Consider the following 113,408-nt stretch of genomic DNA (forward strand, 5'->3'; position numbering starts at 1 on the left):
GGCGCCTCGATGTTGCGGTTCAACTCCTCGGGAACGGTGACGGGCGCGTCGCGGATCCTGTCGGGCACCAACCGCAACTGCGCCGGCGGCAAGACACCCTGGAACACCTGGCTGTCCTGCGAGGAAGTCGACACCGGCCGCGTCTGGGAGACGTACCCGTTCGGCGGTACGGCGGCGGCAAGGCCCGCCATGGGGCGCTTCAACCACGAGGCGGCGGCGGCCGATCCTGTACGGCAGGTCGTCTACCTCACCGAGGACAAGAGCGACGGCTGCTTCTACCGGTTCGTGCCCAGCACATGGGGCGACCTGTCGACGGGGACACTGCAGGTACTCCGGGCGGGCACCGCCACGTCCGGCTCGTTCACGTGGGCAACGGTCCCGGACCCGGACGGCTCCCCTACCGCCACGCGCAACCAGGTGTCGGGCGCCAAGAGATTCAACGGCGGCGAGAGCTGCTACTACGCGAACGACACGGTGTGGATCACGACCAAGGGCGACAACCGCGTCTGGCAGTTCAACCTCGCCAGCAGCACGTACGAGCTCGCCTACGACGACAACCTCGTCAACCCGGGGCCGGCGCCGCTGACCGGCGTGGACAACGTCACCGGCTCGAGCTTCGGTGATCTCTATGTGGCCGAGGACGGCGGCAACATGGAGATCTGCATGATCACCCCCGACGACAAGATCAGTGTCTTCCTGCGGATCAACGGGCAGTCGTCGTCGGAGATCTGCGGGCCCGCGTTCAACCCGGCCGGTGACCGCCTGTACTTCTCCTCCCAGCGCGGCACATCCGGTTCGTCCTCGGGAGGGATCACCTATTGCGTCAGCGGCCCCTTCCGCACCTGAGTCAAGAACGACGGAAAACCGGCGGCCGGAAAGGCCGCTGAATGTCCGACCCTGCCGATAGTTTCGACAATGTGAGCGATCGATGGGGGCGGGAGCAGGTGCTCGGCCTGGCGCCGGACCCGGCGGCGGCCCAGGCCGCCGGTGGCGTGGCCAGACCGGCCAAATGGAGCGAAACGGGCACCGATGGAGAGGCGGTCTGGGGCGAGTGTCAGGGCAGTGGTAAAAGCGTCTATCGCACGTGCGCCGATCTGACCGAGCCCGCATTCCGGTGTTCGTGCCCGAGCCGCAAATTCCCGTGTAAGCACGCCCTCGGTCTCCTGCTGTTGTGGAGCGACGGAACGGTCGGCGCCGGGCCTCGTCCAGGCTGGGCCGCCGAATGGCTCCACGAACGGCGCGAGCGGGCCGAGAAGTCCGCCGAACGCAAGGCGGCCGCGGGCACAGAGGCCAAGACCAAAGATCCCAAGACCGCCGAGCGGCGCGAGCGCCGCGTCGACGACGGCCTCGCCGAGCTCGACCAGTGGCTGCGCGACCAGGTGACACACGGGCTCGCGCAGGCCGAGAAGGCCCCTTACCGGATGTGGGACGACGTCGCCCGGCGGCTGGTCGACGCGCAGGCGAGCGCGCTGGCGGGCCAGGTCCGCGGCCTGGCCGCCGTGCCACGGCAGCCGGGCTGGCCCGATCGCCTGCTGGAGGAGTACGCCCTGATGCGGCTGCTCGTCCGGGCGCACCAGCGGCGTGACCGGCTGCCCCAGGAGTTGCGCGACACCGTGCGGTCGCGGGTCGGGTTCACGCTCGCGCAGGACGAGGTGCTGGCCCAGGGCGAGCGGGTCCGTGACCGGTGGTACGTGGCGGGCGTGCACGACTCCGAGCAGGACCGGCTGACCACGCGGCGGGTGTGGCTGCGCGGCCGTGAGAGCGGGCGGCCCGCGCTGGTGCTGTCGTTCGGGGTGCCCGGGCGGCCACTGGACGTGTCGCTGGTGGTCGGCACCGAGGTCGAGGCGGAGCTGGCGTTCTATCCGGGTGCCCAGCCGCTGCGGGCCCTGGTGGCCGAACGGCTCGGCACCACCGCGGCGGCGACCCCGGACGGGACGTCCATCCGCGAGTTCCTGGCCGAGCACGCGGCGGCCCTGGCCCGCGACCCGTGGCTCGCCCGTTGGCCTGCGGTGCTCGGTTCCGTACGCCTGGCGCGGTCGGCCCCGGCGGCCCTGCACGTCGTCGATGCCGATGGCGACTCGCTCCCCCTCCGGCCGACCGACCCGTGGCGGCTGCTGGCCGTCTCGGGCGGCGCCCCGTTCACGCTCGTCGGAGAATGGGGCCCGCGGGGGCTCCGCCCGCTGTCGGCCTGGCACGAAGACGAGGGGGTCGTGATCCTGTGAGCACCTGGAACGAGCACGTCACCGCCGCCCTCCTGGGCACCCAACGCCGCCCCGCCCCGGTCCTCGCCGATCATCCGGCGACCGGCCAGACCGCCCAGGAGCCCGCGGAGCAGGCGGGTCGGCTGCTCGATCAGGCCGCCCTGCTGACCGTTCAACGGCGTGCGGGTCACCGACCGAGCGGGGCCGCCATGGGCGGGCTCGACACTGCCGGGCTCGGCACAGGCGAGGCCGGGACGGGCCAGTCTGCGGCGGCGGGCGCGCCCGCGTTGATCGCGCCCGCCCCGGCGGAGGACGTTCCGGCGGCGTCCGACGCCGCAGCGGGACGGCTGGCCCGCATCCTGCGGGGCGAGCAGATCAGAGTGCTGCCCGAGTGGCTCGAGGCGGCGGCGGCCAACGGGCTCCGCGTACCCGCGCGGCTGCTGCCCGAGCTGCTCGAAAAGGGGCGCAGCGACCGGATGTTGCGGCCCGCGATCGTCCGGGCGGCCGGGCGGCGCGGCGTGTGGCTCGCGCTCCAGAACACCGACTGGGCCTATCTCGTCGGGGCTGGGGACGATCCCGGCGGCGGTCCGGACGTGTGGCAGACCGGCACGCGCAACCAGCGGGTCGCCCACCTGATCCGCCTACGCGGCACCGACCCGGCGGGAGCGCGGGAGGCGCTGCGGGAGACCTGGGCCAAGGAGCCCGCGCCGGACCGCGCCGCGTTCCTCGCGACCTTCGAGCACGGCCTGTCGGCGGACGACGAGGAGTTCCTGGAAGAGGCCCTGGAAGATCGCGGCAAGGACGTCCGGCAGCTCGCCTCGGACCTGCTCGCACGGCTCCCGGGCTCGGCCTACGGGCGGCGAATGGCGGTCCGGGCGCGTGAATGCGTCCGGCCGGAGGTCCGGACCGTACGGGGTCGCCGGCAGACCTGGGTCGTGGTCGAGGCGCCGCACGAGCACGACGAGGACATGGCGCGCGACGGCGTGCCGTTCCACCCCACCGGCTCGTTCGCGCCGGGAGGCCGGGCGGGCGGGCCGGTCGGCGCCCGCGCCGGATGGCTGCGGGAGATCCTCGCCCGGACGCCGCTGACCACCTGGACCGAGCTGTTCGGCCAGCCGCCCATGGAGATCGTCTGCCTGCCCGTCGCGGACGCCGTCGACCGGGACGCACGCGGCGCCCGTGACGTGCACATCGGCTGGGCGCGCGCCGCCCTGCGCCAGCGCGACGCCGAATGGGCCCGCGCGCTGCTCAAGGGCGGCGTGGTCGTGGACGAGCCGGAGGCGCTCGCCGATCTCCTCGCGATCCTGCCCGCGGCCGAGCGCGACGCCGCCGCGGCCGGGCTGATCCGGTGGGTGGAGGGCAATCCCGATCTGCTGCGCGTTCTCGAGCGCATCCCGGGGCCCTGGTCGGGCGAGCTGGCCGACGCGGTCGTCGCGACGCTCGCCGGCGCCGCCGAACGTTCCTCCCAGCGCTACGAGCACACCCTCACCCAGCTGTGCAGGCTCGCCGACCAGCGCCTCGTTCCCGAGGCAGGCCCCCGCCTGGAAGCGCTCGCGCACCGCCTCGCCACCGAATCGGGCACCGGCGGCGGCACGTCCGGGCGCGTCGTCGGCTCGGGAACGGTCGCGACGCGCGCCTTGCACGAACTGACCGAGACCCTGCGTTTCCGCCACGAGATGCTGAAGGAGCTTTCCGCGTGACATCGGATCGCGTGACACCCGATATCCAAGCCGGCGTCATCGACGCCACCGTGCTCAGGCCGCATGCCGAGCAGGAGTACGCCGGTGAGCTGGCCCGCCTGGCCGAGCACGACGACCGGCCGCGCCCGCCCGGCTGGCGGTTGTCACCGTGGGCGGTCACCACGTACCTCCTCGGCGGGACGTTGCCGGACGGCTCGCAGATCAGCCCCAAGTACATCGGCCCGCGGCGGCTGATGGAGGTCGCCGTGGCGACGCTGGCCACCGACCGGGCCCTGCTGCTGCTCGGCGTTCCCGGCACCGCCAAGACCTGGGTGTCCGAGCACCTGGCCGCCGCCGTCAGCGGCGACTCGACCTTGCTGGTGCAGGGCACGGCGGGCACGGCCGAAGAGGCGGTCCGCTACGGGTGGAACTACGCGCGCCTCCTCGCCGAAGGCCCGTCCGAGCGGGCCCTGGTGGAGAGCCCGCTGATGCGTGCCATGCGCACCGGCGCCGTCGCCCGGATCGAAGAGCTCACCCGAATGCCCAGCGACGTCCAGGACACGCTGATCACGATCCTGTCCGAGAAGACCCTCCCCGTGCCCGAGCTCAACACCGAGGTCCAGGCGCGCAAGGGCTTCACGGTCATCGCCACCGCCAACGACCGTGACCGCGGCGTCAACGAACTGTCCAGCGCGCTGCGCCGCCGGTTCAACACGGTGGTGCTGCCGCTGCCCGACACGGTGGACGACGAGGTGGACATCGTCGCGCGCCGCGTCGACCAGCTCGGCACCGCCCTCGAACTGCCCGACGCCCCGGCCGGGCTGGAGGAGATCCGCCGGGTCGTGACCGTCTTCCGCGAGCTGCGCGGCGGGCTCACCAGCGACGGCCGCACCAAGCTCAAGTCCCCGTCCGGCACGCTCAGCACCGCCGAGGCCATCTCCGTGATCACCAGCGGGCTCGCGCTGGCGGCGCACTTCGGCGACGGCGTGCTGCGCGCCGCCGACGTCGCGGGCGGCATCGTGGGCGCCGTCGTCCAGGACCCGGTGTCCGACCGCGTGGTCTGGCAGGAATACCTGGAGACCGTCGTCCGCGAACGCCCCGAGTGGCTCGACTTCTACCGCGCCTGCCGGGAGGTCTCCTGACCATGGGCGCACAGGTCGAGGTGTACGGGATCCGGCATCACGGTCCCGGCTCGGCACGGGCGGTCCGGCGGGCGCTGGAGGACTTCAAGCCCGACGCGGTCCTCATCGAGGGCCCGCCGGAGGCCGACCCGCTCATCGAGCTGGCCGGCGACCCCGGCATGGTCCCGCCGGTGGCCCTGCTGGCCTACGCACCCGGCAAGGCCCCGGTGGACGACGCCGAGGGCTCCGACCGCCAGGCCGCCTTCTGGCCGTTCGCCGAGTTCAGCCCCGAGTGGCAAGCGATCCGCCACGCCCTGGGCACCGGTGTCCCCGTCCGCTTCTGCGACCTGCCCGCCGCCCACCAGCTCGTTCCGTCCACTCCCGAGACGGCAGCCGACACGCCCGACGACAACGGACCGGCCGGCACCAGCGAACCATTGGACACCGGCCAACCGCCCCACACCGGCCAACCGCCCGACACCGGCCAACCGCCCGACACCAGCGAACCTCCGGACGGTGGGGAGCCGAAGTTGACAGCCGAGCAGCGGATCCGGCTTGACCCGCTGGGATGGCTGGCCAAGGCGGCCGGGTACGACGACGCCGAGCGGTGGTGGGACGACGTCGTTGAGCATCGGGACGACGGGCCGTCGCCGTTCCCGGCGATCGCGGAGGCGATGGCCGAGCTGCGCGAGCAGCTGGCCGCGTTGCCCGGGGCCGAGGTGACCGGTGCGCTGCCGTCCGGCTACCTGCGGCGTGAGGAGCAGCGCGAGGCCTACATGCGCCGGACGCTGCGGCGCACGCTCAAGGAGGGGTACGAGCGGGTCGCGGTGGTGTGCGGCGCGTGGCATGTCCCGGCGCTGCAGGCGAAGGTCGCCGCGTCCAAGGACGAGCAGGTGCTCCGGGGGCTGTCCAAGACCAAGGTCGCGATGACCTGGGTGCCGTGGACGCACGGCCGCCTGGCCAACCGTTCGGGTTACGGGGCGGGTGTGCGATCACCGGGCTGGTGCCACCACCTGTTCGCGGCGCCGGACCGGCCGATCGAGCGGTGGCTGACCGACGCGGCACGGGTGTTGCGCGAGGAAGATCTGCACGTCTCATCCGCACATGTCATCGAGGCGGTACGGCTCGCGGAGGCGCTCGCGGCGCTGCGCGGCCGTCCGCTGGCGGGGCTCGATGAGGTCACCGAGGCGACGCGGGCCGTGCTGTGCGAGGGCGCGGACCTGCCGGTCGAGCTGATCCAGCGCAAGATGGTCGTGGGTGAACGGCTCGGAGCCGTCCCCGAGCGCACCCCCATGGTGCCGTTGCAGCGTGACCTTCAGGCCGAGCAGCGGCGCCTGCGTCTCAAGCCGTCCGCGCTCGACAAGGAGCAGGATCTCGACCTGCGCAAGCCCATCGACCTCGAACGGAGCCACCTGCTCCACCGGCTGCGCCTGCTCAACGTCGACTGGGGCGTGCCTGCCGAAGGCAACGGCAGGACGTCCAAGGGCACGTTCCGCGAGACGTGGACGCTGATGTGGCGCCCGGAGTTCGACGTGGAGCTCATCGAGGCGAGCGCGTGGGGCACCACCGTGCACGGCGCGGCGTCCGCGCGCGCCGAGGCGATGGCCGCACAGGCGGAGACCCTTGCCGAGCTCACGTCGGTCGCCGAACGCTGCCTGCTGGCCGATCTCGGCGACGCGCTGCCGAAGGTGATGCGATCACTGGCCGACCGGGCCGCGGTCGACACCGATGTCGCGCACCTGATGTCCGCGCTGCCGTCCCTGGTCCGCGCGCTGCGGTACGGCGACGTGCGAGGCACCGGCACGGGTCCGCTGCAGTCGGTCGTGGACACGCTCGTGGTCCGCATCTGCGTGGGGCTGCCACCGGCCGTCGCGGGGCTGGACGACGGCGCCGCCCGGGAGCTGCTCGGCCATGTCGACGCGGTCCACGGCGGGCTGGCCCTGCTCGGCGCCCACGAGCACAGTGAACGGTGGCGCCGCACCCTGCGGGGTCTCGTCGACCGCCAGGACCTGCACGGCCTGCTCGAAGGCCGCCTCACCCGGCTGCTCCAAGACGCCGGGCTGCTGCAGGACGTGCCCGACCGCATGGCGCGCGCCGTGTCGGTCGGCACCGCGCCGGACCGGGCGGCCTCGTGGATCGAGGGATTCCTGTCGGGCGGCGGCCTGATCCTGGTGCACGACGAGGAGCTGCTGCGCCTGGTCGACGGCTGGATCACCGGCCTCGGCGGCGACTCGTTCACCGACGTCCTGCCGCTGCTGCGCCGCACGTTCGGGGCGTACGCCACCGCGGAGCGCCGCGCGATCGGCGAGCGGGCGCGCCGCCTCGGCACCGCGCCCGCGCAGGGCCACCGCCCGGACGGCGATGACGACGACCTCGACCTCGAACGCGCCGCGCCCGCAGTGGCGACGGCCCGGCGGATCCTCGGCTGGGAGGCCTGAACGTGAACACCGGCTCACACGTGAACCCCGGCTCGCACGTGAACCCCGAGACCGGCGAGGAACGGCTGAAGCGCTGGCGGCTCATGCTCGGTGGCGAGGGCGGGGCCGACGGCACCGGGGTTGCTCTGGAGGGCGACGAGGCACGCATGGACGCGGCGCTGGAGAAGCTCTACGGCACCGGTGGCCGCGACGAGGCGCGCGCCAAGTCGGGCCGGCGCAGCGCGGGCCTGGGCGACTCCGCGCCCTCGGTGGCGCGCTGGCTCGGCGACATCCGCACCTACTTCCCGTCGACCGTGGTCCAGGTGATGCAGAAGGACGCGATCGAACGGCTCAACCTCACCCGTCTCCTCCTCGAACCCGAGATGCTCGACGCCGTGGAGCCCGACGTCCACCTCGTCGGCACGCTCCTGTCGCTCAACCAGGTGATGCCCGACCGGGCCCGCGAGTCGGCCCGCACGGTCGTCCGCAAGGTCGTCCAGGAGCTGGAAAAGCGCCTCGCCCAGCGCACCCGCTCCGCGATCGGCGGCGCCCTCGACCGTTCCGCCCGCGTGCTGCGCCCCCGCCGCCTGGCCGACGTCGACTGGGAACGGACAATCCGCGTCAACCTGCGCCACTACCTGCCGGATCATCGCACCCTCGTACCCGAACGCCTGGTCGGATATGGCCGCCGCCAGCAGGCCGTCAAGCGCGACGTCGTCCTGTGCATCGACCAGAGCGGCTCGATGGCCGCGTCCGTGGTCTACGCGAGCGTGTTCGGGGCGGTCCTCGGCTCGATGCGCTCCCTGCGTACCTCCCTGGTCGTCTTCGACACCGCCGTCGTGGATCTCACCGACCAGCTGCACGACCCGGTCGAGCTGCTGTTCGGCACCCAGCTCGGCGGCGGCACCGACATCAACCGCGCCATCGCGTACTGCCAGGGCTTGATCACCCGGCCGAACGACAGCATCTTCGTGCTGATCAGCGACCTGTACGAGGGCGGCGTCCGGGCCGAGATGCTCCAGCGCGTCGCCGCCCTCACCGCCGCCGGAGTCCAGGTCATCGTGCTCCTCGCCCTCTCCGACGACGGCGCCCCCTCCTACGACCACGAGAACGCGGCCGCCCTGGCCGCCCTCGGCGTCCCCGCGTTCGCCTGCACGCCCGACGCGTTCCCCGACCTGATGGCCGCCGCCGTCGAACGCCGCGACCTGAAGGAGTGGTCCGAGCGCAACCTGTGAGCCGAGCTGCGGATCATCACCTGGCGCGAGAGAAGAGACCGACCGCGAGCAGCAGCGCCGCAACCACCGACACCAAGGCGTACACGATGAATGCAGGATGCACAGCCACCACGTAGCTCCACGCCATCCAAGCCGCGACCCGCAACAGCCGCAGCACCAGCACCGTCCAAGCCGCCGCCCTGCTCCCCCGCCAGGCCACGGCCACCGCCACCAGCGTGCCCATGGCCAGCACCGCATAGGAGGCCGCCGAAGGCAACAGGTCCCCCCTGGGCCCCGCGCTCAGACCCGGCTGGGCGACCAAATTCGCCAGCACCACGATGTCGAACGCCGCCAGCAAGGCGGCCAGCAACAACCCCAGCACCACCGCAGGCGACCGCCGCAGCACCGGGTACACCGACGCCTCACGAGTCCCATGGGCAGCAAGATGGTCACCTGCCCCCGCGCCGGGCCAGTCATACACATCAGGAGAACCGTGTGGACCCGCCTGACCATATGCACCGGCGTGACCCGCTGCCCCATGAGGATCGTAAGCACCGGGCTGGGTGTAGGAGCCCGACCAGCCGGCCTCACCGTGCTGGTTGTGCGCACCCGGTTGCTCGTAGGTGCCAGGCTGCTCGAACGTGCCCGGCTGCTCGTAGGTGCCTGGCTGGCCCACCACCCCACCAGGCTGGCCATACGCGCCAGGCCAATCTGACACGCCGGACGTGCCCGACCCGCCGGGCTGGCCGTGTACGCCTGGAGGCCCAGGCCCGCGAGGCCCCTCGTACGCGGCGGGCTGGTCGGTCTCGCCGGGGGCGCCGTACACCCCTGGCTGTCCGTGCGTGCCCGATCGATCGACCCGGCCGGGCTCGTACGCGCCAGGCCAATCGGGCGCACCGGGCGGGCCCGCTCCGCCGGGACGGTCGTGCCCACCTGGCCGGTCGTAGCCATCGGGCTGGTCGAACAAGCCTGTCTGCTCCCGCACCCCCGCACCAGGCGGGCTCTCCCCACCGGGACGGTCGTATCCACCGGGTTGGCCGAACAGGCCGGTCTGCTCCCGCACCCCCGCGCCAGTTGGCCCGGAGGTGCCGGGCCCGCCGAGCCCGCCAGGTGCGCCGGGTCCGTTGTACGCAGCAGGCTGATCAGACTCGCCAGGGGCGCCGTGCACACCGGGCTGGCGAATCCCGCCAGGCTCGTCCTCCGCGCCAGGCTGGTCGTACGCGGCCAGTCGACCTGAGGCGCCAAGTGGGCCGGCCCCGGCGGGCTGACCATATGCACCTGGCGCCCTGGGCTGGTCGTAGGTGGTGGGCGGTTCGTGGGCGGCGGGCTGGGTGGGGGTACCGGGGCGACCTTGGGTGACGGGCGTTTCGTGGTCGCCTAGGAGCCACAGGAGGATCTCCTGGGAGCTTGGGCGGGCTTGGGGGTCCTTGGTCAGGCAGGCGGCCGCGACTTCGGCGATCTGGGATGGGAGGACGCTGAGATCGGGGGTCTCGTACAGGATCCGGTACATCACCGTGGGGAGCGGGCCGCCCGCGAAGGGGTCGGTGCCGGTGGCGGCGAAGAGCAGGGTGGCGGCCCAGGCATGGAGGTCGGCGGCCGGGCCGATCTGGGCGCCCAGGAACTGCTCGGGAGCCATGTAGACCGGGGTGCCGACGACCTGGCTCGTCACGGTGCTGCCGGCGTCCAGGGCGCGCGCGATGCCGAAGTCGATCACGCGGGGCCCGTCCGGCCCCATCAGGACGTTCTGCGGCTTGAAGTCGCGATGCACGATCCCGGCACGGTGGATGGCCGCCAGGGCGGTGACCGAGCTGATGGCGAGGCGGTCGAGGTCGGCGCCGGCGCGGGGGCCCTCGGTGAGGACGAGCTCGCGGAGCGAGGGGCCGGGCACGAACTCGCTGACGATGTACGGCTGGTCCCCGGCCACGTCGGCATCGATCATCTTCGCCGTGCAGAAGCCCGCGACGCGCTGGAGTAGGGAGAGCTCGCGGACGAACCGGGCGCGGGCCTGGCGGTCACCGAGCAGGTCGGCGTGCAGGAGCTTGATGGCGACCCTGTGCCCGTTCTCGTCACGGCCGAGGAATACGACGCCCTGCCCGCCGGTGCCGAGCCGTCCGGTGACCTCATAGGGCCCCAGGCGTACGGGATCGGCCGGGTTGAGGGGCAGCGGAACCGCCATCCGCACCTCGCCAGAAATTACGTGCATTTGGCCACGCACAAAACGCGACGTCTTGGCATCAAATAGTATAGGAACAGCGGGGCTTGAACGGGGGATGTACCAATGCCTAAGATCAATTCCCGAATTTACCTGGCGGGGGTTCTGGGCTGGGTGATGATCGGCGCTTTGGTGACCGGTTGTGGCGAGGCGGGGGCGACGATCACGCGCCTGGCGGTGGGTACGCCGGGGCCCGATCCGTACTCCCCGATGTCCGGCACCGATCAGGTGCGGCTGACGGCGAGCAGCACCCAGGCGGGCGGGACGAAGACCGGCGACTCTCCGGGCCTCTACGGAGGCACGCGCAACGCCGCCAGCTGCGATCCGGCCAAGCTGGTGGAGTTCCTCGGCGTCAACCCGGAGAAGGCGAAGGCCTGGGCCGCCGTGCACGGGATCAAGCCGGACGGGATCGCCGGCTTCGTCAAACGGCTGACGCCCGTGTTGCTGCGCACGGACACGCTCGTGACCAATCACGGCTTCCGGGACGGGAAGCCGACCAAGGGACCGGCCGTCCTCCAGGCCGGAATGGGCGTGCTGGTCAACGAGTTCGGCTCTCCGGTCGTCAAGTGCAATTGTGGCAATCCTTTGACCGAACCGGAAGAAAAGATCTCCACTGGGGACGCGAAATACACCGGCAACTCCTGGACAGAGTTCTCCAAGGGCAAGGTTACGAAGATCAAGCCTCGGGATTTCACCAAGGGCGCGGTGACCGTGTTCATTCTGGTCGACCCGGAGGGCAAGATCGGATTCCACCGGCCGCGCGGCACGCAGGGAGGCCTGGACGGCCCGCCCGCGCCGCTTCCGCCCACCGAGACCACCGGGGCGCCGAAGCCCGGCGACCCGAGCGGCCGTGTCGGTACGGACATGCCCACGCCGACCGATTCCGGCACGCCCACCGACGGCTCCAAGGACGTCACCGACACCCCGACCGACGGGACTGGAACCCCGACCGACGGCACCGGAACCCCGACCGACGGGACCGGGACTCCCACCGATGGCACCGGGACTCCCACGGACGGCACGGGGACTCCCACGGACGGCACCGGCACTCCGACCGACGGCACAGGGACCCCGACGAACGGCACGGGAGGGACTGACGGCAACGGAACTCCGACGGACGGCACCGGAGGGTCCGACGACACTGGGGGGACCGACGGCAACGGAGGCACCGGCGGCAACGGAGGCACCGGCGGCAACGGAAGCCCGACGAACGGCAACGGGACGGACGGTGGCAACACTCCGACCAACGGCACGGGAGACCAAGGGGACAGTGGCAGGACGCCGTCGAACAGTGACCGCGTCCCGCCGGCGGAGCCGACGTCCGAGCCGGAGACTCCGGTCGCCCCGAGCTCCCAGCAGTCCCAGTCCCAGTCCGAGTCCGAGCCGACCGGCGAGACCGCCACGGCTCCGGAGCAGCCCGAGGACCCGGTTCCCTCATGATCCACGGGAGATGTAATCTGCTCATATGAGCAGTGCTTCAGATGTTGTCCCGGACGCGTGCGCGGTCCGGGTGGTAGATCCCGAAAAGGTCGCGATGGTCACCGCCGCCATGCCGGACGGCGAGGCGGTCGGCGAGATGGCGCGCATTTTCGGGCTACTCTCCGACCCGGGACGGCTCCGTATCATCATGGCGCTGCTCGAAGGGGGCGAGATGTGCGTATGCGACATCGCCGCCGCCTGCGGGCACACCGAGTCCGCGGTCTCGCACGCGCTGCGCCTGCTGCGCGCTGACCGTGTCGTGCGGGTTCGCAGATCCGGCCGGATGGCGTACTACCGGCTGGACGACTCGCACGTCAGGATGCTCCTGGAGCTCGCCGTCGCCCACGTCGGACACCTGGAGGAAGGCAGATGAGCGCGGACCTGGACGGCCCCCCGGGGAAGCAGCCCGACGCCCACGATCAATCCCGGCCCCACGGCCACGGCCATGGGGCGGGACAAGGCCAGGGACAGGGACAGGGACAGGGCCACGGGCACGGACACGGGCACGGACACGGCGTCTCCGCGAACGCCGACCGGCGCTATCTGACCACCGCGCTCGCGCTGATCCTCGGCTACATGAGCGTCGAGGCGACCATCGGCGTGATCGCCTCCTCGCTGGCGCTGATCTCGGACGCGGCGCACATGATGACCGACGCGTTCGCGATCATCTTCGCGCTGATCGCGATGCGGATCGCGGCGCGGCCGCCCAAGGGCGGCTACACCTATGGCCTGCGCCGTGCGGAGATCCTTTCCGCGCAGCTGAACGGGCTGACGCTGCTCCTGCTCGCCGCGTACTTCGTGTACGAGAGCGTCGAGCGGCTCCTCTCGCCGCCGGAGGTCAACGGCCAGCTGGTGTTCTGGACCTCGCTCTCCGGCGTCGCGGTGAACGTGGCGGCGACCTGGCTGATCAGCAAGGCCAACCGGAGCAGCCTGAACGTCGAGGGCGCGTTCCAGCACATCCTCAACGACCTCTACGCGTTCATCGCCACCGCCATCGCCGGTCTCGTGATCTGGCTGACCGGCTTCAACCGGGCGGACGTGCTCGCCTCGCTGTTCGTGGCCGTGCTCATGCTCAAGGCCGGGTACGGGCTGCTGCGCGACGCCGGCCGGGTCCTGATGGAGGCGGCCCCCGCCGGGATCGACCCCACCGAGCTCGGCGCGCGGCTCGCCGAACGCCCCTGCGTGGAGGAGGTGCACGACCTGCACGTCTGGGAGGTCAGCTCCGGCTACCCGGCGCTCTCGGCACACGTCCTGGTGGAGCCGAAGGGCGACTGCCATGCCGTACGGCGTGACCTGCAAGAGCTGCTCCGCTCCTCGTACGGCATCACGCACACCACCCTCGAAGTCGATCACCTCGACGACGAGTTCCACTGCGAGGACCCGCACGGGCCGCGGCACGTCCCGGTGGCCGCCGAACCGCACGACCACGCCGCCGACCCGCAGTGCGACCACTGACGGCCTTGCCGCCGCACACCCCGTCTCCCGCCCTCAGGTGATCTCGGCGAGGAGGATGGGCAGGGCTGCGTGGAGTTCGCGCTGCCAGTACGGCCAGCGGTGGGTGCCGTTGTAGAAGTGCGTGGACACCGGGACGCCCAGCTTCTTGAGCTTGCCGGTGAACTCCAGCGCCAACGTGTGCGCGAGGGATTCCAGCACGTCAGGATCGGTGCCCGGCTGCGGATCGTACGGTCCGGGGTCGCCGTCGCCGGAACTGATGTAGAGCCGGACTCCGGACAGCCGTTCGGCCAGGTCGTACGGGTTGTGCTGCCGCCACACCACGCGCTGGACGTCAGGGTCGCCCCAGACATCGGTCCAATCGGCGGAGGGAGAGCCTATCGCGACGCCGAGCTCCACCAGGTCGGCCACATCGAGCCCGCCCGGGTCGCGGTGGAGGGTGTTGAGGGGTCCGCTGAACGAGGCGGCGGCGCGGAACAGGCCGCGGTGCCGGGCCGCGTAGGCCAGCGCGCCCATGCCGCCCATTCCATTGCCGGCGATGGCACGGGCCGTTCCGGCGCGGTATCCGCGTTCGAGAATCTGCCGGAGCTCGGCCAGATGGAAGGTTTCCCACTTCGGCGGTCCGCCTTTGCCGTGATTCCACCAGTCGGTGTAATTTCCGCACCGGCCGCCGTCGGGCATGACGACGATGATGTCCAAACCGGCGGTCAGCTCATCGACATCGGTATTGTCGGTCCACGTGGTGTGCAGCGCCGGTCCGCTGCCCGCCCCGGGCAGCAGCCAGAGCACGGGCCACGTCCGCGCCGCGTCCCGTGACCAGCCCGAAGGCAGCAGCAGCCGCACGCGGGCCGGCACCGCGAGCACCGGCGAACGGATCGCCAGGTCGAGAATGCGGGACCCTCGGGAACGTTCGCCGATGACGGCCGCGCCGTCGTCTGCGGCAGGGGACGAGGCCTGTGCCGGCCCGCCGGGCGCAATGGACGCCGAGAGCCCCGAAATAAAGCTCGCTCCGAGCCACCCGTACCGCCACATTCCTTCGCCCCGGCCATTCCTTGTGCGCTTTCCCATAAACATTCCCGCATCAAGGACGTTTCAATGCTTGGCAAAGGGTTTATAAAATGCACGGCCGACCGGCCCGCCGCCGGGTGCCCGGTAGGGTGACCGGGGGTGAAGGGAGCGTAACCGCCATATGCGCAGCAAACAGGAGCTCGAAGCCGCGATCCGCACGGAGGGGCGGGCCGTTCTGGTGGTCAACGCCAGGTCGCGCCGCGGCCGCCGGCTGTTCGGCTCCGCGCGCCGGTTGCTGGCCGAGGCGGGCATGGAGTTCGAGCAGGTCTACCCGGTGACCGACCCGGCCCGGCTGACCGAGATCTTCACCGGCGTGCTCGCGCTGGAGCCCGACCTCGTCGTGGTCGGCGGCGGTGACGGCACGGTCGCGGCGGCGGTCAGCCATCTCGCCCACCGAGACATCGCCCTGGGCGTGCTGCCGCTGGGCACCACCAACAACTTCTCCCGCAGCCTGGAGCTGCCGCAGGATCTGCGCCGCGCGGTGACCGTCCTGCGCGAGGGCAAGGTCGCCGACGTCGACGTGGGCTGGTTCACCGGCACCCATCCGGAGACGACCGGCACCGGGACGGACGAGCGGCACATCTTCGCCAACATGGTCAGCCTCGGGTTGTCCGTCGAGGTCGCTAGGAACGTTCCGCACGGGCTCAAGCGCCTGGCCGGCCGCGCCGCGTACGGGCTCACGGCGGTGCGGCTCCTGCCGCGGCACGAGGCGTTCAAGGCCACCGTCCGCATCGGCGACGAGACCCAGGAGTTCCTGACCCACCAGCTGAACGTGGCGAACGGCGCCCACCACAGCGGCAAGCGCATCGCCCGCGACGCCAGCCCCGACGACCGGCTGCTGGCCGTCTACCGGCTGGGGGACGAGCGGCGGATCCGGCTGGCCTCGGCCACCGCCCGGCACATGCTCACCGGCCAGTGGCGGTCGCTCGACGAGGACGCGTTCCTGACCACCGACGAGGTGCACATCGCGACCGAGCCGCCGATGGCGGTGGACGTGGACGGCGAGATCCGGGGGCAGACCCCGGTGACCGTCAAGCTCCTGGGCAACGCCCTCCGCGTGATCGTTCCGCAGTCCTTCATCGACATCTGAGCCGCCCACGCGGACAAGGCGCTTCAATGGGCGTTTACCCACCGTCTCCTGTACATACGCCGTGATATGCGCGCGGCGCTTCGGGGTACTGAACCGCCATGGCTTCCGAGACCCTTCGTGATCTTAATCCGTTCGACATTCTCGACACCGAGTACGCCCGGCTCGACGTGTACTTCACCGTGCTCGACGAGAGCGACTGGGCCAAGCCGTCCCGCTGCGATGGCTGGACGGTGCGGGACGTCCTCGCCCATCTCGCCGGTGAGGAGCTCTACAACCACGCCTGCCTGGACGACGACCTGGAAGGGCTGTTCGCCCTCCTGGACGAGAAGGGCGTCAAGGATCTCAGCTCCTTCAACGACTGGACCGTGGACGAACGCCGCGACCTGCCGGTCGCCGAGGTGCTCGCCGAGTGGCGGACCAAGAGCGGCGAGACCCGGCGGCGGATGCGCGAGCTCGGCGCGGACGCGACCATGGCCACGATGGTCGGGCAGTATCCGGTCGGGCTGCAGGCCTTCCACCTCGCCTCGGAGTTCGCGACGCACGCGGACGACGTGGGGGTGCCGGTCACTCCGGAGGAGGAGCCCGCGCGCACGGCCTGGCGCGGACGCCTCGGGGTCTTCGTGCTCGGCGAGCAGGAGGCCGAGGTCCAGGTCAAGCAGATCCCGGGCGGCTACCGGGTCACCCTGGACGACAAGTTCGCGGACCTGTCGGCGGTGGACTTCGTCGATGCCACCACGCGCCGGCTCCCGCCGGACTACCCGCTCGACCCGGACCTCTGCCGCGCCCTGGTCTGCCTCGCCTGAATCCCTACCCGCCCGGCGCCTGCGGAGAGCTCGGGGCCTGCGGAGGCTCGCCGGCCATCACGTACGCGCCGTCCTTGAGCCGTTCGATCAGCCCGCGCGTCCATTCGGCGGCCGAGTCGGCGGAGTGGACCCACCAGCCGAGCAGCTCGTTCAGATGGTCGGGATCCCGCGAGATGTGCGGTGCGACCTCGCCTCGCCACGCCGCCAACCCCTCCAGCCGCCGTTCGAGCAGCTCGATCGCCTCCGCCCGCGGCAGCTCGGTGAGGAAGCCGAGCGCGGCCGACAGCAGCTCCGGCCGCCGCTGGTCCACGGTGACGACGGCCTCCCTCAGGAGCCGCAGGAACTCCTCGTCCCCGTGTTCGGTGATCTCGTAGTCGGTACGCGGCGGGCCGGCCTCGTTCGTAGGGACGTCGTACGCGCGCAGCAGCTCCTCCTTGGTGAGCTGCTTGAGCGCATGGTAGATCGACCCCGGGTTGACGTTGGCCCACTCGTTCGACCCCCAGGACAGCAGCGCACGGCGGATCTCGTACCCGTGCGCCCGGCCGAAGCCGCGCACGGCACCGAGCACCAGCAACCGCGTCGCCGACATCATCTCCCCTGACCGGCCGATCACCCCGGACACCCTTCGTGACCGCAGCGTACGGCCAGGCTAAGGGCTCTGGAGCTCGGCGAGGTCCTCGGAGGTCAGCTTGAGGCCCGCGGCCGCCATGTTCTCCTCCAGGTGAGCCGGGGACGACGTGCCCGGGATCACCAGCATCAGGGGCGAGAGGGCGAGGAGGCCCGCCAGCAGCACCTGGGGGACGGTTGCGCCATGCCGCGCGGCGATGCGGGCGATCCGTTCGTCCTCGGGGATCCCGAAGCCGCCGAGCGGGAAGAACGGCGCGTACGCGATCTCCTCGCGCTCGCAGACGCCCAGCAGCTCGGTGTCCTGCGGCATCGTCACGTCGAAGCGGTTCTGCACCGCCGCGACCGGGGCGAGGGCCCGCGCCTCCTCCAGCTGCGCGGCGGTCACGTTGCTCACACCGAGATGCCTGATCAGGCCCTCCTCCCTGAGCCGCGCCAGCACCTCGAACCGCTCGCCCACCGACTCGTCCGGCGCAGGCCCGAGCCCGCCGACGCGCAGGTAGACCAGGTCGAGCCGGTCCAGTCCGAGCTCCCGGAGGTTGCGCTCGACCTCGGGGCGCAGTTCGGCGGGCTCCATGTGCCCCGTGGGCATGGGGTCGTGGCGCCCGCGTCGCGGCCCGACCTTGGTGGCGATCACCAGGTCGTCCCGGTACGGCCGGAGCGCCTCGCTGATGAGCCCGTTCGCCGTCAGGTCACCGGAGAAGTAGAAGGCGGCGGTGTCGATGTGGTTCACGCCGAGCTCCACCGCGCGGCGCAGCACCGCCCGGCCGGTGTCGGGGTCGTTGGCGGGCCCGCCGCGTTCGCTGGAGGGAAGCCGCATCGCGCCGAAGCCCATGCGAGAGATCTTCAGGTCGCCGCCCAACATCCAGAATTCATTCGTGTTCATGACCGAAAGCCTCCGGTCTCTCGGTGCGCGGCACGAGCCCGTGGCAGCAAACTGCCACGTTGACCGCGTCCCGCCGCGCCCGCAGACTGGCCCTGATGAGCCTTGACCTGGACACCAACGTCACCTTGCGCGGCGAGGACGAACTCGCCCGGCGCGCGGGGCACCTCTTCGCGGGCACCCGGGAACGGTTCGTGTGCGCCGCGGCCGACCTGCGGACCTGGGCGATGCCCGGCGTACGCGAGAAGATCGTCGCCGAACGCCACCGGTCCGCTCCCGGCCTGCCCGTCTTCAAGCTCTACAACCCGCAGGCCCTCGGCGACGAGGAGTCCGAACGGCGGCTGATCGAGATCGCGCGCCGCGGCGCCCGCATCCGGATCTGCGCCACCCCGCTGCCGCACGAGACGATCATCATCGATGATCGGATCGCCGTGCTGGCGGGGTCTGCGGCGCAGGGCGTCCGCGAGTACACCGTGGTCCGCTCCCCCGCCGTGATCCAGGGCGTGGCCTCGCTCTTCTGGGCCACCTGGGAGTCGGCGGCCGACCTCGCGGAGTTCCGGCGGACGCGCCCGCCGGTGCTGAACGCCGAGAGCAAGGAGATCCTCCGGCTCCTCGGCGACGGCCTCAAGGACGAGACCGCCTCCCGGCGGCTCGGCCTGTCCCTGCGCACCTACCGGCGCCGTGTCGCGGAGATCCTCACCCTCCTGGACGCCGACTCCCGCTTCCAGGCGGGCCGCCGCGCCCACGAACTGGGCCTCATCTGACCGGCCGGTCAGGGCATCTGGCCACATGACCCACTGGTCACTACGCTCGGGGGGACAGCGGAGCAGCTCGACCTCTCGGGATCGGCCATGAGTCACAGCGTCTTGATCATCGGCAGCGGGTTCGGTGGCATCGGGATGGCGATCCGGCTCAAGCAGGCGGGCCTCCACGACTTCGTCATCCTGGAGAAGGCGGACGAGCTGGGCGGCACCTGGCGGGACAACACCTACCCGGGCGCGGCCTGTGACGTTCCGTCGCACCTCTACTCGTTCTCGTTCGAACGCAAGACGGACTGGACGCGGCGTTTCCCGCCGCAAGGCGAGATCCTCGACTACCTCCGGCACTGCGCGCGCAAGTACGGCGTGCTTCCGCACATCCGGTTCGGCACAGAGGTGACCGAGGCCCGCTTCGACGCCGGCGACGGGCAGTCGAACGCGGTCTGGCGGGTGTCCACGAGCGAGGGCGACGAGCTCACCGCCCGTGTGCTCATCTCCGCGTGCGGGCAGCTCAACCGTCCGGCGCTGCCGGCCATCGAGGGGCGCGAGTCGTTCACCGGACCGAGCTTCCACTCGGCGCGGTGGGACCACGGCGTGGACCTGCAAGGCAGGAAGGTGGCCGTCATCGGCACCGGGGCGAGCGCGATCCAGATCGTGCCCGAGATCGCCGCGGAGGCCGGGCGGCTGGTGGTGTTCCAGCGGTCCGCGCCGTACGTCATCCAGAAGCCGGACCGCCCGTACCGCCGCTGGGAGCGGATGCTCCTCGCCGCCGTGCCCGGGGTGTACGAGCTGAGCCGCGCCAAGATCTACGCCTTGTACGAGTCGCGCGCGGTCGGCTTCGTCAAGTACCCGCGGCTCATGAAGATCATGGAGAAGGCGTTCCGCAAGGGTCTGGAGGCGCAGGTCCCCGATCCCGCGCTGCGCGATTCGCTCGTGCCGGACTACCCGATGGGCTGCAAGCGCATCCTCGTCTCCAGCGACTACTATCCGGCGCTGAACAGGCCGAACGTCCATCTCGTCACCGATCCCATCGCGCGGATCACGCCCACGGGAGTGACGACGGCGGACGGCACGGACCACGAGGCCGACGTCATCGTCCATGCCACCGGATTCCTCTCCACCGACTTCCTGGCCCCGATGAAGATCACCGGAGTGGGCGGGAGGGAGCTGAACGACGTGTGGCGCCACGGCGCGGCGGCGCATCTCGGCATCACGGTGAGCGGCTTCCCCAACCTCTTCCTGCTCTACGGCCCGTACACCAATCTGGGGCACAACAGCATCATCTACATGCTCGAATCGCAGTACAGGTATGTGATGGGGTGCCTCGGCGCGCTGCGCAAGGCGGACCTGGACTGGATCGACGTGCGGCCCGGCGTCCTCGACGCGTTCGGGCGCGAGATGCAGGAGCGGCTGCGGTCGACGGTCTGGGAGACGGGCTGCGCCAGCTGGTACATGAACGCGGAGGGCAAGGTCGTCAACAACTGGCCGGGCTTCACGTTCGCCTACCGGCGCGCAACCCGGCGCCCCGACCCTCGCGACTTCCGCGCCCGGCGCGCGGCGCCCCTCGCCACACCGGGCACCAGAGCGTAGGCGACGCGGCACGGCGCGTCCTAAGCTCGGATCATGCCGACTGCTCTCATCACCGGTGCGACCGCGGGGATCGGTGCCGCCTTCGCCCGCCGCCTTGCCGCCGACGGATTCGATCTCGTGCTGCTCGCCCGCGACAGCGACCGGCTCGCGGAGGCCGCGCGCGAACTCCACGACAAGTACGCGGTCCGGACGGAGGTGGTCGTCGCCGACCTCGCCACGGACGAAGGACTCAAAACCGCTGAGGAGCGCGTCCGAAACGGCGTCGATCTGCTGGTGAACAACGCGGGCTTCGGCAACAAGGGAACGTTCCTCAACGTGCCGCTCTCCGACGAGCTGACGATGCTCAGGGTGCACTGCGAGGCGGTGCTGCGGCTCACCCACGCCGCACTGCCGGGCATGCTCGAACGCGGTCGTGGCGGGATCATCAACGTGTCCTCGGTGGCGGCGTTCGCCACGCGCGGCACGTACGGCGCGTCCAAGGCCTGGGTGGTCAGTTTCAGCCAGGGCGTGGCGGCGGACATCGCCGGCCAGGCGGACGGCAAGGTCCGTGTGATGGCGCTCTGCCCCGGTTTCGTGCACACCGAGTTCCACGAACGCGCCCAGATGGACGTCACCGGCATCCCGGACTTCATGTGGCTCGACCAGGACAAGCTCGTCGACGCCGCCCTGCGCGATCTGCGCCGCGGCGTCCAGGTCAGCGTGCCCGGCGCCCAGTACAAGGCGATCGTCGGGCTCAGCAGGCTCGTCCCGCGCGAGCTGGTCGGCAGGCTGTCGTCGCGCACGGGCCGCAAGTACGACTGACGGGCCCGCATTCCGGGCGTGTTAGTGGGGCGTTACGGTCTTGTCACGCGGCGTTCAGCACGGCAGGCTGCTGATCGTCGTCCGCTGAGAGGTCTCCCCGATGGGTCGTCACGATCTGGGTTACGCCGCCCTCGCCCTCCTCGCGACCACCGCCTACTACGTCGCCTTCCTGGCCTTCCGGATCTCCGCGCGACGAATGCCGCCGCTGCGTGGGAGCCGCCCGTTCCACGTCGCCTGGCACATGCTGACGAGCCCGATCTGGTTCGCCGGAGGGCTCATCCTCTTCCTCGGCCTCGCCACCGAGGTGGTGGCGCTGGCCGCGATCCCGCTGGCCGTCGCGCAGCCCATCTTCGCCGTCAGCCTGGTCTTCCTGGTGGTCTACGCGGTCTGTTTCCTGGGTGAGCGGCTGACCCCGCGCGAGTGGACCAGCGTCGCGATGTTCGTGCTGGCGACCGTTCTCATCGGGCTGTCCGCCGGGTCCGAAGGCGAGCTCACCGCCGATGCCACGCTGACGGGCACCCTCGCCTCGCCGTGGGAGATGCTGGCGGTGATGGCGCCCGCCGTCATCGTCTCGGCGCTCGTGTGGCTGCTCGGCGACCGCCGCAGGAGCGGCCGGCACGCCCGCAAGCTCGCCGGCGTCGCGTACGGCATCGGGGCGGGTGCGTGCGCGGGGCTGGCCGAGGCGGGCATCCGCGGCATTTCGATCGTGTACGAGGACACCGGCAGGGTCGAGGCCGTGCTCGAATCGCCGTACCCCCTCCTGACCATCGGCATGGCCGCGATCGCCCTGGGCGGGCTCCAGGTCGCGTTGCAGCGCTGCCGCCTGGCGATCGTCGCCACCGTGCTCACCGTCATCGGCCGGACCTACCTGATCGTGAGCAGCATGGTGTTGTTCGGCGAGGAATGGCCGGAGGAGAGCCTGCCGTCCATGCTGCGCGGCGGCGGCTTCGCGCTCGCACTGGTCGCGCTCGTCACCTTCCCGCGGTACGAGCGGCCTGACAGGACCGACGCCCATGACGCCGCCGAGGAGGCCCGGCGGCCCGCGCACGGCGGCGATCAGGAGGACATGCCGGCGATCACCTGACCGCTCGCCGCCCGTTCCCCTAAAGTCCCGATATGCCCTTCCTTGCCCTCCGTCGCGTGACCGCCTGCCTCGCCGCCGCCGCTGCGGCCGTGGCCGTGACCACATCGGCCTCTCCCGCGTCGGCGATCGTGGGCGGGAGCCCGGTGCAGGCGTCCCAGCACCCGTGGCTGGCCGCGGTCGGCACCCCGCTCTTCTTCGTCCGCCCGGCCGGGCAGTTCTGCGGCGGATCGCTGATACGACCGGACAAGCTGCTGACGGCGGCGCACTGCGTCTCGATGTTCCGCTCCACCCCGGGCCTGCTGAAGGCCACGTTCGGCCGCTCGGACCTCGTCGGCCGCGGGGGAGAGACCGTGGGGGTACGGGCCGTCCGGGTGCATCCGAAGTTCCGCGAGTCCACGTTCAAGGACGAGACCGTTCTCCATCACGATCTCGCCGTGCTCACCCTCGCCCGCCCGGTGGCCCGTCCCACGGTGCCCCTCGGCACGCCGGGCGCCGAACGCGACGGGCTGGCGCTCGGGTGGGGCATGAGGTCGGAGAACGACCTGCTCAACACCAAGCTCCGCGGGGTGCGGCTCCCGCTGCCGGGCGACGCCGCCTGCCGGCGTGCGTACGGCGGCTCGTACGACGCGGCCGACATGCTGTGCGCGGGGTCTGAGAAGGCCGACACCTGCCAGTTCGACAGCGGCGGCCCCCTCCTGGCCCGCGGCCGCCTGGTCGGCGTCGTCTCCTGGGGGTACGGCTGCGGCAAGGCCGGCTACCCGGGTGTCTTCGCGCGCGTTGCCGACCTCCCCTGACCCGGGTGATGCTGGTGGCGACGGGGAGGGGAACACGATGCGGGTCTTGGTCACGGGGGCGGCCGGTTACGTCGGGTACGCGGTCGGACGGCGGCTGATCGCCGCCGGGCACGAGGTGACCGGGCTGGTGCGGCGCGCCGACCGGCCCCTCCCGCCGGGCGTCCGGCCCGTCATCGGCGACCTCCTGGATCCGAACGGCCTCGATTCCACGCTCCACGAGACCTACGACGGCGTCTGCCATCTCGCCGCCCGCACCCGCGTCCGCGAGTCGTTCGACGAACCGCTCGCCTTCTTCACCACCAACGTCCAGGGCACGATCAACCTCCTCGAAGCCCTCACCAAGGTCCAGCCCGACGGCTCCCCGGCGCCCGCTCCCGCCGTGGTCTACGGCTCGACCGCCGCCGTGTACGGCAACCCCGACCGCCAGCCCATCCCCGAAGCCGAGGTGCCCTCCCCCACCAGCCCGTACGGCGCCGCCAAGCTCGCCGCCGAGCAACTGATCCGCTTCCATGCCCGCACCGGCGCGATCGGCGCGATCGTCCTCCGCACGTTCAACGTGGCCGGCTCCGTCGACGGCCGCCGCGACCCCGACGAGACCCGCCTCATCCCCAAGGCCCTCGCCGTGGCCGCCGGGCACGCCCCGCACCTGACGATCAACGGCGACGGCGCCGCGGTCCGCGAGTACCTGCACGTGGACGACCTGGCCGCCGCCTATGTCCTCGCCCTGGAGGCGGCCCGTCCCGGCACCGAACGCGTCTACAACGTGGGCAGCGGCACCGGCGCCTCCGTCAAGGAGGTCATCGAGGCGGTCGAAGAGGTCACCGGCCGCCGCGTCCCCACTCGGCACAACCCGCCGCAGCCCGAGCCGCCCCTCCTGGTCGCCGACGCCACCGCGATCCGGCGCGACCTGGGCTGGCAGCCGGAACGCTCGGCCCTCCCGGTGATCATCGCGGACTCATGGGCCGCCCTGTCCTCCGAAGCCGGATAAACTCCCAGCGTGTCCGCGCCGAAGTTCGAAGTACAGATGCTCCACGACCGCGTCATGATCAAGGTCGACAAGGAGTCGGGCGAACGCCGCAGCTCCGGCGGCATCGTCATCCCCGCCACCGTGGAGCAGGCCAACCGCCTCGTCTGGGGCGAGGTCTGCGGCGTCGGCACCCACGCCCGCACCGTGAAAGTGGGAGACCGCGTCCTGTTCCACCCCGGCGACCAGTACGAGGTCGAGATCCAGGGCGAGAACTACCTGGTCATGCGCGAACGCGACCTGCACGCCATCGCCAACGAACGCCCCGAACACGGCACCGGCCTCTACCTCTGACGAGCACTTTCAAGATCACCCGCTGGTGAACTCGTTAGTAACCAACTCAGCCCGCATCCCGCGGAGTCTGCTGCCGGAGAGTGTGAGATCCAGGACGAACACAGTCCACACCGGCTTCCGACCGCGCCTGTCGACTCGCGAGACCCCGCCCAGGGCCAAGCCCTTCCGGCGCGGTCGCTGGTCAGCTCGTGATCGGGTAGACGCCGAAATCGCGCCAGGCGGTACCGAAGTCCTGGTAGATGAGAACGGAACGGCCGCCCCTGCCGCTGAGACGCTGCGGACCGGGCCGCCGGGGTGCTTCTTCATGTACTCGTAGATGGGCGTGATGGCGGCGCGCAGATCGGCCTGGGAATAACGGGCCGGTACGACCCTCACGGGGGCGTGTTTCACGGCGCTGCCGATGGCACTCTTCATGGCGGCCGGAACGTCGCCCTTCCAATGCAGCGCGACGCCGTTCTCCTCTAGGGCGACGTCGGCGTACCCGGCGTACCCGGTCTTCTCGACCTCCCAGCGCAGTACGCTGGCGGCCTTGGTCAGCGGCTCTTGCGCGCATCTTCTTGAGCACATCCGGGGCGATGTGACCGAACGGCTTGTCCTCTTCGATGACCGGTTTGCCGTCCTGCGCGTGGGCGCTCGTGACAATGGTCGTGGATATCAACGCGGCGATGGCCACTGCCAATATCGGGAAACCGCGAGACTTCATCAATCCCCTCCATCGGCCCGCACGAGTCGTTACCCGGTGCCAAGGCCCGGGTCAGCAAACAGAGGAAAAATTAACCGCGGGTGAACGGTGATCGACCACCGTGAACCGACGGCCAGATTGGCGGTCTCCCGGCGAAGATCGGCAGTTTCCAGGTGCACGCGCGCATGGCCGCCTCGGCGTAGCCGAGCACCTTCGCCACCTGTCCATCCCGGTCCCAACCTCGCTCCAACCGCGTTCCCCGAATCTTTTGGTGCTCGGTCTCGGCGCCAGAGAGGAACCCCTCGGATGCAGATCAAAGCCTCGCGCAGACCCCGGTGGACGGCCAGAATCGTCGCGGTGGCGGCAGTCGCGCCCACGGTGGCCGCCACGCTTCAGGCCGCACCGGCGCTCAGCGCCCCCACGCCGGCATCCGCCCGGCTCGCCGCTGCCGTTCCGGCGGCCGCAGCGGCCGCCCCCGGCCGCACGAACACGAAGACCCGGCCGATCTACCTCATCCATGGCTACCAGTGGACCGGTGGGACCGACTGCAAGCAGTGGAACAAGACCAAGAGCTACTTCAAGGACATCGGCTGGACCGGGAAGCTGATCACCTGGGGCTACTACAAGAAGAACGAGAACTGCTCGGTCGAGTACGGCGGTGACACCGGAACCGACATGAAGTGGGTCTCCCGTTCGCTCGCCTGGCACATCTACAACAACTACACATCGAAGGGGAAGACCGTCGACGTGGTGGCCCACTCGATGGGCGGCCTCGTCATCAGGAACGCCATCGCGCGGGTCAAGAGAAAGCACGACGGCTTCCCGTCCAAGCTGTACGTCGAGGACGTCGTCACCGTGGGCACACCGCACAGCGGGACGGCCAAGGCCAACGCCTGCCCCACCGCGCAATGCAAGCAGATGAGGCCGGGGGGCGGCCATCTCAAATGGCTCAACGGCCTTCCCTCCAGCAATTTCCAGGCGACCGGCGGCACCAACTGGACGGCGATCGGCTCGCACGCCGACGGAATCATCAGCGTGGACTCGGCGACGTCCTTCAGCAGGGCCCAGCACAAGGTCCGATACCCCAAGGCCGAAGAAGTCGGGCACAGCGACTACTACAAGACGGGCAGCGGTAGTAGCTGGACCTACTGGATCAGCTCGAACTACGGCAAGAATTACAAGAAGTACACCAACAGCGGTGCGGGTCCGCTTCGCGCCACCTACCTCGGCCTCTACTACCACTCCGTCCGCTGATACGGCCTGACACACAGAGTGGAAGCACCGCCCGGGCGCCCTGCGTCCGGGCGGTGCTCTCTGTCGTGCCAGTGGATGTCCGGCTCACCGGTGTCATCAGGCACGGCGGTGACCTGGACGGGAGCAGACGCAGGGACGACCTGAACAGCAGGGGACGACCTGAACAGCCGCTGGACCCATGACCCCGGACCGGCGGATCAAGCCCCGGGACGTGCCGGCCTTCGTCGCCACCGAGCGGAGCCGTCGCGGCGCCTGCCCGAGCCGTCAGGCCGCAGAACGGACGGACCATCAACGAGACCGGCGACGTCGTCGCCATGACGCTGTGGCCCGCGGCCGACCGGACCAAGGTTGAGCTGATCAATCCCGATCCGGCCCGCCATGGGCGTGCGACGGCGGCTTCGGCCCGGTGCTTGTCAGTCATTTGTTTCGCGTGCCCTGCCGGGCGTCAGGAGCGTTCGATCGTCCAGATGACGGGCCGGGTGCCGGATTGGGTGGTGACCGTGCCGACGATTTGGCCGCGGTCGTTGATGTCGGTGGCGGTGGTGGAGATCGAGCCGGGGACGTGCAGGTCGTGGATCCGGCCCCGGTCCCAGACGAAGGGGTGGGATTCCCCGTCGGGAGTCTTGCTGGTGCCGAGTACCTGCCCGAGGTCATTGACGGCGGTGGCGAACACGTCCCCCCAGTTGGCCGCGGGCCCGCCGAGCGTGCCGAGGTCGGTCATCTTGCCCTTGTCCCACAGGAACGGGTGCACCTCGCCCGAGGCTGTCGCGCTCACGCCGACGATCTGGCCCTTGCCGTTGATGGCCGCATGGGCGGCGATGGGGTGGCTCCAGGCCCAGCCTCCGCCGAGATCGCCGAGGTCGACGGACCTGCCGCGATGGTGAACGAACATCCGCCCCTGCGCCTCCATGACCCCGACGCTCTGGCCACGGTCGTTGAACCCCACCAGGGAGCTGACCTCGCTCCCACCCGGGCCGAGAACCGCGGTCACTGTCCGCCCGTCCCACACGAAGCCGGTACTTTGCGCGCCCCACAGGCTGCCGGCGGCGATGCCTCTGTTGTTGAGGCGCTCGGGGATGACGGTGCCGGTGTGCTCCGGGGGGTGTGAGGTGTCGATGCGTCCGCCGGGGCTCCACCGCACCGCCCTGGTCGGAAGGCCGCTCAGCTGCGCGATCCCATCGGCCCACATCACCTGGCGGCGGTCGTTGAAGCTGAGCAGCCACTCGGCCTTGACGTCGGGTACCGGGGCCACCGTCGCGGCGACCTGTCCATTCCGGTCCCAGATGACCAGGTCCGCGCCGTTGCGCCCGAGGACGTCCCCGCGCTCGTTGATGCTCGTCCGGTAGCCCTCCTGGTAGGGCGAGAGGGCCCTGACCCGATGTCCCCCTGGCGCGGGGTCCCAGCGCACGACCCTGAACTGCCCGCGTTGGGCCGCTGACTCGGTCATGCCGGTGATCTGCCCGCGGTCGTTGATGTCCAGCCCGGACCGCGAGGACGGGGCCACGTCGCCGTTGAGAGGGAGCTCGGCCATCCGGATCGTCGCCGACCCGGCGGCCTCCGCGGTGGCCGAGGCAACGAGTGCCATGGCTGCCAGCCCCAGTCCGGTCAGTACGGCGGCACTTCGGGAACGTCCTCTCACGGTGAGCCTCCTCGGTTTGGACACGGGCGTCGAATGGTGGGGCCACACACACCCCAGGCCGCTCCAACACTGCCACCAAATACTGGCACAGTCGAGAGCGAGCTTGTCCACCCTTAAGCGGACAGTTCGCCTCGTTCAAGGTGATGCCTGTCGGGTCAGTCGAAGGGCTGGTGGCCGCCCTCCGGCCGAGCCCTTGGCCGTGCGGTGCACCAGTTGGTCGGCCTGTGACGCGGTGCGCCATGAAGGTAGGACCGCTTGCCGCAAGACGGGCGACGCCGGTCGCGTGGTCGGGCTGGGGGCCCGGGCGGCTGTCGTTCACCGCGCTGTCCCTGGGAACAGGCGCTGGGCGATGGCGGTCGTAGGGGAACGCCACGTCGATCGCCTCGAGTGCTGCTCCTTGATTCCATAGGCGGCAGGGAGTGAAATCCCTGCCGGAAGGGCAACGGTCAGCATGGTCGACGGACGCGGCTGTCCTGGGAAGGTCCACGATGGTGTAGCCGGCCTCCACGCTCGGCGGGCTCTTCCCTCCTCAGTCGTCCGGCTGCTCCGAGGTGAGGTCGCGCCCGGGGTAGTCGGCCAGCTCGCCGTACCGGACCCTGCGCACGTCCACGTCCAGTGCAATGCGCCGGCGCGGGTCACGGTCCCATTCGGGGACCAAGCCGTGGTCGCGGAGCACACCGACGACCTCGTCGCCCAGCGTGACGCGGGAATCCTCCGAGCCATCGGGTGTGTCGAAGGTCAGGTGCAGGGGGCGGCGCCCGGTGTCCTGCTCGTGGTAGAAGACATAGCCCCGGGCCTGCTCGTCCTCGCCGTCGTGGTCCTCGTCGCGGATCTCCAACAGGCCGCACCTCTGGCAGCAGGCGAAGTTCTCGCGCGCGACAATCGACCGGGCGTTGAGCTCATCGAAGGCCTCGCCCAGCCGGTCACCGTCGGCCGGACGCTCCTCCAGGTTCCCCTGCCAGGCCAGGTGTTCGGTGAACTCGTGCCGGAGCAGGTCCACGAGCCAGGCGCGCAGGTCGTCCTCGCCCACTCCTGCCAGCTCTTCGAACTCGCCCGCCTCGATCTCCAGGGGCAAGTCGATCATCAGGCGGCCGTCGATGACCTCCTCGACGATTTCGTCGAAGGTACCCTCAGCCAACGCCACCGGCGTGGAAAGCTCGTCGTACAGGACATCGAGGACTTCGCGGGCGTTCAGGTCGGAAAGGTGCGTACGCATCGGGTTCTCTCACGGATCCGAGGGGCGGGGCGGGCGGCACCGCCCGTGATCCCGGACGGCCCACCCCGATACTGACGCCAGTCGTGTCTGACGCGTTCCATGCCCCGGGGCGTACATCCGCGCAAGCCCCCGCCGTCTGTACCCCTCCGCGACCTATCGGCCAGATCCATCCGCTTCAACCGCTCCCATCAACATCAACCACAGCGGTTGCAACCCCAGCGATCCGCATCATCAGATCCCCAGACAGGCTCTAGGTCCTTCAGGTCGGTATGGTCCGACGTCCTGTTCCACCCCAGCGAGCAGTACGAGGTCGAGATCCAGGGCGAGAACTACCTGGTCATGCGCAAACGCGACCTGCACGCCGTCGCCAACGAACGCCCCGAACACGGCACCGGCCTCTACCTCTGACGAGCACTTTCAAGATCACCCGCTGGTGAACGAGCCACAGCGCGGTCCGGTGCAGGCCGTCGGGTGTGGGACGGGGGGCGACTCCGGCTTGAATAGGTCCAGGCCGTCGAAGCAACCGGTGATCCGTTCGGGCTGTGCGGCGTGCACGGCACGGCACCGCGCCCCGGGGTGATGGCCAGAAGCAGGTTCTTGGAAATCAGCACGCTTGCCGTGTCGAGAATGTCGCGCTGGCTCCGTCCTAGCCACATCAGCGGCCACGACGGCCGCGCGACGAGGAAGGGATCACCATGACGATTCGGCGGATGGACAACGTTCTCATCAATGTCGATGATCTTGAGGCCGCCATCGCGTTCTTTGCCGAGCTGGGCATGGAGGTGGAAGGCAAGGCGCTGGTCGAGGGAGATTGGGCCGGCCGTGTCGTCGGGCTCGAGGGCGTCCGTGCCGACATCGTCATGATGCGGACCCCGGACGGCCACGGGCGGGTCGAGCTGTCGAAGTTCCACACGCCGTCGGCGATCAGCAGTGAGCCGCGCAACGCACCGGCCAACACGCTGGGCATGCGCCGCATCATGTTCACCGTCGACGACCTCGATGACGTCATCGCCCGCCTGCGCACGCACGGCGCCGAACTCGTCGGCGAGGTGGCGCAGTACCAGGACAGCTACCGGCTCTGCTTCATCCGCGGCCCCGAAGGGATCATCCTCGGACTGTCCGAGGAGCTCGGCTAACGGGCCCTCGCCGCCCTGAAGAGGTGCTGTGGTGGGGCAACGGCACCCACCACAGACACACGCCCTTAGGGCCACACCACCCCTTTGTCGGTCCACGTGACCCCTTTGTTGCGGCACAGGCAGAAGGGATGCCCGACCGGGTCGGTGTAGACCTGCCAGCCGTAGCCCTCGGGTCCGATGAAGTCCTTCTGCAGTGTCGCCCCGAGGTTGACGACGCGGCGCTGCTCGGGCTCGATCTCGTCCACTTCGAAGTCAAGGTGGTACTGCTTGGGGTGTTCCTCGTCGGGCCAGCGCGGGGGGCGGTAGTCGTCCACCCGCTGGAAGGCCAGCTCGACCTCCCCGAAGGAGATGCCGGCCCAGTTGTCGTCGCTGTCCTCCTTGATCGGGCGCCCTGTCACCTCGGAGTAGAAGGCCGCCAGCTTCATCGGGTCCGGGCAGTCGATGATGAAATCCGTGAGTTGAAGCATCAGTCGATCTTCCCATAGGGGCAGGGCGCAGCCGATATCGCCCTCGCAGCGTCCGGTGCGAGGCCAGGGCCGCCAGCACAGAGCCCGATGCGCGCGGCCTCCGGCCAGCCGCCCAGGCGCGGGTCCTGCCGAATGGCCTCGTCCCCCGGCGCCGCTCGCGCCCTGGCCGCCTCGTTTGCAGGAGTTCGGTGGCGTTGCGCGTCCGACTCCCGATCGCCTTACATGTACTTGCGTGTATATACGTGCTCGTGTATGTTCGAGTCGTGGTCAACAGCGTGCAACAGAAACTGACGGCGATCTCGGAGTCGAACCGGTTCCGGATCGTCGAGTTGCTCAGGGACGGTCCGCAACCGGTGGGTGGAATCGTCGACGCGCTGGGCCTGGGCCAGCCGCAGGTGTCCAGGCATCTGCGGTTGCTCGCCGAGGCGGGCGTGGTCGAGGTGACCAGACGCGCCCAGCAGCGGATCTACCGGCTGCATCCCGAATCGATGCGCGAGCTGAGCGACTGGATGCAGGGATTCGCCGTCCTGTGGTCGGAGCGGATGGATCGCCTCGGCTCCTTCCTCGAAGACGACGACCGTGCATCCGACGAGACGAACCCGTAAGGAGCCTGAGCATGCCCGAAGACACTGCCGACGGCATCGTGATCGACAGGTCGAGCAACACCATCCACATCCGCCGCACCTACGCGGCCGGCGTTGACCGTGTCTGGTGGGCCTGGACGGACGCCGAGGCGATCAGCCGCTGGTGGGGCCCGCAGGGCTGGGCCGCGACCGTGTACGAGATGGACGTGCGGCCGGGCGGACGCTGGCGGTTCCAGATCGCGCCGGTGGACGGATCAGCCGCGCCGGTCCGCAGCATCGTCACCTACAAGGCGATCGTCGCCCGCGCCCAGTTGGACTACGACGACACGTTCGCCGACGAGGCGTGGCGATCCGACGGCACCGGAACCTTCCCCACCGCGGTCACGTTCACCTCGGCCGGCACCGGCTGCACCGTCGACGTCGCAGCGAGCTTCCCCGACGGCCAGGCACTGCAGCGGGCAGTCGAACTCCAGATGGCCGAAGGGTACGCCGAGGCTCTCGACCGGCTTGGCGGCCTGCTGGATAACGCTCCCAGCGATCACACCGATGCATCATCAACCGAAGGAGAAACGACCATGTCCGGCCTTTCCACCGTCACCTCCGCCGACGGCACGACGATCGCCTACGAGAAGACCGGTTCGGGCCCTGCGATCATCGTGATCAGCACCGTCGCCGAAGACCACACGGGGGTCGCGGGCGTGGCCAAGGCGTTGTCCGAACACTTCACCGTGATCAACTTCGACCGCCGCGGCCGCGGTGCCAGCGGTGACCCGCAGCCCTACGATCCGGCACGCGAGATCGACGACATCGCCGCACTGATCGATGTCGCAGGCGGCTCTGCGGCCCTGACCGGCGGATCTGGTGGCTGCGGGCTCGCCCTCGATGCGGCCAGCGCACTGGGCGGCAAGGTGACAGGGCTGTATCTCTATGAGCCGCCGTTCATCGTCGATGACTCCCGGCCTCCGGCACCCGCCGACTACCTCGAACACCTGGAGGCCCTGGTCGCGGCAGGCAAGCGCAGCGAGGCCGTCGAGTACTTCATGACCCAGATGATCGGTGTCCCGGCCGAGTACATCCCCGCGATGAAGCAGGACCCTTCCTGGGACGAAATGGCCAAATACGCCCACACCTATGCCTACGACGGCCAGATCTTCCGCGGGCTCCAGGACGGTAAGCCGCTGCCCACCGACCGCTGGTCGATCGACGTGCCGATCGCGGTGGCCGTCGGCGGCAACAGTGAGGCCTTCATGCGCCAGGGCGCCAACGCGCTGGCCGCGATCCTGCCGAACGTCACCGTGCTGACCCTGCCTGACCACGATCACTCCGCGTTCTGGATGGCGCCGGATGCGGTCGCCCGACAAGCACGCAGCTTCCTGCTCGGTTCGCTCCAGTGACATCCGCTCGGCCTCGGTCATGGCGGTGGACACCGCCATGACCGCCTTACGAGGGATCGGCCGAGCGTCCGATGCGGTCAGGTGGATAACCGGTCAGGGCATCACCGTCGATGGCGGCCTCTCCTGACGCGGGTCGGGGCGGTCGCTGATGTGGCCGACTGGGCTATTGGCTCGTTCTCGGCAGGGCCTTGCTGAGAACTGCCTTGATGTGGTCGGGGTCGGCTTCCTGATCATCGAGAAGGATCGCCGTGCAGAGGCCGTCGGACAGGGCGACGAAGGCTTCTATGGCGTCGGGGTCGTCGGTCTGCGTTCGGGCGAGTTCCGCGACGTTGTCGCGCCAGCGTCGCGCTGCAGGGCGCAGGGCAGGCCGGCGGGCCGCGAGGGTCGACAGTTCGCGTTCGGCGAGGGCGCGCTCACGGCCAGGTCCGGCGGATTCGGCGATGAGCTGGGCGAGCCCGTCGAACGGGTCGTCCTCGCTGTCGATGAGTTGGCGGATGCGCTGGGTATAGGCGTCGGTGACGCTGGTCAACGCTGCTACCAGCAGGTCGTCCAAGGTGGCGAAGTAGTAGAGGGTCAGGCTGGTGGTGATGCCGGCCTCCTTGGCGACGGTCCGGTGGGTGACACCGGTGGCGCCGTCGCGGCGGACAATCGTGAGCGTCGCCTCGATGATCTGGGCGCGGCGGCGTTGCCCGCGCAGTTTGCGCCCATCAACAGTGCCTTGTGCAGCCGCCATCGTCTCACCAGCCATCGCCGCTCCCGCGAGTCGAGGCTATCGGCTCCGCCTCAGCGCTCCCAAGGGGCCGCACGTGTCGCAGTGTCGCGAAGCAGGCCACCGAAGCAGCCGCTATGGCGATTCCTGCTGCGATGGCGGCGGTGTTGAGCCCACCGGTGAACGCGGCTTGTGCGTTTTCGAGAGCCTCGGCTCGCAATGGGGTGACGACGGACGATGCTCCGGAGAGACTGTCGCGGTACGCCTCGGCTGCGGACGGGTCCAGCCCGGACGGAACCTCGACCGTGCTCCGGTAGATCGCCGTGGTGAGGCTGCCAAGGAGCGCCACCCCCGCCGCGATGCCGAGTTCTTGAACGGTCTCCGACAGCGCGGCGGCAGATCCGGACTTCTCTGCTGGTGCCGCACCCACGACGATGTCGGTACCAAGTGCGGCGATGACTCCGAGCCCGAGGTAGATGAACGCGAATCCAGCGACCACGGTCAGCTTGTTGTCTGTGCCGGCCAGGGCGAGAAGTGCGTACCCGAGTAGCGACAGCGCCAGGGTGGCGGCCATGACGACGCCGGGTGATACGCGACCGGCCACCAGTGGCGCACCGATGGCCCCGACGAGCATGGCCAGTGCGGGCGGCCCCATCCACAGCCCAGCCATCGTCGGTGAGAGGCCCTCGACGAGCTGCAGGTACTGGGTGACCAGGAACATCGCTCCACCGAAACCCACCAGGCCGATCAACAGAACGGTCAAGGCCGCGGAGAAGGCCCGGCTGGTGGTGAACAGCTTGATATCCAGCAGCGGCTCATTCAGGCGCAGCTGGCGACGGACGAAGGTGACCGCCGAGCCACCACCGGCAAGGACGGCGACCAGCGCCTGGACGTCGAGGCCGTGGGCCGCGGCGTGCTTGATCGCGTACATGATCGACAGCATCGCCCCCAGGGACAACCCCACGCTCGGCAGGTCGAGCCGACCGGCCCGGGCCTGAAATTCCGGCAGCAGCGCCGGCGCGCAGGCCAGCACCAGCACAGCGACCGGCACCGCGATGAGGAAGGCCGCACCCCACCAGAAGCCGGCAGCCAGCACACCTCCCACGACCGGGCCTGCAGCCATTCCCAGCGCGAACATCGTGGCCCACACGCCGATCGCCAAGGCTCGCTGCCGCACGTCGGTGAACATGTTGCTGATCAGCGACAGCGTCGAGGGCATCAGCGTCGCCCCGGCCACTCCGAGCAGGGCCCGAGCCGCTATCAGCCAGAGGGCGCTGGGGGCGAAGGCCGCGCAGACCGAGGCCGCGGCGAACGCAGCCATTCCGATCATCAGCTGGCGGCGCCGTCCGTGGCGGTCACCCAGCGTCCCCATTGTGATCAAAAAGCCGGCGATGAAGAAGCCGTAGGCGTCCATGATCCACAACGTCTCCGTCGCGGTGGGGTCCAGGTCCGCGGCAAGACTCGGAACGACGAGGCAGAGCGCCGTCACGTCGAGGCCCAGCAGCATGGTCGGCAACGCCAACAGCGCGAGGCCACCCCACTCTCGCCACCCGGCACGTGCGGACCGCCCCACGTTCATCGCATCTCCCGTGATAGTTGAACCATCGTACTAGTTGTACCATAGTACAAATATCTGTCCATGACGGAGCCGGGAGCGCCGGAGCTCGGCCTTCTCTGGTGGGGCCTGCCCTTTGCCGACTGCGGACCACTTGCCATCACCGACAGTGCCCATGGCAGACCAGACGGCTATCCGCCTGTCCGGAAATACGCTAAATGAACGGCACAATGTCGAGTCAAGAAGATCGTTGTGGGCTGTCAACTCACATAGATTCATCTCATTTTTGTCACGTTCTGCCGGTGACATGCGGATGTATGTCACCGGCCGATAGTGAAAAGTCTCCAGGTCACCGTCATGGCCGGGGAGCTCCGGCGTCTTCGCGGCCGGGTGCCCGATCACTTGTACGGCTCCGGACTCGCCCTTGACTCAGGTGATGACGACCTGGTTATGGTGTGCCCGCCGACCCCGAGGATGCAGTCGGGAAAACGGCACGCCCCGCACTTCACCGGACCCCTTGTTGAGGGTCCGGAGAGCATGCCCGAAAGAGGAGTGGGGACGTGTCGGAACTTCGGATCTCTGATCTTGAGATGAGAGCGCTCAAGGAATTCGCTCCCGGCGACTCCCCGGCTTCCGCAAAGCTCGCGACGCTGGGTCCCGAAGGGAGTAGCAGCGAGTACGTCGCCCGCCTGGTGTCACGTCTCGGCGGTGACCGGGAGGGCTTTTCGATCGTGCTGGAGGACACGTACGAGCAGTGCCTGGACTCCCTCGCGAACGGGAGCGTCGATCTCGTGCTGGTGGCCCACGCCTACTCCGGGATCAACGCCTTCTATATGAATCCGGCCCTGGAGCCGGCGTTCATATTCCGGGGTAACACACCGGAGTACGGCCTGGCGACCCGGCCCGACTTCATTTTCCACGAAGAGCTGCTCTACAGCGACACCGTCGTCACGCATCCCGCGCCGATTCCGTTGCTGGAGCATCATTTCGACCGCCCCGTGAAGTTGGTCACCGTCGATTCCACCAGCCGGGCGGCCTGCGATGTGGCCGACGGCCTCTACAACATCGCCATCACGAACGAGGAAGCCGTCAAGAAGCACAATCTGAACTTCGTATACAGGTTCTCGCGGATTCCCATGACGTGGACCGTTTTCTCCCGGCGAAAGGACCGCAATGACCATCCAGACGCATGAGATCCCCTATTTTCCGGCACCCGAGGTGACGGTCCGCGACGACGGAAGCCGATTCGAGGTCTATCGGCGCGACAAGACCGAGGTCCGGCTCGTCCGGCTCCCGCCGGATGGCGTGCTGACGAGCCTCTGCCCGCAGCAGGCACGGGTCGGAATGATCGTGAGCGGCGAACTCTCCGCGACGGCCGGGGGCGTGACCAAGGCGATGAAGGCCGAGGCCGACGTCTACGTGGTTCCTCCCGGTGCCGAACTGTCGATCGTGAACCGGTCCCCGGCGGAGGCCGTTCTCCTGGAGATCAGGCGCGACCGGTCGCAGGACGACGGCCCCGCGCCGGACACGTACTTCCTCGAACCGATCGAGTCGCGCAAGTTCGTCGGGATGGACGTCACGTTCTTCCTGGCCGACTGGATCGAGCTCATGATCGCTAACATTCCCGGCGGCGGTGAGATGCCTTACCACAGTCACCACCACGAGCAGATCGGGACGTGTCTGGCCGGACGGTACGACATGACGGTCGTGGAGACCAGCCACGAACTGCGGTTCGGGGCCACGTACTTCTGCGCCAGCCATGAGGGGCACGGCGCGGCCAACCCCCACGCGGAAGAGGCGCGCTCCCTCAACATCTTCATTCCGCCTCGCTACCACCGGGTTCCCAAGCAGGAGGCCGAGCGGGAGAGCCGGTGACGCGGGTGGCAGTGGTCCTGGGCGCGAGCCGGGGCATCGGGCGGGCGACGGCCCTGCATCTGAGTGCGCGAGGGTATGTGACCGTCCTGTGCGCCCGCGGTGAGGATGCGTTGGAGAAGGTCGCCGGTGAGTGCGCCGGCGCACCAGCAGCCCATGTGTTCCCGGGCGACATCACGTCCCGGTCCTTCCGAGGGGAGTTCGCCGGCGAGGTCCAGCGCCGGTTCGGCCGGGTCGACGTGCTGGTCAACAACGCGCCCGGCCCCGCTCCCGGCGCCTTCGACACTGTGGACATCGGCGACATCGGCCCGGCCATGGAACAGAAGCTGGTGCCCTACCTCGACCTGACCAGGTCGTTCGCGCCGGTGATGGCGCGCAACGGGTTCGGCCGGATCATCAACATCGTCGGGAACCTGGGCCGGGAGCCGTCCCCGGACATGTTCCTGTCGGGGCTGGTGAACGCGGCCATCGCGAACGCCAGCAAATACCTGGCGAGCCACTACGCCAGGCACAACGTGACGGTGAACTGCGTGCACCCCGGCACCATCCGGACCCAGCGTTACGACCGTGCCGTGGCCCACCTGCGCCAGACCGGCGGGTTGTCGGACCGCGAGGCCGAAGAGCGCCTGGCCCGAGGGATCCCCATGGACCGGCCAGGCCAGGCGGACGAGGTGGCCGCCGTCATCGGGTTTCTGGCATCCGACGAATCGTCCTACCTCACCGGACAGCAGATCTCGGTCGACGGTGGGCAGTTGAGCTGCGTGTGAGGGGAGAACGACCCATGTTCGAGGACACCGTCGTCGTGGTGACCGGCGCCGCGTCGGGAATCGGCAGGCGGACCGCGATCGAGTTCGCCGGGCAGGGCGCCAAGGTCGTCGTCGCCGACATCGACGGCAGCGGCGGCACGGATCTCGTCGCCGAGCTGAAGGCCGCGGGCCATGAGGCGTTGTTCGTCCGGACCGACCTGACCGTCGAGGCGGACTGCCGCGAGCTGATCGCCGCCACCGTCGAGACGTTCGGCCGCGTCGACGTCCTGGTGAACAACGCGGGCATCGAGATCTCCACACCTCTGCACGAGATGCCGGAGCAGGAGTGGGACAGGCTGCTCGACACCAACCTCAAGAGCATGTTCCTGTGCTCCAAGCACGCGCTGCGCGAGATGATCAAGGCGCGGAGCGGAGCGATCGTGAACGTCTGCTCGGTGGGCGGCCTGGTGGCCTGGCCCGGCATCGCCGCCTACAACGCCACCAAGGGCGGGGTCCTGATGCTGACCAGATCGATCGCCGCCGACTACGCCCCCTACAACATCCGCGCGAACTGCGTCTGTCCCAGCATCATCGACACCCCGATGACGGACGCCGCCGTCGACAACGACCCGGCCGTCAAGGCGGAGAAGGCGAAGCTGAACCCGATCGGCCGCATGGGGACGCCCGAGGACGTCGCGAACGCGATCCTGTTCCTCGCCTCGGCCAAGTCGTCGTTCACCACCGGTGCCGCGCTCGCCGTCGACGGCGGCTACACCGCCGTCTGACCACGTTCGTCACGAGGAACGGGAGGAAAGGTTGGCCGAGGCGCCGGACAAGGCGGGCGACCCCGAGCACACGCCAGGCGGCAAGGACACCGCGCCGGACAGCAGGGAGACCGCGCCCGACGGCAAGGAGGCCGCGACCGGCTTCCCTTTGCTGACGGTCCTGGGGCTGATGGCGGGGATCTTCGCGGTCGGATCGGAAGAGCTCGTGGTGTCCCCCCTGCTGGTGGACATGGCCGAGGCATTCGACACGACCGTGGCGGTGATGGCGCTGTCGGTCAGCACCTACGGCATCGGCACGGCCGTCGGTGCGCTGCTGTTCGCCCCGCTGGGCGACCGGGTGTCGCGCAGGCTCACCCTGCTGGCCGGGATGGCGGTGTTCATCGTGGGGACCGTCCTGTGCGCGCTGGCCACCGGACCGGGGGTGTTCTTCACCGGCCGGGCCCTGGCCGGTCTGGCCACGGGTGCGTTCGTGCCCGCCGCCTACGCCTTCGTCGGCGACCAGATCCCGTTCCGGCACCGCGGCCGGGCCATGGGCATCGTCGTGTCGAGCTGGTCGCTGTCGCTGGTGCTGGGCGTGCCGGTGGGTGCCTACATCGGGCAGTGGACAGGATGGCGGTGGACGTTCGGCGTTCTCTCGATCCTGGGTGCCTTCGTGATGCTCGTCCTGCTGCGGACCAGAGACCAGAGACGGCCTGCGGATGGTCCGCCCGAGGCCGCAGGGCCGGCGGCGCGAGGATGGACACGCTCGGCGGCCCGTGTGCTCCTGCTTCCGAGGGTGGCGGTGTACGTGTTGGCGACCTTCCTGAACATGCTCGGCTTCTACGGCATGTACACCTTCCTCGGCAGCGCTCTGGACTACCGGTTCGGCATCGACAGCCCGCTGACCAGCCTCATGATCCTTCTGTACGGTCTGGGGTTCGCGACCAGCTTCGCCACCGGCAAATGGGCTGACGACCAGGGCAAGGAACGCGTGCTCGTCGGCCTGCTGGCGGGGCTGGTTCCGGCGCTGGTGGTCATTCCGCTGGTCGCGCGCTGGACGCCGGTGCTGGTGCTCTGCCTGTTCCTGTGGGGCGCGATGCAGAGCCTGGTCGTCACGCTGCTCAGCACTCTGCTCAGTGAATGCTCACACCGCCATCGCGGGACCGTCCTCGCCTTCTACAGTCTCGCCACCAACATCGCCGTGGCGCTGGGGGCGGCCCTCCTCGGCCCCCTGTTCACCGCGCACGGGCTGTCCGCCGTGGGCTGGACCTGCGCCGGGATCACCCTGGTCGCGTTCGGCCTGAGCGGATGGGCCTACCTGCACGGCGACGAACGCAACCCGCCCGATGCACGTCGAGAGAAGGTCATGGCCCATGAGGACTGAGCCCGCACAGCGCATCCTCGACCTGCCCAGGAGTTCGTTCGCCACGACCGTGGCCAGGATCGACCGGCTCGTCAGAGCGGGCGAGGACGTCGTCAACCTCTGCCAGGGAAACCCTGATCTCCCGACCCCACCGCACATCGTCGAGGCGCTGCGCACCTCGGTGCTCGATCCGTCCACCCACCGCTACCCGCCCTTCTCCGGACTGCCAGAGCTCAAAGCCGCCATCGCCGGGTGGTACGACAGGCTTCACGGGGTCCACGTGGACCCCGAGCACGAAGTCGCCATCCTGTTCGGCGCGAAGACCGGACTGGTGGAGATCAGCCAGTGCTTCCTGAACCCGGGCGACATCTGCTTGATGCCCGACCCGGCGTTCCCGGACTGCTGGGCGGGCGTGGTCCTCGCGAAAGGGCACATGCATCCGCTCCCTCTCCTGCGCGACAACGCCTTCCTTCCCGACTACAGCACCCTCGGGCCGGCCGTCCTCGACCGGGCCAGGCTGATGTTCCTGAACTACCCCAACAACCCCACGTCCGCGACCGCGCCGCTGGAGTTCTACGAGGACACCGTGAAGTTCGCGGCCCGCAACAACGTGGTCGTGGCGTCGGACTTCGCCTACGGGGCACTGGACTTCGACGGCCGGCTCCCCGTCTCCTTCCTGGAGGCCGACGGAGCCAAGGACGTCGGCGTCGAGTTCATCTCGCTGTCGAAGACGTTCAACATGGCCGGGTGGCGCATCGGCGCGGTCGTCGGCAACCGCGACGTCATCGCCGCGATCGACCTCATCCAGGAGCACTACTACGTCTCGCTGCCGCCGTTCATCCAGCACGCGGCGATCGCGGCCCTGGCCGGCCCACTGGACTGCGTCCGGGAACTCGCCAGGACCTACCAGCGACGCCGTGACGTGTTCGTCACCGGCATGCGGGACGCCGGCTGGGACCTGGACACCCCGAAAACCATCTACGCGTGGCTGCCGGTTCCCGGCGGGGACTCGAACGCCTTCGCCAACGACCTGCTGATCCAGGCGAAGGTGGCGGTGGCACCCGGCCGTTGGTTCGGCGAACATGGCGACGACTACGTACGGGTAAGCCTGCTGGCTCCAGAAGACCGGCTCAAGGAAGCCGTCGTCAGACTCGCCGATTTCCGCAGCGGCGCGGGAAGGAAGCCTGGCCATGGCTGAGCCCACTGACGTCCGGACCGAGATCGAAGAACTCCGCGAAGCGATAGACGACCTCGACGCCCGCATCATCGAGCTGGCTCGCCCAGCGCACCAGGCTGTCGGGCCGGATCCAGCAGATCCGTGTCGGCTCCGGCGGCCCGCGCATGGTCCTCCGGCGGGAGATGGACATCCTGGCCCGCTACCAGGAGGGGCTCGGCGCGGACGGCACCCAGATCGCGTTGAACGTCCTCCACCTCTGCAGAGGAGAGCCCCGGTGATCCGACACGTCGTGCTCTTCAAGTTCAAGCCGGGAATCGACTGGAACGACCCGCGAGCCCTGGCGGCGGAACGCACCGCCGCCAAGGTCGGCACCGAGGTCCCCCAGCTGCGCGACTGGCGCTACGGGCGCAACCTGTCCACCCGGGACATCGCCTACGACTTCCTTGTCGACGGTCTCCTGAACGACATGGAGGACGTCGAAAAATACCTCGTCCACCCCTTCCACCAGGACGCGATCCGCCAGTGGCGCGAGATCAGCGATTGGGTCATCGTGGACGTTGAAGTGTGACGGCGGACGCCTCACCCGTTGTCGCTGCTGCGCTTGCGAGCCTTGCGGTCCTTGTCGAAGTACTCCTCCGCCGTATAGCTCGAAGCAGGTCGAGACGAGCCGAGCATCTTCGCGATCAAGGTTCCGATGCCTCCCACGCCACCGCTGATGATCACCATCATGGTCTGGATGAGCAAGACGACGACGGCGCAGCCGACGAAGAACACGATGACGATTCCGACGAGTTGGAGAAATTCCACGGCAGACACCTCTCACAGATCTCCACAACAGACCGTACGACCTCCTCATCAGTTCAAGCCAGCGGCAACATTCGGCTGGCTTCCCGCGTTAGCGCGTAACCGACCCGAGCGGCCGGGCTCGAGCTTTGGGGCCGCGAGGCTGTGGAGCTTCAGGCCGTTGTCTCGGTCTTACGCCGCCGCCAGTAGTGGGCGGTGACAGCGGCCAGCAGCGGCGGCCAGGCGAGCATCGGGGCGTAGCAGGCGTTCATCAGCCACAGTGCTGCCCCCTTGGGCTGCACGGCGTCAGCGAAGAATGCGGTGTAGATGTAGCCGATGTTGTAGAGCGTCACGCCCAACACTCCGAAAACAGCGGGGATGACTACCGCCAGCGGCCTGATGCGCCGGCCGCCGACGAACGGCACCCAACGCGGCCACCTCTCACCCCATGGCTGAATCAGGGCCAGCGTGAGGAACGCGAACATCTCGGTCAGTACACCCAGGGCGACGACATAGACCGAGCCCCACCCCGGGGCATGCAACGCATCTATGAACTCCTGGCCAAAGCCCATCGAGTTCCCCCACGCCATCGGCAACCGCCACAACCCTGAGGGGATGGCTGCCAACGCCGCCGCATGCGCCGCCCACACCGCCCACCGCGGCACGCCCGGCAACGTACGGAACGGCGACCTGCGCTTCGGCCCCATCGAGCGGACCGGGGAGTCTTGCCCGGGCACCTGTCCGAGGGCGGTCTGCGGGGCAGGAAGGTTCACGGTCGCGCTCATCTCAACTCTCCTAAGGGGTGCTTGACCTGGCCCTCCAATACTTGTGATCACTCCAGCCCCACACCTCCCCCGCCCAGGTGGATCTCGCCTCCGCTCGTTCCCCCGCAGGTACTAACCTCGCCGCGGCGCGCAGGTTGGCCCGGCCCAGCGTGCGCGCAATCATCCTGTCGGGCGACGGGTCGCGCGTCTTGGTGCAGCGACCGGCCGCCGCCCAAGTCCACCCGCCGCTGGAGGTGGGTCATTCCGAATGCAGGACGGCCGCCGTCCTGATCCGGGCCGCCCGGCCGGCTGGGATCAGCGCGCCGAGGAGGGCGATCGCGATGCCCGCCAGGACGGACAAGACCATCAGCGGCCAGGGGAAGATCTCCATCAGGCCGTAAGGGAGGACGATGCCGCCGGTGTCGGCCATGGCCGGCATCACCAGGTGGTGGGCGACCACGCCCAGCGGCAGCCCGATGAGGCCGCCGGCCAGGCCGAGCGCGGCCATGGAGGCGAGCACGACCGTCAGGACCTGCCTCGGCGTCGCGCCCAGCGACTTCAGGACGCCGAAGTCGCGGGCCCGGTCCCGGGTGTTGAGGATCACCGTGTTGAACACCCCCAGCGCGGCGACCGCCGCCAGCCCCAGGGTCAGCAGGGCGATGAGCCCGAGGACGATCACCTGGCCGGGTTCGATGCCCTCAGCGGCCGTGTCGGCCTCCACTCCATCCGCCTTGAGCGCGGCGACGTAGTCCTTTGGAGAGGTGCCTGGGGTGAGGGTGACCTCCAGGAAAGAGGTGACCATGCCGGTGCGCGGGCCGGCGGACGCCGGGGCGGCGGGTGTCGTCTTGCGGTCACCGAGCGAGTTGAGGGAGGCCCAGTCCGTGAGGACGCTGTCGCCGCCGTCCACGAGCGCCGTCCCGACGATCCGCAGTGTGGCCTTCCTGCCGTCCTTGGTCACGACGACGGTGTCGCCGATCTTCTTGCCGCTGGTCTTCAGGAACGGGTCGCCCACGACGGCCTCGCCCGGCGCGGCCAGCCAGCGGCCGTGGACCATCCGGTGGCCGTGCCGGTCGCCGATGTCCCCCTGGTAGGCCTTCATGTGCACCGCCCGGTCGAACCCCGGCACGTGGACCTGGTCGAACCGCGTGAGCGCGACCTTCGCAGTGCCGGGCCGGCCCTCCAGCGAGATGGGCCGGCGGTCGTCGATGGGGACCACGACGTGGACGGTCTCGGTGAGTTCCGCGTCGGCGAGGTAGGAGTTGAGGGACCGGTCGAGGCCGGCGGCGAACGTCACCGCCGCCACCCCGAACGCGACGGCGCTGATGGTCATCGCGGTACGGCCCGGCCGGGCGAACGGCAGGCCCAGACCCAGGCTGACCGGGCGCGGCAGCCGCGTCCTGGCCAGCGCCCGCTGCACACGCAGGGCCCGGCCCCGCCCCGGCGCTGCGCCCGCGCTGACCGCGACCGCCGCCGGGATCCGGCCCGCCCGGACGGCCGGCACCAGCGCGGTGAAGACGACGACCGCGAGCACGCCCGCGAAGGCCAGGACGTCCACCCAGACCGAGACTCCGCTGGCGGTCGGCAGGTCGTACGAATCGCCCAGCGTGGTGGTGACCACACCGGCGAGGACGTTGCCGATCACGAGGCCGGCCAGGCTGCCCAGCACCCCCGGCGCAGTGACCATCACCAGGTAGACGCCGGTGACCTGGGTGGGACTGAATCCGAGGGCCTTCAGGACGCCGATGTGCCGGAACCCCGACACCACCGCGCCGCTGACCACGTTGCCGATGATGAGCACCGCGACGACCAGTCCGGCGATCCCGAACGCGACCAGGAACGGGATCGCGACCTTTCCGGCCTCGGTGGCCTGCTGGCGGGACGCGAGATAGGACTGGCTGGAGGCCGCCGGCAGGCCCGCGGTGATCGTGCCGGCCGGGGCGGCCGGGTCGGCGAGGCGGTAGAGCATCTGCAGGCCGTCCGGGGCGGACAGCTGTCCCGGCGCCACCCATGCCTCGGCGGACCGGGTGATCGACCGGCCGATTCCGACGATGGTGAAGGTGTGCCCGCCGCTGAAGGTCACCTTTCTCCCGGTCGGGTCGAAGGGGAAACGCGCGTAGCCGCTGCCCAGCACGATCTCGCCGGGAGCCGTGGCCCAGCGACCGCTCTTGAGCGTCAGCCGGTCCACCGGGTCGTCGCCGCGGCCGGTCCGTTCGGTGACCGTGAGAGGGCCGGGCGGGAGCATCCCCGGCTCGGTCCCCCCCGTTTCGGGGACGTTCACGATCTGCGAGCGGTAGGGGCCGCCCGCCGCCGTCACGCCCGGCCGGGACGCCGACGCCGCCACCTGTGCGGCCGTCGCCTTCGCCGGGTCGTAGGAGACCATCAGATGTGCGCCGTGCTGCTGCGCGAACGCCTTGTCGTACGGGCCGTCCACGGTGACGAGCAGGCCCAGCGCCAGCACGACCGTCGCCGTCGACAGCAGCAGCACCAGCGCGATGATGGACGTCTGCAGCTTGCGCCGCCGCACCGCGAACTGCGCGGCCTGCCAGACCGCCTTCACCGGGTCACCTCGGCGGCCACATGGCCGTCCTCGAACGCGACGACCCGGTCGGCGACCCGGGTGGCCAGCCGCTCGTCGTGGGTGACGATGAGCAGCGTCTGGCCGATCTGGTTGAGGTCCAGGAGCAGGTCCATGACCTGTTCGCCGGCCCGGGAGTCGAGCGCGCCGGTAGGCTCGTCGGCCAGCAGCAGAGCGGGCCGGTTCATCAGCGCGCGGGCGACGCCGACGCGCTGCCGCTCCCCGCCGGACAGCACCACCGGGTAGGCGTTGCGGCGATCAGCGATGCTCAGTTCGTCGAGCAGTTCCATCGCCCGGGCCTGCGCCTGCTTGCGCGGGGTCCCGAGCAGCTGGGCGGCCAGCATCACGTTCTCCAGCACCGGCAGGTCGTCGAGCAGGTTGAAGAACTGGAAGACCATGCCGATGCGGCGGCGCCGGTATCTGGCCAGCTCTGACTCGCCCATCTCCGTGATGTCCTCGCCGCGCACCACCACCGTGCCCGAGGTGGGCCGGTCCAGTCCGGCGATCATGTTCAGGAGGGTCGATTTGCCCGAGCCCGACGGGCCCATCACCGCGACGGCCTCACCGGCCTGGACATCGAGGCTCACCCCGGCGAGCGCGGCGGTTTCGCCGTACTCCTTGCGTACGTCCTTCAGCTGGACCATCAGTTCCATGGCCGTGACGGTATGAGCCGGGGCATCGTCCCCGCGTCGTGCCCTGGATGTAAGTACAGAACCGGGTCATCCGAGGGATGTACGGCGCTGACCCGCCAGGATGATGCGTTTCGTTCCGGTCCGCGCCAGGATGGGCAGATGCTGCCCGAGTGGATCGTGCCGCTGCTCGTCGCGGCTCCGTGCGTCTGGGCACTGTGGGAGCGGCGCAGGCGGCGCGCCGAGATCGGCGCACGGAACTGGCTGGTGGAACGTGAACGCGAGGGCGCGGCGCGCCTCGCCGTCGAGGAGGAACGGGCCCGGGTGGCCCGGGAACTCCACGACATCGTCAGTCACAGCGTCAGCGTCATGGTCGTACAGGCGGGTGCGGCACGGCACGGCGTCGACGGCGAGGTCGAAGAGGCACTGCTGGCCGTCGAGCAGACGGGGCGGGAGGCGATGACCGAATTGCGGCACCTGCTCGGGGTGCTCGCGCCCGCCCCGGACGGCGACGGCGACGCGTTCGCCCCGCAACCGTCGCTGGCGCACCTGGGGACCCTGGTCGACCGGATCGCGTTCGCGGGCCTGCCGGTCGACGTGACGGTGACCGGCGAACCACGGCCGCTGCCCACCGGGATCGACGCGACCGGATACCGCATCATCCAGGAGGGGCTCACCAACGCGCTGAAGCACGGCACCGCCGGGGCGACCGCGGAGGTGAGGGTGAGTTACGGAACGCGGAACCTGCGGCTGGAGGTGCTCAACACCGGCCCGAGCGTGCTCACCGGGAATGGCGACGCCATACCTCCGAACGCCCCACCTCAGAACAAGGACGGCCGCGGCCTGGCCGGGCTGCGCGAACGCGTCGCGGTGTACGGCGGCGACCTCGACGCGCGGCGGCGGTTGGGCGGCGGCTACCGGGTCCGGGCGCGCATACCTCTGGAGCGGCCATGACCCGCACGCTCATCGCCGACGACCAGACGCTGGTGCGCGGCGGGTTCCGGATGATCCTCACCAGGGCCGGGATCGAGGTGGTCGGCGAGGCCGCCGACGGGCTGGAGGCGGTGACGGCCGCCCGGCGGCTGCGGCCCGACGTGGTCCTGATGGACATCCGGATGCCCGGCATCGACGGTCTTGAGGCCACCCGCCGGGTACTCGCCGACGACCCGGCATGCCGGGTGCTGATCCTCACCACGTTCGACCTCGACCAGTACGTGTATTCCGCGCTCGCCGCGGGCGCCAGCGGCTTCCTCCTCAAGGACGTCACCCCCGAACACCTCGTGGCGTCCGTACGGCTCGTCGCGACCGGTGACGCCCTGCTGGCCCCCTCCATCACCCGCCGTCTCGTCGAACGATTCGCCCGCCCCAAGCCGGCACCCCAGGGCCTGGACGATCTGACCCCGAGGGAGAAGGAGGTGCTCCGCCTGGTCGGCAGCGGCCTGTCCAACTCCGAACTGGCCGCCCACCTCCAGCTCAGCGAGGCGACGGTCAAGACCCACGTGGCCCGCATCTTCGCCAAGCTCGGCCTGCGCGACCGCGCCCAGGCCGTCGTGGTCGCCTACGAGTCGGGGCTCGTCGTCCCCGGAACCCCAGAGTGACCGGACGCCGGAAACCATGAGGTGACCTCGACCACATCCCCATTACTTTCCTCTAGGTACCTACTAGCTCCTCGGTAGTAGCCTCGCCGAGTCAGCTCAACAGCAGAGGAAACACCATGCCTTTCACGAGCGTTCTGGACTCGACGATCTTCTACCGGGAGGCCGGCGCCGGGGTGCCGGTGGTCTTCCTGCACGGCAACCCCACCTCGTCCCACCTGTGGCGGCACATCCTGCCGGCCGTCGGTGACCCCGGCCGCCGGCTGGCGCCCGACCTGATCGGGATGGGCGAGTCAGGCAAGCCGGACATCGGCTACACCTTCGATGATCACGCCCGGTATCTGGACGCGTGGTTCGACGCGCTCGACCTCGACGACGTCGTTCTGGTCGGACATGACTGGGGCGGCGCGCTCGCCTTCGACTGGGCCGCCCGCCATCCCGGCCGTGTACGCGGCATCGCGTTCACCGAGACGATCGTGAAGCCCATGTCATGGCAGGAGTTCCCCGAAGCGGGACGCGAGCTCTTCCAGACGATCAAGACGCCGGGGGCCGGCGAGGCGATGATGCTCGATCAGAACGCGTTCATCGAAATGCTGCCGGGCACTGTCGCCAGTCCGCTCGCCGGAGAGGACCTCGACGCCTACCGCAAGCCCTACCCGACGCGCGACAGCCGACTGCCGCTCCTGCAATGGGCGCGATCGATGCCACTCGGCGGGGAACCAGCCGACGTCGTGGCCAGGATCGCACGCTACGACGACTGGCTCGCGGGCAGTGCCGACGTGCCCAAGTTGTTGCTCACCTTCCGGCCCGGCCCCGGAGCGATGATGGGACCCGAACTGATCGAATGGTGCGTCACCAATATCGCGTGCCTGGACATCGCCGAGTCCGAACTCGTCGCGGGCCATCACACCCCAGAAGACCAGCCTGAGGCCATTGCCACGGCCATTGCCGCCTGGATGGACAAGCACGATCTGCGCAACCCGCGAATCCATGGTTAACGCAGGCACTCGGTTCAGGGTGCCGCCGGGAGCGGAGCAGGTCGGTCAAGGGGTTGATGTCGCCACCTGCGGGGGTGACGAGATCGAGAACGGCGTCGATGCCCTCGGGGTGGAGGGCGGCTACCTGCTCATGGGTGGGGGCGTGAGCGAAATCGATGTTCGAGGCATTGGCGCCCAGGCGTTGCCGCGCCGTGCGGGCGGCATTGGCTGCGGTGGAGACCAAACAGCTGTCGGCTCCATGGTCGAAGAACGCCATGGTCGGGTCGAGGTTTGCCGTGGCACTGATGACCACATGCAGTGGGGTGGCCGATCGACGCTCACGAAGCCGTCCGGCACGACGCTCGACAGAGCGCACCTGCAGCCGGGGATTGTCGGTGCGTAGCGTGCCGGCGCCGCTCGACCCTGGCCACTGACCGCCCCCAGGCTCCGAGAGCCTCGATCGCCGGTCCGGCACCGCAAACCGCGATCAGATTTGGATTGGCCTTGCCGGCTGGAGCAGCACCAGGACTTCCACACGCTCTTCTGGCCCCGGGCGTGATACCGGGCCGGAGGCAGCCACGTTCCCGCCGGTTCCACCACGCTGGTCACACAAGCCGGGCCTTACGGCGTGGGGCGACCGGACCACTTCGCCAGATCGAACAGCAATAGACCGTGGCCCTGGCCGTGTTCGGAGTCGGCCCGTTCGAGCTGGAACGCGATTGAGCCGCCGTCGGGAGACACGACCGGGTTGGTGGCCCCGTAGCCCGCGTAGTGGTTGAAGGTCGTGACCCTTTCGAATTTCCCACCGCCGTCGAGCACAAGCCGCCAGATGTCGAGTTCGCCCGGGAAGAAGACGAACGCCAGGTCTCGCTCGACCAGCACGTACCGGCCGGCCGGATCAATGCCCTCGGCCTCTTCGTAGAACCACGAGCCAGGCGCGTAATCGGTGACCTTCCCCGTGTCGAGGTCGACGCCCATCGCCTGGCCGCCGTTGTGGAAGTAGGCGCTGAAGATCAGTTCATCGTCGGAATCACGATCGCGATCGTGGAGCCGGCGGAAGTCCTGAGCCTCGACCGCGGGTGTGATCACACTGACATCGGTCTTGTCCAGGACGACCTTCCGATCGACCAGCTTCGGTGTCCCGGCACGGTTGTAGACGATCCGGCCGGTGAGGATCCTGGACCTGCCGAAGAGCGCCTCGCGAACGATGTCTGCCGGGTCGGCGGTGAAGTCCACCGACGACTCGTTCCATGCAATGCGCGTCGAACCCGGCTGCTTGGACACCGCCACGCCCTCCCAGCACGGTGCGCCGAGCTGGACCGGCGCGCGGGAACCCAGCGGCCGTGGCAGGACCCACAGTCTGCCGGCGAACCGATCGGACACAGGATCATGGGCATTGCGCTTCGGCGGCGCGCACAGCACCAGGTCACCGTTGGACAGATGGTGAGCCCGGAGCACACCTCCCGGCAGGAACTTCGCCGTCAGATTACGGGCGGCACCGCCGTCCAGGTCGTACTCCCACACGCCGCCGATCGGCGCGTCAAGGAAGACCAGCCGATCCCCGTCAGGTGACCAATCCGCGCGCATGGGCTTGGCGCCGCCCGGCAAGTCGACGTCGAGCAGGCGAATGTGCCCAGGCAGATGGTCCAGTGGAGAGCCGCTCTTGGACCCCTTGTCCGGATCGAAGGACAGATCGAAGGCGAGGGCATGCCGCTGCTGAGCGGACACCGCCGGTGACATCACCGTCGCGAGCACCATGGCGATGCCGGCGGCACCCACCCGCTTCCAGATCCTCGTCATCTCTCCACCGCTCGCGTACAAGCGCCCGACGCCGAATACGCAGGGATCGTCTATGAGCAAGCGCTTGGTGTCAATCCACCGGTGAAGTAGTTGCCTTCAAGCGTGCGCCGGCCGTACGGGCTGTCGTCCAGGCACCAGCCCGTATGCCGGTTCGACAGCTGAGCGGTGCTGCGGCGGCGAGGCTCCTCAGCGGGCTCGCTCGGCGGCTGACGTGCGTGGTGGGGCCCGCGAAGGCCGGTGATCCCGTGCGGGAACGGAGATCACCGGCCGTCCTCCGTCAGGAGGGCGAGATGTTCCGTGCCAGCTCGACCGCGTTCCGCGCGTTGAGCCGTCCCTCCCCGTAGACGTTGTTGTCCGCGGCCGTGCCGCCGCACGTCACGTCGTTGACGTCGGTGGCGGTGAGGTCCATGACCTGCTTCGTGCGGGCGACGTCACCCACCAGATGGGGAGCCGCCGACCAGATCAGCGCCACCGTGCCGGTGACGTGCGGCGCCGCCATGGACGTGCCGCTCAGGAGGACGTAGCCGCCGTCGGGCGAGGCCGACCGCACGTCGACTCCCGGCGCGGCGATGTTCGGCTTGGTCCCGGCGCCGAGCGGAGACGGACCCCGCGATGACATCGACGCGATCTGTCCCGTGCTGTCGTACGCTCCCGCGCTGTACGCCCCGGGTCCCTGCCCGGGCGGGATCACCGTGCCGCATCCGGGCCCGCTGTTGCCCGAGCCGAACACCGGGAAGATGCCCACCGAGATCCAGCTGTCGATCATCTGGGTGTAGAAGTCGTCCGGCCACTGCTCCCATCCCCAGGAGTTGTTGACCACGTGGGCGGCCAGGTCGGGCCGGGGATTGGCGCCGGTCCGGTCTGTCGGGGCCATCACCCACTGACCGGCCCGCAGCAGATCCTCCTGGAGCAGGAACAGACCTCCGGCCGCGACCGCGATCCATTTCGCTCCGGGCGCCACGCCGATCTGGTTGCCCGCGCCGTCGTCGCCGATAGCCGTCCCGGTCGTGTGCGACCCGTGTCCGTGCAGATCGCAGGGGATCTGGGACGGCTTGCCGATGCGCTGGCAGTAGTCATTGGGGTCGTACCAGTTGTAGTCGTGGTCGAACGTGCCGTTCGCGGTGCGTCCCCGGTACTGGCGGACCAGCGCCGGATGGTCGTACTGAGCGCCCGTGTCGATGCTCGCCACGACGACGCCCTCGCCGCGGACTCCCCGCTCCGACCACACCCGCGGCGCGCCGATCTGCTGGATGTTCCATTCCGCCGCCGCGGCGGCCTTGGCGGGTGTCTCCGGCCGTCGCTCGGCCTTCCGCCGCTCCACCAGCCGCTCCACCTCCGGCAGCGAGGCGATCCGCTCGGTGAGCGCCCGATCAGCGCCGTGGACCAGCACCGTGTTGACGACCCAGAACGCCTCGAACCGCACGCCCTCGCCGGTCAACAGCTTGCGCAGACCCTTCTGGTCGCGCTCGGCCGTCCGCGTCAGTGCCTGGTAGCCCGCCGCCGCGCGTTCGGAATGCCGCGTCAGTGAACGGGCCGAACCCAGATCGGCACGTCCCTTCAACATGACGAAGTAGGTGGCCTGTCCTTGCTCGTTCAATTCGTTCGCCACGGCCGGCGCAACGGGCGCGGGCTTCCGTACCCCGGCGCTCGCCGTCTGCGCCGTTCCCGTGACGGCGGCCATCACGCTCGCCGCTAACATTCCCGCCAATAAGCGGCGGGTACCTCCTGAGAACACCAATCACTCCTCGGTGCAGAGACATCAACCTCCCCAGCCTCTCTCCATGGCGATCTTCGGGATAAGCCTCTGACCTGTCCGGTACCGGCCGCGCCAGAGCCCACAGCGGCAAAGTCCGAGCCCACATCTGAGCGACAGGAGTCGCCTCAGGCCGTGAAATCCGCTGCCGGCTCAGGCGCACCGGCCGGCGCGTCAGTCTTCGTTCAGTGGGACGGACTCTTGGATGGCCTGGATGAGTGCGGTGGTAGCGGGTGGATCGGGTGGGTCGCCGTAGGTGGCGGCGTAGATCTGCCGGGTGGAGCTCTTGAGTTCGGTGGCGTGGATGTCGGGTCGGCGGTGGGCTTTGAGCGCGAATCCGGGCAGGGTGGTGACGCCTTTGCCTGCGGCGACGAGGGCTTGCACGACGACCATGTCGTCGCTGTGTGACGCGATGCGCGGGGTGAAGCCGTGCTGCCGGCACGCGCTGATCAGTTCGTTCTGGCAGCGTTGGCAGCCGCCGATCCAGGGTGAGTGGCGGTGGTTGGCGATGCTGTCGTCGGGCTGCCGGCTGATGAGGTAGATCGGGTCGTCGGTGATGTGAACGAGGCGGAATCCGTCGTCTTCGACCGGGGCGTCGGCGTGCTGGAAGATGAGTGCGACGTCGATCTCGCCGGCGCGCAGCATCTGCAGCGCTTCGACCGGGTGACGGTCGAACAGGCTCAGCTCCAGCCCCGGGTGCGCTTGGGCCAGCGCGGTGGCCGCCTTGGGCACGATCGTGCTCAGCACCGAGGCGTTGGCGGCCAGGCGGACTCGCCCTGACTGCAAGCCGACCTGCGCGGCCAGCTCCGTGGTCGCCGCCTCGACCCGGCCCACGATCTCGGCGGCCCGGACGGCCAGCAACTCGCCCTCAGGGGTCAGCCGGATCCCGCGGCCCACCCGCTGGATCAGCTTGACGCCGGTGGCCGCTTCCAGCCGGGACAGGTGATGGCTCACCGACGGCTGGGAGTAGTGCAGCTCCCTCGCCGCTTCGGTCACCGACCCGTGCCGCGCCACCGCGGCCAGCACCTTCAGATGAACGAGGTTCAGCATGTATCAAGGATATCAATGTGAAGGCGGAAGGATTGACATTAGACGTCATCTATAGATCCGGCCATGCTCATTGGAAGGGCGCCGGATGGCGGCGCCGAGCCGACTGAGGAGGCACGATGAGCAAGCTCAGGTGTCACGTCTCGATCTCGCTGGACGGTGTCGTCGCCAGCACGGACCTCGAGTACCGGATCTCGCCGGGGGCCCGATCATGATCAACGTGGCGATCATCATTGGCAGTACCCGGCCCGGACGCAAGGGTGAGGCGGTCGCCGGCTGGGTCCATGACCGGGCGGTCAAGCGCGGCGACGCCAGGTTCGAGGTGGTGGACCTGGCCGAGTTCGCGCTTCCGCCCCTGGACGAGCCGATGCCTGCGATCACAGGCCGGTACACCCGGCCGCACACCCGCACGTGGGCAGCGAAGATCGCCTCGTTCGACGCCTTCGTGTTCGTGACACCCGAATACAACCACTCGGCACCCGGCCCGCTGAAGAACGCGATCGACTTTCTCTACGCGGAATGGACCAACAAGGCGGTCGGGTTCGTCGGCTACGGAAGCGCCGGCGGCTCCCGCGCCATCGAGCACCTGCGGCTGGTGGTGAGCTGTCTCCAGGTCGCCCACGTCAGCGCGCAGGTGGAGCTGTCGCTGTTCACCGATTTCGAGGACTTCACGGCCTTCCGACCGGCGGAACGCCACGAGAACACCCTCACCACGCTGCTGGACCAGGTCATCGCCTGGAGTTCCGCACTGAAGGTACTGCGCACAGGAGAGCACCATGCGGCCTGATCACTTGCAGAGCTTCATCGACGACGTGGGACTCGTGCTGAGCAGCACCGACGACGAGCACGAGATCACCGCGCGGATCGCCGAGCGGCTGTCCGATCTGCTGGCCGGCGGTTACCGGCTGCCGCCGGAGGTCACGCGGCCATCGTCGGGGCGTCACATGACGTATCCGCTCTACATCGCTCCCGACGACGGCTGGTCGCTTGCGTCGGTGGTCTGGGACGTGGGCCAGCGGACCGACGTGCATTCGCACGAGACGTGGGGCGTCGCCGGCATCTACGCAGGAGTCGAACACGAGTTCCGGTACCTCAAGCCGGCGGCGTCCACCGCGTGCGCGCCACTGACGCCGGCCGGCGAGACGCGGTGGACGCCGGGGCAGGTCACCGTCTGCTGCACCACCGACGACGATGTCCATGCCGTCGCAGCCGTCGGCGACGGACCCACCGTCGGGATCCACGTCTACGGCGGCAACATCGCCACGATCAGACGGCGGTCGTACGATCCGGCCACTGGAGCAAGCCGATGGTTCGTCTCTGGCTGGGACAGCCCGGTAGTCGACGGCGACCGGCCTCGCGCATCCGGCCATCGATAGCCTCGGCGTGCGGCCTGCCGCGGTGGTGGGCGATCTGGTTGTCACACGCCCCGGCATGACGTCGTCTCCCTGGTGACGACGGGCAGCGATCTTGCTGCCCACCCTCTTCACCAGGAGAATTCATGTCTGACAGGGCAACCCTGCCCACACCGGCGGTGCGGGCCCACGCCTCGCCCGGGCACGCCGTCGCACTCGTGCTGGTCGCCGCCTTCATGGTGCTGGCCGATGTGTCCATCGTGAACACCGCGGCCCCCGCCATCCAGAACGACCTGGGAGCGGGCCTGGCCGATGTCCAGCTCATCGTCGCCGGCTACCAGGTCGGTTATGCGACACTTCTCGTCACCGGCGGGCGGCTCGGTGACATCGCCGGGCGCAGGGCGATCTTCAGCGCCGGCCTGCTGCTGTTCACGCTGACCTCGCTGGCCTGCGGCCTGGCCCCCTCCCCCGGCGTGCTGATCGCCGCGCGTGTCGCGCAAGGGCTCAGCGCCGGGCTGCTGTACCCCCAGGTGCTGGCCACGATCCAGACCGTGCTGACCCCGGAGCGCCGCCCCGCCGGGTTCGCCGCGCTGGGCGCCGTGATCAGCTTGGCCACCATCGCCGGTCCCATCCTCGCGGGCGCGCTGGTCACCCTCGACATCGCCGGTACGAGCTGGCGCGCGGTGTTCCTGATCAACGTGCCCATCGGGCTGGTCGCCCTGATCCTCGCTCAGAAGCTGGTGCCTGCCACCCGGGCGGCCGACGCCGGCCAGGTCAGCGTGGCCAGCGTCGTCATGCTGAGTGCGCTGCTCGTCGCGTTGATGGCACCACTGACGGTAGGGCGAGACCACGGCTGGCCGGTCTGGGCATGGGTGTCGCTGGCCGCCACCGTCCCGCTGGCCTGGGTCTTCCGTGCCCATCAAGGACGGCTCGCCGCGCGCGGGCGCACGCCCCTATTGCCGCCGGGTTTGTGGCGGGACCGCGCCTTCCGCCTTGGCGTGCTGCTGTACTTCGTGTTCTTCAGCGCCCTGTACTCGTTCTTCCTCTACTTCTCCTACCTGCTGCAGTACGGCCTGGGCGAGTCCGCGCTCCAGGCCGGACTGAGCATGGTGGCCTACTCCATCGGCTCGTTCCTCACCTCGACGCGTTCCAAGGTGCTCACCGCCCGGTACGGCGGCCGGACGGTCGCCCTGGCCGGCGCGGTGACCTCTGCCGCCGGCAGCGCACTGATGATCATCCCGGTGGCTCTGGTGCACGATCCGACGCTGTCGCTGTGGATCATCCCTCCGCTCTTCGTCACCGGCTGTGGCCTGGGACTCGTGCTGGCACCGCTGCTGGGACTCGTGCTGGCCGGCATCCGTTCGTCTCAGGCCGGAGCCGCCGCCGGGCTGCTGTCCACCAGCCAGCAGATCGGCGGTGCCACGGGTATCGCGGTGATCGGCCTGGCTGTGCTGGCCGCCGTTCCCGAGGGCCGGTTGGAGAACGCGAGCGCCGAGCATCTCGCCAATGGATTCTCCATCGGGTTGGGCGTCATGGTCGCCGTGTTCCTGGCGTCCGCCGTGCTCGTGGCCAAACTGCCCAAGCCTGCGGATACCTGACGCACCGCGTAGCGCGCCGTTGCCATGCGTGCGGTTGAGCTCATCCGCCGCCTGCCAATCTTCACCGGAAACCTGCCAATACGATCGCTGATTCTCGGCAATTAACCTCACGGCATGTTGACTGACTCCTGCGTCGAGTACGACGCGCGCGAGCAGAAAGAGCGGGGAATCGATGAGATCTCGGGGTTTCCGGGTATTGGGAGCAGTGATCACCGCGCTGGTATCCGTGAGCATGGCCACGGCCGCTAACGCACAGACTCGTTTCCAAGATGGCAAGCCCGTCATCGAGGAGGACAAGCCGTTCAGCTATATCGATCCGGGCGTGCTTAAGAAGATGCGCGCGCAGGAGCCGTTGACCAAGGCTGCCAGTGTGCTCCGCTGGGAGGTGGAAAAGAGCGGGCACGCCGGATACGCCGATATCGCCTTGGAGGAGAACGGCGTCGCACTGCACTGGAAGGGTGACGTTCCGGCTGCGATGAAGACAGCCATGAGCACCGCCAGCCGGCTCGCCCCGGTACGTGTCGTACCCGCGAAGCACTCCAAAGCCGACCTGCGGGCCGCCATCACACCGCTCTACGAGTACATGAAGAAGCATCCCGGCGGCCCGGTCCACAGCGTCGGGATCAGGCAGGACGGCAGCAGCATCGAAGTGGGAAGCGCCGCCTCCGACCTCCGAACGGTCGCCACGGATCTGCCCAAGACGAGCATCCCCGTCAAGGTCGTACGGAAAGCGGCTCCCAAGTCGGCCAGCCGCTTGGAGGACACTGCTCCCTATTGGGGCGGGGCCCGCATTTGGAACCCGGCCAAAAAACTCAACTGCACATCGGGTTTCGGCGTCAAGAACAGCAACGGGACCGGATTCCTGCTGACCGCCGCCCACTGCTTCACCCCTCCTGAGCGAGTGAGCCGGTACACATCCGTCACGACCATCGGTTATGCCAGTCACGAGAACTGGGCGCATGACATCCTGCTCGTGACCACCCACGCCGGAGGCAGGATCTACGACGGCGGCGTGGGCTCCGGGGAATTCTCCAAGAGCGTGTACGGCTGGGACTGGGTCTACAGCGGCGAATACCTGTGCGCATCAGGATCCGTCAGCGGTGTCATCTGCAACTACACCCAGGGCAACGGATTCACCTATTCCTACTGCGACTACGACTCCGATGGCGACTGGACGTGCAGAAACGACCTGTTGCTCGCAATCCAGATGGACGGACTGCGAGCAAGCCAGGGCGGTGACAGCGGCGGGCCGGTCTTCAGCCTCAGGAACGACGGCGTGGTGGCCAAGGGGATCATCTCCGGGCACGACGGATGGAGCGGCCTGATCCACCAGGACTTCGGTACCGCTTGGCGCGATTTCGGCGTCGTCCCGATTCAGGGCTGACATGCAGGCGCCCGCGGCGGCGGTGGTGGGAGAAGTCCGCTGAACGGAGGCCCGGCCCTGGGCGATCCCGAGGCCGGGCCATCCCATGTGGACGCCGCGATCGAGCACGACGGAACGGTCTGCATGGTTCCAGCCCGGCTGCCGAGCAGAGCCGCACGCCGCAGGGCGATTGGTCCTGGCCGAGACGAATCAGATTCCGCCGGTGCCGAACCAAAGGGCGATCGCCTGGATTCTGCGGCAATCGCTCGGGGCGACCGGCGGACACCTAGGGTGATCTTGAACTGTGTTTTCCCAAAGGAAGAAGGTGCGCATGCGTGTGACTCTTGGGCCGGCCTTGGGGCTGGTGGCGGCCACGATCCTGGTGCCCGCGCCCGCGTACGCCGACGAGCCGTCGGCGCAGGCCATAGAGGCCACGACAGGAGTCAAGGGGCTCGTACGCCCCTCCGGCGGTGACGCAGACGACGTCGGATCGGCGACGACCCGCGACAAGGTGTGGGCCTCGACGACGACGGTGCGGATCGCGCGGGACGCCCGCCGCGGCGTGTCCGTCGCCGACAGCGGCTCGGGGTCGGTGGTGCTGGGGCTGCCGGGCGGAGGCCGCCCCGTCGTCAGCTCGAAGGGGACGGTCGTCTATCCGGGGAACGGGTTCCGGTCCGCGGTGCAGACCACGGCCGACGGGACCGTCCGGGGTCTGGTCGAGGCCGGGAAGGCGGGTCCGCGGACGTTCCGGTTCCCGCTGACGGTTCCGCAGGGCGCCCGGATCGCGCGGAACGCGGACGGCAGCCTCGACGTCATGCGGGGCGCGACGCCGGTCGGGCACATCGACGCCGCCTGGGCCAAGAGCACCAACGGCACAACGGTCCCCGCCTCGTTCGGCGTTGAAGGCACCACGGTCGTGCTGCACCTCGGACAGGCGAACGCCTCCCGGGTGGTCGCGGGCCTGTCCTACCACGCGGCCCCCGGCAAGGGCGGCTACCGGGGCGCGGCGGCCATCGACGCCACGAAGAGGACCGCGATCTGGACCAAGGAAGAGATGCGGCAGGCCAAGCCGCTCGACGCGCCCGAGGTCGCCCCCAAGGGGACGCGCCGTTCCGCGCCCGCCCGGACCGCACCGGCCGCCGCCGCGGCCACGGACCCCGCCGCGGGCGCGATGTTCTTCAGCTTCCTGGGTGTGAAGAAGCGCTGCACGGCCACGGTCGTCCACCGCAACCTGATCGCGACGGCGGCCCACTGCATCCAGCAGAGCGGTGTCATCTTCAACCGGTGGACCTTCGTCCCGCAGTACGACAAGGGCGCCACCCCCTACGGCTCGTGGAAGATCAAGACGATCTACTACGACCAGCGGTGGGGCAAGCTGAACAACAACCCCGACTTCGACTACGCGTTCATCTCCCTGCAGCCGCAGAACGGCAAGTACGTCGGCGACGTGGTGCCGTGGGGCAGGGCGAAGCTCACCGACCTGTCGTGGCGCGGCCCCTGCTCCGGCGACGGCTGCCCGGAAATCCCCACCCACGTCACCGGCTACCCCAAGAACCTCGACAGCCCCCTGGAGTGCTTCACCCAGAGCCGCCTGGTCTATCTCTCCGAGAACGGCGAGAAGGGAAGCTACTTCTACACCTTCCCGTGCAGGGGCTACGCCGAGGGTGTCAGCGGAACGGCCCTGGTCGGCCAGTTCCCCGAGCAGGGCCACCCCGGCTACGAGGTCATCTTCGGCGTGCTGGGCGGGTACCAGGGAGGCGGCGACACCGACGACATCTCGTACGCCTCGTACTGGGTCGACGGCAAGAGTCTCTTCGACGACGCCGCGAGCAAGGCCATCTAGTCACTGAAGGTCTCGCGCCGACACCGCTTTCCTGCTGGGCCCTGTCTCTCCGGACGGGGCCCAGCTCCATGCCGTGACCGGAGTACCGCCAGTTGTCAGAGCCAGTCAGGCCAGTGCAGCTGGCCGGTGAGGCGCCAATACCGCACCCGTGCCCACAGATCGCGCAGCTTGCCGGGCTGCCGCCTCTTCAGGTGCTCGCACAGCTCGTCGGGTTCGCGAGCCCGTACCGGACGGGTGCCGCCAGGCCAGAATCGCTGGGCTTCTCCGGCCATGCCGCCAAGCGTCCACCGGTGGTCATCGGGCACCTTGGCGAGGGCGATGCGCACCATTCTGGCCTCGAAGCCCTCCCCCTTCATCACAGCGGGCAGCGTGAGGCTCCAAATGTGCGCGCGCCGGCAGCGGGGGCATACATCGAAGTCCAGTGAGCCCCAGTTGCGCTTGCCGAGCAGCAGAAGCACCTGCCGGCTGCTGCTGTCTGGCGAGTACCGCAGGTACACCAGTCGCGCCGCCTCGGACACAGAGCGGGTCCCGGCGCCGTGAGCCAGTGCCATGTCGCGCCTGCGTTCGGCTTCGACTTCGTGTGCCGGCCGGCCCTCATTCGCCGCGTCGTCGTCGTACGCCGATCCGTACTCGAACCGCATGATCCGACAGTAACTCGTGAGCCGCTGCCCGATCGATCACCTCTTTCCCCGCCGACGCGGGGCCGTTGAGGGGCGTTGCTCCGCGAGCTGGCCGGGTCACACGGCGGCCTCAACAAGGGTCCCACCACCGATTGGCCTTGATCGGTCACGTCGCAACCGGATCGAGCAGGATGCCGTCCCAGTGACATGAGACTGGGGTACGCGTGGCAGGCCGCGGGGGTTTTTGCCGTTGCCGTGGTGCTGGGAACATGGGCGGCGATCGATCTGTCCAACGAGATCAAGCTGGAGCGCAACGGCGTCGTCGTTGCGGCCAGGGTCCTCAGCGTCGGGTATGAGCGCAAGGATGTGCAGGTCAAGGTCGAGTTCACCACCCAGGACGGAAGCGTCGCCCGCTCGGTGCTCGACAAGAACGCGATGGGTGGTGATGAACGCGCTCGTGCAGGGGACACGATGAACGTCCGTTACGACCCGGAAAACCCACGCGGCAGTGCCGCCAAATCCACGCGCGGCTTCTATTACCGCTACATCTGGTCGTTCATGCTCGGGTCCATCGCGGCAGGGCTCGTATACGTATCGCTAAGGCTCTTTCGTAAGCGGCACCTACCCGAACTCGGCCCCGTCGTCGTTCCCCAGGACATCCTTAACTGGCCTAATGAGACAAGGCCCGGTTCCGACAAGACCAAGTAGCGCCGACTGGGGCGCACCGGACCAGTCGCCTGCGAGATCGGCATCTCGAACAGTGAAGTGGCCGAAGGGCGATCCCGGGTACCGCGCGGGATATCGCCCGCCGATGGTCCCCGCCGCTAAACGCAGGACACGGGGTTGACCTCCCACCTCTCGATCGTCCGGCCGAGGCTGGGACGGGCCCGTTGCCCGGACCTGACAATGTCGTACGTGTACCACTCACCGCGGGCATTGGTGGTCTTGAGTTGGGCGCACCACCCAGGGCCGATGTAGTAGCCCCTGGCCTGGCTCCAGCCGAAGCCGGCGGCGCAGTCCGTGCGCTGGCCGACGGGCAGGACCTTGTCGTAGAGCCCCTGGGCGTAAAGGTTGCCCGTTCCCCTCCACTCGTACATCACTCCGACGCCGACAGCACCCTGGTTACTGATGTAGCTGCTTGCGGACACACACCCTCTGGCGGTCGAGGCCGTTGCCGCCGCGGCGTTCGCGGTAGTGCCCAGTGGAAGAACGGCGACCACTGGCAGGGCCAGCACCGCCAGCTTTCTCCGATGATTCATCATGCCCCTTCGCGTCAGGCCGATCACACAAATGTGATTCAGAGCCAAGCAATCAGCGGCTTCAGAATTGCTTCAGATCAGCTTCATCCCTGGTCAACAGAGCAGCCGGGCAAGTCGGCCGGCCAAGGATCCAGGTAGGGCACGAGCGCGCTTTCTCAACAGCCAGGGCCAGTGCGGCCCGGTCTCATGGACGACCACCGGCACCGGCGTCCGAGGGCCAGTTCGGCCACCTCGGCACCGGCATCTGCGCCTCTGACGAGGAGCCTTCTCAAATCGTCCAGAGGCCGGTTCGTCAGCGGGGTTTGGTCTGGTAGGCGCGGACATAGTCGACGGCCATCTGTGCCGGGAAAGAGGTGCCGGCGTCGGGGGTTCCGGCGTACCGGCCGCCGATGGCGAGGTTCAGGACGATGAAGAACGGGTGGTTGAAGACCCAGCGGCCAGGGAGGGTGGAAGGCCGGGCGGTCTGGACCACATGGTTGTCGACATAGAGAGTGATCTTGTTGGGCCGCCAGTCCAGGGTGAAGGTGTGGAAGGCGGCACCGAAGTCGCCTCCGGGGCCCAGGGAGTAGTGGCGGGTGAGCCCGACGCCTGCGTAGCCGGGGCCTTGCAGGGTGGCGTCCACGCGGTCCCGCAGGTGACCACGGCGCTCCATGATGTCGATCTCACCGCAGTCCGGCCAGGGAAGCTGGCGGAAGTTGGTGCCGAGCATCCAGAACGCGGGCCACAGACCACGGCCGTTCGGCGTCTTGATGCGGGCGGTGATCCGGCCGTAGGTGGGTTCGAAGCGGCCTTCGGTGGTGATCCGGGCGGAGGTGTAGGGAAGCTTGCCGGCACGCTGCCGGCGTGCGGTGATGACCAGGTGGCCCTTGCCGTCCAACGCCACGTTCCGCCGGGTGAGGTAGTCGAGCCTGCCGTTGCCGAGCGAACCGGTTTCGATCTTCCAGCGTCGGGGATCGGGCGACGTCCCGGCCGCGCCGTTGAACTCGTCCCTCCACACCAGGCGCATCGGGACGTCGGGCAGATAGGCGCCGCCCTGCCCGGCCCCGGACGTGGTCGGGCCGGGCTCGGTCTGCTGAGTTCGATGCCGCTTGTCCTGCGAGGGGAACAGCTTCCCCGTGTTCATCAATACAGCGACCGTCCCGCAGGCCAGCACCATGATGATCATGCCCAGCGTGCGCAGATGGCGTCTCATGAACCTTCCTGGACCGTTGGTGAACGCCGCCGGACGACTCGTGCGCCCGTCGCGCACTCGCTTTCGATACCGGCTGATCACATGGTGTAACAAGATCGGTATTGTACTGGGCATTTCCCCCTGCTATACCTATGCTTGAACATAAGTGACACGGGGGAACGAACGTGACAGGGGTGATACCCGGGGCTTCTGACGCCCAGGGGACGCCGGCTCCGCCATCGGACGGGGCACGGGGCGGTACGCAGGCCGGGGGGCCGCCGACCGCTCCACAGCCGATCATCCAATGGGTGCCCCACCTGGACGATCGCTTCACTGGTGATCCTCTGGCCACCAGGCCCGACGCTCCGGTCGCGACGCCGCAGCTCCAGCCGCGGCCGCTCCAGCCGCGGCATCGCCTACCCGCCGAGCCCGGTCCGAGGGTCGCAACCCGCCCAGGCCAGGCGTTCCAGCCGGCTCACGCGCCTGTCCGCAGGCCTCCGCTCAGCCCCGCCTCGCGGACGCCCGCGACGCACCGGCGGCCGCCGGCCGGTTCGCACGCTCACGTCCGGCGTGAGCGGCCGCGCGGCAAGGACGGCAAGCGCAACTTGCCGAAGGTCGATCCGGCCGAGCTCCGGGTGACGGTGTTGATCCCGGCTCACAACGAGGCCAAGGGCATCACCGCGACCATCGCCTCGCTGCACCTGCAGGAGCGGCTTCCCGACCACATCGTGGTGATCGCCGACAACTGCGACGACCCGACCGCCGACCTGGCCGCGTTGTGCGGTGTGGAGGTCGTGGTCACCCGCGACAACACGTACAAGAAGGCAGGCGCGCTCAACCAGGTCCTGGACCGGCTGTTGCCGCATTGCGGTCCCCGCGACGTGGTCATGGTGATGGACGCCGACTCCTCACTGGACTCGGGCTTCATCCGTACCGGGGTGAAATACCTGGCGAACGGCTACGCCGCGATCGGCGGCACGTTCACCGGAAAGCCCGGCGGTGGCCTGGTCGGCATGTTCCAGCGCAACGAGTACGCCCGCTACGCCCGCGATGTCCGCCGCCTCGGCGGCCACGCCCTGGTGCTCACCGGAACGGCCACACTGTTTCGTGCGAGCGTGCTCCAAGAGGTCGTCGAGGCCCGGCGCGGCCAGAGGCTGCCCGGCCGGCCGTCCGTCTACGACGTGCGGGTGCTGACCGAGGACAACGAACTCACCCTGGCGATCCTGCACCTGAACTTCCGCATCCTGTGCCCGCCGGGCTGCACCCTCACCACCGAGGTCATGACCACCTGGGGCGATCTGTTCCGGCAGCGGCTGCGCTGGAAGCGCGGCGCCCTGGAAAACCTCGTCGACTACGGCTGGACCGGGATCACCCGTCCCTACTGGGGGCGCCAGGCGCTGTCCCTGCTCGGCATCGTCGTCATCTTCACCTACCTGGTCACCCTGGCGATCTCGCTGGCCATCGGCGGTCTCCGCCTCAACCCCGTCTGGATCGGCGTCACCGTCATCTTCATGGTGGAACGGATCGTGTCCGTGCGGCGCCGGGGCCCGCTCCAGATGGCGATCGCCGCCACCATCTGGATCGAAATGATCTTCGATGTCTTCCTGCAGATAGCCCAGGCCAAAGCGTTCTGGGAAGCCCTCTTCAACAAAGAAAGAAAGTGGTGATCATGTACAACAGTGCGGGGGTCGGCAGCCTCACGGCTGGAGCCGGAGGAGCCGCGGCCGCAGTACCGTTCCTCGGCCTCCAAGCCATCTGGATCGGCCTGGCCACCTTCACCCTCGTCTCCGCCTGCCTCGCCCTCGGCCGCATCCTTCCCAAGCGAACGGGCGAACGAGCCGACGACATCAGCTAGGCCGGGAGTCAGGGCGAGAAGCAGCGAGTGCACCGCGGCTCGACAAGCGCGTGTACGCACTGTGATAGTTCCAGAATGTTCCTCCTGCGGTTGCTGGTCGCGTTGTGTGCGGCGCCGCTGGTCATGGTCTCGTTCGCCGGTGTCGCCTACCTGGCGATACGCGTCCACCCGCTGTACATCCTGCTCGCCCTTGTCTGCGTCGCGCTGGTGCTGGTGGCCGGCTGGCACATGCACGAGCACTTCGAGGACAAGGGCTCAGGCGCCCAGGCGTTCGCCAGCGGCATCGTGCTGGTCGCCACGGCCGCCGCGGGGTACGTGGTCACGCTCAACTGGGCTGCTCCGCGGCACATGTGCACCGTGGTCGAGGCACGCACCTGGTATCGGCACACCCCCGGCGGGGGCGAGACCCACAACTATCGCCGGCTGGCCTGCGACGACGGGCGCACCGACCGGCTGGGGAACGAGGTGGCGGCTCGGAAGGGCGCCGACACCACCGACCGGCACAAGGGGGACCGGTTGCTGGTGGCCTACGACCCGAACGGGCGGCTGCCCTCCCTGGCCATCAAAGACCGGGTCTGGTGGGTGGCCGGGGCCGGTACCGGCATGCTCCTGGTGATGGCGATTCACATCGGCGTCGTCATCGCCGATCGGCGCCGGCGGAACGAGAGAGGGGAAGACGAGCGGCGCCTTACACCGTGATGACGACTTTTCCCCTGGCGTGCCCTCCCTCGATGTGACGGAGGGCCACCGGAGTCTCGGGCAGTGGGTAGGCGTGCTCCGCCGGGTGAGGGTGGTGGATACATCGTTCGGAGGACCCCTGAAATCGTCGGCGCCGCCGACGATTCCGGGAGACCGGCAGCAGATCCTTGAAACATGTTGCTCGCAGTCATCGCCGCATGTGAGATCGGCTTCTGGGTCGTCCTGTCCGCCGGGCTCTCGGCCCGCTACCTGCTGAAGCGGCGCCGGCTCGGCGCGGCCCTGCTGATCTGCGTCCCGCTGGTCGACGTCGTGCTCATCACCGCCACGGTGATCGACCTGCGTGGCGGCGGCACGGCCGACTTCACCCACGGACTGGCGGCCGCCTATCTCGGTTACTCGGTCGCGTTCGGCCACAGCTGGATCCGCTGGGCGGACGAACGTTTCGCCCACCGCTTCGCCGGTGGCCCGCCGCCGACGCGCAAGCCCAAGTACGGTGCGGCGCGGACGAAGTACGAGTGGCGCGAGTTCGGCAAGTGCTTCATCGCGTGGGCCATCGGCTGCGGGGTCCTGCTCGCGATGATCGCCATGGTCGGCGACGCCGACCGCACGGAGGCCCTGTACGGCTGGATGGGCCGCCTGACGATGGTGCTGGCGATCTGGTCGCTGTGGCCGATCACCCACACCCTCTGGCCCGCGAAGCCCAAGCCGGGCGAGGACGTCCCCGCCGAACCTGCCTCACGCCGCTGACGCCGGGCCTAGCTGATACGCCACCCCGAGTGCACGGTGGGACGAACCGCGGGCCCGCACGGATCGTGCGGGCCCGCGGCCGGCGTCATTTGGTCGGGGAAGGGGTGGGCCGGGCACTCCTACGCTCGACCGGGGATGCCTGTTCCTCGATGGGGACGAGCTTCGCGTTGGGCAGGCTGTCGGTCCACTCGCTCGTCCTCGCTGTGCCTCCCATGCTTTGACGACCGTCGCGGGACACGGCAAAGCCCTCGGCGCTCATCTGGGCTGTGGCGGGATCGACGATGAATTTGGAGCCGCCACTGCCGTAGGCGAACACAAGGCTGTACCCGCCCTTCACCTTGCCCGTGCTCTTGACGTTCGGCAGTGACGCCAGGGCCCGGAACGCGGCGGCGCGCACCTTCGGCGGAGCCGGTGCCGCGCTGATCAGCTCCATCAGCTTGCCGAGCATGTGACCGGCCTCCTCGTCGGAGGTGCGCGGGGGCGCCGGCTCGTCGGTGGTGGCAGGCTCTATCTTGGCGAGCGCGGCCTTCAGCCGGGCCGGGTCGGTGGGCAGGTCAGCGAGCCGGTCGAAGCTGAGACCGAACCTGGTCGTCCACGCCCTGCCCTCGGCCGGAACCTTGCTGATCAGGCCGGGCTTGAGGCTGATCCACGACTGGCCGTCGCGTCGGGTCCAGGTGATCCCGGTGCTCCTGGAGCCATCGAGCCTCGTGTGCACCTGCGTGATCTTCCAGTAGGTGCCTGAACCCGCGGGCTTCTTCTCGGCGGTGGCGGCCGCGGCCATGAGCACCGCGCGTCCGTCCAGCGCCGCGGTCGACGGCGGGCTGTGCGGCGAGGCGGGGTGCTCCTCCGGGAGGGTCGCGATCGCGACCGCCGCGGTCGCCGCAACCATGGCCGTGCCCACGATGATCGCGGGTCGGACGATCCTGCGGCGGAGGGGAGCCGGACTGTTCATCCTCTGCCGAAGGACACGCATGCTGCGGTCGACCACCTCCTGATCCGGTTCGGGCTCCGCCAGCAGCGTGCTGAGCAGTCGCATCTCATCCATGCGCATTCTCCTCTCCGATCGCCTTGTGCAGTTTCTTGCGAGCGCGGCTGAGCCGGGAGCCCACCGTGCCCTGGGAGATGCCGAGCGCCTGCGCGACCTCGTCGTAGCTGAGCTGGGCGAGGGCGATCAGCAGCACGACGTCGCGTTCGCCCCGCGACAACCCGGTGAGCGCCTTCGCCAGTGCCGGCTGCATCCGCGCGGCCGACACCGAGGTGAGGACGCGGTCCTCATGGCTGTCGACGGCGTTGGAACCGAGCACTGTCCGGGCCAGGGCCCGGTAGCGCCGGGCCTCGGCGCGCCGGTGCCGGGCGACCAGGTTGGTGGCGATCCCGAACAGCCACGCCCGCAGGCTGCCGCGATCCGGGTCGAACCGGTCGCGATCCTCGAAGGCGATGCAGAACGTCTCGGCGGCGAGATCCTCCGCCTCCTGGACGTCCAGGCGACCGGCCACGTAGCGGTAGATGTCGCGGAAGTACCGCTCGTGAACCGCGGTGAACGACTCGGGGTTCCGCAGGAACCGGTCCACCAGCTCGGTGTCGGACACGCGTTCACCGACCTCGGCGGTCACGTCACATTCTCCGTCATAGAGAACCTTTCCAAGGGGGTAGCGGCCGGACTGTCCCCCATAGTTCGCCGTAAGCCCCGATCGTCTTCCCAACCGTGGAGACTGATGGCATGACCAGGCGCTTTCGTGAGGCAATGCGGTTGATGCGCAAACACGACCCTCAGCTCAAGGAGGAGGGTTTCCAGCTCCTGCTTCCGCACGCGGCCGACCATCTGGACGAACTCATCGCCGAGTTCCAGCAGGAGGACAACGCTCACGGACCTCGCTGCTGGCTGCTGGAATTGATCGGGGAGGCACGTTCTGAGCGCGCTTTGCCCCTGCTGGCTGAACAACTGCACGGAGCCGACGAGTCGCTGCGGGACTGGGCGGTCGCGGGACTGGAAAACCTCGGCTCCCGCGAAGCTCGCCAAGTTCTCTATCGGGCACGGGCCAACGGCGAGATCGTGTGACGGGCCGCCGGGCCGCCGGGGCATCAGGCGGTGTCGCGGTCGTACTCCTCGCGAGCCTTGTCCACCTCGGCCATGTGAGCTTCGGCCCACTCCTTGAGGTGGCGAATCGGGTCCAGCAGGGACAGGCCCAGCGGCGTGAGCTCGTAGTCCACGCGGACGGGCACCGACGGGGTCACGGTGCGGATCAGCAGCCCGTCTCGTTCGAGTCCCCGCAGGGTCTGGGTCAGCATCTTCTGGCTCACGCCCGCGATGCGTGTGGAGAGCTCGGAGAAGCGCATCCGGCCCTCCAGGCCCAGTGCCACGATCACCAGGCTCGCCCACTTGTTGCCGATCGTGTCGAGCAGCCGGCGGCTGGGGCAGGACGCGGCAAACGCATCGAAGCGCGCGTCAGCAGGGATCATGTCCATGGCCTACCTCTGGGTGCCTACACCACTTCACAGTGCCGTCTTCCCAATAGAGAGTAGGTCACCGATCGTTAGCAGGGCCATCCGTTCAAAGGAGATCCCTGATGACGCTCGCATTGGTGTCCAAGCCCGACGCCCCCGCTCCGACCCTCGAAGAGGTGACGCTGCCCCCGCTGGGAACCGGCGACCTGCGGGTCGCCGTCACGGCGGCATCGGTCGATCCCGTCGATACCCTCTTCGCCGGCGGACCGGCTCGGGCGATCTTCGGGCTCACCGGCACGGCCGGTCTCGGCTGGTCCCTCACCGGCGTCGTCACCGAGACCGGTGCCGGGGTCACCGGCTTCTCGGGCGGCGATGCGGTCGCCGCCGCACACAGCGACTTCACCGCCCCGGTCCGCGCGCACGCCGAAGAGACCGTGGTCCCGGCGGCGGCCGCCGCGCTGCTGCCCAGTGGTCTCGATCCGGTCGCTGCCGCTTCACTTCCGCTCAACGCCTTGACCGCGGCGCAGATGGTGGACCGGCTCGGCCCTGCCGGCGGGCGGACCCTGCTGGTCACCGGCGCCGCCGGTGCCGTGGGCGGGTACGCCGTCGCGCTGGCCGCCCACGCCGGCTGGGCCGTCACCGGGCTGGCGCGCGAGTCCGACCGCGCCTTCGTACTGAGGGCCGGGGCTCGCGCCCTGGTCACACAGGTGCCGGGGCCGTCGTTCGACGCCGTGCTCGACGGCGCGGTCCTGCACGCGGCGGCCCTCGGCGCGGTCCGCGACGGCGGGGCGTTCGTCGGCGTGATCTCGGCGTCTCCCGCGACGTCCGAGCGGGGCATCGACGTCGGCATCCTGAGCGTCGAGCCCGACGGCGCCAGGCTCGCCGAGCTGCTCGGGCTGGCGGCGTCAGGCGTCCTGGAGCTGCGGGTGGCCGGCCGGGTGCCGCTGGCCGAGGCCGCCACGGCCTACGACAAGGTCGCCGGCGGCGGGCAGCGGGGGCGGTGGCTGCTGGTGCCGTAGCGGTGGCTGCTGGTGCGGTAAGGATGTGAACGACCGCGCCCGCCGCGGCAACGCCGAACCGGCGCTACTCCGCGGGCTTCTGTTTGCGGCGCGGGAGGCGCATGGTGAGGAGTTTCGCCCTGGGCGCCACCCGCGCCGCCAGGTTGAACAGCGACTCGGTGCGGGTTCGGTCGGCATCCAGGTGAGTGAACAGGTTGACGCCGAGGTAGAAGGTGATCGCCGCGTAGGCGAGGTCGCGGGGCGGCATCAGCTTGGCCAGCGGAGAGCCGCCGATCACTCGCTCCAGCGTCTCCTCCACGAACTCGATCCAGGGCTCTGACCTGGTGACGATCTCCTCCTTGAGCTCGGGACGCGCGATGCTGGCCCCGACCAGCTCGGAGAACAGGGTGATGTGGCCGCCCTCAAGATCCGCCCGGTAGATGCCGGTGGCGACCTCGACCAGCTCCTCCAGGGTCCTGGCACCGGCGACGGCTTCCCGGTGGGCGGCCATGCGCTCCTGCGACGAACGATCCAGCGCGGCGAGCAGCAGGGGGTCGACGCCGCCGAAATGGTAGAAGATCAGCGCCGAGTTGCAGCCGGCCGCTTTGGCGATCGTCCGCGCGCTCGTGCCCGCGTAGCCCTCGGTGCGCAGGGTGTGCGCGGCCGCCGCAAGGATCCGCTCCTTGGTCTCCGCACTGTTGTGCTTGCTCATCCTCGCCGCTTCCAGGTTGACAACCGGGCCTGCCTTCTTCATCGTACGGTTTAATCACTTGATTAAATCGTTCGGTTAAGACTGGAGAAGCCATGGTCGTTCCGGAACCTGGACGGCAGCGTTCCGCGCGGCGCACCCTGCTCGCCGTCGTGGCCGCACTGTTCGCCGCGATCCTGGCCTACAAGATCCTCAAGGCGGGCGGGCTGGAGCAGACCGCGCTGTTCTATGTCGGGATTCCCGCTCTGATCGCGCTCACCGTCGTGCAGACGGCCCGGCCGCGCAGCACGCTCGGGACGATCATGGCGACCATCACGGTCGGCCTCGCGCTCGCCGGGCCCCTGCTCGGCGAGGGCGTCGTCTGCCTGATCATCGCTGCTCCGCTGTTCTACCTGGTGGGCGCGTTCGTGGGGCTGTTCGCCGACTGGGCCGGACGGCGCCGCGGCATGCAGGCCCTGCTGATCGTGCCGCTGCTGCTCGCCGCCGAGGGCACCGCCGTCGGCCTGCCGCGCGGCGGTGAGGTGACGGTCACCAGGACCGCAGCCGCCGGAACCGACGTCGAGCGGTCCGTGGCCGCCGCGCCGGAGTTCGGCCCGGTCCGGTCGCGGCTGCTGCGGCTCAAGTTCCCCAAGCCCGTCCGCTCGGACGGCACCGGCCTCGACATCGGCGCCACCCGCCTCATCACCTTCACGCCGCGCAAGTCGCTGGGGATCGACGCCCGCCCCGAACCTCGGACCATGGAGCTCAAGGTCGTCCGGCGCGAGACCGGCCGGGTCGTCTTCGCGATCACCAAGGACACCACGCTGGCCCGCTGGCTTGAGCTCAGAGAGGCCGAGTTCAGCTGGCACAGTGCCCGTTTGAGCGTCACCCTGCGCTATTCCCGTACGTTCGACCCGGCCTGGTACTTCAGCCCGGTGCAGCAGCACGCCATGCGCGATGCCGCCGCCTACCTGGCCGAGACGTTCACGGCGCCGTGATGGATCCGGCTCTGGTACGCGGCGTCGCGCTGTTCGTGCCCGTCCTGGTGCTGATGGGCCTGCTCCGATACCGGCCGCCGACGCCTGGGGAGATCGCGGCCCTGATCCTGGCCATCTCCTGGAACGCGGTGACGCTGACCGGGGTGAACGTCCTGGCGATCCAGGCCGGCTGGTGGTCGTTCGCCGCAGAAGGCGGCACCTTCGGGGGCGTGCCGCTCGACCTGCTGCTCGGCTGGGCCGTCCTGTGGGGCGGGGTGGCCGTGCAGGCCCTTCGCCGGCTGCCACTGCCGCTGGTCGTGGGCCTGGCGATTTGGATCGACCTTGCCGTGATGCCGCTAGGCGAGCCGGTCCTGCTGCTCGGGAACTCCTGGCTGACCGGCGAGGCGGTCGCGGCCGCCGTGGCGCTGGTGCCAGGGCTGCTCCTGGCGCACTGGACGGTCACCGGACGTCATCTCATGCTCAGAGTGCTCCTGCAGGCCGTGCTGGCGACCGGCCTCATGGTCGCGCTGCCCACCGCGCTGAGCCGAGTGCCCGACCGTCCCGGCTGGGCGCTCGGCTTGGCGGCCCAACTCATGATCGCCCCTGGGGCGCTGGTCGCAGCCGCGGTCTGGGAGTTCGCGCGGACCGGACGGGGCACGCCCCTCCCCTACGATCCCCCGGCCCGCCTGGTGACCACCGGCCCGTACGCCTACGTCCGCAACCCCATGCAGACAAGCATGGCCGCCGCGTACCTGATCCTGGGCATGCTGGACGTGCGCTTCCTCATCGCGGCCGTCGTGGCCCTCTCCTACGGCGCAGGCCTCGCCGCCTGGCACGAGAACGAACAGCTGCACACCAGATACGGCACCGCGTGGATCGCCTACCGGAGCGCCGTCCGACCCTGGCTGCCCCGCTTGCGCCCGTTCCCCGGAATGCAGCCCGCCGTCATCTGGATCGCAGGCGACTGCGACCGCTGCTCTCCAGTGGCGGCCTGGATCCTCCAACGCCACCCGACCGCCCTGACGGTACGCCCTGCCGAAGATCATCCCGACGGCATTCGCCGCATGGCCTACGAACGGGCCGACGGCACCCGCGCCGAAGGCGTCGCCGCCTGGGCCCACGCCGCCGGGCATCTCCACCTAGGGTGGGCGCTGCTCGGCTGGACCCTGAATCTGCCGGGCCTCAACCACTTCGCACAACTATGCGCCGACACCTTCGGCGCCGGACCCGCCGCACAGCCAGCCCGACGACCGGCAAGGTGAACGCACCGCCACCGCCTGCCCGAGGGCGACCACCTCCAGCAGCTGGGCGCTGTCCCAGACGGCCGGGCGGCCTGCGGGCCGATCGGGATTTCCCAGCCGGTAGGGGCGGCCCTCGCCTCGCCTAACGCACGCAGCCGCAGGAGTCGCGGTGCATGAAACGGGGCTTGAGACGGACGGTGCGCGGCGGCTGGTCGGGGTCGGCGATCCGTTCCGCCAGCAGCTGGACGGAGCGGGTCGCCATCTCCCCGATCGGCTGGGCGATCGCGGTCAGCCTGGGCCGGAAGATGGACGCCCACTCGAAGTCGTCGAACATCGTCAGGGCGACGTCGTCCGGGACGCGTATCCCGCGCTTGTCCAGCGCCCGCATCACCCCGATCGTCATGTGGTTGTTGGCCACGAACAGGGCCGTCGGCGGGTCGGGCATGTCCATCAGCTCCAGGGCGGCCGCCTCGGCCGCCGTGTCGTTGGACTGTCCCAGCCCGACCAGCGCCGGGTCGAACGCCAGTCCGGAGCGGGCCAGGCCCGCCTGGTAACCCTTGAAGCGTTCGGTGGAGGTCATCAGTCCCTCCCGGCCGGCGACGATGCCGATCCGCTGATGTCCCAGCTGCGCCAGATGCACCACAAGGTGGGCGCTGGACTCGATGTTCTCGCTGCCGACCTGGTCGAACCGGGGCGAGGCGCACCGGTCCACCAGGACCGTGGGGATGCTCAGCTCGTCCAGGTATCGCAGCGCGGCTGACCCGGGCCCGTGCGCCTGGGTGGCCAGGAGGATCCCGTCGACTCGCCGTTGGTGCAGCGCCTGCACGACCTTCAGCTCCTCTTCGGCGTCGTCGTGGGTGTCGGTGAGCAGCAGGGTGTAGCCGGCGAGCCGCACCTGCGCCTCCAGCGCCGCGACCAGATCGGCGAAGTAGAAGTTGGAGATGCCCGAGATCGCCAACCCGATCGACTTGGTGCTGGAGGTGACCAGGGAGCGGGCGACGGTGTTCTGGATGTAGCCGGTCGACTCGATCGCCGCCAGGACCTTCTGCCGGGTCGGGTCGGCCACGAAACGGGTCCCATTGATCACATGCGACACCGTGGAGATCGAAACTCCGGCCTGACGTGCGACATCGGCCATCGTGGCCATACTGGACTCCTTGATCAAAGCGTTTGCGCAAACGCTTGCGCGAACGTTTTCGTGTGAGCAAGATAACGCCACGCAAACCCGGGGCGAAACCCCGTCATCTCCGAGGAGAAATCATGATCCGCAGAGGCATCGCCTTCGCCGCGATCGGAGCGCTCGCGCTCACCGCAGCCGCCTGTGGTGAAGGCTCGAAGGGGTCCGGCTCCGGCGGCACCCCCAAGGTCGGGCTGATCACCAAGACCGAGACCAACCCGTTCTTCGTCAAGATGCGCGAGGGCGCGCAGAAGCAGGCCGCCGCCGACGGCCTGCAGCTCATGACCGCCGCCGGCAAGTTCGACGGCGACAACGAGAGCCAGGTCACCGCGATCGAGAACATGGTCGCGGCGGGCGTCAAGGGCATCCTCATCACCCCGAGCGACACCAAGGCGATCATCCCCGCGATCGCCAAGGCCCGTGCCAAGGACGTGCTGGTCATCGCGCTGGACACGCCGACCGATCCGCAGGACGGCACCGACGCGCTGTTCGCCACCGACAACTTCAAGGCCGGTGAGCTGATCGGCCAGTACGCCAAGGCCAAGTCCGCCGGCACCACCCCGAAGATCGCCATGCTCGACCTCGCGCCGGGCGTCAGCGTCGGCATCCTGCGCCACAACGGCTTCCTCAAGGGCTTCGGCGCGGCCAACGTCGACGCCAAGGCCAGCAAGGCCGTCACCGCGCCCCAGGTCGTCTGCGCCGCCGACACCGCCGGTGACCAGGCCAAGGGGCAGAGCGCGATGGAGACCTGCCTGCAGAAGGCGCCCGACCTCAACATCGTCTACACCATCAACGAGCCCGCCGCGCTCGGCGCCTACACCGCACTCAAGGCCAAGGGGCTCGAGAAGAAGGTGCTGATCGTCTCGGTCGACGGCGGCTGCACCGGCGTCAAGGGCGTCAAGGACGGCCAGATCGCCGCGACCTCGCAGCAGTACCCGCTGAAGATGGCCTCGCTGGGCGTGGACGCCGTCGCCAAGTTCGCCAAGGACGGCACCAAGGCCACCGGCTACACCGACACCGGCGTCACTCTGATCACCGACAAGTCGGTGCCGGGCGTGGAGGCCAAGGACACCGCCTTCGGCCTGCAGAACTGCTGGGGGTGAGCACCGTGACCTCATCCCCAGCCAGTTCCGTCGCCAGCCGGCTGCGGGCCGTCTCCCCGCGGCTGGCGATCCCCGCCGGCTCCACCATCGGGCCCATCGTGGCCTTCCTGCTGGCGTGCGCCTTCTTCACCACCCAGTCCTCGCAGTTCCTGTCGGGCGGCAACCTGGCCCTGGTGATCCAGCAGGTCATGGTCGTCGGCACCCTGGCCATCGGCCAGACCCTGATCATCCTGACCGCCGGGATCGACCTGTCCTGTGGCGCGATCATGGCGTTCGGCGGGATCGTCATGGCCAAGCTGGCCGTGGACACCGGGATGCCGCCGCTGCTGGCGATCGCCGCCGGGATCACGGTGTGCGCCTCGTTCGGCCTCATCAACGGGCTGCTGGTCACGCGGGTGTCGCTGCCGCCGTTCATCGTCACCCTCGGCATGCTCAACGTGGCGTTCGCGCTCACGCACATCTACTCCGACGAGCAGACCATCAGCGGGCTGCCCTCAGAGCTGACCGCGCTCGGCAACACCTTCCCGCTCGGCAGGACCGACGTCACCTACGGCTCGGTGCTGATGCTGGTGCTGTTCGCGGTGTTCGCCTACATCCTCGGCCAGACGGCCTGGGGCAAGCACGTGTACGCCGTCGGCAACGCCCCTGAGGCCGCCCGCCTCACCGGCATCCCCGTCCGGCGCCGCCTGCTGGCCGTGTACACGATCGCCGGCGCGGTGTACGGGATCGCGGCGCTGCTGCTCATCGCCCGCACCGGCGTCGGTGACCCCAAGGCCGGCCAGACCGACAACCTCGACTCCATCACCGCGGTCGTGCTGGGTGGCACGTCCCTGTTCGGCGGGCGCGGCCTGGTCATCGGAACGCTGATCGGCGCGCTGCTGGTCGGGGTCATCCGCAACGGCCTCCAGTTGATGGGGGTGCCGTCGATCTACCAGATCCTCATCACCGGCATCCTGGTGATCCTGGCGGTGACCGTCGACCAGCTCTCCCGCAAGAGGTCCCAGCGATGAACCAGAAACCAGCGGCAGACGAGAAACAATCGGCGACCCAGGAAGCCGGGACGAACGAGGAGACCGGCTTGGTCCAACCGGTCATGAAGGCGCGTGGTCTGGTCCAGCGGTACGGGCCCGTCACCGCGCTGGACGGCTGCGACTTCGACCTGCTGCCCGGCGAGGTGCTGGCCGTCATCGGCGACAACGGCGCCGGCAAGTCCTCCCTGATCAAGGCGTTGACCGGGGCGGCCCGTCCCGACGAGGGACAGATCTGGCTCGACGGCAAGGAGGTGCACTTCAAGTCGCCGCTGGACGCCCGCCGCCAGGGCATCGAGACCGTCTACCAGAACCTGGCCGTCGCTCCCGCCCTCGACATCGCCAGCAACCTGTATCTGGGCCGCGAGAAGCGCCGCAAGGGCGTGCTCGGCACCGTGTTCCGGATGCTCGACAAGCCGGCGATGAAGACAGCCTCAGCCCGGCATATGGCCGAGCTCAACATCGGCCTGCAGTCCATGGGCGGCGCGGTGGAGAACCTGTCGGGCGGGCAGCGTCAAGGTGTCGCCGTCGCCCGCGCCGCCGCGTGGGCCAGCCATGTCGTCATCATGGACGAGCCGACCGCCGCGCTGGGCGTCAAGGAGTCCGCCCAGGTGCTGGAACTGATCGGCAAGGTGCGCGAGCGCGGCCTGCCGGTCGTGCTGATCAGCCACAACATGCCGCACGTGTTCGAGATCGCCGACCGGATCCACATCCAGCGGCTCGGCCGCCGCGCGGGCGTGGTGAAGCCGTCAGACCATACGATGTCGGATGTTGTCGCGATCATGACCGGAGCCGTCCAAATATGATCACGGTCATCGGGGAGACCGTGGCGGACACCTTCGTGCCCGCCCACCAGCCCACGCCGGGCGCACTCGACCTGCGAGTGCGCCCGGGCGGCGGGCCTGCCAACACCGCCGTCGCGCTCGGCAGGCTCGGAGCACCCGTCACCTTCGCCGGCCGGATCCCGGCCGGCCCGCTCGGCGACCTGCTCCGCGCCTACCTCAGCGACTCCGACGTCGACCTGTCCCGGGCCGTCACCGCCGCCGAACAGGCGACGCTGGCGCTGGCGGCCGTCGACGGGGACGGCCACGCGCAGTACTCCTTCTACGCCAACGGCACGGCCGACTTCCAATGGACCACCGAGGAGCTCGCCGCGGCCACACCTTCCGAAGCGGCCTGCGTCCACGCCGGGTCACTGGCCCTGGCGCTGGAGCCCAGCGGTCCACTGATCGAAAAGCTGCTGCACGAACGCCGCACCACGACGACGATCTCGATCGACCCCAACATCCGCCCCGGCATCGTCCCCGCCGAACGGTACCGCCGCCTGCTGCCCGGCTGGACCTCGGCCGCCGACGTGTTCCGGCTCAGCTCCGACGACCTGGCCGTGCTGCGCCCCGGAGCGAGCCTGCCGCAGGCATGCGACGACTGGCACGCCGACGGCGTCCGCCTCGTCGTCATCACCTGCGGAGCCGACGGCGCCTACGCCTCCCTGGACGGGCAGCGTTTCCAGGTCCCCGCCCGGCCCGTCACCCCGGTCGACACCGTCGGCGCCGGTGACGCCTTCACCGCCGGCCTGCTCTACCGCCTCCACACCGGCGGAGCCCTCCGCGAACGTCTCGCCGACCTCACCCCCGACCTGCTCATCAGGGCGCTGACCTTCGCCTCCGACGTCGCCGCCGAAACCTGCCGCAAACAGGGGGCGGACCCGCCCCGCCTCGCCGACCTGGCAGCCTGAACGCAGGCCTACTGCGTGGACGTCGAGGTGAGGAATTGTCCGATTTCGCTCGCCACGATTTCGGGCTCGTCCAGCATCGACAGCACGTAGGCCCCGGGTACTTCGGCGTACCGCCCGGCGGGCAGGAGATCGGCCAGGCGGCGGCCGTGTTCGGGGGGCATCACGCGGTTGTCGGGTGACCAGAGCACGAGTGCCTCACCGGTAAACCGGGATAGTTGCCGGGTGGCATGGATGAGCTCGTGCCCGTTGTACGGGCTGCGGCAGTAGGCGAGCAGGTCGCCGCGTACGGCGGGGTCACGCAGGACCGGCTCGGTCCAGCGGTGGATCAGGTCGTCGGGTACCGGTCGGCGCGCCATCTGTCCGAACAGCATGGGCAGCCGGCGAAGGGAGCGGATGCGCAGCTGGCGGGCGGCGAACTGGAGTCCGCCGGGGAGCCGGACCGCGACCGTGAGCAGCTTGCCCGGCAGGCCGGGCGGGAAGTTGTCGAACGCCTCGCACGGCAGGATCACCTGCCGGGCGACACGCTGGTCTCGGCCGTAGGCGGTGAGGAACAGCGACCCGCCCCAGTCGCTGTGCACCAGGGTGATGTCCTGCAGGTCCAGGGCGTCGAGGAAGTCTGCGACCAGGTCGACCTGCCCGCGCAGTGTGAGGTCGGTGCCCGGCTTCATCGCCTTGCGATGGGACCCCAGCGGCAGAACGGGCCGCACATACCGGAAGCCCTCCGGCAGGAGCGGCAGGACCCGGTCCCAGACCGTGTGGTCCATCAGCAACCCGTGAAGCAGGACCACCGCGGGGCCGGACCCGGCCTCGTCGTACTCCAGGATCCCTCCTGGCACCTCGACGTTCCGCATGGCGTCCTCCTTACTAGAACGATCTCTCTAGAGAGACTGTTCTAGCATGGTGCCATGAAAACCGACGAGCGGATCGTGCTCGCGATGGCGGAGTTGTTGCGCGTGCAGGGATACACGGCCACGGGCGTCAACCAGCTCGCTCGCGCCGCGCAGGCGCCGACCGGCTCCATCTACCACCACTTCCGCGGAGGAAAGCGCGAGATCGCGGCGGCTGCACTGCGCCAGATGGGCAACGCCTACATCCAGCTGCTGCCGTTGCTGCTCGATGCGCACGAGGATCTGGCGACCGGAGTGGAGGCCGCCTTCGCCGCGGCCGCTGAGGACATGCGCACCACCGGCTGGGCGAACATGTGCCCGGTCGGCTCCGTCACCGGTGAGGTCGCCGACACCGAGCCCGTCCTGCGTGAGGTCGCCGCGGAGGTCATGGAGCACTGGGTGCAGGAGGGCGTGCGCTACTTCACCGGGCGCGGGCTGCCCGAAGCCGAAGCCCGCAACGTGACGTTCGCCGTGCTCACGGCACTCGAAGGAGCGTTCACCCTGGCCCGGGCACTGCGCTCCACCGAGCCGCTCCTCACCGCCGGCCGCACGGTCGCGGCCTACCTCGCCTCCCTTGATTCACCGGCGGACGTGCCGTCCACTCCGAACAGCCGCTAGGCGTCAGATGCCGAGGAGGTCCACCAGGTCGTCGGCGTGTTCCTCCTCTTCCTCCAGGATCGACTCCATCAGCCGGCGGGTGGTCGGGTCGCCGTCGCCCAGCCACCGGATGATCTCCTGGTAGGTGGAGATGACGATGCGCTCGGCTTCGAGGTTGTCGCGCAGCATGGTGGTCAGGTCGCTGTCGGGCGGCGTGGTGTAGTCGGTGTGGGAACGTTCGGCGAGCTTGGCGGGATCGAAGTCGGGCGACCCGCCGAGCTGGCTGATCCGCTCGGCCGCGCGCAGCGCGTGGTGCATCTCCTCCTTGGCGTGCTCGGTGAACTCGGCCGTCACCTGCGCGCGGTCGATGCCGGTGGCGCAGATCGCGTGACGGGTGTAGCGCAGCCAGCAGACGACCTCGGTCGCGACGACGTCGTTGAGCACCTCGATGACGCGGTCCGTCCGGTGCCCGTAGGTGCCGGTGACCGGCCCGGCGTCCATCTTCTGGCGGACCTGCTCGCGGATTCGGCTGACGTCGAGGACGAAGTCGTCGGTCATGGAAGGGCTCCCTGGCGGGCTCGAGGAACGGACGCCTCGTTGATTCCCGGACGCGGTCCAAGGGAGGGGCCGGAAGCGGTAAAGCACCGAGCATGATCACCTGTCAGCAGGGATGGCAGTCGGTCTCCCATTCGCCCTGCTCGATGATCTGCATCTCCACCCCTTGGGGGCGGTTGGCGGCGGTGACCTCGGCGAAGGCCCGGATCGTGGCGGTCTCGGCGGCGGTCATCCACATCGGCACCAGATGCTTGGGCGCCGCGTCGCGCAGGGGAATGAGCGCGAGGCCCTGCTGCGGGAAATGGTCCATGAGCGCGGTGATGCTGACGTAGAGGCCGCGCCCCCTGGCGACCAGGAACAGCAGGTCTTCGACCGTGCGTTCCCGGCCGCCGCCCATGGTGAGCAGGTCGTCGGCCGTGTAGCGGAGGGCCCGGCCGGACGGGGTCGAACGCTGCGTCCACAGGTCCCGGATCTCCGGGCGGACGGTGTTGCTCGGGTTGAGCAGCTCGTAGTCCACCAGATCGTCCCAGGTCACGGTCTCGAACGTGGTCAGCGGATGCCCCTCCGGGACGACGACCGCGCGGGGCGTGCTGATGAACGTGGAGCCGACGGTCAGGCCGGCGGCGGTCACCACCTTCGGATCGCCGCAAGGGGCCCAGCCCACGATGATGTCGTACTCCCCCGACGCGAGGAGGTCGTAGGGAATCAGCGCGGCGGGCAGCGGGACCGAGCCGACCTCCACGCTGCAGTCGGGATGGCGCTCCTCGAAAGCCGCCACCACCGGCGCGATGTAGCCGCCCGATCCCGGAAGGAAGCCGATCCGCAACCGGCCTCCGACGACGGTCGCCGCCTCGCGGGAGTCCCGGAGGGCGCCCATGAGCTGCTCGTAGCCCGCCAGTGCCTGGGTGTGGAACCGTTCACCGAGCACCGTCAACTCGACCTGCCGGCTGGAGCGCACGAACAGCGCCGCACCGATCTCACGTTCCAGCGAACGGATCATCTGGCTCACCCTGCCCTGCGTCACCCCCAGGCGCGCGGCCGCCCTTCCGAAATGCAGTTCGTCGGCCACGGCGAAGAACGCCTCGACCACACGAAGTTCCATGCTGTCCCTTCCTGCGGAAGCTCCATGGTGGAACATCCGCGTTCCACAGATGCCTGCCCCGGGCGCCCGTCGAGAACGGCACGGCGAATCCTGATCCGGGCGACACTGCATTGAATCCACTCGACGCCTTCGACGTTCCCCGCCGGACGAATTCGCTCCGTTTCGGACGACTTCGTTCGGTGTCGGACGGAGTCGATGTGTTGCGGGTCGTCCGTGCCCAGGTCAGTCGCCGGAATCACGCGCAGCCTGGAGGAGGCCCGGGATCGGTGGGGACGCGTGGCACGCCGTCGGCATTCCAGCATTGCGCACCGCGGATAGGGCAGCGAATAGGTTTTCGTCTAGATGGCCGACTGCGAAACGGCCACTCAGAATTGCAGCCGAGCCCTGCCCTAACTTCACGAGAGCGATTGTGGCGACCGCCGCCAAGGAGATCAATGGCGAAGTTCTCATTGCACGATTAGCGGCCCTAATGCGATGAGCGCCCCTCATGCAGGGTGGCGATCACGTCGGGCCCGTACCCGGCGGCTGCCAGGGGCCTTTCGACGTCGGATACGAGGTCAGGAAGGTAGCCCAGGAGAACGTCCGCAGGCCCGGCGATCCGGAACTCTCCCAGGGCTGCGGGCATCAGCAGACTCCGTCCTGGACCGAGTTTGCCCCGCCACTCGTCCACGGCGATCTCCACTGCGGAACCCACGTTGCTCACAATGACGGCAGTGCCGAAAGAACCCCGGGCGGTCGCGCCCGCAGCGGCGCGCCACCTTTCGAGCGCGAAGTAAGGGCCGGCGCAGCAGATGACCCGCTCGCCGTCGTGGCCGACGGGGAGGGACAGACCTGGATGGAAGTCCGGGCGCGGCTCCGGTTTCCACTCGGCGAGCAGCATGTCCAGGTTCTTCTCCCATTCCCTCTCGGGGAGCCGGGAGCCGTCTTCGATGCGCCACGGCATGGCCGACCGCTGGATGTTCGAGGTCTGCTCGATCTCGTACGCCAAGGTGTCCGGGCCGAAGCTGTGCAACGTCCCGGCAGGCACGTAGATGGTCTCGCCGGCACGCACGGGCACGCGCCGCATCACGGCGTCGTAGTCGCCCCGCACCAGGGCGTCACGCAACGTGGCGGCGTCCACTCCCGGTTTGACGCCGACCAGAGCGGTGGCGCCGGCAGCCGCTTCCAGGATGTGCCACGCCTCGGTCTTCCCGTTGGGCTCGCCTTCCAGCGTCCGGGCGTCCTCGTCGTCGGCGTGCAGGTGGACGGGCAGGGAGCGCGTGGCGTCGATGAATTTCGTCAGAATCGGGAAACGGTCGCCGCTCCATCCGGGACCCATGACCTCTTCGGGATATTTCAGCATCAGCGAGCGCAGGGACTCACCCGCGAGCGGACCCTCGTTCACCTCGCCGATGTGCCCGTCAACGTCGCTGACCTCCCACGCTTCGGCGATCCGGCCCGGCCGGGGCGCCGGCGAGCGCTTCAACCGGTCGACGATCGCCTGCCCGCCGAACACATGGCCCATCATGGGCGTGCTCAGGCTCAGCGGATACCAGTGCGGGCTCCTCTGCTGCGCTGGCTGGTTCACGAGAACACCACTACCCCGGCCCCAGCACCGCACATCAGGCGTGATCAGACTTGACGAACACTTGGGTGAGGCATGGGAGGCAAGAGCCAAGCGGTGTGACGCAGATATCAGCGGCCGGCGACGGAGGCGTGGATTCAAAAACGTTCACGGGGGGATGCTCGGCGGACAAATCAGACAGATCGTCGAGCTAGGAAGAGGAGCGACGTGACGCTGACCGCGGACCTGCTTGTGGACGAGCGCACAGCCGATGACCGGGCGGCCGATGACCAGCTGGAGCTGTTCCGGCGGCTGCGCCGGTATCCCGAGGGCCACCCGGAGTGGTGGCGGATCCGTGAGGAGATCTTCCAGCAGTACCTGCCGCTGGTGCGGGGGCTGGCCGGCCGGTTCGCCCAGCGCGGCGAGCTCAAGGAGGACCTCCAGCAGGTCGGCATGGTCGGTCTGGTCAAGGCGGTCAACCGGTTCGACCCGGGCCGGGGCATCCCGTTCGAGGGGTACGCGACACCGACGATCCTGGGCGAGATCAAGCGCCACTTCCGGGATCGCGGATGGGCGATCCGGCCGCCGCGCACCATCCAGGAACTGCGCAACGAGCTCAACAAGGCGCGGGCAGACCTGACGCAGCGGCTGGGCCGCTCCCCCAGGGTCAGCGAGCTCGCCGAGCACACCGGCCGCGATCCCGAGGAGGTCATCGAGGCGATCGCCGCCGGGGAGGCCTACCAGACCAGGTCGTTCGACCAGCCGGCCGGCGAAGAGGACGAGGGTCTCGCCTACGCCGACCTGCTCGGGTACGAGGACGAGCAGCTCAACGTCGTGGAGTATCGCGAGGCCCTCAAGGCGGCGCTGGCGAGGCTGCCCGCGCGAGAACGGCGCATCGTGCTGCTGCGCTTCTACGGGAACCGCACCCAGTCCCAGATCGCGGAGGAGATCGGGGTCTCCCAGATGCACGTGTCACGGCTGCTTTCCCGGAGTCTCGCGCAACTGCGCGTGGAGGTCGGGGCCGCTCCCGCTACGGGGAGGTGAGCGGTTCGGCCTGGTAGGCCTTGTGGAGGAGCTCCACGAAGGAGCGCGCCTCGGGCAAGGGCACGGCGCCGACCCGGTGAACCGGGACGCCGGGCGTCCATGAGTTCATGACGACCGCGCCGGTCAACGAGGGCAGGTCGGTGAACGTGATCTCCTGGTCCCGCTGGGGGACGCCCATGCGCCTGAGCCTGCGCCGGACGATGCCCATGGTGACACCGCGCAGCATCTCGGCCACGGGCCACACCACGGTCGCGCCGTCCCAGAAAGCCAGGTTCCAGATCGTCGCCTCGCTGAGCCGGCCTCGGCGGTCGACGAACGCGGCGTCGTCGAAGCCCTGCTGACCGGCCTGGCGGAGGTAGTAGGTCTTGGCCACCTCGCCGACATGCTTGACGGCCGGGAGGTTCCGTTCGTGCTCGACCATCGCCAGCGAGAGCGGACCTTCCGGCCCGGAGGCGGGCGGCGCGGTACGGACCAGCACCTGGAGCTCCCGGACGGCCGTGGTGAACTCGCCCGCCGACGAGTAGACCGTCGCCGTGAGCGAGAGGTCGGCCGGTCCGTCCGCCAGCGCGGACTTCAGGTAGGACCGCACCTGGTCGTCGGGCAGAGCCTCACCGAACATCTCCATCGAGGCGGTCCGCAGACGTTCCAGATGGAGGTCGAGACCGCGCACCTGCCCTCCGCGCACCTGCATGGCGGTGAAGTGGGCGTACCCGGCGAAGGCGAGCGGCGCCAGATCCTCGGCCGTCGCAGGCCCTCCGTTCCGGTGAACGGCGTAGGAGGCCTGGGTGTCCAAACTCATGCTGTTCATCCCCATCGATAGAAACATCCGAAGCGTACGCAACTAGCCGCATATGAGATAGTTGCACACGCTTCATATTGCACAAGCACTATAACCACAGGCGGCGACCACCTGCCGCGCACCGCTCGCCGGCGCCCCTGGACACACCTTCCGTGTCGGTGGCAGGCTCTAGGCTCGGGAGCATGTCGCGGCGACGTTTTGATCAGGCCATGGAGCTCATGCGGAAGAAGGACCCCAAGGTCCAGGAGGACGCGTTCGACTTTCTCCGCGAGCACGCCGACGCGTACGTCGACGAGCTGATCGCGGAGTTCGCGGCGGAGCGGGACGATCCCGGGCTGCGCTGCTGGCTGCTGGAGCTCATCGCCGAGGCGCGGTCGCCACAGGCGCTGGACGTCTTCCGCAGCCAGTTGGAGAGCCTGGACGAGTCGTTGCGGTTCTGGGCTGTCCGCGGGCTGGAGATGCTCGACGACCGGGAGGCCGACCTGGCGCTCGACCAAGCGCGCGCCAACGGCTGGATCTCCTGACCTGGGCTCCTTCCCGATCCGGCAAAGAGACCGGAATACCCGGGATGCGGTAGGGCAAAGAATCACCGTGACGGGTGATCGAGCGGTGCGCGTGGACACTGAGGTGGAGCTGCACGAGGCTCCGGCGACCCGAGGACTTCCCAGGTGGCTGGTCACCGCGCTGCGGTGCCTGGCGGTGGTGGCCGCGCTCGGCGTCCTGGCCGTCTTCTCGTACGTGGCGTTCCAGCTCACCCTCACCCCGATCCACGACAACGGGCAGGCGGGCGGCAACACCGATCCGGGCCGGTCGCTGCGCTTCTACCTCGACCAGCCGGCCCGGGACGCGCTCATCCAGCTCGGCGGCAATCTGATGTTGCTCGCGCCGCTCGGGATCCTGCTGCCGATCGTGTCGACCCGGCTGCGCGGGCCTCTGCGGCTGTTCGTGGTGGGCGGGCTGATCTCGCTCGCGATCGAGACCACCCAGGGCCTGCTGGTCCAGGGCCGGGCGTTCGACATCGACGATGTGATCCTCAACGCCGCCGGCGTCGTGCTGGCCTACCTCGTCATCGGGCGCAAGGTCTCCCACGTGGCGCGCGGACGGAGCTGACGGCCGCGCGGAGGCCGCACGGAGGCCGGCCGGGTCCTAGCGGTCGCGGCGGTCGGCGGCGAGTTCTTCGAGCACCGACACGGCGGCGGCGACCGCGGGATGGTCGTCCGAACCCGAACGGATCAGGACCTCGGTCGTACGGCCCTTCCCCGGCATGGGGATGATCGCGACCCCCGGCGGCGGGTTCCCGCAGAGCAGCCCCGGCAGGATCGTCACGCCGAGCCCCAGCCCGACCAGCGCCAGCGCGGCGGCCAGATCGGTGTACTCGTGCTCGATCACCGGGGTGAAGCCGGCGCTGTGGCAGGCGTGCAAGGTCACGTCCCGGCAGCTGCTCGGCGCCGCCGTGGTGATCCACTTCTCGTCGCGCAGGACGGCCGGTCCCTCCTGTTCGACGGCCGGGCGGAGGCGTTCGGGGACCGCCATGGCCAGCGGGTCGTCGAAGAGGGGCCGTACGGTGAGGCCCTCCGGAGCCGGGGTGCCGAGGTGCAGGTAGCGGTAGTGCAGCGCCACGTCCAGGTCACGCCGCTTCAGCATCGGGACCACGTCCTCGGGCTCGGCCTGGGTGATCCGCGGCCGGAGTCCGGGATGGCGTTCGGCGAGCGCCGCGACGAAGGGGGCGGCGACGGGCACGAGCGCGCTCGGGAAGAAGCCCACCCGCAGCTCGCCGACCACCGTGTCACCGAGCGAGCGGACGATGCTTTGGGCCCGTTCCAGCTCGGCCAGAACGTGCTCGCTCTGCCGGGCCAGCGCGGCTCCGACGGCGGTGAGCCGCACGGTGCGACCCTCCCGGTGCAGCAGCGCCGCACCGGTCTCGGTCTCCAGCGCCCGGAGTTGCTGGGACACCGCCGAGGGCGTGACCTGGTGAATGTCGGCCACCGCGGTGACTGTGCCGTAGTCCGCCAAATCCCTGAGCAGGACGAGCCTCTTGACATCGAGCATGAGGACCAGCCTGGCAGGTGAGGTCGACGGGGTGTTATCAAAGAGATACGGGCGGGACAAAACCCGCTCTTGTCTCACGGTGAGATGCGGGTCACACTCTCTCACATTGAGCCGAGCTGGAAACAACCACCGGACGGCGCTCATGCTGAGTGTTCGGAATCTCGAGGTCGTCTACCACGATGTGATCCTGGTCCTGCGAGGCGTCAGCCTCGAGGTCCCCGAGGGAGAGATCGTCGCGCTCCTGGGCGCGAACGGAGCGGGCAAGACCACGCTGCTCCGCGCGATCTCCGGACTGCTCGACGTCCATGACGGCGAGGTCACCAAGGGGTCGGTGCTGCTCGACGGCCGCCCCATCCACGAACTGCCCCCGACCAGGGTCGTCCGCCTCGGCGTGCGGCAGGTCATGGAGGGGCGGCGCATCTTCGCCGAGCTGACCGTCGAGGAAAACCTGCGGCTGGGGGCGCACACCAACGCGGGCGCGCTCGCCGAGAACCTGGACCGCGTCTACGGACTGTTCCCGGTGATCAAGGAACGCCGGGGCCGTACGGCGGGCTACCTGTCCGGCGGCGAGCAGCAGATGCTCGCCGTGGGCCGGGCGCTGATGTCGGAGCCCAAGCTTCTCCTGCTGGACGAGCCGAGCCTGGGCTTGGCGCCCAAGATGGTGGAGCAGATCCGCGACATCATCGTGGAGATCAACCGGCAGGGCACCACGGTGTTGCTGGTGGAGCAGAACGCCACGATGGCGCTGGCCATCGCGGGCCACGGCTACGTCCTGGAGACCGGCAAGATCGTCATGGACCGGCCCGCCCAGGAGCTGCTCCAGGACGAGGACATCCGGGAGTTCTACCTGGGCCTCGGCGCGGAGGGCGCGGCCCGCTCGTTCCGCGATGTCAAGCACTACCGGCGGCGGAAGCGGTGGTTGTCGTGAGCCGTCCGGCGGAGGCGTCCGTGAAGGAAGATGTGGAGAGTGCTCCGATCCTGGAGCTGGCCGACGTGCGGCTGTCGTTCGCCGGCGTGACGGCGATCGACGGCGTCTCGTTCGGTGTCCGGCCGAACGAGCTGTTCGCCGTCATCGGGCCGAACGGCGCGGGCAAGACCTCGATCTTCAACGTGATCTCGGGCGTCTACCGGCCCCAGGAGGGCCGGGTCACGTTCGACGGCACCGACCTGCTGGGGCGGCGGCCGCACGAGATCGCGAGCCTGGGCGTCGCGCGCACGTTCCAGAACGTCGAGCTCTTCGCCAACCTCACCGTCCTCGACAACCTGATGCTCGGACGCCACCAGCAGCTGCGGTACGGCGCGCTGGCCGGGATGGCCTGGCTCGGCCGGGCGCGCAAGGCCGAGCTGGCCGCGCGGCTGGCGGTCGAGGACATCATCGACTTCCTGGAGCTGGAGCAGTGGCGCCGGCACACGGTCGGGCTGCTGCCGTACGGCGTGCAGAAGCGGGTCGAGCTGGGCCGGGCGCTGGCGCAGGAGCCCAAGCTGCTGCTGCTCGACGAGCCCGTGGCCGGCATGAACCTCGAGGAGACCGAGGACATGGCCCGCTACATCCTCGACATCCGCGAGGAGCTCGGCATCCCGATGATCCTCGTCGAGCATGACATGGGCCTGGTGATGGACCTGGCCGACCGGGTGCTGGTCGTCGACTTCGGCGTGCCGATCGCGCTGGGCGCCCCCACCGACATCCGTACCGACCCCGAAGTCATCAGGGCATATCTGGGGGAGGCCTCATGACGGAACTGAAGACCGCCACGGAACTACCGGCGACGACGACCACCACGATCGCGACGAGGGTCCGCGACCACGCCGCGAAGACCCCGGACCGCGTCGCGATGCGGGAGAAGGACCTCGGCATCTGGCAGGAGGTCACCTGGCACACGTACTGGGAGACCGTGCTGACCGTCGCGCACGCGCTGCTGGCGCTGGGGGTCGAGCCTGGCGACCGGGTGGCGGTCCATTCGGAGAACCGGCGCGAATGGCTCTACAGCGACCTGGCCACCGTCGCGATCCGCGGCACCACGATGGGCCTCTACCCCACCAACCCCGCGGCGGAGGTCGGTTACCTGCTGCAGCACTCGGGTTCGAAGATCCTCATCGCCGAGGACCAGGAGCAGGTCGACAAGGCCCTCGCGGTCACCGGCGACCTCCCCGACCTGGAGCGGATCGTCTACATCGAGCCCCGCGGCATCAAGAACCACTACACCGACCCCCGGCTCATGTCGTGGGACGAGCTGTGCGAGCTCGGGGAGCGGCACCGCGCCGAGTTCCCAGGCGCGGTCGAGGAGCGTATGGCGGCGGCGCTTCCCGACGACGTCATGGTGCTGGTCTACACGTCGGGCACCACCGGCCCGCCCAAGGGCGCGATGCTCACGGTCACCAACGTCGAGTTCGCCATCCGGGTGCTCATCGAGGAGGGCGGCTTCACCCAGCCGCCGCCGACGCCGCGCGACCTCGCCCTGTCGTACCTGCCGCTCTGCCATGTGGCCGAACGGATCTTCACGGTCTGGTTCAACGCCTCCTCCGGCATGCAGGTCAACTTCGCCGAGTCGATCGAGACCGTCCCCGCCAACCTGCGCGAGGTGCAGCCGACGATCCTGTTCGGCGTGCCGCGCATCTGGGAGAAGATCCTGGCGAGCGTGGAGATCCGGCTCGGCTCGGCGAGCCCGGTCAAACGGTGGACGACGCGTTTCTGGCTCAAGCTGGCCGATCGCATCGGCGACACCCTCGTACGCCGCGGCGGAAAGCACACGCTCGTCACCCGGCTGATGTACGCGGTGGGCTGGCTGTTCTGCTTCCGCGCACTGCGCGAGCGGATCGGGATGCGGCGCGTACGGTACGCGGCGTCCGGGGCCGCACCCATCGCGCCGGAGGTGCTCAAGTTCTTCATGGGCATCGGCGTCCCCATGCACGAGGTGTACGGGATGACCGAGAACACCGCGATCGCTACGGCCAACCGGCCCGGCCGGGTCAAGCTGGGCACGGTCGGCGAGCCGCAGCCGGGCTGCGAGCTGCGGGTGGACGAGGACACCGGCGAGATCCTGACCCGCCATCCCGGGGTGTTCGCCGGCTATTGGCGCGACGACGAGGCCACCCGGCGGGTCGTCGAGCCGGACGGCTGGCTGCACACCGGTGACGTCGGCGAGTGGGACGGGGACCACCTGCGCATCACCGGCCGCATGAAGGAGATCATCATCACCTCCGGCGGCAAGAACGTGGCGGCACCGCTGATCGAGAACGAGCTGAAGGTGTCCCCGTACATCCGCGAGGCCATCGTCCTCGGTGACCGCCGCGCCTACCTCACCGCGCTCATCGGGATCGAGCTCGACACCGTCGGCGAGTGGGCGACGCGCCGCCGGCTCGCCTACACCACCTACCGGGACCTGTCCGAGCGGCCCGAGGTGCGCGAGCTGGTGCAGGGCATCGTGGACCAGGTCAACAAGGGCCTCGCCCGGCCCGAGCAGCTCAAGGACTTCCGCCTGCTGCCCAAGGAGCTCGACCACGAGGACGGCGAGCTCACCGCCACCCAGAAGGTCAAACGCACCGCCATCGAGCGCGTCTTCGCCGACCTGATCGACGAGCTGTACGGGAGGTCGCCCCGGTGACACCAAGCGGAGCGAGAGCATGACAGAGCGCGGAACAAGAGCATGACAGAGCGCGGAGCGAGGGCATGACAGAGTTCTGGCAGAGCGTGGCGCGCGGGCTCGGCAACGGGTCGATCTACGCGCTGCTCGCGCTGGGTTTTGTGATCATCTACAAGTCCACCCGCGTGGTCAGCTTCGCCCAGCCCGCGTTCATGCTCGCCGGCGCGGTCCTGGTCACCTATCTGGCGGCCGAGGTCAACTTCTTCCTGGCGCTGGTGCTGTCGGCGCTCGCGGTGGCCCTGCTGGCGCTCGGCGTCGAACGGGTGACGGTCCGGCCGATGGTCGGCAAGCCGGTCTTCGTCGTCGCAATCATCACGCTCGGGCTCGACATCGTCATCCGGGTCATCGTCAACGGCTTCATCGGGCTCGACGTGCGGCAGGTCGGCGACCCGTGGGGCCTGCAGACGGTGAACCTGCTCGGCGTGCCGGTGCAGCAGCGGTACCTGGCCATGCTGCTCACCACCGCGCTCATGGTCGCCGCGCTGTTCGCGTTCTTCCGCTACACACGGTTCGGGCTCGCGATGCGGGCCGCCGCGTTCGACCAGGAGACGGCGCTCGCGCAGGGCGTGCCGGTCGGCGCGGTGTTCGCGACGTCGTGGGCGATGGCCGGCGGGCTGGCCGCGGTGGCGGGCGTGCTGGTCGGCAGCGGCGCCAGCGTCGACCAGAACCTCTGGATCATCGCCCTGAAGGCACTGCCCGCGATCATCCTCGGCGGGCTGGACTCGCTCGGCGGCGCGGTCGCCGGCGGGCTCGCGGTCGGGCTGGTGGAGTCGCTGGTCGGCACCTACCAGGCCGATCTCGCGCCGTGGCTCGGGCAGAACTTCGCGGTCGTGTCGCCGTACGTGCTGATGTTGCTGGTGCTGCTGATGAAACCGTACGGGCTGTTCGGGACGCCGGAGGTGGAACGGGTATGACCGCTCTGCTCGAACGCGGAGGACGCCGCGGGCGCCGGCCCCGGGGCCGGCCGCTGCTCCACACCTCCTACAAGCAGGACATGGCGCTGCTGGACACGCCCGGCAAACGGCGTTGGCTGAGCGCGCTGCTGGTGATCGCCGTGCTGGCGCCGTTCATGCTGACCGACGACATCCTGCAACTGCTCGCGGTGGGCTTCGTCGCGTCGATCGGGGCGATCGGGCTCAACATCGTCACCGGGTACGCGGGCCAGATCTCGCTCGGGCACGCGTTCTTCCTGGCGATCGGCGCGTACACGGCCGCGGCCGTCTCCGGCGATCCGGACGGCAAGGTGATCGGCTTCGGCGTCACCTCCATCCTGGTGTGGCTGCCGTTGGCGGGGCTGGCGGCGGCGCTCGCGGGTGTGATCGTGGCGCCCCTCGCGACCCGGCTGCGCGGGTTGTACCTGGCGATCGTCACCCTGGGGCTGGTGTTCCTCGGCGAGCACATCTTCAAGGAATGGGACAGCCTGACCGGCGGCCCCGGCGTCGGGCGGCCCTCGGCGGTGCCCGAGCTGTTCGGGATCAGGCTGGACGAGGCGGGGGCGTACAGCAAGGAGCAGAAGCTCTACCTGCTCATGCTGGTGATGCTGGTGCTCTTCGCGGTGCTCGCCCGCAACCTCATGCGCTCGCGCGTCGGCCGCGCGTTCGCCGCCGTCCGCGACCGCGACATCGCCGCCGCGATCATCGGCGTGGACCTGCGCCGATACAAGCTGCTCGCCTTCGCGATCTCCTCGTTCTACGCGGGCGTCGCGGGCGCGCTGATGTACACCGTGGCGGGGTACTTCGACCCCGGCTCGTTCAACCTGCTGCTGTCCGTCCAGTTCATCGCCATGATCCTGATCGGCGGGGTGGCCACGGTGAGCGGCTCGATCATGGGCGCGATGTTCATCACGCTCCTGCCGCGCATCACCCGTGAACTGCCCGGCGTGCTCCCGTTCATCAGCTCCGAGTCCAAGGACACCCCGAACGTCTTCCAGGTCGAGACCGTGCTGTACGGGCTCCTGATCATCATCTTCCTCATCCTCGAGCCCCGCGGCCTGTTCGGGATCTGGACCCGGATCCGCAACTACTGGAAGGCCTGGCCCTTCAGCTATTAGGAGCCATCATGAAAAGCAGGATCGGCGCGGTGCTGACCGCGGGCGTACTGACCGTGAGCGTGAGCGGCTGCGGTGTCTTCCGGGGGGACGAGGACAGCAGCGCGCCCGGCGTGACCAAGGACGCGTGCCCGAACGCGGTGAACAAGAACAACGGCTGCATCTACCTGGGGGCCATCTCCGACCTGACGGTCGGCCCGTTCAAGACGCTGGCCGTGCCCATCACCGAGGCGCAGAAGGCGTTCTGGAAGCGGGTCAACCAGCAGGGCGGCATCGGCGGCTACGACATCGACGTCACCAAGTACGTCCGCGACAACAAGTACAACCCGGAGACGCACAACCAGGTCTACCAGGAGATCAAGGGCAAGGTGCTGGCGCTGGCGCAGACGCTGGGCTCGCCCACCACCGCCGCCATCATCAAGGACCTCAAGTCCAGCAAGATCGTGGCGGCGCCCGCGTCGTGGACCTCGGCGTGGAACTTCGAGGACGTGATCCTGGAGTCCGGCGCCAGCTACTGCATCGAGTCGATGAACGCGATCGACTACGCCGTCGAGACGTTCAAGCCCAAGAGCGTCATGGCGGTCCACTACGCCGGTGACTACGGCGCCGACGCGGCGGCCGGGGCCAAGGCGGGCGCGGCCGCGCAGAAGCTGACGTTCAACGCGATCGAGACGCCACAGGGCCAGGACAACCAGGGCCGCGCCGTCGACGCCATCGTCAAGGGCAAGCCCGACCTGGTCATCCTCACCACCGGCCCGACCGACGCCGCGACGGTCATCGGGCAGGCCGCCGCCCGCGGCTACAAGGGCCGCTACATCGGCACGAGCCCGAGCTGGAACAAGGGTCTGCTCAAGAGCCCGGCGGCACCGGCGATCAAGGCCCAGTACCTGCAGTCGGCCCCGTGGGCACCGTTCCAGACGCAGACCCCCGGCCACCAGGCCATGCGGCAGGCGCTCGGCCAGGTCGACCCCAACGACGGCTACACCTCGGGCTGGGTCTGGTCGTACCCGCTCAAGGCCGCGCTGCAGAAGGCCGCCGCCAACAAGGAGCTGACGCGCGACGGGCTGCTGAAGGCCGTGAAGCAGATCACCCAGGTCGACTACGAGGGCATGATGCCGACCGGTTCGGGCAACTTCGCCGGCGACGCCGGGACCGGTGCGGTCCGCACCAGCCTCATCGCCAAGCCGGACGACAAGGAGCAGACCGGGGTCAAGGTCATCAAGGAGGCGTTCACCGGACCGACCGCGAAGGCCTACACGCTCGACGCCCCCTGCTTCGGCAAGCTCTGAGGGTCGGCCTGCCGAGCGCTGATCTTGTGGGCGCGTAGTTCCAGCCTGCTCGCCGTGCCGGTCTTGGCGAGCAGGCTGGCGACGTGCGTGTCGACGGTGCGGTGCGACAGGAAGAGCCGCTCGCCGATCTGCCGGTTGGTGAGCCCCTCGGTCAGCAGCATGAGCACGTCCATCTCGCGGCTCGTCACCCCGGCGGCGCGCAGGCCGGACGGGACCGGGGTGCGGCCGCGGCCCCGCCGGGTCGGTGCTCCGGCGCACCGGAGCAGGTCGCGGGTGGTCCGGGCGAGCCGGATCTCCCCCGTTCGCTCGAACGCCGCCAGGTCGGTCCGGAGGGCGGGCACGGGATCTCCCCAGCCATCGGTCACGGCGGCCTCCAGTACCAGTGACCTGCACAGACGCCGCCACCAGTGGTGGTGAGCCAGAGCGTCGTCGCCGGCCGCCAGCAGGCTTGCGGCGCGCTTCACATGGCCGGCCCGCCCAGCGGCGATGGCATCGGCGTAGTGGAGCGCTCCCCGGTTCACGTTCCGAAGTACCGGTGCCGAGTGGCGCAGCGCGTCCCGTACCTTCGCGTCATCCCGTGCGACAGCGGAGCGGAGCAACGCCCACAGGCCCCACATCGACACCGGCGCGGTCTGGCACTGGTCTTCCAGCATCGGCATGCCGTCGTCGAAGAGCGCGACGGCCGTCTCCAGGTCGCGGTCCAGCAGCGGGATGAACCCGCGGATGACCGGTGCGAGCGCCGCCACCTCGACGGGTGCCAGCGCACGCCCGGTCGCGGCGTCGAGCGCCGCCTCCATGCCGTCGGCGTCGGCGTCGGCTGCGCGCCCGAGGGCGACGAAGAGCTCGCCGACCGACTGGTGGCTCGTCAGCCGCAACCGGCTCGCCAGCTCGGCCGCCTCGCGCGCCGGGACCTCCGCCGCGCGCGGCCCGTCGATGGTGGACATCTGGTCGGAACGGACGAGATCGGCGGAGATGACGTCGACCAGCTGCCCGTTCTCGAGCGCCAGCTCCCTGGCCTCCGCCAGCGCCGGCGTGTGGGCGCCGGTGACCACCTCCACCAGGGCCAGGTGGTTCAGGGCGGTGACGCGCCAGGACATCAGCCCGTATTCGGCGGCGAGCCGGGCCGCCCGCGTGTAGGTGCGCCGGGCGATCTCCGCGTCGTGCCGGATCGCGCACTGGCCGAGAACGAGCAGGGCACGGCACAGTGCCTCCCCGTCGTGCGCCGCCTCGGCCCGCTCGATCGCCGCCGTGGCCAGCTGCGCCGCCTCGGCGAGACGTCCGGGCCCGAACGCGGCGTTGGCGGCGAGCACGAGCGCGTGCGGGTCCTCGGGCCGCCCCGCGCGCTCGAGATAACGGTCGGCCTCCTCCCACCGGCCCGTGACGATCGCCGCGTCGGCCAGCCGCAGGCACAACCGGGCGTGCTCGTCTCCGGTCGTCCGGCCGAGCGCCCGCGCGCCGGCCTTCAGCGCCGCGTCCGCCTCGCCGAGGCGGGTGAGCAGGACGACACGTTCGATCGCGACGGCAGATGACGGGGAGGCGAGACCGTCCGCCCGATCCAGCAAGTCACGGGCGTCACGCAACGCTCCCCTGGCGATGTCGCGCCTGGCGAGCCGTACGAAGACCTCCGCCGCACGGGCCTGCTCACCCGCGATGGCCAGGAGCTCGGCGGCACACACATCATCCTCGGGTCCGGCACGGCCCAGCAGCACCTCGGCCGACCGGCAGGCCAGCACCGCACGCACCGGCGGCGGCACCGTCTCCAGCACGGCGTCCCTCGTCAGGGCGTGCCGCCAACGCAGCGCGTCGCCCGCCGCCACCAGCAACCGCGGCTGCGCGGCCCGCGCGGCGTCGAGCACCACGTCCTCGGCAAGGCCGGTCGCCTTGCCGAGAACGGTCCAGTCAGGCTCGTCGCCGAGGACCGCAGCCGCCTCCAGGACCTGCCGCTGCTCGGGCCCGAGCGCGTCCAGCCTGGCAGCGACCATGCCCGCCAGGGTGGGCGGCACCGAACGTTCCTCCATGCCCCCGGCCACCAGTTCCTCCACCAGGAACGGCAGGCCGTCGGACTTTCGCACCACCAGGTCGCGCACTGCCGCGGGCAGCGGGACGGTGCCCGCGCACCGCTCGGCGAGCACCATCGAGTCGGCCTCGTCCAGCCTCCGCAGCCGGATCGTGTGCACCTCCGGACGCTCGACGATGCGGCTCTGGACCCAGGGCGGGCAGTCCTCATCGCGGATCGACGCCGCGACGAGCACCGGGCGCGAGTGCAGCACACCGGACAGGTATTCGACGACCGCGAGCGTGTCCCCGTCCGCCCAATGAAGATCCTCCAGGACCAGCAGGCAGCCGCGCGGACCGTTCAGCAATCCCAGAAGCCGGACCAGGCCCTCGCCCAGCACCAGTACGGGATCGATGCTCGACGGCGGCTCCTCCCCCGCCCACTCGGGGAACACCCGGCCCAGCGCGGCCCGGTACGGCCGCAGCTCGTCGCCCCCCTTGCGGCAGTCCGCGCTCACGTGGCCGACCAGCGCCTCGGCCAGCGGCCGGTACGCGCCGCCACCCACCACGGCCCGTCCCGTCAGCACGAGCAGCCCCGCCTCGCGCGCCAGCCGTGCCGCCTCCGCGAGCAGGCGGGACTTGCCGATGCCCGCCTCGCCCATGACCGCCAGCATCCCGCCGCGGCCGTCCCCCACACCTTCGACCAAGGCGGTCAGCCGGGCCAGCTCGGCCCCGCGCCCCACCATGCCGCCATCGCCGTCGATAGCCATTGGCTCAGTATCCGCAGGGCGCCCCCGTCTGACATCCGGTGTTCCACTGACAAATGAGATGCGGACGTTCCGTGTTTCTACGATCACGCCAAAGGAGGGCCGATCCACTACCCTGGAGCAACCCCCGCCCCGGACCCAGGGATGGCATATGAGCGATCGCGATCCCCTGAAAGATCTTGGCTTCGACGGCCCTGCCAGCGCCCGCGTCTACGACTACTCACTCGGCGGCAAGGACAACTACGCCCCCGACCGCAGCGCCGCCTCCGACGCGCTCGACGCCTACAGCGTGGCCCGCCTGCTGCCCCGCGAAAACCGCAAGTTCATGCGGCGCGCGGTCCGCTACCTCCTGGCCACGGGAGTACGGCAGTTCATCGACATCGGCTGCGGCCTGCCGGGCAAGGGCAACGTGCACGACCTCGCACTCGGGGCCGATCCGGACGCCAAAGTCGTCTACGTCGACAACGACCCGGTGGCCGTCGTCCACTTCCAGGCGCTCGGGGCGACCGCCATCAACGCCGACGCGCGCCACCCCGAGACGATCCTCGGCCATCCCGAGCTCACCGCGCTCATCGACTTCGACCGTCCGGTGGGCATCCTGATGATCTCGATGCTGGACTGGATCCCCGACGAGGACGACCCCGACACGGTCGTCGCCGCGTTCCGCGAAGCCCTCTCCCCAGGCGGCCACCTGGTGATCTGCGACTTCCTCAGCGACAACCTGTCCGATGCGGACCGGGCCACCCACCGCGAGCTGACCGAACGCTACGGAATCTCGCTGACCTTCCGTTCCAGCGAACGCTTCAAGGGCTTCTTCGACGGCCTCGACCTGGTGGAGCCCGGGCTCGTCCTGGCCCCCGAATGGCGCCCCGACCGCCCGTACGACCCCCCGTCGGGCTGGCTCCTCGCAGGCGTCGGCCGCAAACCCTAACGAGAGATGTAGTGCACGATCACGTCGTGCACATGGTGGGTCTTCTCCTCGCCACGAAACTCGATCTCGTAGATCTGCGTGCCCACATGGATGGCGATCGCGCCGCTGGAGAAGAACGACCCGGCGATCGACTTGTTACTGACCACGCTCACCGAGCTGATCTTCGAGTACGGCACGCTCGTGATCGCCACCCGCTTCCCCACGAACGACTTGTCCTGAATGATCACGCGCCGGTCGGTCAGCCCGATGAACCCGGTCCCCGCCCCCACCGCGTCGTACACGGCGATGATCTGCTCCCCCGGCAGCAACCCGCCCTCGATCTGCTTCAGCTGCCCCGACCTGTCGTGCGGAATCGAATTCCCCATGACTCCCCTCGATTCACCGTCTCCAGGTCCGACGCCCAAATCCTCCCCCACGTTCCAGAGCTTGGTAAGCCTCCAGTCCAACCGATGAAAGTCGCAGCCAACCACGTTGCCCCCGTGCCACCGGACGCCCTCTCGAAGCCCCAGGCGACACATGCTCACAACCGCAGCAACCTGAAGCCTGCGAATTCAGCCCAGCCTGGTGGGCCGTCGCGGGACTGGGGCACGAACCAGGCGGCCGAGCGAGTGTGAGCGGGGGCTTTAGCACATCTGGTCGTGAGCGAGCAGCCTCGCCGCACTGCGCGTGGGGGTTGGTGGGCGGCTGGCTGAGTTGGCGCCATGGCTTAACTGGTTCTTTAACCCGCCTGCGCGAATCGGGCGGCGAGGGTGGTTTCGCGTTTGATCGTCTTCCCGACGTCGTGGTGGGGTGCGGGCGGCGGTTCTTGGAGCCGGGTGGTCGTCCGGACCGGGTTTTGGTGCACCAGCCGGAGGGTCGCCCTCTGGCGGATGTTCCGAAACCCTCGGCGGACTCGGGCGGGGATCAACTTGTCGGGTGTCGCGGGTCGGCGCCGGTGCGTGAGGACCACAGCCACACCGGTTTGGGTTCGCCGGTGCGGGGAGGCGCTCCACCCCGCAGGCCGATGACGCTGCCCTCGATGATGGGGAGCGGGCCATCGTGCTCCACCCAGGCGGCGCGGTGGGAGAGGCGTGGATGCAGCCGGTTCCCAAGATGTGGCCGCCGCGGTGCTGGTGGGAAAGGTGCGGACCTGCTGGCGGCACTTGCCCGGATCGCGCGCATCCGGCGCCCGCACGCAGGCCACCAACTCGGCCTTGCCGATGTCCAGCGCCGCGACCCGCGCCACCAACTCGCCCTGCTCCTGGGTGATCTCCTCCACGGCAGATCCTCCTGTCCTGGCGCGGCAGGTGATCGATTCCGGTGGCGCTGTCCACGGGAACCGGAAGGGGACGTACGCGGCGGAATCACGTGCTCGAGGCAACAATGCAGGACCCCGTAGTGCGGCTCCCAGCGTCAGACTGTTCACGGGCTCATTGCGCACCAAGGATCTACGACGTCAGCGGACAGCAACCACCCCCGATTTCACGCCTGGAGGGCGTCCCCGCAGGGACATCTGCGACTGTTTCAGAATTCGATCTTTGTGTGATCTGAGCGATGAACAGTGGGCCGTGCTGGGAGCCGTTGCCGCCGAAAACGTCCGGACGTGGTCGACGCGCGGTGTGGATCGGCGGGATCCGCTGGTGAGTGCGCGGTTGATGACGGCGATGTGCACGGTGGCGGCTATCGTCCACGGGTTCGGTGATGGTGCATTGATGTCGTGGCGTCGCAGGTAGGCGCGGGTGGAGCAGGCGCTATCTGCCCTCGGTCCGGTCGTGGACGGCTGGGGGCCAGTCCGCGGCACGCTGATGGCTTCCAGCAGCGCGGACCGTCACGGCGCCGCCCGGCAGTGATGATCACCATCAGAGTTGGAGCCGCTCGCATGCCGGGTGAATTTTGGTGGTCAGACCGTCGCGCGACCGGCCGAGTCGGTGATCAGCGGGCTCGATCGATTCGCCTCGGGTGTCGCTGCCTGGCGCTTCCTTCTGACTCATACCCCTCACGGCGGACACCGGCCGCGTGCTGGTGGCCCGGCAGATGGTGGAATCGACGTTCACCTGCCGGTCGGTCAGCCTGTCCGCTCTGGTCTGCAGGGCGGAGCCTGGCCCACACTCCAGCCCGCTGCCAGCGGCGAACAACTCATAGACGGTCTGCCACGGCCCGTACCGGGACGGGATATCTCGCCACACATGGTTGTGATCCACCGACGTCCGCATGGGATTCTCAGCCTTGCGACCGACCGGGATGGCGGAGGGATCGATGGGCGCCGACTACTACATCGCCAACACCGAGAACGGCGACCACATCGACGACCCGTCCGAAGACGCCCTGTTCATGCTGCTGCAGGACCTGGACGACACCGACAACACCTTTATCACCATCGGCCCCGCGGATCCCAACGCCACCTGGTACGCCTCAGTGGCCCTGCTCGAAGACGGCGGCTACGAGACCGAATACCGCGACCCCGCCACCGCGAACACCAGGTGACCCTCCGCACCGACCCCAGCAAGATCGCCAAGGACCTCACCCTATAGTGGGCCCGCCGCCACTACCCCGGCCGGCCAGCCACCCGCTATGACTTCTGAAACGCCCTAGGGCGACGCGGTTGCGGCCGTGGAGAAAGGGCGGCTGTGTGGGGGCATGGCTGTAGGCCCGGTGCAGTGGGCGCCGGGCTACAGGCGGGGGCGTGCGAATGGTCAGGCCGCGTGTTGGTCGTGCCAGGGGTTGTCGGCGTGATCGGGTGGCACGCCGCCCGGTTTGGATCTCGCGGTCCCGTCGGGAGGTAGTGCCCGGTAGCGGTAGCGTCCCTCGTCGTTCTTGGTGATCTGTATTTGGTCGGGGTGGGTGTGTTTCCACCGGTTGTGCCACCCGCAGCACAAGGCCAGCTTGTCGATGTTGGTGGGACTGTTGCCCAGCGCCCACCCATCGACGTGGTCGACCTCGCACAGGAAGCCGGGTGTTTCGCAGCCCTGCACGGCGCAGGTGTCGTACATCGTCTCCAAGACACGGCGTTGACCAGCGCTGGCGATCCGCACCGCATGGCCCAGGTAGAGCGGCTCGTAACCGGCGCCCAGCAGGAGGGGTGAGATTCCGGCGTTGAGGGCGATGCGCCGAACCTGCGCCGCTGGGATGGGCGTGCCGTCGCGCAGCCAGCCCGGTGTGTCGTCACCGGTCAGGGTGTCCAGGTTGGCGATGACGGTGACGCGGCTGTTCCTGTGCCCGCCCGCCAGCACGGCGGACAGCGCGGCGGCGGTCCGCTCACCGAGATCGCGGCGGTCGTCTTTGCCAGCAGGTTTGGCGAGCGGTGCCAGGGTGCCGTCAAGGAGGGCGGTGTCTTCGGGGTTGAGCCACCCCTTGAGGTAGCAGCCGCCGTCCAGCGACCGGCTGACAGTGACCCAGGACCGCTGGTAGCCGCGCTGCACATCCTCCGGCGGCTTGTCTTCCCCGTTGCGTTCGGCGACCAGGTCATGGATCTTGCTGCCGAGCCGGGCGACCTTCCCCGCCGACAGGCCATCGGCTGCGGCTTGGAGCATGATGTCTTCGGCGGTGGCACAGTCCTCATCGTTGAGCCGGTGGACGGCGTCGGCGACGGTCGCGGCATACCCATACGACAAGGTGCCGGTCGCCATCTGCGCCTTCACCCGCTCAAGCCGGGGCAGTTGCCGGGCCAGGGCGATGCGTTCTTTGGCGCGGCCTTCGCGCATACCCAGGTGGCACCGCAGCCACGCTTGGGTGGACGGCAGACCCGAGTGCTTGGGTTCACCGGTCCGGTCCACCACCGCAATCAAACCCGCCAGCGCGTATTCGGTTTGATCTATGGCGGTGGCCAATTGCTCGACCAGCTCCATGCACGCAGAACCCGAATCCGGCGCGGCTCGTTGCGCAAGATGGGTGGCGATCGCGGCTGCCGCTTCCACCAATTGCGCGGTGGAAGCGGACGAAAGATCCGCCACGATCGAATTCATGCTGTTATTGTATCGTCACGTTCGGTGATTTAGTGAGGTGTTGCGTAGCTATTTATGGCCGTATCTGGCCACCCGTTCCCAGGTGTCGATTTGCGTGGTTTGTGCGGCGGCTTTCGACGTTCCATGGAGGGCGAATCAGAGGCCGCCGACATCATTCGGCCCGTTATTTATGTGGTCGGATTGGGGCACCGTCCCACGGTTTCTGCGTGGTTGAGGGCGGGTGAGTCGGACAATTAAGTCGGCTGCTCCAAGTGGGTGGTTGAGCGGTGTCGAATTGACCCTTTGCGCACCCGTGCAGCTAGCTGTGTGTTGCTGTCACGTTGGTTGCGGTCGCGGGAGCCTGGCCTGCGCAAAAGGTGAAGGTGAGCGGCCACCTGGGGTTGCGTAAATCCCGCGCTCCGCGCGGCTCAAGGTTGGGACATCAGCCACCACCAGACCCACGCCATCCGAACGCGCCTCATCCACCCATCCCCCTTCTTGTCGCTGCCGCACTTAGACCTTTAGCCCCGTCCCACCCGCTGGCCGGGTTGGGGGTCGAGCCAAAGGGGTGACCGCTGCCGCCAACCGCGAAGCGGCACAGCAGTAACCCACAGATGTGCAAACCCGGCAGACGAACGAAAGTCCAGGCCCGGCAATCTTGCTGAATGGGACGGTGATTGGCCATCCTGGCGCGCCAACTCGACCGGACGACGCCGGAACTCGGGCGGATGTAGTACGTACGACTGCCCCCTCACTCCCACCGACGACCGGTGAGCCGCTCGTAGACCTCGATGTAGCGGGCCCTTGTCGCGGCCACGATCTCATCTGGGATGGCAGGGCCAGGAGGAGTGCGGTCCCAGTCCAGTGAGCTGCTCCAGTCGCGTACGAACTGCTTGTCGAGAGCATGCTGGGGACGGCCCGGCTGCCAGTCGTCCGCGGGCCAGAAGCGCGAGGAGTCCGAGGTCAGAACTTCGTCGCCGAGCACGAGCGTGCCATCGGCGGCGCGGCCGAACTCCAATTTGGTGTCGGCGATGATGATGCCCCGCTCCCCGGCGATGGCCGCACCGCGCCGGTAGATCTCCAGGGTGACTTCTTTGAGGCGGGCGGCGGTGTCGTCGCCGATCTCATCCACCACGTCCTGGTAGGTGATGAACTCGTCATGACCTTCGGTGGCCTTGGTCGTCGGCGTGAAGATGGGCTCGGGCAGCTTGGAGCCCTCCACCAGACCCGGCGGCAGCTCGACCCCGGACACGGTGCCGCCTTTCTCGTACTCCTTGAGACCGAGGCCCGCCAGATAGCCGCGTGCAATCCACTCCACCGGAAGCATCGTGAGGCGCCGGCAGCGGACCGCCCGTCCCGCCCATTCCTCCGGCACCTCCGTCGCGGAGATGATGTGGTTGGGCACGACATCGGCGAGCTGCTCGAACCACCACAGCGAGAGCTGGGTGAGAAACTTCCCCTTGTCGGGCACCTCCGTGGGCAGCACGACGTCATAAACGCTCACCCTGTCGGACGCGACAAGAATCAGATCGTCGCCGTCGGCATAGACGTCACGCACCTTGCCGGAGTGGACCAGTTCCATGTGCTTCCTCAGCTCGCGATCTCGTACTTCCACCGGCGACCGGATCGCCGATGACGAGCGTACAAGGGCAGACACAACGGCTTTGACCAGCCACGGAGGCGGGAATGGAGCTCATCGGTCACGTGGCGGACAAGCGGGGCGTCGTCATGGTCGACGAAGCGCAGGGTGGAGGGAAGGTCATCTGGGCCAGGGTGGCCGTCAGACGGTGACGGCGGCGGTGGAGCCGGTGCGTTGTTTGCTGATGCGGAGCTGGGCGGGGATGCGGGTGCGGAGCTCGGCGACGTGGCTGACGATGCCTACGGCGCGGCCGCCGTCGCGGAGGGCGTCGAGGACGTCCATGACCTCGTCGAGGGTCTCCTCGTCCAGGGTGCCGAAGCCCTCGTCCACGAAGAGCGTGTTGATCTCGGTGCCACCGGCTTCGGCGGTGACGACGTCGGCCAGGCCTAGGGCGAGGGCCAGGGAGGTGATGAACGACTCGCCGCCGGAAAGGGTGACGGGGTCGCGTTCCTGGCCGGTCCAGGCGTCGACGATGCGCAGTCCCAGGCCGCCGCTGCCGCCGCGCCGGTCTCCTGCTGCCTTGTCGGTGGTGTGCAGGAGCGCGTAGCGGCCTGCGGACATGCGGGCCAGGCGTTCGTTGGCGGCGGCGACGACCTGTTCGAGGCGCGCGGCCAGGACGTACGCGGAGAGGCGCATGCTCAGGCGGTTGGCGCCGGACTGGCCGGAGGCGAGGCCGGCGAGGCGGGCGGCGAGGGCGTGCTGTTCGGCTGCAGGGCGCCAGGCGTGAACGCGGGCGGCGAGTTCGGTGCGCAGCTCCGTCAGACGGACGCGGCGCTGGTGGGCACGGTCAGCGGCGGAGGCGGCGGTGGTACGGGTCGTCTCGGCGATCGCGAGCGCGGCCTCCAGGGCGGGAACGTCAGGGGCGGGTTGCGCGGCGGCGGTGGTGAGGTCGCGGTCGGCGAGGAGTTCCTTGACGGCCGCCTCCTCGTTCTCGAAGCGACGGATCCGGTCGCGAAGGGCGGCCTGGTCTTCGTCCTCCAGCGCGGCGGCCATCACCTCGTCGGGTGTGGCGAAGCCCTCGTCGGCTGCGGTCTGCTTGGCCCGGGCGCGGGCGGCGGCCAGCTCCTCGGCGGCGCGGTCGGCGGCCTGGAGTGCCTGGACGGCATCGGCGAGTGCGTCGGCTTCGTGACCGAGACGTTCGATGCGGGCTTCCAGGGTCGGGTCGTCGCCTCGCGCCTCGTCGAGTTCGGCAGCGAGGCGGGTCTGCTCGGCGGAGAGCTCGCCCCGGCGGGCGCGGTTGGCGGTGAGGACGCGGGCGATCTCGTCGCGCCGGTCCCGGGCCTGTTCCAGTTCTTGTGCGGACTGGTGAACGAGCCGTTCCATGCGTTCGACGTCGGCCACGCGGGCGTCGATCGCGGCCAGAGTCTCCTGAGCCTCGGTGACGTCGGCGCCGAGCGTCGCGGTGTCGGCCTCGCCCGCGACCTCCAGGACGGCGTCGCGTTCGGCGCGCAGGGACTCGACGGCGCCGCTCGCCTCCTCGCGGCGGCTCTGGGCCTGCTCATAGGCGGCATGCGCCCGTTCCTCGTCCTCCTCGCCCGGGATGAGGCCGAGCGAGGAGGCGGGCGCGGGATGGTCCGTGGATCCGCACACGCGGCACGGCTCGCCGGGGTTGAGATCTTCGGCGAGGGTGGCCGCCATGCCCTCCAGGCGGGCCTGCCGGAGATCCTGGAAACGTTCGCGAGCCTGTTGAGCGACGTCGATCGCGTCGCGCAGGGTCTCTTCGGCCTGGCCGAGCCGCGCCGTCACCTGGTCACGGCGCCGGGCCGCGTCCAGGCGCCGTGCGGTCTCCTGGAGGACGGCCTCGGCACCAGAACGTCCAGCCACCACGATCCGGGCCTCGTCGAGCTGGGCGCGCTGCTCGTCGACCAAGCCGGGCAGCTCGTTGAGCGTCGCGGCGAGCCTCGCCTCCTCGGGCTCCAGCCGTTCGCGTTCGCCGACCAGGTCCGCCAGTTCGGAGGTGATCCGCCGCAGCCGGTCGGCGCTGCCCCGTTTGCCCTCCAGCGCGGCGATGTCGTCGCGGCGCTCCCGTTCGGCCTTGGCGAGGACGTCGGCGGCGGCTCCCGGCGTCACCAGCGACGCGACACGGGACCGGGTCTGGTTCGCCTCGCGGTGGGTCAGCTTGGCACGTTCGGTGCGTTCGCGGACCTGCTTGATCAGCGCGACGACACGGTCGGCGCGGGCGGCGGCGTCGAGGCGGGCCGTGAGGCGTGAACGTTCTTCGGCGCGTTCTTCGAGGGCGGCTCGGCGGCCCAGCGCCTCGGCGTGGCGGTGCTGCCGTTCGGCGAGGGTACGGGCTGATTCCAGGGCCGCCCTCGCCTTGTCGGACACGGCGGACGCTTCTTCCAGGAGCGTCTGGTTCGTGATGCGGATGGTCTCGTGGTGGCCCGCCAGCTCGACGGCCCAGGCGGGGAGCACCTCGATGTCGTCCAACGACTCGTCGGCCGGCTCGGGGTGGCGGGGCTCGGGCACGAGGGACCGGCCCGGGCGCTGGGTGCCGGTGGCCTCGGCGATGCGGTCGGCGACCGACTCGGCGGCGGAACGCAGGTCGGCGGCCTCGCGGCGGGTCGCGGCACGGCGGTCGGCGAGCCACTTCTCGACCTGGGTGAAGACCTCCGTGGCGAACAGCCGCTCCAGGACCTTGCGGCGTTCCTCGGCTCCGGCGCGGAGGAAGCTCGCGAACTCACCCTGCGGCAACATCGCCACCTGGCAGAACTGCGCGGCCGTCATGCCGAGCAGTCGCCCGATGAGATCGCCGACTTCGTCGAGCCGCGTAGAGAGTCCGATCCATTCGCCGTTCTCGAACTCCTCGAGAATGACGGCGGCGTGCTCGGTGGTGGTGCCGGTGCCGCGCTTCTTCGGCCGTTCCCAGGCCGGGGAGCGGCTGATCCGGAAGCGGCGGCCGCGGATCGTGGTCTCCAGGACGACCCGTGGTGCCTGGTGTGGTGCGGCGTGGTCGCTGCGGAGGTTCTTGATCGCGTTGCGGACGCCGGGGACCTGGCCGTACAGCGCGAAGCAGACCGCGTCGAGGACGCTGGTCTTGCCCGCCCCGGTCTGGCCCTGGATGAGGAACAGCCCGGCGCCGGAGAGCGCATCGAAGTCGATCTCCTCGGTGCCCGAGAAGGGCCCGAACGCGGTGATCTCCAGCCGGTGCAACCTCAAGCCAGGGCCTCCTTCTGGCGGCAGCACTCGAAGGCCTCGTGGAGAAGGTCGCGTTCGGCGGCCGAGGCGGGGGCCTGCGACACCTCGGCGACGAAGTCACCGGCGATGTCCAGGTCGGAACGTTCACGGATGCGGTCGGACCAGGTCCTGGTGTCGGCCGCCGTCTCGTTCTCGGGCTCGAAACCCAGGACGAGCGCGTACGGGAAGCGGCCGCGCAGCCGTTCCATCGCGGCGGACGGGCGCTGCGCGTCGGTGAGCGTGATCTGCAGCCAGCGGTCCTCGTACTTCTCATACGACGGATCGGCGAGCAGGTCGTCGATGTGGCCGCGCAGGCGCGCGACGCGGCGCGGCACGGGGGCCTCGACGAATTCGGCCGAGAGCTCGCCGCCGGGGCGCAGGTCGACCAGCCATGAGCCCTTGAGCTGGCGTTCCTCAGAGAACGAGTAGGCCAGCGGCGAGCCGGAGTAGCGCACGCGGTCGGTCATCGCCTGGCGTCCGTGCAGGTGGCCGAGGGCCGCATAGTCGACGCCCTCGAAGACCGACGCGGGCACATTGACGGCGCCGCCGACGGAGATGTCGCGCTCGCTGTCGCTGGCTTCGCCTCCGGTGACGAACGCGTGGGCCAGGACGATCGAGGTGGTGTCCCGGCGCGCGATGTCCGCGCGGACGCGCCGCATGGCCTCGGTGAGCGCGGCGGCGTGACTGCGTTCGTCCAGGTCCCAGCGGTGCCGGACGAGCTCGGGCTCCAGATAGGGGATGCCGTAGACCGCGGCGTCGTCGATGAGGATCGGCTCGCCGACGGACGCGGGGTCGGTGCGGACGTGCACCCCGGCCTTGTCCATGAGGGACGAGCCGAAGCCGAGACGCTGCACCGAGTCGTGGTTGCCCGCGATCAGGACCACCCGGGTCAGCGCGGCGAGCCGTTCGAGCGCCTCGTTGCAGAGCCGCACGGCGTCGACCGCGGGCAGCGCGCGGTCGTAGACGTCGCCCGAGATCAGCACGCAGTCCACGCGCTCGGACCGGACCGTGTCGACGAGATGGTCCACGAAGGCCGCCTGAGCGCCCAGGAGGTCCTCGCGGTGGAACGATCTGCCGAGATGCCAGTCGGAGGTGTGGAGAAGTCGCATGACGGGGTCACCATAGGCACCACCCACGCCACATCCGGCGCAGAAACGCCGAGGAGCCCCAAACAATCTTCGAACGGAGAAGCGAGTGCACAGGGTGACAGTGCCGTCACTCTTGGTGAGTGGTATCTCATTCCCCTAGAGTTACGCCGTGAGTGAGCGCCCTTACGTGCTATTGAGCTGTGCGATGTCGGTGGACGGTTACATCGACGACGCGAGCCCGGAACGGCTGCGGCTGTCCAGCCCGGCCGACTTCGACCGCGTGGACGGCGTCCGCGCGACCTGTGACGCGATCCTGGTGGGCGCCGGCACGGTCCGGCGGGACGATCCCAAGCTGCTCCTCAAATCGCCGGCCCGCCGCGAGCAGCGGGTCGCCAAGGGCCTGCCCGCCGACCTGACGAAGGTCACGGTGACCGAGGGAGGCGACCTCGATCCCGAGGCGCTGTTCTTCACCACCGGTGAGTCGCCGAAGCTCGTCTACTGCGCGTCGTCGGCGGCCCATCCGCTCGCCGCCCGGCTGACCGGGCGCGCCGAGGTGATCGACGCGGGCGATCCGGTGGACTTCCCGGTGATGCTCGGCGATCTGGCCGCGCGCGGCGTGCGGCGCCTGATGGTGGAGGGCGGCGGGGGCATGCACACGCGCTTCCTGACCTCGGGCCTGGTCGACGAGATCCAGCTGGTGATGGCGCCGTTCTTCATCGGCGACCCGTCCGCGCCGCGCTTCGTGGGTTCGGGGGTGTTCCCGCAGAGCCCGGACCGCCCGATGCGGCTGGCCGAGTGCACCCGGATCGGCAACCTGGTCCTGCTGCGCTACCTGATGGGCACGCCCGCCCATGGATGACGCCGGCTGGCTGCGGATCGCGTGCGAGCTGGCCGGGCTATGCCCGCCATCCGGCACCGCGTTCTCGGTCGGCGCGGTCATCGTCGGCGCGGACGGGCGGGAGATCTCCCGCGGGCATTCGCGGGAACACGACCCGCACGAGCACGCCGAGGAGTCCGCGCTGGCCAAGACGGCCGCCGACCTGACCGGGACGACCATCTACAGCTCCCTTGAGCCGTGCGGCGAACGCCGGTCACGTCCGCTGACCTGCTCGGAGTTGATCCTGCGCGCCGGGATCGCGCGAGTGGTCTTCGCCTGGCGGGAGCCTTCGCTCTTCGTCGAGGGAAAGGGCGTGGAGCAGTTGCGCGCGGCGGGCGTCGAGGTCATGGAGCTGCCGGCGCTCGCTGACCTGGCCCGGGCACAGAACGCCCATCTGCTCAGCTGAGGTCCCGCTCCGCGCGAAAGGCCCTGGCTCAGCTGAGGTCCGGCTCCGCGTGCGGGGCGCCCTTCAGCTCGTGGAAACCCGGTGTCCCGGCGACCAGCAGCGTGCCGTCCCAGAGCCGCCCGGCGTCCTCCCCCTTCGGGACGCGGGAGATCACCGGTCCGAAGAAGGCCACGTCGCCGACGGCGATCACGGGCGTGCCGATGTGGGGGCCGACGCGGCCGATCCCGTCCGCGGTCGAGGCGCGGATGGCGTCGTCGTACTCCTCCGACATGGCGGCTCCGGCCAGGTCCGCGGGCAGCCCGGCAGTGGCGAGCGGGCCCTCGAAACCGCCCCACTCACCATCGCGGTGGGTACGGGTGCCGAACGCGGTGTAGAACGTGGCGAGCGCTTCCTGGCCATGCCGTTCCGCGACGGCCGTGAAGACCCGCACGGGATACCAGAGGTAGCCCTCAGGGTCGTCTTCCGGATCGTCGTCGCGCCCCTCGTTCAGCGCCGCGAGGCTCAGCACATGCCACCGGATCTCGAACGACCGTGCCGCCGCCGCCTCCAGCATCCATCGGGACGTGGCCCAGGTGTACGGGCAGGACGGATCGAACCAGATGTCCGCGATCATCACCCCAGGGTAGGCGGGGCAGGACCGCGGACAAGGCCGGAACGAAATGAGACTCCCGTCTCATGGGGCTCTTGCCAATCCCCTGGGGCACCATGCGATGCTGTGACCAAGCAAGCATTCGGTCGATAGCGGGAGGCTCCAGCAGCATGCGTGAACACGATCGGCTGTTCATCGGCGGTCAGTGGACCGCACCGGCCGGCACCGGCACCATCGACGTGATCTCCCCGCACACCGAAGAGGTCATCGGGCGGGTGCCCGAGGGCACCGAGGCGGACATGGACGCCGCCGTCGCCGCGGCGCGGCAGGCATTCGACCAGGGCCCGTGGCCCCGGATGACCCCCGCCGAGCGCGCCGAGATCCTCGGGCGGCTGTCGGCGATCTACGCCGAGCGGCAGCAGGCGATGGCCGACCTGGTCACTGAGGAGATGGGGTCGCCGATCCTGTTCTCGATCTTCGGTCAGGCGGCGATGCCGCAGATGGTCCTGCAGTACTACGTGGACCTGGCCGCCTCGTTCACCTGGGAGGAAGAACGCGCCGGCATGCTCGGCCCCGTCACCGTGACCCGCGAGCCGGTCGGGGTGGTGGCGGCGATCTACCCATGGAACGTCCCGCAGTTCACGCTGATGCTCAAGCTGGCGCCGGCGCTGATCGCGGGCTGCACGGTCGTGGCCAAGCCCTCCCCCGAGACCCCGCTGGACGCCTATCTGCTGGCCGAGTGGATCAAGGAGGCGGGCGTCCCGGACGGCGTCATCAACATCGTTCCGGCGGGCCGCGAGGTGGGCGCGTACCTGGTCTCGCACCCGGGCGTCGACAAGGTCGCCTTCACCGGGTCCACCGAGGCCGGGCGCAAGATCGGCGCGGCCTGCGGCGAGCTGCTGCGGCCGGTCACGCTGGAGCTGGGCGGCAAGTCGGCGGCGATCATCCTTGAGGACGCCGATCTGGCCGCGACCATCGAGGGCTTCAAGATGGCCGCGCTGATGAACAACGGCGAGGCGTGCGCCGCGCAGACCCGCATCCTGGCGCCGCGCAGCCGCTACGACGAGGTCGCCGACGCGCTGGTCACGATGGTGAGCTCGCTCAACGTGGGCGACCCGGCCGACTACGGCACCGAGATCGGGCCGCTGGTCGCCAAGCGGCAGCAGGAACGGGTCGAGGGCTACATCCGCGTCGGCCAGGACGAGGGCGCCAAGGTCATCGCCGGCGGGCTCAACCGGCCCCACGACCGTGGCTGGTACGTGGCGCCCACCGTGTTCGGCGACGTCACCAACGACATGCGCATCGCCCAGGAGGAGATCTTCGGCCCGGTGCTCTCGCTCATCGCGTACGAGGACGAGGACGACGCGGTCCGGATCGCCAACGACAGCAGGTACGGGCTGGGTGGCTCGGTCTGGTCGGCCGACGTCGACCACGGCGTCGAGGTGGCCCGGCGCATCCGTACCGGCAGCTGCGGTGTGAACCTCTACGTCCTCGACCCCAACACCCCGTTCGGCGGCTACAAGGACAGCGGCCTCGGCCGGGAGCTGGGACCCGAGGGCCTCTCCCCCTACCTGGAGTACAAGGCCATCCCGCGGCCCGCCTGAACCACGGGACATCCGAACAGGACAGGACCTCATCGGCCCCGACGGTCGATGAGGTCCTGCCACTGTGACGGCTAGGTGGCCCCGGCGGGCGAGGTGTCGGCCGGTTGCCCGAACAGCGCCTCGTGGGCACCGCGCAACGCCCCGAGCTCCTGGTCGAGCCGGCCGAACGCCTCCTTGGCCGCGACGTCGCCGAGGCGGTCGCTCATCCGGTCGGCCAGCAGGTTCAGGGCGGTCTCCACGGCGGACAGCCGGTCGTTGACCTCGCTGACGAGCCCGGCGCCGTGCGCCAGCCCCTCGGCGGCGCCCGGGAAGAGGCCGCTCAGGATCGCCGACTGCTCGCGCGCGCGGCGGCGCTGCTCGTGCAGCTCGATGAAGATCTCCACCTTGGACCGCAGCACCCACGGGTCGAACGGCTTGACCAGGTAGTCCACCGCGCCGACCGCGTAGCCGCGGAAGGCCAGGTCCGGCTCGCTGCGCGCGGCGGTCAGGAAGATGATCGGGACGTCCTTCGTCCGGTCCTTGCGCTTGATGTGGTACGCGGTCTCGAAGCCGTCCATGTCCGGCATCACGACGTCCAGCAGGATCACCGCGAAGTCCTCGATCATGAGGGCGCGCAGCGCGTCCTCCCCCGAGCGCGCCGGCACCACCACCGCGTCCACCGTCTTGAGGATCGCCGCGAGTGCGACCAGGTTCTCCTCCTGGTCGTCCACCAGCAGGATCTTCGGCAGGTCGGACTTGTCCATCACCGCTGTTCCCCCTTGCGGTCGCCCTCCCGTCCGGCACCGTCACCGGATGGCATCCCCGTCGTCTCGGCCCCGGCGTCGCCCCCGGAATCCGCCCCGGAATCGGCCTCGGAATCGGCTACGGCATCAGCCACGGAATCGCCCGCGGACCCGCCGGCCTCGTCCAGCCACTTGCGCATCACGTCGAAGAGATGCTCGATCTCGACCGGCTTGGTGACGTAGTCGGACATCCCGGCGACCAGGCTCTTCTCCTGGTCTCCCTTCATGGCCTTGGCGGTGAGCGCGACGATCGGGAGCGCCACGAACTGCGGCATCGCACGGATCGCCCGGGTCGTGGCGTATCCATCCATCTCGGGCATCATCACGTCCATGAACACCAGCGAGATGTCGTCGTTGTTCTCCAGGCTCTCGATGCCCTTCTTGCCGTCGGCGGCGTAGAGGACCTTGAGGCCCGACCTCTCCAGCACGGTGCTCAGCGCGAAGACGTTGCGGATGTCGTCATCGATGATGAGCACCTTGCGCCCCGCGAAGACCGCGTCCTCGGCGACGACCAGACCGGGCTCGGCGAAGTCGTCGCCGACGTGCACCCGGGAGGCCGGCTCCAGGGCCATCAGCGCGCCGTCGCCCATGGCGTCGAGCGCGCCGGCCTGGCTCTCGTCGGCGAGCTCCTGCCGCCGCGGGTAAGGGCTGCGCTCGGGCAGGTAGAGCACGAAGGTGCTGCCGACGCCGGGCCTGCTGTCGGCCCTGATCTCGCCGCCCAGCAGCCCGGCGATCTCGCGGCAGATCGACAGCCCGAGCCCCGTGCCGCCGTACTTGCGGCTGGTGGTGCCGTCCGCCTGCTGGAACGCGTCGAAGATGACCTGCAACTTGCCCGCGGGGATGCCGACGCCCGTGTCGGTGACGGTGAACGCGACGACCCGTTCGGCGGTGCTCAGCGGTTCGGTGGCGAAGAAGACGTCCTGGGCCAGCTTGATCTCCAGCCGGACGCCGCCCTCGCTGGTGAACTTGATGGCGTTCGACAGCAGGTTGCGCACTATCTGCTGGAGCCGCTGCTCGTCGGTCGCCAGCACCCGGGGCAGGTCGTCGTCGATGACGACCTCGAACTCCAGGCCCTGCTCGACGGCGATGTGCCGGAACGTCACGTTGACGTAGTCGACCAGCTTGGTGAGCGGGATCTCCTCGGGATGGATCTCCATCTTGCCGGCCTCGATCTTCGACAGGTCGAGGATGTCGTCGATGAGCTGGAGCAGGTCGCGCCCGGCACCGTAGATCGTCCGGGCGAACTGCACCTGCTCGGCGGTCAGGTTGCCGTCGGGGTTGGCCCACATCAGCTTGGCCAGCAGCAGCAGGCTGTTGAGCGGCGTGCGCAGCTCGTGCGACATGTTGGCCAGGAAGTTGGACTTGTAGCGCGACGAGAGCGCCAGCTGCTCGGCGCGTTCCTCCAGGGCCCGGCGGGCCTGCTCGATCTCGGCGTTCTGGACCTCGATCTCACGGTTCTGCTGGGCGAGGAGCGCCGCCTTCTCCTCCAGTTCGGCGTTGGACCGGCGCAGCTCGGCCTGCTGGCGCTGCAGCTCGCCCGACCGTTCCTGGAGCTCGCGGGTGAGGCGCTGCGACTCGCCCAGCAGCGCCTCGGTCCGGGCGTTGGCGATGATGGTGTTGATCGCCACGCCGATGGTGTGCACGAACTGGTCGAAGAACGCCAGGTGCACGTCGCTGAACTTGCTGAACGCGGCCAGCTCGATGACGCCGAGCACCTCGTCCTCGAACACGATCGGCAGCACGACCACGCACGCCGGGGACGACTCGCCCAGCCCCGACGAGATCTTGATGTAGTCGGGCGGCGCGTCGACGATGATGAGCCGCTTCTTCTCCACGGCGGCCTGGCCGACCAGGCCCTGCCCGAAGTCCAGCTCCTCGTTGAGCCGGTTGTGCCCGCGGTAGCCGTACCCGGAGATGAGGTGGAGCGTCGGCTCTTCGCCGCCCTCCCGCTGTGCCAGGAAGAACGCCCCGTAGTGCGCGCCGACCAGCGGGGTGAGCTCGCTCAGGATGAGGCTGGCGACCTCGACCAGGTCGCGGTGGCCCTGCATCAGGCCGGCGATGCGAGCCAGATTGGACTCCAGCCAGTCCTTCGCCCGGGTGGTCTCGCGGAGGTTGGCCACCATCAGGTTGACGTTGTCCTTGAGCTCGGCGACCTCGCCGCGCGCCTCGACCGTGATGGCCCGGGTCATGTCGCCGCGGGTCACGGCGCTGGCCACGTCGGCGATCGCGCGGACCTGGGTGGTGAGGTTGCTGGCCAGCAGGTTGACGTTGTCGGTGAGGTCCTTCCAGGTGCCGGTGGCGCCGGGCACCTGCGCCTGGCCGCCCAGCTCGCCGCGGCTGCCGACCTCGCGGGCGACGCGGGTGACCTCGGAGGCGAACGCCGACAGCTGGTCGACCATCGTGTTGATGGTCGTCTTCAGCTCCAGGATCTCGCCCTGGGCGTCCACGTCGATCTTCTTGGTGAGGTCGCCGTTGGCGACGGCGGTGGTGACCTGGGCGATGTTGCGGACCTGGTAGGTCAGGTTGTTGGCCATCGCGTTGACGTTGTCGGTCAGGTCCTTCCACACGCCGGAGGCGCCGCGTACCTGCGCCTGGCCGCCCAGCTCACCCTCGGTGCCGACCTCGCGCGCCACGCGCGTCACCTCGTCGGCGAACGCCGAGAGCGTGTCGACCATCGTGTTGAGGGTGGTCTTGAGCTGGAAGATCTCCCCGCGGGCGTCCACGGTGATCTTCTTGGTCAGGTCGCCGCCGGCCACGGAGGTCGCCACCTGGGCGATGTTGCGGACCTGGTTGGTGAGGTTGTTGGCCATCGAATTCACGTTGTCGGTCAGGTCCTTCCAGACCCCCGACACACCCCGCACCTGCGCCTGACCGCCGAGACGCCCCTCGGTGCCGACCTCGCGCGCGACCCGGGTCACCTCGCCCGCGAACGCCGACAGCTGGTCGACCATGGTGTTGAGGGTGTCCTTCAACTCCAGGATCTCCCCCTGCGCATCCACCGTGATCTTCTTCGACAGGTCCCCGTCCGCGACCGCCTTGGTGATCTGCGCGATGTTCCGCACCTGCGACGTCAGGTTGTTGGCCATCGAGTTCACGTTGTCGGTCAGGTCCT

General features: G+C 69.4%; 106 protein-coding genes and 1 pseudogene (2 of these 107 cut by a window edge). 66 read left to right on the forward strand and 41 right to left on the reverse strand.

Going from position 1 to position 113,408, the window contains the following annotated elements; translation table 11 throughout:
- From F8566_RS28080 to F8566_RS28105, 6 genes are all read left to right on the forward strand, one after another.
- A protein-coding gene (locus F8566_RS28080; protein WP_151564850.1) for an alkaline phosphatase PhoX crosses the window boundary here: on the forward strand, positions 1-846 show its 3' portion. Its footprint begins 318 nt before the window's first position; the window shows 846 of its 1,164 coding nt (coding positions 319-1,164); the start codon falls outside the window, past its left edge; it ends in the stop codon at positions 844-846.
- Between the two features lie 71 nt (positions 847-917).
- Positions 918-2,222, forward strand: coding sequence for an SWIM zinc finger family protein (locus tag F8566_RS28085; protein WP_225993596.1), 1,305 nt, complete (start codon positions 918-920; stop codon positions 2,220-2,222).
- Complete coding sequence (locus tag F8566_RS28090) at positions 2,219-3,901, forward strand: DUF5691 domain-containing protein (RefSeq protein ID WP_151564852.1); 1,683 nt, start codon at positions 2,219-2,221, stop codon at positions 3,899-3,901. The genes F8566_RS28085 and F8566_RS28090 overlap by 4 nt, the downstream gene beginning before the upstream one ends.
- Positions 3,898-5,022, forward strand: coding sequence for an ATP-binding protein (locus F8566_RS28095; RefSeq protein ID WP_225993597.1), 1,125 nt, complete (start codon positions 3,898-3,900; stop codon positions 5,020-5,022). The genes F8566_RS28090 and F8566_RS28095 overlap by 4 nt, the downstream gene beginning before the upstream one ends.
- 2 nt (positions 5,023-5,024) lie before the next feature.
- Positions 5,025-7,439, forward strand: a complete 2,415-nt coding sequence (locus F8566_RS28100; RefSeq protein ID WP_151564853.1) for a DUF5682 family protein — start codon at positions 5,025-5,027, stop codon at positions 7,437-7,439.
- An 83-nt stretch (positions 7,440-7,522) separates the two neighbouring features.
- Entirely contained in the window at positions 7,523-8,653 is a 1,131-nt protein-coding gene (locus tag F8566_RS28105) for a VWA domain-containing protein (RefSeq protein WP_151565009.1), read from the forward strand.
- 16 nt (positions 8,654-8,669) lie between these two features.
- Here the strand turns inward: F8566_RS28105 and F8566_RS51540 are convergent, their stop codons facing one another.
- Positions 8,670-10,808, reverse strand: coding sequence for a serine/threonine protein kinase (locus tag F8566_RS51540; RefSeq protein ID WP_225993598.1), 2,139 nt, complete (start codon positions 10,806-10,808; stop codon positions 8,670-8,672).
- 102 nt (positions 10,809-10,910) lie between these two features.
- On the opposite strand from F8566_RS51540, the gene F8566_RS28115 reads away from it, so the two are divergent.
- The 3 genes from F8566_RS28115 to F8566_RS28125 are packed head-to-tail and all read left to right on the forward strand — an operon-like array spanning position 10,911 to position 13,778.
- Positions 10,911-12,284: a DUF6777 domain-containing protein gene (locus F8566_RS28115; protein WP_151564854.1), complete on the forward strand. Its 1,374-nt coding sequence runs from the start codon at positions 10,911-10,913 to the stop codon at positions 12,282-12,284.
- 25 nt (positions 12,285-12,309) lie between these two features.
- Entirely contained in the window at positions 12,310-12,696 is a 387-nt protein-coding gene (locus tag F8566_RS28120) for an ArsR/SmtB family transcription factor (protein WP_151564855.1), read from the forward strand.
- Positions 12,693-13,778 carry a cation diffusion facilitator family transporter gene (locus tag F8566_RS28125; RefSeq protein WP_151564856.1) on the forward strand — a complete coding sequence of 362 codons (1,086 nt, stop codon included), beginning with the start codon at positions 12,693-12,695 and terminating at the stop codon, positions 13,776-13,778. Before F8566_RS28120 ends, F8566_RS28125 begins: the two co-directional genes overlap by 4 nt.
- Positions 13,779-13,811: 33 nt before the next feature.
- Here F8566_RS28125 and F8566_RS28130 read toward each other — a convergent pair whose 3' ends face one another.
- Positions 13,812-14,843: an alpha/beta hydrolase gene (locus F8566_RS28130; protein ID WP_225993599.1), complete on the reverse strand. Its 1,032-nt coding sequence runs from the start codon at positions 14,841-14,843 to the stop codon at positions 13,812-13,814.
- A gap of 121 nt (positions 14,844-14,964) precedes the next feature.
- Between F8566_RS28130 and F8566_RS28135 the strand changes: the two genes are divergently transcribed.
- Positions 14,965-15,933 carry a diacylglycerol/lipid kinase family protein gene (locus F8566_RS28135; RefSeq protein ID WP_151564857.1) on the forward strand — a complete coding sequence of 323 codons (969 nt, stop codon included), beginning with the start codon at positions 14,965-14,967 and terminating at the stop codon, positions 15,931-15,933.
- Between the two features lie 98 nt (positions 15,934-16,031).
- Positions 16,032-16,736, forward strand: a complete 705-nt coding sequence (locus F8566_RS28140) for a maleylpyruvate isomerase family mycothiol-dependent enzyme (protein WP_151564858.1) — start codon at positions 16,032-16,034, stop codon at positions 16,734-16,736.
- A 4-nt stretch (positions 16,737-16,740) separates the two neighbouring features.
- On the opposite strand, the gene F8566_RS28145 is transcribed toward F8566_RS28140, so the two are convergent.
- On the reverse strand, positions 16,741-17,349 hold the full coding sequence (locus F8566_RS28145; protein WP_225993600.1) for a PadR family transcriptional regulator: 609 nt from the start codon (positions 17,347-17,349) through the stop codon (positions 16,741-16,743).
- Between the two features lie 36 nt (positions 17,350-17,385).
- Positions 17,386-18,246 (reverse strand): oxidoreductase, encoded by an 861-nt coding sequence (locus tag F8566_RS28150; RefSeq protein ID WP_151564859.1) that lies wholly within the window; start codon positions 18,244-18,246, stop codon positions 17,386-17,388.
- Between the two features lie 95 nt (positions 18,247-18,341).
- Between F8566_RS28150 and F8566_RS28155 the strand changes: the two genes are divergently transcribed.
- The 7 genes from F8566_RS28155 to F8566_RS28185 all read left to right on the forward strand — a co-directional run bounded on the left by F8566_RS28155 (position 18,342) and on the right by F8566_RS28185 (position 24,588).
- Positions 18,342-19,007: a helix-turn-helix domain-containing protein gene (locus F8566_RS28155; protein ID WP_151564860.1), complete on the forward strand. Its 666-nt coding sequence runs from the start codon at positions 18,342-18,344 to the stop codon at positions 19,005-19,007.
- An 87-nt stretch (positions 19,008-19,094) separates the two neighbouring features.
- The gene (locus F8566_RS28160) at positions 19,095-20,591 is read left to right on the forward strand and encodes a flavin-containing monooxygenase (RefSeq protein ID WP_151564861.1); all 1,497 of its coding nucleotides are present in this window, start codon (positions 19,095-19,097) and stop codon (positions 20,589-20,591) included.
- A 33-nt stretch (positions 20,592-20,624) separates the two neighbouring features.
- Positions 20,625-21,392 carry an SDR family NAD(P)-dependent oxidoreductase gene (locus tag F8566_RS28165; protein ID WP_151564862.1) on the forward strand — a complete coding sequence of 256 codons (768 nt, stop codon included), beginning with the start codon at positions 20,625-20,627 and terminating at the stop codon, positions 21,390-21,392.
- A gap of 100 nt (positions 21,393-21,492) precedes the next feature.
- Positions 21,493-22,476, forward strand: a complete 984-nt coding sequence (locus F8566_RS28170) for a DMT family transporter (protein WP_151564863.1) — start codon at positions 21,493-21,495, stop codon at positions 22,474-22,476.
- Positions 22,477-22,508: 32 nt separating this feature from the next.
- On the forward strand, positions 22,509-23,270 hold the full coding sequence (locus F8566_RS28175; RefSeq protein WP_151564864.1) for a serine protease: 762 nt from the start codon (positions 22,509-22,511) through the stop codon (positions 23,268-23,270).
- 37 nt (positions 23,271-23,307) lie between these two features.
- Positions 23,308-24,258: an NAD-dependent epimerase/dehydratase family protein gene (locus tag F8566_RS28180; RefSeq protein ID WP_151564865.1), complete on the forward strand. Its 951-nt coding sequence runs from the start codon at positions 23,308-23,310 to the stop codon at positions 24,256-24,258.
- 36 nt (positions 24,259-24,294) lie between these two features.
- Entirely contained in the window at positions 24,295-24,588 is a 294-nt protein-coding gene (locus F8566_RS28185) for a GroES family chaperonin (RefSeq protein WP_404800356.1), read from the forward strand.
- A 15-nt stretch (positions 24,589-24,603) separates the two neighbouring features.
- On the opposite strand, the gene F8566_RS28190 is transcribed toward F8566_RS28185, so the two are convergent.
- Positions 24,604-25,155 (reverse strand): hypothetical protein, encoded by a 552-nt coding sequence (locus F8566_RS28190; protein WP_151564867.1) that lies wholly within the window; start codon positions 25,153-25,155, stop codon positions 24,604-24,606.
- Between the two features lie 421 nt (positions 25,156-25,576).
- On the opposite strand from F8566_RS28190, the gene F8566_RS28195 reads away from it, so the two are divergent.
- On the forward strand, positions 25,577-26,524 hold the full coding sequence (locus tag F8566_RS28195) for an esterase/lipase family protein (protein ID WP_151564868.1): 948 nt from the start codon (positions 25,577-25,579) through the stop codon (positions 26,522-26,524).
- A gap of 445 nt (positions 26,525-26,969) precedes the next feature.
- On the opposite strand, the gene F8566_RS28200 is transcribed toward F8566_RS28195, so the two are convergent.
- Together F8566_RS28200 and F8566_RS28205 are read right to left on the reverse strand one after the other, a co-directional pair.
- Positions 26,970-28,163 carry a hypothetical protein gene (locus tag F8566_RS28200; RefSeq protein ID WP_151564869.1) on the reverse strand — a complete coding sequence of 398 codons (1,194 nt, stop codon included), beginning with the start codon at positions 28,161-28,163 and terminating at the stop codon, positions 26,970-26,972.
- 529 nt (positions 28,164-28,692) lie between these two features.
- A complete protein-coding gene (locus F8566_RS28205; RefSeq protein ID WP_151564870.1) occupies positions 28,693-29,379 on the reverse strand; it encodes a DUF6891 domain-containing protein in 687 nt (228 codons plus the stop codon).
- Between the two features lie 207 nt (positions 29,380-29,586).
- Between F8566_RS28205 and F8566_RS53055 the strand changes: the two genes are divergently transcribed.
- Together F8566_RS53055 and F8566_RS28215 are read left to right on the forward strand one after the other, a co-directional pair.
- Positions 29,587-29,787, forward strand: coding sequence for a hypothetical protein (locus tag F8566_RS53055; protein ID WP_404800351.1), 201 nt, complete (start codon positions 29,587-29,589; stop codon positions 29,785-29,787).
- 302 nt (positions 29,788-30,089) lie between these two features.
- Positions 30,090-30,515: a VOC family protein gene (locus F8566_RS28215; protein ID WP_225993619.1), complete on the forward strand. Its 426-nt coding sequence runs from the start codon at positions 30,090-30,092 to the stop codon at positions 30,513-30,515.
- Between the two features lie 65 nt (positions 30,516-30,580).
- Here F8566_RS28215 and F8566_RS28220 read toward each other — a convergent pair whose 3' ends face one another.
- Entirely contained in the window at positions 30,581-30,982 is a 402-nt protein-coding gene (locus F8566_RS28220) for a VOC family protein (RefSeq protein WP_151564872.1), read from the reverse strand.
- A 275-nt stretch (positions 30,983-31,257) separates the two neighbouring features.
- Here F8566_RS28220 and F8566_RS28225 point away from each other — a divergent pair, with 275 nt between their 5' ends.
- Positions 31,258-31,587 carry an ArsR/SmtB family transcription factor gene (locus tag F8566_RS28225; RefSeq protein WP_151564873.1) on the forward strand — a complete coding sequence of 110 codons (330 nt, stop codon included), beginning with the start codon at positions 31,258-31,260 and terminating at the stop codon, positions 31,585-31,587.
- 11 nt (positions 31,588-31,598) lie between these two features.
- Complete coding sequence (locus F8566_RS28230; RefSeq protein WP_151564874.1) at positions 31,599-32,960, forward strand: alpha/beta fold hydrolase; 1,362 nt, start codon at positions 31,599-31,601, stop codon at positions 32,958-32,960.
- Between the two features lie 163 nt (positions 32,961-33,123).
- On the opposite strand, the gene F8566_RS28235 is transcribed toward F8566_RS28230, so the two are convergent.
- Positions 33,124-33,708 (reverse strand): TetR/AcrR family transcriptional regulator, encoded by a 585-nt coding sequence (locus F8566_RS28235; RefSeq protein ID WP_225993601.1) that lies wholly within the window; start codon positions 33,706-33,708, stop codon positions 33,124-33,126.
- Positions 33,698-35,248, reverse strand: a complete 1,551-nt coding sequence (locus F8566_RS28240; RefSeq protein ID WP_151564875.1) for an MFS transporter — start codon at positions 35,246-35,248, stop codon at positions 33,698-33,700. The genes F8566_RS28235 and F8566_RS28240 overlap by 11 nt, the downstream gene beginning before the upstream one ends.
- 536 nt (positions 35,249-35,784) lie before the next feature.
- On the opposite strand from F8566_RS28240, the gene F8566_RS28245 reads away from it, so the two are divergent.
- The 7 genes from F8566_RS28245 (at position 35,785) to F8566_RS28275 (ending at position 41,714) form a co-directional block, all read left to right on the forward strand.
- Positions 35,785-36,417 (forward strand): type 2 periplasmic-binding domain-containing protein, encoded by a 633-nt coding sequence (locus F8566_RS28245; protein WP_151564876.1) that lies wholly within the window; start codon positions 35,785-35,787, stop codon positions 36,415-36,417.
- On the forward strand, positions 36,398-37,099 hold the full coding sequence (locus F8566_RS28250) for a cupin domain-containing protein (protein WP_151564877.1): 702 nt from the start codon (positions 36,398-36,400) through the stop codon (positions 37,097-37,099). The genes F8566_RS28245 and F8566_RS28250 overlap by 20 nt, the downstream gene beginning before the upstream one ends.
- The gene (locus F8566_RS28255; RefSeq protein ID WP_151564878.1) at positions 37,096-37,863 is read left to right on the forward strand and encodes an SDR family oxidoreductase; all 768 of its coding nucleotides are present in this window, start codon (positions 37,096-37,098) and stop codon (positions 37,861-37,863) included. The genes F8566_RS28250 and F8566_RS28255 overlap by 4 nt, the downstream gene beginning before the upstream one ends.
- Positions 37,864-37,877: 14 nt before the next feature.
- Positions 37,878-38,627, forward strand: a complete 750-nt coding sequence (locus F8566_RS28260; RefSeq protein WP_151564879.1) for an SDR family NAD(P)-dependent oxidoreductase — start codon at positions 37,878-37,880, stop codon at positions 38,625-38,627.
- 31 nt (positions 38,628-38,658) lie between these two features.
- Complete coding sequence (locus tag F8566_RS28265; protein WP_225993602.1) at positions 38,659-39,990, forward strand: MFS transporter; 1,332 nt, start codon at positions 38,659-38,661, stop codon at positions 39,988-39,990.
- The gene (locus F8566_RS28270) at positions 39,980-41,167 is read left to right on the forward strand and encodes an aminotransferase class I/II-fold pyridoxal phosphate-dependent enzyme (RefSeq protein ID WP_151564880.1); all 1,188 of its coding nucleotides are present in this window, start codon (positions 39,980-39,982) and stop codon (positions 41,165-41,167) included. The genes F8566_RS28265 and F8566_RS28270 overlap by 11 nt, the downstream gene beginning before the upstream one ends.
- Positions 41,168-41,420: 253 nt before the next feature.
- The gene (locus F8566_RS28275) at positions 41,421-41,714 is read left to right on the forward strand and encodes a Dabb family protein (RefSeq protein ID WP_151564881.1); all 294 of its coding nucleotides are present in this window, start codon (positions 41,421-41,423) and stop codon (positions 41,712-41,714) included.
- 11 nt (positions 41,715-41,725) lie between these two features.
- Here the strand turns inward: F8566_RS28275 and F8566_RS28280 are convergent, their stop codons facing one another.
- From F8566_RS28280 to F8566_RS28295, 4 genes are all read right to left on the reverse strand, one after another.
- Positions 41,726-41,953 (reverse strand): hypothetical protein, encoded by a 228-nt coding sequence (locus tag F8566_RS28280; protein ID WP_151564882.1) that lies wholly within the window; start codon positions 41,951-41,953, stop codon positions 41,726-41,728.
- Between the two features lie 149 nt (positions 41,954-42,102).
- Positions 42,103-42,714, reverse strand: a complete 612-nt coding sequence (locus F8566_RS28285; protein WP_225993603.1) for a hypothetical protein — start codon at positions 42,712-42,714, stop codon at positions 42,103-42,105.
- A gap of 238 nt (positions 42,715-42,952) precedes the next feature.
- The gene (locus F8566_RS28290) at positions 42,953-45,250 is read right to left on the reverse strand and encodes an ABC transporter permease (RefSeq protein ID WP_151564883.1); all 2,298 of its coding nucleotides are present in this window, start codon (positions 45,248-45,250) and stop codon (positions 42,953-42,955) included.
- Complete coding sequence (locus tag F8566_RS28295; protein WP_151564884.1) at positions 45,247-45,921, reverse strand: ABC transporter ATP-binding protein; 675 nt, start codon at positions 45,919-45,921, stop codon at positions 45,247-45,249. The genes F8566_RS28290 and F8566_RS28295 overlap by 4 nt, the downstream gene beginning before the upstream one ends.
- A 138-nt stretch (positions 45,922-46,059) precedes the next feature.
- Here F8566_RS28295 and F8566_RS28300 point away from each other — a divergent pair, with 138 nt between their 5' ends.
- The 3 genes from F8566_RS28300 (at position 46,060) to F8566_RS28310 (ending at position 48,490) form a co-directional block, all read left to right on the forward strand.
- Entirely contained in the window at positions 46,060-46,851 is a 792-nt protein-coding gene (locus tag F8566_RS28300) for a sensor histidine kinase (protein WP_151564885.1), read from the forward strand.
- The gene (locus F8566_RS28305) at positions 46,848-47,495 is read left to right on the forward strand and encodes a response regulator (RefSeq protein WP_151564886.1); all 648 of its coding nucleotides are present in this window, start codon (positions 46,848-46,850) and stop codon (positions 47,493-47,495) included. The genes F8566_RS28300 and F8566_RS28305 overlap by 4 nt, the downstream gene beginning before the upstream one ends.
- Before the next feature lie 116 nt (positions 47,496-47,611).
- Positions 47,612-48,490: a haloalkane dehalogenase gene (locus tag F8566_RS28310; RefSeq protein WP_151564887.1), complete on the forward strand. Its 879-nt coding sequence runs from the start codon at positions 47,612-47,614 to the stop codon at positions 48,488-48,490.
- A 145-nt stretch (positions 48,491-48,635) separates the two neighbouring features.
- Here F8566_RS28310 and F8566_RS53060 read toward each other — a convergent pair.
- The 4 genes and pseudogenes from F8566_RS53060 to F8566_RS28330 form a co-directional block, all read right to left on the reverse strand.
- A pseudogene (locus F8566_RS53060) lies at positions 48,636-48,944 on the reverse strand (dihydrofolate reductase family protein); the annotation flags it as partial.
- A 146-nt stretch (positions 48,945-49,090) separates the two neighbouring features.
- The gene (locus F8566_RS28320) at positions 49,091-50,269 is read right to left on the reverse strand and encodes a TolB-like translocation protein (protein WP_151564888.1); all 1,179 of its coding nucleotides are present in this window, start codon (positions 50,267-50,269) and stop codon (positions 49,091-49,093) included.
- 277 nt (positions 50,270-50,546) lie between these two features.
- Positions 50,547-51,950 carry a S8 family serine peptidase gene (locus F8566_RS28325; RefSeq protein WP_192809894.1) on the reverse strand — a complete coding sequence of 468 codons (1,404 nt, stop codon included), beginning with the start codon at positions 51,948-51,950 and terminating at the stop codon, positions 50,547-50,549.
- 246 nt (positions 51,951-52,196) lie between these two features.
- Positions 52,197-53,072, reverse strand: coding sequence for a LysR family transcriptional regulator (locus F8566_RS28330; protein WP_151564890.1), 876 nt, complete (start codon positions 53,070-53,072; stop codon positions 52,197-52,199).
- Between the two features lie 208 nt (positions 53,073-53,280).
- Here F8566_RS28330 and F8566_RS28335 point away from each other — a divergent pair, with 208 nt between their 5' ends.
- The 5 genes from F8566_RS28335 to F8566_RS28355 all read left to right on the forward strand — a co-directional run bounded on the left by F8566_RS28335 (position 53,281) and on the right by F8566_RS28355 (position 59,225).
- The gene (locus F8566_RS28335; RefSeq protein ID WP_151564891.1) at positions 53,281-53,856 is read left to right on the forward strand and encodes an NADPH-dependent FMN reductase; all 576 of its coding nucleotides are present in this window, start codon (positions 53,281-53,283) and stop codon (positions 53,854-53,856) included.
- Positions 53,846-54,445 (forward strand): cysteine dioxygenase family protein, encoded by a 600-nt coding sequence (locus F8566_RS28340; RefSeq protein WP_151564892.1) that lies wholly within the window; start codon positions 53,846-53,848, stop codon positions 54,443-54,445. Before F8566_RS28335 ends, F8566_RS28340 begins: the two co-directional genes overlap by 11 nt.
- Positions 54,446-54,567: 122 nt before the next feature.
- Entirely contained in the window at positions 54,568-56,019 is a 1,452-nt protein-coding gene (locus tag F8566_RS28345; protein ID WP_151564893.1) for an MFS transporter, read from the forward strand.
- 205 nt (positions 56,020-56,224) lie between these two features.
- The gene (locus F8566_RS28350; RefSeq protein ID WP_151564894.1) at positions 56,225-57,403 is read left to right on the forward strand and encodes a chymotrypsin family serine protease; all 1,179 of its coding nucleotides are present in this window, start codon (positions 56,225-56,227) and stop codon (positions 57,401-57,403) included.
- 310 nt (positions 57,404-57,713) lie between these two features.
- Positions 57,714-59,225: a trypsin-like serine peptidase gene (locus F8566_RS28355; RefSeq protein WP_151564895.1), complete on the forward strand. Its 1,512-nt coding sequence runs from the start codon at positions 57,714-57,716 to the stop codon at positions 59,223-59,225.
- Between the two features lie 95 nt (positions 59,226-59,320).
- Here F8566_RS28355 and F8566_RS28360 read toward each other — a convergent pair whose 3' ends face one another.
- Positions 59,321-59,866, reverse strand: coding sequence for a hypothetical protein (locus F8566_RS28360; RefSeq protein ID WP_151564896.1), 546 nt, complete (start codon positions 59,864-59,866; stop codon positions 59,321-59,323).
- Between the two features lie 186 nt (positions 59,867-60,052).
- On the opposite strand from F8566_RS28360, the gene F8566_RS28365 reads away from it, so the two are divergent.
- Positions 60,053-60,553 (forward strand): DUF3592 domain-containing protein, encoded by a 501-nt coding sequence (locus F8566_RS28365; protein ID WP_151564897.1) that lies wholly within the window; start codon positions 60,053-60,055, stop codon positions 60,551-60,553.
- Positions 60,554-60,669: 116 nt separating this feature from the next.
- Here F8566_RS28365 and F8566_RS28370 read toward each other — a convergent pair whose 3' ends face one another.
- The gene (locus F8566_RS28370) at positions 60,670-60,993 is read right to left on the reverse strand and encodes a hypothetical protein (protein ID WP_151564898.1); all 324 of its coding nucleotides are present in this window, start codon (positions 60,991-60,993) and stop codon (positions 60,670-60,672) included.
- Between the two features lie 403 nt (positions 60,994-61,396).
- Positions 61,397-62,296 carry a glycoside hydrolase family 16 protein gene (locus tag F8566_RS28375; protein ID WP_192809895.1) on the reverse strand — a complete coding sequence of 300 codons (900 nt, stop codon included), beginning with the start codon at positions 62,294-62,296 and terminating at the stop codon, positions 61,397-61,399.
- A 287-nt stretch (positions 62,297-62,583) separates the two neighbouring features.
- On the opposite strand from F8566_RS28375, the gene F8566_RS28380 reads away from it, so the two are divergent.
- The 4 genes from F8566_RS28380 to F8566_RS28395 all read left to right on the forward strand — a co-directional run bounded on the left by F8566_RS28380 (position 62,584) and on the right by F8566_RS28395 (position 65,576).
- Positions 62,584-63,942, forward strand: a complete 1,359-nt coding sequence (locus tag F8566_RS28380) for a glycosyltransferase (protein WP_225993604.1) — start codon at positions 62,584-62,586, stop codon at positions 63,940-63,942.
- Between the two features lie 2 nt (positions 63,943-63,944).
- Entirely contained in the window at positions 63,945-64,130 is a 186-nt protein-coding gene (locus F8566_RS28385; protein WP_151564900.1) for a hypothetical protein, read from the forward strand.
- A gap of 75 nt (positions 64,131-64,205) precedes the next feature.
- Positions 64,206-64,829 carry a hypothetical protein gene (locus tag F8566_RS28390; protein WP_151564901.1) on the forward strand — a complete coding sequence of 208 codons (624 nt, stop codon included), beginning with the start codon at positions 64,206-64,208 and terminating at the stop codon, positions 64,827-64,829.
- Between the two features lie 174 nt (positions 64,830-65,003).
- Positions 65,004-65,576: a hypothetical protein gene (locus tag F8566_RS28395; RefSeq protein WP_151564902.1), complete on the forward strand. Its 573-nt coding sequence runs from the start codon at positions 65,004-65,006 to the stop codon at positions 65,574-65,576.
- 85 nt (positions 65,577-65,661) lie between these two features.
- On the opposite strand, the gene F8566_RS28400 is transcribed toward F8566_RS28395, so the two are convergent.
- Positions 65,662-66,621, reverse strand: coding sequence for a CU044_5270 family protein (locus F8566_RS28400; RefSeq protein ID WP_151564903.1), 960 nt, complete (start codon positions 66,619-66,621; stop codon positions 65,662-65,664).
- Positions 66,614-67,189, reverse strand: a complete 576-nt coding sequence (locus F8566_RS28405; RefSeq protein ID WP_151564904.1) for an RNA polymerase sigma factor — start codon at positions 67,187-67,189, stop codon at positions 66,614-66,616. The genes F8566_RS28400 and F8566_RS28405 overlap by 8 nt, the downstream gene beginning before the upstream one ends.
- A 107-nt stretch (positions 67,190-67,296) precedes the next feature.
- On the opposite strand from F8566_RS28405, the gene F8566_RS28410 reads away from it, so the two are divergent.
- Positions 67,297-67,635, forward strand: coding sequence for a HEAT repeat domain-containing protein (locus tag F8566_RS28410; protein WP_151564905.1), 339 nt, complete (start codon positions 67,297-67,299; stop codon positions 67,633-67,635).
- A gap of 23 nt (positions 67,636-67,658) precedes the next feature.
- Here F8566_RS28410 and F8566_RS28415 read toward each other — a convergent pair whose 3' ends face one another.
- Positions 67,659-68,036, reverse strand: coding sequence for a winged helix-turn-helix transcriptional regulator (locus F8566_RS28415; RefSeq protein WP_225993605.1), 378 nt, complete (start codon positions 68,034-68,036; stop codon positions 67,659-67,661).
- A 107-nt stretch (positions 68,037-68,143) separates the two neighbouring features.
- On the opposite strand from F8566_RS28415, the gene F8566_RS28420 reads away from it, so the two are divergent.
- The gene (locus F8566_RS28420) at positions 68,144-69,040 is read left to right on the forward strand and encodes a zinc-binding dehydrogenase (RefSeq protein ID WP_151564907.1); all 897 of its coding nucleotides are present in this window, start codon (positions 68,144-68,146) and stop codon (positions 69,038-69,040) included.
- Positions 69,041-69,104: 64 nt separating this feature from the next.
- Here the strand turns inward: F8566_RS28420 and F8566_RS28425 are convergent, their stop codons facing one another.
- Positions 69,105-69,731 carry a TetR/AcrR family transcriptional regulator gene (locus F8566_RS28425; RefSeq protein ID WP_151564908.1) on the reverse strand — a complete coding sequence of 209 codons (627 nt, stop codon included), beginning with the start codon at positions 69,729-69,731 and terminating at the stop codon, positions 69,105-69,107.
- A gap of 92 nt (positions 69,732-69,823) precedes the next feature.
- On the opposite strand from F8566_RS28425, the gene F8566_RS28430 reads away from it, so the two are divergent.
- On the forward strand, positions 69,824-70,705 hold the full coding sequence (locus F8566_RS28430) for a hypothetical protein (RefSeq protein WP_151564909.1): 882 nt from the start codon (positions 69,824-69,826) through the stop codon (positions 70,703-70,705).
- Positions 70,705-71,946 carry a methyltransferase family protein gene (locus F8566_RS28435; protein ID WP_151564910.1) on the forward strand — a complete coding sequence of 414 codons (1,242 nt, stop codon included), beginning with the start codon at positions 70,705-70,707 and terminating at the stop codon, positions 71,944-71,946. Before F8566_RS28430 ends, F8566_RS28435 begins: the two co-directional genes overlap by 1 nt.
- 121 nt (positions 71,947-72,067) lie before the next feature.
- Here the strand turns inward: F8566_RS28435 and F8566_RS28445 are convergent, their stop codons facing one another.
- Positions 72,068-73,072, reverse strand: coding sequence for a LacI family DNA-binding transcriptional regulator (locus F8566_RS28445; protein ID WP_151564911.1), 1,005 nt, complete (start codon positions 73,070-73,072; stop codon positions 72,068-72,070).
- A 113-nt stretch (positions 73,073-73,185) separates the two neighbouring features.
- Between F8566_RS28445 and F8566_RS28450 the strand changes: the two genes are divergently transcribed.
- From F8566_RS28450 to F8566_RS28465, 4 genes are read left to right on the forward strand one after another with little or no spacing between them, the layout of a single operon-like run.
- Entirely contained in the window at positions 73,186-74,205 is a 1,020-nt protein-coding gene (locus F8566_RS28450; protein WP_151564912.1) for a sugar ABC transporter substrate-binding protein, read from the forward strand.
- 5 nt (positions 74,206-74,210) lie between these two features.
- Complete coding sequence (locus F8566_RS28455; RefSeq protein ID WP_225993606.1) at positions 74,211-75,215, forward strand: ABC transporter permease; 1,005 nt, start codon at positions 74,211-74,213, stop codon at positions 75,213-75,215.
- Positions 75,212-76,039 (forward strand): ATP-binding cassette domain-containing protein, encoded by an 828-nt coding sequence (locus F8566_RS28460; RefSeq protein ID WP_151564913.1) that lies wholly within the window; start codon positions 75,212-75,214, stop codon positions 76,037-76,039. The genes F8566_RS28455 and F8566_RS28460 overlap by 4 nt, the downstream gene beginning before the upstream one ends.
- Positions 76,036-76,968 (forward strand): carbohydrate kinase family protein, encoded by a 933-nt coding sequence (locus tag F8566_RS28465; protein ID WP_151564914.1) that lies wholly within the window; start codon positions 76,036-76,038, stop codon positions 76,966-76,968. The genes F8566_RS28460 and F8566_RS28465 overlap by 4 nt, the downstream gene beginning before the upstream one ends.
- A gap of 8 nt (positions 76,969-76,976) precedes the next feature.
- On the opposite strand, the gene F8566_RS28470 is transcribed toward F8566_RS28465, so the two are convergent.
- Positions 76,977-77,819 (reverse strand): alpha/beta fold hydrolase, encoded by an 843-nt coding sequence (locus F8566_RS28470; RefSeq protein WP_151564915.1) that lies wholly within the window; start codon positions 77,817-77,819, stop codon positions 76,977-76,979.
- Positions 77,820-77,873: 54 nt separating this feature from the next.
- Between F8566_RS28470 and F8566_RS28475 the strand changes: the two genes are divergently transcribed.
- The gene (locus tag F8566_RS28475) at positions 77,874-78,473 is read left to right on the forward strand and encodes a TetR/AcrR family transcriptional regulator (RefSeq protein ID WP_151564916.1); all 600 of its coding nucleotides are present in this window, start codon (positions 77,874-77,876) and stop codon (positions 78,471-78,473) included.
- Positions 78,474-78,476: 3 nt separating this feature from the next.
- Here the strand turns inward: F8566_RS28475 and F8566_RS28480 are convergent, their stop codons facing one another.
- The 3 genes from F8566_RS28480 to F8566_RS28490 form a co-directional block, all read right to left on the reverse strand.
- Positions 78,477-79,010, reverse strand: coding sequence for a ferritin-like domain-containing protein (locus tag F8566_RS28480; protein ID WP_151564917.1), 534 nt, complete (start codon positions 79,008-79,010; stop codon positions 78,477-78,479).
- 103 nt (positions 79,011-79,113) lie between these two features.
- Positions 79,114-80,109 carry a LysR family transcriptional regulator gene (locus F8566_RS28485; RefSeq protein WP_192809897.1) on the reverse strand — a complete coding sequence of 332 codons (996 nt, stop codon included), beginning with the start codon at positions 80,107-80,109 and terminating at the stop codon, positions 79,114-79,116.
- A gap of 466 nt (positions 80,110-80,575) precedes the next feature.
- Positions 80,576-81,676 (reverse strand): class I mannose-6-phosphate isomerase, encoded by a 1,101-nt coding sequence (locus tag F8566_RS28490; protein WP_225993607.1) that lies wholly within the window; start codon positions 81,674-81,676, stop codon positions 80,576-80,578.
- Positions 81,677-81,952: 276 nt separating this feature from the next.
- On the opposite strand from F8566_RS28490, the gene F8566_RS28495 reads away from it, so the two are divergent.
- Positions 81,953-82,696: a SigB/SigF/SigG family RNA polymerase sigma factor gene (locus F8566_RS28495; RefSeq protein ID WP_404800358.1), complete on the forward strand. Its 744-nt coding sequence runs from the start codon at positions 81,953-81,955 to the stop codon at positions 82,694-82,696.
- On the opposite strand, the gene F8566_RS28500 is transcribed toward F8566_RS28495, so the two are convergent.
- Positions 82,683-83,495: an aminotransferase class IV family protein gene (locus F8566_RS28500; protein WP_151564920.1), complete on the reverse strand. Its 813-nt coding sequence runs from the start codon at positions 83,493-83,495 to the stop codon at positions 82,683-82,685. The genes F8566_RS28495 and F8566_RS28500 overlap by 14 nt on opposite strands.
- A 209-nt stretch (positions 83,496-83,704) precedes the next feature.
- Here F8566_RS28500 and F8566_RS28505 point away from each other — a divergent pair, with 209 nt between their 5' ends.
- Together F8566_RS28505 and F8566_RS28510 are read left to right on the forward strand one after the other, a co-directional pair.
- On the forward strand, positions 83,705-84,019 hold the full coding sequence (locus tag F8566_RS28505; RefSeq protein ID WP_225993608.1) for a HEAT repeat domain-containing protein: 315 nt from the start codon (positions 83,705-83,707) through the stop codon (positions 84,017-84,019).
- Positions 84,020-84,110: 91 nt separating this feature from the next.
- A complete protein-coding gene (locus F8566_RS28510) occupies positions 84,111-84,605 on the forward strand; it encodes a VanZ family protein (RefSeq protein WP_151564921.1) in 495 nt (164 codons plus the stop codon).
- A 36-nt stretch (positions 84,606-84,641) separates the two neighbouring features.
- On the opposite strand, the gene F8566_RS28515 is transcribed toward F8566_RS28510, so the two are convergent.
- Entirely contained in the window at positions 84,642-85,544 is a 903-nt protein-coding gene (locus tag F8566_RS28515; RefSeq protein ID WP_192809898.1) for a LysR family transcriptional regulator, read from the reverse strand.
- 142 nt (positions 85,545-85,686) lie between these two features.
- Between F8566_RS28515 and F8566_RS28520 the strand changes: the two genes are divergently transcribed.
- The 6 genes from F8566_RS28520 (at position 85,687) to F8566_RS28545 (ending at position 92,521) form a co-directional block, all read left to right on the forward strand.
- Entirely contained in the window at positions 85,687-86,472 is a 786-nt protein-coding gene (locus F8566_RS28520) for an ABC transporter ATP-binding protein (protein ID WP_151564923.1), read from the forward strand.
- A 20-nt stretch (positions 86,473-86,492) separates the two neighbouring features.
- Positions 86,493-87,278, forward strand: coding sequence for an ABC transporter ATP-binding protein (locus F8566_RS28525; RefSeq protein ID WP_192809899.1), 786 nt, complete (start codon positions 86,493-86,495; stop codon positions 87,276-87,278).
- Positions 87,275-89,146 carry an AMP-dependent synthetase/ligase gene (locus F8566_RS28530; RefSeq protein WP_151564924.1) on the forward strand — a complete coding sequence of 624 codons (1,872 nt, stop codon included), beginning with the start codon at positions 87,275-87,277 and terminating at the stop codon, positions 89,144-89,146. Before F8566_RS28525 ends, F8566_RS28530 begins: the two co-directional genes overlap by 4 nt.
- 65 nt (positions 89,147-89,211) lie before the next feature.
- Complete coding sequence (locus F8566_RS28535; protein ID WP_151564925.1) at positions 89,212-90,099, forward strand: branched-chain amino acid ABC transporter permease; 888 nt, start codon at positions 89,212-89,214, stop codon at positions 90,097-90,099.
- Positions 90,096-91,235 (forward strand): branched-chain amino acid ABC transporter permease, encoded by a 1,140-nt coding sequence (locus F8566_RS28540; RefSeq protein ID WP_151564926.1) that lies wholly within the window; start codon positions 90,096-90,098, stop codon positions 91,233-91,235. Before F8566_RS28535 ends, F8566_RS28540 begins: the two co-directional genes overlap by 4 nt.
- Before the next feature lie 8 nt (positions 91,236-91,243).
- A complete protein-coding gene (locus F8566_RS28545; protein WP_151564927.1) occupies positions 91,244-92,521 on the forward strand; it encodes an ABC transporter substrate-binding protein in 1,278 nt (425 codons plus the stop codon).
- Here the strand turns inward: F8566_RS28545 and F8566_RS28550 are convergent.
- Entirely contained in the window at positions 92,485-95,286 is a 2,802-nt protein-coding gene (locus F8566_RS28550; RefSeq protein ID WP_151564928.1) for an ATP-binding protein, read from the reverse strand. The two genes, F8566_RS28545 and F8566_RS28550, sit on opposite strands and share 37 nt — an antisense overlap.
- 148 nt (positions 95,287-95,434) lie before the next feature.
- Here F8566_RS28550 and F8566_RS28555 point away from each other — a divergent pair, with 148 nt between their 5' ends.
- Entirely contained in the window at positions 95,435-96,214 is a 780-nt protein-coding gene (locus F8566_RS28555) for an SAM-dependent methyltransferase (RefSeq protein WP_151564929.1), read from the forward strand.
- Here the strand turns inward: F8566_RS28555 and F8566_RS28560 are convergent.
- Positions 96,211-96,579, reverse strand: a complete 369-nt coding sequence (locus F8566_RS28560; protein ID WP_151564930.1) for a PH domain-containing protein — start codon at positions 96,577-96,579, stop codon at positions 96,211-96,213. The two genes, F8566_RS28555 and F8566_RS28560, sit on opposite strands and share 4 nt — an antisense overlap.
- A gap of 1,825 nt (positions 96,580-98,404) precedes the next feature.
- Between F8566_RS28560 and F8566_RS28570 the strand changes: the two genes are divergently transcribed.
- Positions 98,405-98,677, forward strand: coding sequence for a hypothetical protein (locus F8566_RS28570; protein ID WP_225993610.1), 273 nt, complete (start codon positions 98,405-98,407; stop codon positions 98,675-98,677).
- Between the two features lie 209 nt (positions 98,678-98,886).
- On the opposite strand, the gene F8566_RS28575 is transcribed toward F8566_RS28570, so the two are convergent.
- From F8566_RS28575 to F8566_RS28590, 4 genes are all read right to left on the reverse strand, one after another.
- Positions 98,887-100,155: an HNH endonuclease signature motif containing protein gene (locus tag F8566_RS28575; protein WP_151564932.1), complete on the reverse strand. Its 1,269-nt coding sequence runs from the start codon at positions 100,153-100,155 to the stop codon at positions 98,887-98,889.
- Between the two features lie 730 nt (positions 100,156-100,885).
- On the reverse strand, positions 100,886-101,716 hold the full coding sequence (locus tag F8566_RS28580) for a phosphoribosylaminoimidazolesuccinocarboxamide synthase (RefSeq protein ID WP_151564933.1): 831 nt from the start codon (positions 101,714-101,716) through the stop codon (positions 100,886-100,888).
- Positions 101,717-101,914: 198 nt separating this feature from the next.
- Positions 101,915-104,932 carry an AAA family ATPase gene (locus F8566_RS28585; protein WP_151564934.1) on the reverse strand — a complete coding sequence of 1,006 codons (3,018 nt, stop codon included), beginning with the start codon at positions 104,930-104,932 and terminating at the stop codon, positions 101,915-101,917.
- Entirely contained in the window at positions 104,929-106,059 is a 1,131-nt protein-coding gene (locus F8566_RS28590; protein ID WP_151564935.1) for an exonuclease SbcCD subunit D, read from the reverse strand. The genes F8566_RS28585 and F8566_RS28590 overlap by 4 nt, the downstream gene beginning before the upstream one ends.
- Positions 106,060-106,207: 148 nt before the next feature.
- Between F8566_RS28590 and F8566_RS28595 the strand changes: the two genes are divergently transcribed.
- Entirely contained in the window at positions 106,208-106,897 is a 690-nt protein-coding gene (locus F8566_RS28595) for a RibD family protein (RefSeq protein WP_151564936.1), read from the forward strand.
- Positions 106,890-107,321 carry a cytidine/deoxycytidylate deaminase family protein gene (locus tag F8566_RS28600; RefSeq protein ID WP_151564937.1) on the forward strand — a complete coding sequence of 144 codons (432 nt, stop codon included), beginning with the start codon at positions 106,890-106,892 and terminating at the stop codon, positions 107,319-107,321. The genes F8566_RS28595 and F8566_RS28600 overlap by 8 nt, the downstream gene beginning before the upstream one ends.
- A gap of 28 nt (positions 107,322-107,349) precedes the next feature.
- Here F8566_RS28600 and F8566_RS28605 read toward each other — a convergent pair whose 3' ends face one another.
- Positions 107,350-107,934, reverse strand: a complete 585-nt coding sequence (locus tag F8566_RS28605) for a mycothiol-dependent nitroreductase Rv2466c family protein (RefSeq protein WP_151564938.1) — start codon at positions 107,932-107,934, stop codon at positions 107,350-107,352.
- Between the two features lie 146 nt (positions 107,935-108,080).
- Between F8566_RS28605 and F8566_RS28610 the strand changes: the two genes are divergently transcribed.
- Entirely contained in the window at positions 108,081-109,514 is a 1,434-nt protein-coding gene (locus F8566_RS28610; RefSeq protein ID WP_151564939.1) for an aldehyde dehydrogenase, read from the forward strand.
- 71 nt (positions 109,515-109,585) lie between these two features.
- Here the strand turns inward: F8566_RS28610 and F8566_RS28615 are convergent, their stop codons facing one another.
- Together F8566_RS28615 and F8566_RS28620 are read right to left on the reverse strand one after the other, a co-directional pair.
- A complete protein-coding gene (locus tag F8566_RS28615; protein WP_225993611.1) occupies positions 109,586-110,257 on the reverse strand; it encodes a response regulator in 672 nt (223 codons plus the stop codon).
- Positions 110,257-113,408: the 3' portion of a HAMP domain-containing protein gene (locus F8566_RS28620; RefSeq protein WP_151564941.1), read on the reverse strand. The gene runs 1,780 nt beyond the window's last position; 3,152 of the gene's 4,932 nt are visible here — the last part of the coding sequence; the start codon falls outside the window, past its right edge; its stop codon occupies positions 110,257-110,259. Before F8566_RS28620 ends, F8566_RS28615 begins: the two co-directional genes overlap by 1 nt.

The organism is Actinomadura rudentiformis (assembly GCF_008923185.1).
In the GTDB taxonomy this organism is placed as follows: domain Bacteria; phylum Actinomycetota; class Actinomycetes; order Streptosporangiales; family Streptosporangiaceae; genus Spirillospora; species Spirillospora rudentiformis.

Coding starts and splice junctions, on each gene's coding strand:
- F8566_RS28100 (WP_151564853.1), top strand. CDS start 5,025: ATGGGCGCACAGGTCGAGGTGTACGGGATCCGGCATCACGGTCCCGGC.
- F8566_RS28105 (WP_151565009.1), top strand. CDS start 7,523: ATGCTCGGTGGCGAGGGCGGGGCCGACGGCACCGGGGTTGCTCTGGAG.
- F8566_RS51540 (WP_225993598.1), bottom strand. CDS start 10,808: ATGGCGGTTCCGCTGCCCCTCAACCCGGCCGATCCCGTACGCCTGGGG.
- F8566_RS28115 (WP_151564854.1), top strand. CDS start 10,911: ATGCCTAAGATCAATTCCCGAATTTACCTGGCGGGGGTTCTGGGCTGG.
- F8566_RS28120 (WP_151564855.1), top strand. CDS start 12,310: ATGAGCAGTGCTTCAGATGTTGTCCCGGACGCGTGCGCGGTCCGGGTG.
- F8566_RS28125 (WP_151564856.1), top strand. CDS start 12,693: ATGAGCGCGGACCTGGACGGCCCCCCGGGGAAGCAGCCCGACGCCCAC.
- F8566_RS28130 (WP_225993599.1), bottom strand. CDS start 14,843: ATGGGAAAGCGCACAAGGAATGGCCGGGGCGAAGGAATGTGGCGGTAC.
- F8566_RS28135 (WP_151564857.1), top strand. CDS start 14,965: ATGCGCAGCAAACAGGAGCTCGAAGCCGCGATCCGCACGGAGGGGCGG.
- F8566_RS28140 (WP_151564858.1), top strand. CDS start 16,032: ATGGCTTCCGAGACCCTTCGTGATCTTAATCCGTTCGACATTCTCGAC.
- F8566_RS28150 (WP_151564859.1), bottom strand. CDS start 18,246: ATGAACACGAATGAATTCTGGATGTTGGGCGGCGACCTGAAGATCTCT.
- F8566_RS28155 (WP_151564860.1), top strand. CDS start 18,342: ATGAGCCTTGACCTGGACACCAACGTCACCTTGCGCGGCGAGGACGAA.
- F8566_RS28160 (WP_151564861.1), top strand. CDS start 19,095: ATGAGTCACAGCGTCTTGATCATCGGCAGCGGGTTCGGTGGCATCGGG.
- F8566_RS28165 (WP_151564862.1), top strand. CDS start 20,625: ATGCCGACTGCTCTCATCACCGGTGCGACCGCGGGGATCGGTGCCGCC.
- F8566_RS28170 (WP_151564863.1), top strand. CDS start 21,493: ATGGGTCGTCACGATCTGGGTTACGCCGCCCTCGCCCTCCTCGCGACC.
- F8566_RS28175 (WP_151564864.1), top strand. CDS start 22,509: ATGCCCTTCCTTGCCCTCCGTCGCGTGACCGCCTGCCTCGCCGCCGCC.
- F8566_RS28180 (WP_151564865.1), top strand. CDS start 23,308: ATGCGGGTCTTGGTCACGGGGGCGGCCGGTTACGTCGGGTACGCGGTC.
- F8566_RS28185 (WP_404800356.1), top strand. CDS start 24,295: ATGCTCCACGACCGCGTCATGATCAAGGTCGACAAGGAGTCGGGCGAA.
- F8566_RS28190 (WP_151564867.1), bottom strand. CDS start 25,155: ATGTGCTCAAGAAGATGCGCGCAAGAGCCGCTGACCAAGGCCGCCAGC.
- F8566_RS28195 (WP_151564868.1), top strand. CDS start 25,577: ATGCAGATCAAAGCCTCGCGCAGACCCCGGTGGACGGCCAGAATCGTC.
- F8566_RS28205 (WP_151564870.1), bottom strand. CDS start 29,379: ATGCGTACGCACCTTTCCGACCTGAACGCCCGCGAAGTCCTCGATGTC.
- F8566_RS28215 (WP_225993619.1), top strand. CDS start 30,090: ATGGACAACGTTCTCATCAATGTCGATGATCTTGAGGCCGCCATCGCG.
- F8566_RS28220 (WP_151564872.1), bottom strand. CDS start 30,982: ATGCTTCAACTCACGGATTTCATCATCGACTGCCCGGACCCGATGAAG.
- F8566_RS28230 (WP_151564874.1), top strand. CDS start 31,599: ATGCCCGAAGACACTGCCGACGGCATCGTGATCGACAGGTCGAGCAAC.
- F8566_RS28235 (WP_225993601.1), bottom strand. CDS start 33,708: ATGGCTGGTGAGACGATGGCGGCTGCACAAGGCACTGTTGATGGGCGC.
- F8566_RS28240 (WP_151564875.1), bottom strand. CDS start 35,248: ATGAACGTGGGGCGGTCCGCACGTGCCGGGTGGCGAGAGTGGGGTGGC.
- F8566_RS28250 (WP_151564877.1), top strand. CDS start 36,398: ATGACCATCCAGACGCATGAGATCCCCTATTTTCCGGCACCCGAGGTG.
- F8566_RS28260 (WP_151564879.1), top strand. CDS start 37,878: ATGTTCGAGGACACCGTCGTCGTGGTGACCGGCGCCGCGTCGGGAATC.
- F8566_RS28270 (WP_151564880.1), top strand. CDS start 39,980: ATGAGGACTGAGCCCGCACAGCGCATCCTCGACCTGCCCAGGAGTTCG.
- F8566_RS28285 (WP_225993603.1), bottom strand. CDS start 42,714: ATGAGCGCGACCGTGAACCTTCCTGCCCCGCAGACCGCCCTCGGACAG.
- F8566_RS28295 (WP_151564884.1), bottom strand. CDS start 45,921: ATGGAACTGATGGTCCAGCTGAAGGACGTACGCAAGGAGTACGGCGAA.
- F8566_RS28300 (WP_151564885.1), top strand. CDS start 46,060: ATGCTGCCCGAGTGGATCGTGCCGCTGCTCGTCGCGGCTCCGTGCGTC.
- F8566_RS28305 (WP_151564886.1), top strand. CDS start 46,848: ATGACCCGCACGCTCATCGCCGACGACCAGACGCTGGTGCGCGGCGGG.
- F8566_RS28310 (WP_151564887.1), top strand. CDS start 47,612: ATGCCTTTCACGAGCGTTCTGGACTCGACGATCTTCTACCGGGAGGCC.
- F8566_RS28320 (WP_151564888.1), bottom strand. CDS start 50,269: ATGACGAGGATCTGGAAGCGGGTGGGTGCCGCCGGCATCGCCATGGTG.
- F8566_RS28325 (WP_192809894.1), bottom strand. CDS start 51,950: ATGGCCGCCGTCACGGGAACGGCGCAGACGGCGAGCGCCGGGGTACGG.
- F8566_RS28330 (WP_151564890.1), bottom strand. CDS start 53,072: ATGCTGAACCTCGTTCATCTGAAGGTGCTGGCCGCGGTGGCGCGGCAC.
- F8566_RS28335 (WP_151564891.1), top strand. CDS start 53,281: ATGATCAACGTGGCGATCATCATTGGCAGTACCCGGCCCGGACGCAAG.
- F8566_RS28340 (WP_151564892.1), top strand. CDS start 53,846: ATGCGGCCTGATCACTTGCAGAGCTTCATCGACGACGTGGGACTCGTG.
- F8566_RS28345 (WP_151564893.1), top strand. CDS start 54,568: ATGTCTGACAGGGCAACCCTGCCCACACCGGCGGTGCGGGCCCACGCC.
- F8566_RS28355 (WP_151564895.1), top strand. CDS start 57,714: ATGCGTGTGACTCTTGGGCCGGCCTTGGGGCTGGTGGCGGCCACGATC.
- F8566_RS28360 (WP_151564896.1), bottom strand. CDS start 59,866: ATGCGGTTCGAGTACGGATCGGCGTACGACGACGACGCGGCGAATGAG.
- F8566_RS28365 (WP_151564897.1), top strand. CDS start 60,053: ATGAGACTGGGGTACGCGTGGCAGGCCGCGGGGGTTTTTGCCGTTGCC.
- F8566_RS28375 (WP_192809895.1), bottom strand. CDS start 62,296: ATGAGACGCCATCTGCGCACGCTGGGCATGATCATCATGGTGCTGGCC.
- F8566_RS28385 (WP_151564900.1), top strand. CDS start 63,945: ATGTACAACAGTGCGGGGGTCGGCAGCCTCACGGCTGGAGCCGGAGGA.
- F8566_RS28390 (WP_151564901.1), top strand. CDS start 64,206: ATGTTCCTCCTGCGGTTGCTGGTCGCGTTGTGTGCGGCGCCGCTGGTC.
- F8566_RS28395 (WP_151564902.1), top strand. CDS start 65,004: ATGTTGCTCGCAGTCATCGCCGCATGTGAGATCGGCTTCTGGGTCGTC.
- F8566_RS28400 (WP_151564903.1), bottom strand. CDS start 66,621: ATGGATGAGATGCGACTGCTCAGCACGCTGCTGGCGGAGCCCGAACCG.
- F8566_RS28410 (WP_151564905.1), top strand. CDS start 67,297: ATGACCAGGCGCTTTCGTGAGGCAATGCGGTTGATGCGCAAACACGAC.
- F8566_RS28415 (WP_225993605.1), bottom strand. CDS start 68,036: ATGATCCCTGCTGACGCGCGCTTCGATGCGTTTGCCGCGTCCTGCCCC.
- F8566_RS28420 (WP_151564907.1), top strand. CDS start 68,144: ATGACGCTCGCATTGGTGTCCAAGCCCGACGCCCCCGCTCCGACCCTC.
- F8566_RS28425 (WP_151564908.1), bottom strand. CDS start 69,731: ATGAGCAAGCACAACAGTGCGGAGACCAAGGAGCGGATCCTTGCGGCG.
- F8566_RS28430 (WP_151564909.1), top strand. CDS start 69,824: ATGGTCGTTCCGGAACCTGGACGGCAGCGTTCCGCGCGGCGCACCCTG.
- F8566_RS28435 (WP_151564910.1), top strand. CDS start 70,705: ATGGATCCGGCTCTGGTACGCGGCGTCGCGCTGTTCGTGCCCGTCCTG.
- F8566_RS28445 (WP_151564911.1), bottom strand. CDS start 73,072: ATGGCCACGATGGCCGATGTCGCACGTCAGGCCGGAGTTTCGATCTCC.
- F8566_RS28450 (WP_151564912.1), top strand. CDS start 73,186: ATGATCCGCAGAGGCATCGCCTTCGCCGCGATCGGAGCGCTCGCGCTC.
- F8566_RS28460 (WP_151564913.1), top strand. CDS start 75,212: ATGAACCAGAAACCAGCGGCAGACGAGAAACAATCGGCGACCCAGGAA.
- F8566_RS28465 (WP_151564914.1), top strand. CDS start 76,036: ATGATCACGGTCATCGGGGAGACCGTGGCGGACACCTTCGTGCCCGCC.
- F8566_RS28470 (WP_151564915.1), bottom strand. CDS start 77,819: ATGCGGAACGTCGAGGTGCCAGGAGGGATCCTGGAGTACGACGAGGCC.
- F8566_RS28475 (WP_151564916.1), top strand. CDS start 77,874: ATGAAAACCGACGAGCGGATCGTGCTCGCGATGGCGGAGTTGTTGCGC.
- F8566_RS28480 (WP_151564917.1), bottom strand. CDS start 79,010: ATGACCGACGACTTCGTCCTCGACGTCAGCCGAATCCGCGAGCAGGTC.
- F8566_RS28485 (WP_192809897.1), bottom strand. CDS start 80,109: ATGGAACTTCGTGTGGTCGAGGCGTTCTTCGCCGTGGCCGACGAACTG.
- F8566_RS28500 (WP_151564920.1), bottom strand. CDS start 83,495: ATGAGTTTGGACACCCAGGCCTCCTACGCCGTTCACCGGAACGGAGGG.
- F8566_RS28505 (WP_225993608.1), top strand. CDS start 83,705: ATGGAGCTCATGCGGAAGAAGGACCCCAAGGTCCAGGAGGACGCGTTC.
- F8566_RS28515 (WP_192809898.1), bottom strand. CDS start 85,544: ATGCTCGATGTCAAGAGGCTCGTCCTGCTCAGGGATTTGGCGGACTAC.
- F8566_RS28520 (WP_151564923.1), top strand. CDS start 85,687: ATGCTGAGTGTTCGGAATCTCGAGGTCGTCTACCACGATGTGATCCTG.
- F8566_RS28530 (WP_151564924.1), top strand. CDS start 87,275: ATGACGGAACTGAAGACCGCCACGGAACTACCGGCGACGACGACCACC.
- F8566_RS28535 (WP_151564925.1), top strand. CDS start 89,212: ATGACAGAGTTCTGGCAGAGCGTGGCGCGCGGGCTCGGCAACGGGTCG.
- F8566_RS28540 (WP_151564926.1), top strand. CDS start 90,096: ATGACCGCTCTGCTCGAACGCGGAGGACGCCGCGGGCGCCGGCCCCGG.
- F8566_RS28545 (WP_151564927.1), top strand. CDS start 91,244: ATGAAAAGCAGGATCGGCGCGGTGCTGACCGCGGGCGTACTGACCGTG.
- F8566_RS28550 (WP_151564928.1), bottom strand. CDS start 95,286: ATGGCTATCGACGGCGATGGCGGCATGGTGGGGCGCGGGGCCGAGCTG.
- F8566_RS28555 (WP_151564929.1), top strand. CDS start 95,435: ATGAGCGATCGCGATCCCCTGAAAGATCTTGGCTTCGACGGCCCTGCC.
- F8566_RS28560 (WP_151564930.1), bottom strand. CDS start 96,579: ATGGGGAATTCGATTCCGCACGACAGGTCGGGGCAGCTGAAGCAGATC.
- F8566_RS28570 (WP_225993610.1), top strand. CDS start 98,405: ATGGGATTCTCAGCCTTGCGACCGACCGGGATGGCGGAGGGATCGATG.
- F8566_RS28575 (WP_151564932.1), bottom strand. CDS start 100,155: ATGAATTCGATCGTGGCGGATCTTTCGTCCGCTTCCACCGCGCAATTG.
- F8566_RS28580 (WP_151564933.1), bottom strand. CDS start 101,716: ATGGAACTGGTCCACTCCGGCAAGGTGCGTGACGTCTATGCCGACGGC.
- F8566_RS28590 (WP_151564935.1), bottom strand. CDS start 106,059: ATGCGACTTCTCCACACCTCCGACTGGCATCTCGGCAGATCGTTCCAC.
- F8566_RS28600 (WP_151564937.1), top strand. CDS start 106,890: ATGGATGACGCCGGCTGGCTGCGGATCGCGTGCGAGCTGGCCGGGCTA.
- F8566_RS28605 (WP_151564938.1), bottom strand. CDS start 107,934: ATGATCGCGGACATCTGGTTCGATCCGTCCTGCCCGTACACCTGGGCC.
- F8566_RS28610 (WP_151564939.1), top strand. CDS start 108,081: ATGCGTGAACACGATCGGCTGTTCATCGGCGGTCAGTGGACCGCACCG.
- F8566_RS28615 (WP_225993611.1), bottom strand. CDS start 110,257: ATGGACAAGTCCGACCTGCCGAAGATCCTGCTGGTGGACGACCAGGAG.